Here is a 112,541-nt window from a genome sequence, read left to right on the forward strand (position 1 = left end):
GTGGGTGCGCCGAGGCGGAGCTCGATCTCAAGGGGCACCGTCAGGCGCACGACGCCGCCGTCCGAACGAATGTCCGGAAGGCCCCTACCATCGTTGGGGGGCACGCGGTCTTCCGTGCCATTCTCGGCAGGTTCGGCGGCGCGCTCGACGCGGTTCCAGGCGGTGCGCCAGGCGGTGAGATCGCCGCGCGCGTTGCCCGCGAAATGGACGCCAGCATCGACCACGCGCGCATCAGTCGCCAGCTCGGCGGCAGGGACCGCGCAGTTGAAGCGCAGATACTCTCCGGCGAAATGCAGGCCGAGCACGTCGCCCGTGGTGAGATTGAGGACCAGGGACCCGGACGCCCCCCCGAGCGTCGAGGCGTTGTGCAGCATGGCACTGACGTCCTGCTCATAGCTGGGATAGCGAAGCCGAGCCTGACCTGCCGTGGCGCCCGCACCACCGATCTTACCCGGCATCAGGCGCTTCACATCGTAGATTTCGCCGAAGACCTGCCGCTGCACCTTGGCGGCGTTGCGTTCCTCGTCGCGCGCGGGATAACCGATGACAACAACGTCGTGTCCCAGCATGTCATCGGGCTGCTGCAGCGTCAGCCTGAGGCGCGGGTGACCGTCGGGGAGCCCGGAGAGCTTGAGGAGGGCCATGTCCCAATAGGGGTGCACCATGGCCACGCCGGTGACCTCGAAGACCTGCTTCTTCCGATTGCCGTGCTCTTTCAGGAAGTCGACGAAGGGCTCGGCGCCGGCCGACAGGCGGACGCCCATGCGGCCGACACCGTCGACGAATGCCTCCGCCACATGGCGATTGGTCATCAGCAGGCCATCGCCGACCAGGAAGCCCGTGCCGAGAAAAGGGACGCCGCTGTCAGGCAGCTCGATCCGGCAGGCGGCGGCGATGGCAGGCCTGATCAGAGCCTTGGCCTCGGGCGTGTTGAGATGTAGCCAATCCCTGTGTTGCACCGTGTAGTCGCCATCGCGGATCAGGATCGGCGGCCTGCGGTCCGGGATGATGATCGCCTCGAGCGCGAAGCGATGCTGCTGGTCGAGCGGCTCGCGGTGGCGCAGCCGGCGAAGCGTTTCCTCGGTGTCGGCGCGCAGGGATTCCGGTGTTCCTTCTGGCACCAGCTCCTCGCTCGACTTCCGGCGGGATTCCAATGCCGCGGCTGCACGTGCGCCCGAAGGCAGACGTGCGAGCGGGGTCTCGCGTTCGCCGGCTTCATCCTGGGCCATAATGCTGCTGAAGAAGTCGACCGATGCAGATCCGCTCACGATGGGTCTCCTGTCTCTGGTCATATTGTCGGGATGCTGTCCCTCGCCGGCCGCTCCTCACCGTCAGGCGCGTTCCACTCGCTCGGTCTTGCCTGCGACCTTTTTCTTCGGCGCTGCTGTACGTCGGCGGCGGGGCGCCTCCTGGCCGGCGGCAACCTCAGGCCGGCTTGGCAGGAGTGCCTCGAAGCCGTCCTGCAACTGTCGGGCGGGAACACTTTCCCGACCAACGGAGAGTGTGGCGACATAGGCGCCGATGCCGGCCGCGATGCCCGCGGCCACCTTGTCTTTGTACGCAGCAGTCTGTAGTCGCCGGTCTTCGTCGGGCACGTCCATGAAGCTGACTTCGAGCAGCACGCAGGCTGTCGCGGCGTCATGGGAATTGGGGTTGAGGACGCCCAGGTCCAGCGTCTTGACGCCGCCCCTGTTGCGGTCTCTGAGACCGGTGGCTGTGACGGTGGCGGCCTGCACCGCCTTGCACAGCACTGCGGATTTCGGGAAGTGCGTCGTATGGCAGAAGGTCTCGGTCCCTTGCGTAACGCCGTCGAAGCCGTTGAAGTGGACCGAAACGAAGACGGGGGCTTTGAGTCTCTCCGCGACCTTGGCGCGGGCGGCCAGCCCCAGATTTTCGTCGGTCGTCCGCGTCAGCACGGCATTGTGGCCAGCCGCTTCGAGCGCCTTGGCGACGCGCTTCGCGACATCGAGAGTGGCAGTCTTTTCCAGCAGTCCGCTCGGCCCCGACGCATGGTTCGCGTCGGACCCACCGACGTTCCTGCTGCCGCCGTGGCCGGGGTCGATCACGATATCCACCATTGTAGCCTCCCTCCTGCTTTAATTGCCGCGAGCCTCAGTGCCCGTCGCTCGACCAGTGTGGCGGGTCGCTGAGCAGCTTGATGACGCGGTATTCCTGGCCGATCGCGATCAAGCGCGAGTTCGAGCCGTTGCGCGGGCCGGTGGTGATGGTCTCTGTCGCGCCATCGCTCCGTTTGATGGTCAGCGCCCCCGCCCAACTGAGCGTCATGTCGACTGCCACCCCGTCGCTATGGCGCGAGTTGAGCGATGGCGGCTCGCGAAGCCCGGGCGAGATACCGTAGGCGGCGACCATCGCGCGGGCGGCGGCGAGGGACTTCGTCGGCGTCGGGTGGTTCCAGGCGATCGGGACGCCGGCCATTGCCGGTATGGTCGTCGCGTCGAGCCCCTGTTTGGCGATCCGCCAGGCAAAGTGCATCAGATAGGCGCGCTCGAGTGGCCGCAAGGTCGCGGATATGGTGACGCTGGCGCCGGCGTCCCGCAGGGCCGCGACGAAGGCCGTCGCGCGGTCGCGGAATGGCTGCGCGAGGTCATCGAGCGCGCGGCTCGTCGGAAAGAACGATACCCAATGGGCCCCCGACAGGCTCGCCGGCGGCGTAGCGGCGCCTTCAAGGCCGCGCGCCGCGCCACGGCGTTTTACGGGGAGCGCCAGCAAGGTCTCGAGGGCGGTGACCCGCCTGCGGACCGCCTCGGTACTCGGCTTCGGCGGCACGAAAGCCTTCCGCGCGCGCTTGAAGTAGGTGCGCCGGTCGTCGAGGCCTTGCAACGCGGGATTGATCCGCTTCGTCACCGCCACGATGTCCTTCTCAGCGATCCCCGTCGCAACGTCGCTGATCTTGTTCAGCCGCCAGTAGGCCAATGCAATGGCGAGCGCGCTGTCTGCGGTGCGGCAGAGTTCGGGTGCCTCCTCCAGGGGCATGCCGAGGAGGTTCCCGGCGCTCCGGAAGTTGCCGCGCCCAGTGAGCTGGATCAGACCGCTGCCACGGTAGACCCAGCCGTCGTCCGGATTCACATTGCCGTTGCGGCCGGCATAGACATAGTTGGCGAGCTTCTGCGGGCTCCTGAGATATCCCGCTGCGAAGGCCGCGTCCGGAAAACGCGCCTTGCCGAACGCCGTCACGAGCTGCGCGGCCGTGGTGTAATGCAGGTTCTCGTCGAGGCGGCCGAGACCGCATGTCTCGGCGGCGATCTGGGCGATGAAATGAGCGATCTGGACGGCGGTGTCGAGTTCGGCCTTCGGGAACTCGTGCGGCGCTTCGGTCAGGATCGCTTCGAGGATCTCGGATGCGGCCGCAGGACAGACCATTTTCAGGCGCGCCGAGGTGACACGCTCTATGACATCCGATCCGGACATCTGTTCCTCCTGAAAATGAATGGCGAACTGTCTGCGCGACACGTACGGGTATGCACTTTCAGTATTCTGATCAGACCTCACCAGCAGTCGCGCCGCAACGACTTGCGAGCGAGTTCTCTTGTCGGGTCGACTTATGCTTGCATGTCATCTAAACTTGCGCAAGCCACCTGTGACATCTTCTGGAGTGATGCCATGGCGCCTGTTGACGTTGAGATGTCTCCGCTAAGTGGCCCGTAAGTCAAGGAATTAACGCAGAGATTGACGAAAGGATTGAGCGATATCGACTTCCAGGTGTTCACATACGCAGCGACTTGAGATCGGGTATACAAAAGTTATACGAGTAATAATCTTCCGTTATGCGCTCAGGTATTCAAAATTGTTCAACGGTTGGAAGCCGATCGAACCACGGACCGCTTCCTGGCCTGGGTCTACGCCGAGAAAAAGCACAACTCTAAGCTGCGTCAGTACATTCTGTCATTGGCGCCGAACGCCGATAAGCTGCTCAAGGGCGGAGGTCTCCATGTGCAGCAGGGCGGCGAGACGGTCGGAAACGCACCCGACAACCCCTTCGAGCCGGGGCTGCAGACCTATGTCAGGGCCGAGGGCATGGTCGATCTCGGCCTTTGGATCCGCCGCCTGCTGGCGATCGAGCGGCAGGTCTGCCTGACGGCGGCGAGGCGCGCGGTACTGGCCTCCTTGTCGGCCACGCGCCGTGCCGCAGCCCCAGTCCAGATGCAGTCTATCGGCAGCCTTATCTAGACGCATTGCGGCATTACCTGGATCCCGAGAAGCCATCCTGGCAGCCCTCCGGTCGGTCGGATCGAATAGCCTTTCACTTGGTCGGTCCGGGCGCATCGCCCGGACATTTGACGGAAGAGACAATCGCGGCTGGAGCTGGAGCGATTGACCGCCATGCTGCGATCGCGGAACGGGGCGGGCTGGATAGGCTGCAAGATCGTGGATGCTGTCACCACAGAAATCAGATGCTCCTCGTTGGACGAGTCCCGGGCGATCGCTGACGAGCGGGCGGGCGGCGAAACCTGAGTGATGGTGCTCACCCAGGCCGCCCGACCGTTGTGAACAGGCAGGACTTCTTTCAGCCCTGGACGGCAGCGCTGCCGAGCGAACACAGCTAAGATAACCGCATGAAACTGGCATCTACCCAAATCGACCTGTTCGACGACGACCCTGGCTATCGGCAGACACCACGCCCGGCGCCGAGAAAACGCCGGCCCGATCCCGCTTCGCCTTCACCGGGCGATGATGAAGCGGCCGCGCAAAGGCTGGAGCAGACCGGGCTCTTCAAGGTGCTGCGCAAGCTCGTGCCTCGCCCGATCGTTCCGCGCGCGCTCAGCCCTTACCCGAAGCTCGCGGTGCTGGTGGATACCGAAACCACGGGCCTGCACCATACGCGGGACGAGATCATCGAGATCGGCGCGGTGAGCTTCACCTATGGCGACGATGGGGCGATCGGGGATGTCGTCGGAGTCTACAGCGGCCTCCGCCAGCCATCGGCGCCGATCCCGGCGGAGATTACCCGGCTGACCGGTATTTCGGACGAGATGGTCGCCGGTCAGGCCATCGATCTCGCGGCGCTCGATGCGCTCATCGAGCCGGCGGATCTCGTCATCGCCCATAATGCCGCGTTCGACCGTCCGTTCTGCGAGGGGCTTTCGCCCATCTTCGCCGCGAAGGCCTGGGCCTGCTCCGTCAAGGAGATCAGCTGGGCCGGGCTGGGCTTCGAAGGCAACAAGCTCGGATACCTCGTCGGTCAATCCGGCCTGTTCCATGAAGGTCATCGCGCGACGGATGATTGCCATGCCCTCCTGGAGGTCCTGGCCAGACCGGCAGGGCCGGGCGGCGCGCGGCCGTTCGCGGAGCTGTTGCGATCGAGCCTGCGCAGCCGCATTCGCATCTACGCCGAGAACGCGCCCTTCGACATGAAAGACCAGCTCAAGGCGAGGGGCTACCGCTGGTCGGACGGGACTGACGGGCGGCCGCGAGCCTGGTGGATCGAACTCGACGAGGAGCTCCATGACGACGAGCTCCGATATCTTCGCAGCGACATCTACCGCTGGAAGGACGCCGAGCCCCTGACGCAACGACTGACGGCGCTTGATCGGTTTCGGGCCTGAGAAACGCGAAATGCCCTAAGCCGGCGCCTTGAGCTGCCGGCGCATCTCGTCCGCGATCCGCCGCAGGCTGCCGGCCTCGAGCTGGCCGACCACGCTGTGGCCGAGGCCGTTATCGGCCCAGCCGAAGCCGCTCACGGCATCGACGCTGCCCGGAAGCATCGGTTCGCCCGAGCCATTCGCCAGGGGGCGGCTGAGCATGACCAGCCGCGTGCCGCGATCATCGTCATACATGAACAGCGCCGCCGGGCCGTGCGCCGTCGCGACGATCCGCCCGCCCATGAAGCGGTAGCCGGAGGCCGCGAGGTCCGGGGCCGCGATCGCTCGTCCGACGCGCTGCGAGACCCAGGCCGAGAGCTGTGTGCGGTCGTCGGCGCGGATCTCGACGGGGCGCACGAGGTCCGGCGCATAGACCGCCCAGCTGGCCGCGGCCTCGCTGGTGAGGGCCGCCAGGCCCTCGCGCGAAGGCTGTGACAGGCCGCGCAGGGACCAGCCGCCGAGGCCGCCAAGTGCGACGAGGACGATCGCGGCGGCCGCGGCGGCCCAGCGCGGCAACCGCGCCGGCCGCCGCCGCGCCGCGATGAGGCGGGCAATGTCCAGCTCGGCAGGCACGGGCTCCTCCGCGATCGGAGCCAGGGCGGCGCGCAGCATGTCGCGCTGCTCGGCCATGCCCGCGACGCGCCGTGCGACATCGGGGTGACCGTCCAGATAGGTCGCGACCTCGCGCCGGCGCCCGGCATCGAGCGTCTCGTCGATGAAGCCGTGGAGGTCGTCTTCGGTGATCGGGCGCTGGCTCACTTCACGCTCCGCAGATAGGGGCGGCCGGGTGGCCGCTGGGCTCCGTCCGACATCATGCCCTGCAGCCGCTCACGCGCTCGCGACAGGCGCGACATCACCGTGCCGACCGGGATATCGAGGGCCTTGGCGGTCTCGGCATAGGACAGCTCCTCCACCGTGACCAGCAACAGCACCGCGCGCTGCTCGTCGGGCAGCTGCGCCACCTTGGCGAGCAGGTCCTGGTAGCGCAGCCGGTCTTCCTGCCGCGCTGAAACCGCCAGTCCGGCCTCGCCCGCCGCCTCGATCTCGATATGAGGCGGCCGGCCCGCCGTGCGGCGCAGCCGCGTCATCGCCAGATTGTGCAGGATCGCGAACATCCAGCTGCGCGCATCGCCGTCGGCCCGGCGCTGGTGCCAGCGGCCGATGGCGCGTTCCAGGCAATCCTGGACGAGATCGTCCGCCGCTGCGCGATCCCGGAGCAGGGCGCGCGCATAGCGGCGCAGCGCCGGGATCAAGGGCTCGATATGGCGGATCATGTCGTCCATGACGATCCTCGGGGGAGCTGAGCCTGCTCTACCGGGCCTGCACCTGGACGATCGCGCCCGGAGCGTCCGCAGTTCCCTCCGTGATCACAAGATAGCGTTGCTGGCTGCGCGCGTCGCTCCTGACGATCTGGCGGATCGGGCCGGTGGCATTGACGATGGCCGAACCCGCCGGATTGCTCATGAAGGCGGAGAGCGGCTCCAGCGGCCCGCGCCCGTCACGGCTGCGCGCGAAGGCGAGCAGATAGGGCTTGCGCGGTTCGAGCCCGGTGACGGAGGCCTGCAGGATCTGCGTCAGGCCCTGATCGAACAAGGTCACGCTGGTTAGCGCGGCGCCGCCGGCCTTGGGCGGGGCGAGCACGAACTGGGCCGTCTTTCCGGAGAGGCCGAGCGGCTGCAATCCGGCGCTGCCATTGCCGTCGGGCACGGCATTCGGCACGTAGTTCACGGCTTGCGGCGCCTGGCCGATCGGGATCGTCGCGATGACCCTGTTGCTGAGCGTGTCGATCGCGGCGAGCGCATCGGCATTCTCGAGCCCGACATAGACGCGGCTGCCATCGCCCGAGGGCCAGACGCCGTGCGGAAGATTGCCGACGGGGATGGTCGCGACCTGTTCGAAACTGTCCGTGCGGAAGACCTTGATCTGGTTCAGCCCGCCGATCGTGACATAGGCGAAGCTGCCCCTGGCGTTGCGCACGAAATTGACGTGATTGGTGATCGGGCCGGTATCGATCGTCTTCAGCAGGTCGAAGGGCGGCTGCGCGTTGAAGACCTGGACCTTGCCGGTGTCCTTCAGCGTGAACCAGACCTGCGTCCCTTCCGGCGTCGCGGCGATATTCGGGCAGAACGGGCTGTCCTGCTTCACCCGGCCGACGATCTGGTGGTCGGCGACGGTGATCACCACGGTCTCGGGATTGAAGGACGAGCAGACATAGCCGTATGTCCCGTCCGGCGAGAAGATCTGCATGCCGGGTCCGGCCGGCACCTTGATCCGCGTCTTTTCCTCGAAGCTCTGGCCGTCGAGCACGGCGACATAATCCTCGCCGCGCACGGTGACCCAGACCTCCTTGCCATCAGGGGTGAAGAAGGCCTCGTGCGGCGAGCGTCCGACATAGGTGGTGTGCTTCACCGCATTCGTGGCGGTGTCGATGAAGGTGACCGCGTTCGAGCCGATCGAGACCACCGCGATGGTCTTGCGGTCCGGCGAGAAGCCCATGCCGTGGACGAGCACCTGGCCCTTGTAGAGCGGGCTGAAATTGCCGGGCTGGGGATCGCCGAGCCGGATCACGCCCAGCAGCGTGTTCGAGGCGGGATCGGTGACCGAGACCGTGTTGGAGAACTGCTCGGCGGCGTAGACACGGTCCCGGCTGCTCAGCGGGATATCGGGAGCACCGGCGGCCGAGGGCGCCTGTCCGGCCAGGGCCGGAAGCGAGCAGGCGAGAAATGTCCCCGCCAGCAGGCAGGCAAGACGATTGCGGGTCATGGCGATCTGGCTCCTATTTCGTCGGCATTGCGCCATGGTCGTGCGCGGGCTGCGTCGAGCGCTCCGTCGAGACCTGCGTCGAGACCTGGGTCGGGGCAGGGGTCGATGGCGGCAAGGGCTGCCCGAGCGCGAGCCGCATCGCTGCGATCTCCTGCTGCTGCGTGACGATGATCTCCTGGGCCAGCCGCCGGATCTGCTCGTTCTTGCCATGGCGCAGCACGGCGAGCGCCATGTCGATCGCGCCTTGATGATGAGGGATCATCATCGCGACGAAATCGGCATCGACGTCGCCGGTCGGCCTGGCCGCCATGTCCGCCATCATCTTGTCCATGGCTGCAGCGTTTTCCGCGAGGAAGGCAGCTTCGGCGGGGATGGCCGCAGCCGGTGACGGCGCTTCGCTGGCGGCATGATGATGCTGGCCCTCATGAGCTTTGACGCCAAGCGGCGCGGCGAAGCTCAGGGCCGCGGCCAGGAGGCAGGCCGCAAGGTGCGGGGAGGCATTCATGATCCGGCTCCTCTCGAGAAGGGTTCTTCCAGGGTGGACTCGGACCGGGTCCGATTATTCCAGGAGCATCCCGTTTCTTTTCCGGGATGCCCGGACAGGGTATTGCGTCCGCGACGACGGGCGCGGTGCCCGGTTGCCGTCCGACCACGTTCGGGATTGGTGATGCGGACCATGTGAGGCGCCTTGCCGCTCGGCATTTTCGCCGTCGTGGCGGTCGACCGAGCCCCGACAGGCGAGGGCATATCCGATGCGCCAAGGAAAGGGGGCCGCTCAGCGGCCCCCCTCCGACAAGGCGATGTCAGCCGTGCTTGGAAGTCCCAGCCCCGGCGCGAAGACCCGCGACCTGCTGCCGCTGCAGACGGAGCTGCTGATGATAGGCACGGTACTGCGCCTGTTCTGCCAACGCGCGCTGATTGGCGGCGTTGTCGAACAGAATACTGCGCGCGCCGAGTTCCGTTGCCTGGGCTATTCCAGATCCGGAAAGCACCAGAAGTCCAGCGAACAGGATCATCTTGCGATTAAGCATGATAGTTCTCCTTTGGTTACTTGGCGAAGCCAACATGGTCGCGCTTGCTGGGCGGGATAAGTATCTCTGCGTATGGGCCCCTCATACCTGCGTATGACCATCGGTTTCGCCGATCGGCAGCGCGCCCGGCGTGTTCTGCTGATCTGCTCCGGCTTCATGGCGCGGAGCTTCCCTGGCCGGCGATTCACGTCGATGGCTCGCTCGGTCGGGGCGATGGTCTAACGCATTTTCTTTGCGCGAACCGGTGTCCACTTCGCGCGAAAATGCCCTATCGATCTGCTTTGTCGCATTTTCTTTGCGCGAACCGGTACCCACTTCGCGCGAAAATGCTCTAGTCGACGCTCGCGTCGCTCGGCTCCTGCTGCCGGACCGACCGCGCCAGCCAGACGAGCCTGGGGCCGATTTCGTTGACCAGCTGCTCCTCGCTGAGCGAGTAGGCCGGCGCACCGCAGATCAGGCCGTAGACCTGGTCGCCGGGGCGCGTGAACACCGGCACGCCGACCGTGTGCACGCCGCTCTCGAACGCGCCGATGCTGACGCAGAAGCCGCGCACGCGCACATCCTCGCGGGCCCGCTCGATATGGCCGACGAGCCTGGGCGACAATTCCTGCTCGGCGCGCCGCAATTCGTCCATCGTGCGCGCAAAGCCCGGCTCGTCCAGACCGGCGAGATAGCCCCAGCCCATGGCCGACCGCATGATCGGCAGGGAGGAGCCGACATCGAAGCGGAACGGAACCGGCGCCGGTCCCTTGCTGCATTCGACATAGACCATCTCGCGGCCATGGCGGGCGCCGAGCGCGACCGAGGCGGCGTATTTGTCGGCGAGGTCGCGCATGCCCGGCCGAAGCTGGGAGCGCAGCGAGATGCCGCCGAGAAACGCCTGGCCGAAGCCAAGGACGGCCGGCGTCAGGCCGTAGGCCTGCGAACTCGCGTCGTAGCCGAGATAGCCGAGCGCGACGAGGCTGCCGGTCAGCCGCGAGACCGATGACGGCGGGATGCCGGTCCGCCTTGCGATCTCCTGGTTGCGCAGCGGCGGATCGCCGGCCTGGAACGCCCTGAGCACCTCGAGGCCGCGCGCGAGCGGGGCGATCACGGCGCTGTCGCTGTCGATGGTCGGGTTGAGTCTCGGTCGTGCCATGTGGGTTCTATATTCCATAATACGGAAAATAAAAACCGTATTGTCGAATTTAATTTCAGTGATACGCTGCTTGCACAAGAACGACATATGAGGGGTTTTGCCATGCTTGATACGCATAATCGCGGGGCTGGCCTCGCGCCGAGCAGAAGGCGGTTTCTTGCAGGGGCCGGCGCGACCGTCGCCTTGAGCTTTTCGGTCAAGGGGGCAGCCGCAGCCAGCCCGGCCTTCACGGTCATGACCGTCGGCGGCACCTGGGGCGATGCCATCCGCAAGATCATCTGCGAGCCTTTCGCGGCCAAGCATGGCCTGACCCTCGCCTTCGACAACCGGCCGAACGCCCAGCAGCTCGCCGTCCTGCAGGCGAGCCGCGGCAAGCCGACGATCGACACGGTCGAACTCGGCGGCCCCCGGCTCGGCCAGGCGGTCTCGCTCGGCCTGATCGACAAGATCGACCCCAGGCTGGCGCCGAATCTCAACCGCGTCTTCGCGTCGCTGAGGAATGAATACTGGGCCGCCCGCTCGATCGCTCCCTGGGTGATGGCCTTCGACAAGCGCGTCTTCTCCCGCGAGGAGGTCGAGAAGCGCGGCTGGTCGGTGCTGCTCGATCCCAAGGTGAAGGGCCGCGTCGCCATCCCGAATTTCGGCTGGATGGGCGAGATGTGGCTGAACTCGGTCAACCAGGGCGCCGGTGGCAGCTATGACAAGCTCGATCCCGCCTTCGAGCTCGCCTCCAAGGCCATCAAGCAGAATGGCGGCGTGGTGATGATCTCCAACGATCAGGGCCTCAAGCTGTTCACCACCGGCGAGATCGTCGCCGCGCCGTTCTGGAGCGGCCGCACGCTCGAATTGCAGCGCAAGGGCGTGCCGCTCGAATTCGCCTATGTGAAGGGCTGGAGCCCGTACGGCTTCGGCTTCAGCGTGGTTTCGGGCGTGTCGCGGCCGGAGCTCAGCCAGCAATTCGTCGATTTCTCGCTCTCGGACGAGCCGCAGCTGACCTTCGCGCGCCAGTTCGCCTATGTGCCGACCCTGCAGGACCTGAAGGTCCCGGACGACATGCCCGACTCCAAGGTCCCGCCCGCCGCCTTCGATCTCGCCGCCAATCTCGACTACACCCAGGTCGCGCGCTTCTCCGACGCCAGTCTCGAGCGATGGAACAAGGAGGTCGTCGGCTGACGGCGCACCGCCATGATCGAGCTTGAGGCCATCGGCAAGCGCTTCGGCGCGGTCGATGCGGTGAAATCCGTCTCGCTGACCATTGCCGAGGGCGAGTTCGTCTCGCTGCTCGGCCCGTCCGGCTGCGGCAAGACCACGACGCTGCGCATCATCGCCGGCTTCGAGAGCCCGACCTCGGGCAGCCTGCGGATCGGCGGGCGCGACATGGCCGAGGTGCCGGTGGAGCGCCGCGGCCTCAGCATGGTCTTCCAGAACTACGCGCTGTTCCCGCATTTGAGCGTGTTCGAGAATGTCGCCTTCGGGCTGCGCCTGAAGCGTGTCGCCAAGGCCGAGCTCGAAACGCGGGTGCGCAAGGCGCTGGACCAGGTCGGCCTCGCCAATCTCGGCGAGCGCTCGCCGCGCCAGCTCTCGGGCGGCCAGCAGCAGCGCGTCTCCCTGGCGCGCGGCCTCGTGGTCAATCCCAAGGTCCTGCTCATGGACGAGCCCTTGTCCAATCTCGACCTGAAGCTGCGCGAGCAGCTGCGCGACGAGATCAGGGCGCTGCAGCGCAGCCTCGGCATGACCGCCGTCTACGTCACCCACGACCAGGGCGAGGCGATGGCGATGTCGGACCGCATCGCCGTGATGCATGGCGGCGGCATCGAGCAGGTCGGCCTGCCGCGCGAGATCTACGAGCGCCCGAGCACCAGTTTCGTCGCGAGCTTCATCGGCCAGTGCAACCTGCTGCCGGGCACGCTCGACGGCAGCGGCGGGCTGTTCCGCACGCCGCGGGGCGTCGCCCTGCGCGTTGCCGGAACAAGGCCGTCCGCAGCCAAGGGCCTGCGCCTCGCGATCCGCCCGGAAACCGTGCGCTTCGTCGCAAGCAGCGAGCGCAACAACGCCGGCAGCGACAACCTGATCTCGGGCCAGGTCACCGACATCGTCTATCTCGGCGACATCGCGCAGGTCTCGGTGGCGATGGCGGCGGCCGGCGGCGTGGCGGAGACGCTCGACGCGGCCTGGCGCATCGTCCGCGGCGAGCCGCTCCCCGAGATCGGCGACAGCGTGCGCCTCGCGGTGGCGACGGCGGACTGCATTCCCGTCTTCGACAGGGACGCCTGAGCCATGTCGGACGAATCCGCCGCCTCGCGCCGCACCTTTCTGCTGACCGCGCCGAGCCTGCTCGTCATCCTGCTCGCGCTGGCGGCGCCGCTGGCGCTGATGCTGGTCTTCAGCGTCTGGCGCTTCGTGCCGGGCAAGATCACCGACTACACGCTGACCCTCGCCAATTACTGGCGCTTCCTCGGCGACGGCTTCTACCTGAAGGTGATCGCGGACACGGTCCAGCTCGGCTTGCTGGTCACCGCGCTGTCGCTGGTCCTCGGCTACCCGCTCGCCTTCTTCCTGGCGCGGACGAAGAGCCGCTGGCAGCCGGTGCTGGTCTACCTGATCTTCGTGCCGATGATGATCAGCCTGGTCGTGCGCGCCTATGGCTGGATGGTGCTGCTCGGCTATAACGGCGTCGTCAACGCGGTGCTGCTCCAGCTCGGCGTGATCGCGCTGCCGCTGCGCCTGCTCAACAGCGTGCACGCCGTCGTGCTCGGCCTCGTCGAGGTGCTGCTGCCCTTCATGGTCGTGCCGCTGCTGGCGGCGTTGAAGGATATCCCGCCCTCGGTGGAGGAGGCGGCGCGTGCGCTCGGCGCCACGCCGCGCCAGGTCTTCCTGAAGGTCACGCTGCCGCTCAGCATTCCCGGCATGATCTCCGGCTCGCTGATGGTGTTCTCGCTCGCCATCACCGCCTATGCGCTGCCGGCGCTGCTCGGCGGCGCCCAGGTCAAGATGATCAGCGCCATCGCCTATGACGCGATGCTGGTCAGCTATAACTGGCCGTTCGGCTCGGCTGTCGGCATCATCATGGTCCTGGTCTCGACCGCGCTGATCTACAGCTACCTGCGCTCGGTCCCGCAGAAGGCGCAGGGGCTATGACCGGCCGTCGCCGCTCGCCGGCATGGATCGCCGTGTCCGTGCTCTCCGCCCTCGTCATGGCCTTCCTGCTGGCGCCGATCGTCGTCGTGCTGATCGAGGCGTTCAACGACAGCGAGCTGATGAGCTTCCCGCCGCGGGGCTTCTCCCTGCGCTGGTTCCAGGCCTTCTTCGCCAATGCCGAGTTCATGGGCTCGCTCTGGCTCAGCCTGCAACTCGCCCTGATCGCCGCCGCGATCTCGACGGCGCTCGGCGCCATGGCCGGGCTCGCGCTGGCGCGCGGCGGAGCGCGCCGCGCCTCGCTGCAGACGGTGCTGCTCTCGCCGCTCTATGTGCCGCGCGTGCTGGTCGGTCTCGCGCTGCTGCTCGCCTTCGCCTGGCTCAACATCTCCGGCTCGCTGCTCGGCCTCATCCTCGGCCATGTCCTGATCACCATGCCCTATGCCACCCGCACCGTGGTCGTCGGCATGCGCGCGGTCGAGCCCAGCGTCGAGGAGGCGTCCCGGATGCTCGGCGCGACGCGGGTCCAGACCTTCCGCCTGGTGACGCTGCCGATCATCCGCAGCGCGCTGATGTCGGGCTTCATCTTCGCGCTGATCATCTCCTTCTCGGACATCTATCTCGCGCTGTTCATCTCCGGGCCGCAGTCGATCACGATGCCGCTGCGGCTCTTCACCTTCATGGAATGGGACCAGTCGCCGCTCGTCGCGGCGGCCTCCGCCGTGCAGATCGTGCTTATTCTCTCCGTCATCCTGGTCGCGGGCCGGTTGTTCGGACTGTCCAGCCCCGGGAGTGTCGAGTGACGTCACCGCAGCATAGTCTTGGCATCGATATCGGCGGCACCTTCACCGATCTGTCGCTCTGGCGCGCCGACGAGGAGCGCTTCGTCACGCTGAAAGTGCCGACCAACCGGGCGAAGCCGGCGCTCGGCGTCGTCGCCGGGCTGGAGCGGCTCGCCGGCGAGCACGGCATCGAGCCGGCCGAGATCGGCTATTTCGTCCATGGCACCACGATCGCGCTCAACACCCTGATCGAGCGCGACGGCGCCAGCCTCGGCCTGATCGTGACGCGCGGCTTCCGCGACCTGCTCGTCATCCAGCGCCTGCGCATGCCGACGCCCTATAACTGGCGCACCGGCCGGCCGACGCCGCTGCTGCCGCGCCGCCATGTCTTCGAGGTGACCGGGCGGCTCGGACCGGAGGGGAGCGAGGAAACCGCGCTCTCCGAGGCCGATATCGACGCGGCCGTCGCCGCCGCGCGCGAAGCCGGGCTCGACGGGCTCGTGGTCTGCCTGATGCACGCCTATGGCAACCCGGCACATGAGCAGCGCGTCCGCGAGCGCGTGCGCGAGCTGGCGCCCGATCTTTTCGTCTGCTGCTCGCATGAGATCTGGCCGCGCATGCGCGAATACGAGCGCGCCCTGATCTCGATCATGAACGCCTATGTCATGCCGAAGATCGACGGCTATCTCGGCGATCTCGAGACCCGCCTGGCCGGCATGGGGATGGCGGCGCGGCCCTTCATCACCCAGTCGACCGGCGGCATCGTCAGCGCCGCGAGCGCCCGCCGCAACCCGGTCGAGACCCTGCTTTCGGGCCCGGCCGCCGGAGTCATGGGCGCCGTCCATGCTGCCGGCCTCGCCGGTATCGGCGACTTCATCACGCTCGATATCGGCGGCACCAGCGCCGACGTCGCCTTCGTCAATGGCGGCGCGCCGCGCATCAGCCAGAGCGAGCATGTCGCCGATTTCCCGCTGCTGATGCCGGTCGTCGGCGTCTCCTCGATCGGCGCCGGCGGTGGCTCGGTGATCTCGGTCGACGAGATGGGCGTGATGCGGATCGGCCCGGTCAGCGTCGGCGCCGATCCCGGGCCGGCCTGCTACGGCCGCGGCGGCAGCGCAGCCGCCGTCACCGATGCCTTCCTGGTCGGCGGCTTCCTCAATCCCGACACCTTCGCCGGTGGCCATCTCAGGCTTTCGGTCGAGGCCGCCCGCGCGGCGCTGGCTCCGCTTTGCGCGCGCCTTGGCCGCGGCGAGGCCGAGACGGTCGAGGCCGTGATGCAGGTCGCGGCGAGCTCGATCTATGCCGAGCTCTCGAACCTCGCCGCGAAGCAGGGCGTCTCGGTCGCCGATTACGCCATGCTGCCCTTCGGCGGCGCCGGCCCGCTCTTGGCCGTGCCGGTCGCCGACGAGCTCGGCATCACCCGCATCCTCGTTCCGGCCGCGCCCGGCACGCTCTGCTCGCTCGGCGCGCTGCTCTCGGACGTCTCGAAGCCGTTCGTGCGCTCGATCGTGCAGCCGCTCGCCAGCTCGGCCGGGCTGCTGGCCGATGCGTTCCGCGATCTCGGCCGCCAGGCGGAGGCCTGGCTCGGCAGCGAGGCGCCCGAGCTCGCGGCGCAGCGCCTCGAGGTCGCCGCCGACATGCGCTATCTCGGCCAGTCCTACGAGATCGACGTGCCGCTCGAGCCGCGCTGGCTGGAGGAGGGCGACCTCGCCGCGATCGGCGACGCCTTCCACAAGCGCCACCGCGCCATGTTCGCCCATGCCGACGAGGCGGCGCCGGTCGAGATCGTCGACCTGCGCGTCACCATCATCGGTACCACCGAGAAGCCCGCGGCGCGCGAGTTGCCGAGCGGACAGGCGACCGAGCTTCGCCCCAGCGGCAGCCGCGATGTCGTGGTGCGCGGCGCCTTCCAGCCCGTGCCGATCTACCAGCGCCGCGACATCCCCGTCGGCGCTGGCTTTTCCGGCCCGGCCATCGTCGAGCAGGACGACACCACGACCTATGTCGCTCCCGGCTGGAGCGCGAGCTGCCACGCCTCCGGCACGCTCATCCTGGAAAGACTGTGACCATGGCCATCGACGGCGTCCTGCTCGGCATCCTCAACAATTATTTCCGCGCTGCGGCCGAGGCCTCCGGCTACACGCTCGAGCGCACGGCCTACACGACCTTCATCAAGGAGAGCCAGGACTTCACCACCGGGCTGATCACGCCATCAGGCGAGCATTTCGCCTTTCCGGTCTCGATCGGCGCGCAGAGCTATATCGGCATCGACTATTCGACCTTCATCAAGGCGCTGGCGCCCTGGCATGAGGGCGATATCGGCATCGCCAATTGCCCCTTCGCCACCAGGGGCGTCTCGACCCATCTGCCCGACTACCACCTGCTGAAGCCGATCTTCGCCGAGGGCGAGCTGATCGGCTTCGCCTGGGCCTTCATCCATTCCTCCGACATGGGCGGCATCGTCGCCGGCAGCATCCAGCCGAGCGCCTACGAGCTGTTCCAGGAGGGGATAAGGATCACGCCCAAGAAGCTCTATGCCAAGGGCGTGCTGCAGGAGGACGTGCGCGAGTTCCTGCTTTCCAATGTCCGCATTCCCGACAAGAACTGGGGCGATCTCAACGCCGTCGTCGCCGCGCTCGGCATCGCCGACGCGCGCGTGCGCCAGGCCGTGGTCAAATGGGGGCTGGACGCCGTGCGCGAGGGCCGTGATGCGCTGATCGGCTATGCCGAAAGCCGCGCCCGCGCCGTGATCCGCACCATGCCGGACTCGCATTGGAGCTTCGAGGACTATCTCGAGGATGATTTCGTCTCGGACGTGCCGGTGCGCATCAAGCTCAGCGTCGAGAAGGATGGCGAGGACGGGCTGCATTTCGACTTCACCGGCTCCGACCCGCAGGTGCAGGCGGCCTTCAACCTCGCCACCAACGGCCGCCACCCATTCCTCTGCCTGGCGATGTTCGGCTTCTTCCGCACCCGCGATCCCGGCATGCCGATCAATGCCGGGCTGATCCGTCCGTTCCGCTTCACGGCGCCGGAAGGCAGCGTCGTCAACGCCTCCTTCCCGGCCGCCACCGGCGTGCGCTACGCGCTGACCCAGCTGATCTTCACCATCGTCCAGGGCGCGCTCGCCGAGCTGCTGCCCGGCACGATCCCGGCCGCCGGCGCCGGCCAGGCCACCATTCCCGCGATCTCGACCGTCGATCCCCATAGCGGCCAGCGCCAGGTCACGGTCATCCAGCCGATGATCGGCGGTTCCGGCGGCCGCCCCTGGGCCGACGGCGTCGAGGGCTGCGACATCTCGCTCGGCTCGCTGCGCAATACGCCCTGCGAGATCCTGGAGCACGAGGCCGGGCTGCGCGTACTTGCCTATGAGGTGATCCCGGGCAGCGGCGGGGCAGGGCGCTTCCGTGGCGGCAGTGCGCTCAGGCTCGACGTCAGGCTGCTGCATCCCAATACGATCTTCACGGCGCGCGGCATGGAACGCACCAAGTTCCAGCCCTGGGGCCTCGACGGCGGCAAGGCGGGAGCGCCGGGCGACTGCGTGCTCAACCCGGGCACGAACGCGCAGAAGCGGCTCGGCAAGGTCAATGTCGAGCGGCTCTCCGCCGGCGACGTCATCAGCCTGCGCACGCCGGCCGGCGGCGGTTATGGCGACCCCTTGTCACGCGACAGCGCCAAGGTGCTGGACGATGTCCTCGACGGCTTCGTCAGCGTCGCCGATGCCGAGGCGATCTACGGTGTCGTCCTCGACGGCGCAGAGGTCGATGAGGCCGCGACGGCCGTCAGCAGGGCCAGGCCGAACGCCGCCCCGCCAGCCTCCCGCTATGATTTCGGGCTGGGGCGCGCCGCCTATATGCGGCAATTCCCGGCAGGCGTTCTCGACGAGTTGAGCGGGCTGTTGCAGGCCTTGCCGCCGAGCCTGCGCTATCGCGGCAAGCAGGTCGCGGTCGCCGCCCTGCGCCAGGAGTTCGATACCGCGCCCGCGTCCCATGGTTGGCTGACCGCTCATTGGCAGTGCATCGAGGCGACGCTGTTCGGGACGGCGCCAGCCGGCGCAAAGTAATCGATCGAACCTCGCGGGATCATCGAGGCAGGACGCTGTTCGGGGGGCTCGGCCTGACGATGGTTGGCGCGGCAAATGAGGGCCTTTGCTCCGCCCATCCCTGCATTCTCAATGTCAGGGTTACGGTCGTCAGCTTTTCTTTGAGAGTTTTACGGGTTCGTTGACTCTCAGGCGCGAACTGCCCTTGGGGAATAACTGATTTTTCCGAATGCTGGCCGAGGATCAGGGCATCTCGGACCGGGCAACGGAAGACATGCTTCTCGGAACACTCGATGATGCGGCTGTCGCTGAGCTTGATGAAGCCGCATCGGGCGCGGGCATCGACATCGATCTGCTTCGCTCGACGCCCGCCCGCGACATTCGCGCCCAGATCGAGGCGGTCCTCACCTTGCTTCAGGATGTGGACCATCGCGCCTTGCTCGCGAAGCAGGGTTTCTTCTCGCGGCTGACAGGCGCGGATGTCGAAGCGCGCCTCAGGTTCGAAATCTCCGCTCAACAGGTGATCTCGGCGGTCGCCCGGTTGCGCGAGGCCGCCCTTGCGGGGCGTCGCCTGCGCCGGCTCCTCGCGGAGGCGCGCCGGGATCTCGACAGCGAGCAGGAGCGGCTGCAAGCCGTCATCGCCGCGGCGCAGGCGCTGCTGGGGCGTGAAGCCGGGACGGATGGTTTCGCAAGAGACAGGTTCGAGCGGCGCCTGGCCAGCATCATGGCCCTGCATGCCGCCAATATCCTGACGCTCGGACAGATGGTCCTCGCCGAGGGCGTCCTGGATCGCTTGCTCGATCGCTGCACCGATGTCGACACGCTGATCATCCCGCTCTGGCAGCGCCATGCCTTTGCCCTGGCCCAGGCAGCGGGGCACCAGACGTTCTCCAAGGCTGCGCAGGACTTCACCGACACGCATCGCCATCTCATCGCCCATCTCGAACAGGACGCGCGCATATGACCGAAGCCGTTTCGAACCTGGCCGGAGAGCTCGCCGCGACCGGCTCCACGGACGACGAGGTTCTCCGTCTCGCCGCCACGATCGACATTCATTCGCCGCTCTCCATTCAGGAATTCGGCAAGGAGATCGCCGAGCGCTCGACCGCCTATACCGATGAGATCCTCAACTCGGCGCGGGCGGCCGATCTCGACGAGACCGGGCGTCGACTGAACGAGATCGTGCAGACCGCGCAACAATTCGACCTCGACGCGCTCGATAACGGCATGTCCCGGACGCCGCTGATCGGCGGATTGCTCAAGCGCTTCGCCATGTCCCGGGAACGGGCGGTGGCGCGCTTCGAAACGGTGAAGGAGCGGGTCGATAAACTGGTGGCCCAGGTCGATTCGACCGCGCAGCTCCTGAACCGGCGCAGCCGCGATTTCCAGTTGATGTATGACGGCGTCAAGCAGGACCATATCCTGCTCGGCCAGCATGTTCAGGCGATCCGGCTGCGGCTGGCCGACATCGACGAGGCGATCCGGGATATCGGCGCCGGGGCAGGGGATCTCGATTCAGCGGAGCGCATCGCTTTGCTGGAAACCAGCCGCAATCAACTCGACAAGCGCGCCGACGACCTTGAGATGCTGCAGCACGCCGCGATGCAGACCCTGCCGATGGTCCGGATCATCCAGTCCAACAATCTCACGCTGGTGGACAAGTTCCAGACCATTCGCCAGCTGACCCTGCCTGCCTGGAAGCGCAGCTTCATGCTGGCCTTGACGCTCGACGAACAGAGCCGGGCCGAGGAACTCTCGGCTGCCATCGACAACACCACCAATGCGATGATGCGGCGCAATGCGGAGCTGTTGCATCAGAACTCCGTCGCCACGGCGCGGGCCAATCAGCGCCTTGTGATCGACATCGACACCCTGCGCGAGGTCCATGGCAAGATCCTGCTGACCCTCTCGGATGTCCGCAAGGAGCATGTCTCCGGAGCCGAGGGCCGCAAGCAGGCGATCGCCGAGCTGGAGCGCCTGCGGAGCGAAATGACGAGCGGCATCAACGCCATCGGATTGGGCGACGGCTGAGATGAGGCTGTTCGGCCGACGCGCGACCGGGCAAGCGGCTTCGCCGGAATCCGAGCCGGTTCCGGGGAGTCTTCCTGTGCTCCCCGTATGGCTCGACCCGTTTGTGGGCACGAGCCCGGGCGATTATGCCAGCGCAAATGCCGGCCGGCTCGCCCGCTCGTCCGGCAGGCTGCGCGTGGCCGGAGAGCTGGTCGCCTTCGCCGGCGCGATCGTCGCGTTCATGGCAACGCTGTTCCGGCCGGCGAACCCTGTCGAACTGGCGGCGCTCGACGGCTGGATTTTCGTGCCCGGCAGCCTCGGCCAGGTCGCGTTCACCAGCCCGACATCCTATGCCGTCACGCAGGCCGACAATCTGAGTCCGTTGACGCTCGGCCTGGCGCTGGGCCTCATCACGCTGATGGGCGCGGGTGCCATCATCAGGGGGCGCTGGCTCCTCGCCGGGCTCGTCGGAGCGTTCTTCCTGCTGCCCTGGAGCCTGCTGGGCTTCGACCTGACACTGAAGCCCTTGGTCCTGCCATTATACGGCCTCTTGCTTGTCTTTCGCCTGTATCGCCCTTCGACATGGAAGTTCATGCTGCTGGCCCCGGTCATTGTCGTCGGCAGCCCCATCGTCATCCCCCTGTTCGGCGGCATCTATGACCAGCTGGGTCGAACCGCGCAGACCGCGACCTATCGGAAAATCGCATTCGCCGATCTCATCGCAAACCAGGGCAAGCCGGCACAGGAAACAACCGCCAACGGCAAGCCCGTGGTTCGGGTCACCAGCCTCAGCGGGCTTTCAGCGCCGGCGCTCGCCATGCCCTATGTGATGGCCCAGGAATACGCCCTTCGTGGCGATGCCTCTGCTGCAGCGAGCGCCTTGGACGAGGCTGCCAAGCGCGGTTTCCGCCCGAATGCGTTCGACAAGCGGCGGATGGATGCGATCGAGGATTACGCTGCCAATCAGGGCGCGCGCGGCCCTTTGCGGCAAAGCTCGGTCCGGGCAGCCTATGAAACCAGGGCATTTCTGGCGTGGATCGGCTTCGTCGGCGGCCTGGTCCTGGTCGCCGCCGGACTGGCGAGCCGCATCCTGACCGGACACATGGCTCGGCGCGCCGAGCGCATCGACGATGCGGAAGAGCGGCTCCGATCGGCCCTGGCGTCGAAGCAGGCTGATGACCTCGCTCCACGAAGCGGCCATGCCATCGGCCCGCAGCCGTCGCCGACCGTCTTCGACAGCCAGGCGACGATGGCAGCGATGTCGCGGCGCATCCGAGCCTATGCCAAGGCGACCGGATGGCTAGCTGCAGTCGCCTCGGTCTGCACGCTGGGCTGGTGGTGGTACCGGCTCCCCCAGGCGGCTTCGAATACGGCTTTCGAGAGGATCGAGCTCGTTTCGGAGGTCATGAAATTTGCTCGGGAGGCTGAACAGTCCGGCCTGTCTGAGGGCGCAATCTCGGATGCCACTCGGCTCTATGTCTTGTTTGCAGCGCTATTCCTCTACTTTAGCTCGATACTGATCATCAAATCGCGCCGCTATCAGATTGGCATGGCACTCGCCGGAGCGCTCTATTGCTTCGTGCTTCCCAGTGCATTCTTCCCCCATTCCGGCAATACCGTCGCGTTGAGCGACCTGCGGCCCGACCTGCGAGCCCGGCTCACGGCGCTTGTTGCGTCAGATCTTTCGACAGCGCCCGGTGCCGCTTCGAAAGCGGGCAGCTTGTCGTACAATTTCGGCATGATCCAAGCAGGCATCACGTCGCCGCAAGCAGCCAGCTCGGCCGCAGCCTATACGCTGGCCCAGATCGCCTATCTGGAGAATCGGCCGGCGGACGCGGCTGCGATGCTGAATCGGATGTCTGATCGGTCGATCATTCGGCAACGCAGTACCGAGCAACGGACGGATCTCATGATCGAGTGGGTCGTCGCGCACGGGCAGGCTGCGCCGGCATGGCTCTCATCGCCGAAGAGCGATCGCCCGACCGCTTTCGGACGCAGTCTTGCAGCAGCGCTGTCGATCATCGCGACCGCAGCGGCTGTGGCGATGCTCCTGCCGCTCGGCCTCCTGGGCTACGCGAGGCATCGGCGAAGCCGGATCGAGGCGCTCGTTTCCGAAAGACAAGGCGGCCAGTTCGATAGCGACGGCACCGCTCGTCAACGGCTGATCCGCATTGGCGATCGCGGGCCGGTGCCTGGGTGAGATGCGCCAGCGGCGGAGGTCGAGCGCCTGCCTGGAAGCGGACATTGCCTGCGTGACCTGCTTGCTTGCTGCGCATCGCCGTCGCCTGAAAGGACCGGCCGAAGCCGCGCGAGCGGCTGATCAGCGAAGCCGGCAAACGCCGGCCGCTCCCCATTCCCTTTACGACCGCTCCCGGCCGCGGCGCGTAAACATCGTGATCGGCGAACCAGTGTTCCCTGCGCGGCTCGAACGGCGGGGTGGGCGATTGCGGAACGGTCGCGCTGAAAGCCGACATGAAAACAGCCCGGCGCAGGGCGCCGGGCTGTTCCAGAAGTCCGAGGCTGTGCGTCAGAACTTGTAGTTCACGCCGACGCGCAGGAGACCGCCGGCGCCGTTGCCATCCGTGGTCGCGGTATAGAGACCGGCGGGAAGCACGCCGCCCGGCCCGTTGACGAAGGCGCGGCTCTTACGTCCCTCGCCGTTCTCGATGTAGAGACCTTCGATCTTCATCGTCCAGTTGTTGGTGAAGGCGTATTCGACGCCGCCGCCGATGGTCCAGCCGACATTGCTGCTGTTGTTGCCGGTCAGCGGATTGCTGTTCAGGCCACCATAGGCCAGACCGCCGGTGATGTAGATCAGGGTCCGGTCGATGGCGTAACCCAGGCGAGCGCGCACGGTGCCCAGATAGCCGCCGTCATTTCCGCCGCGGGCCCACCAGCTATAGGCACCCCACGAGACGTCGCCGCCGACATCGACATACTGGATGTCGGTCTCGACACCGTAGACGATCGAGCCGACCTGGAAGTTATAGCCGATCTGGCCGCCGCCGACGAAGACGCCGTCGCCGCCGCCGCCGGACAGGATGCCGGAGGAGCCCGGCGTCGGTCCGGTGATGACGACGTTACGCGAATCCGACCAGCCCACGCCAGCGTTGAGACCGACATAGAAGCCGGTCCAGGTGAAGACAGGAGCGTAGACGATCGGCGCTGCGCGCACCGGCAGATCGGCGGCGTAGCTCGATGTCGCCAGACATGCCGCGAGCACGGCCGTGGATACAAGGCTTAGGCGCATGCAAATCTCCCCCTAATAGGTGATTCATCGATCGCATGTTCGCATGCGCAACTAAGACTGTGAAGCGTAACGCGCCATTCCGTGGGCAAGCTGACGCTGAAAGTCACCCTGCGTGATATTTTGACAACTTATCGTAGAGATTGCGACGGGAATTCTCGCTACTGGTGAGGCCTGGGGCCCAGGTTCGAAGCAGTCGGGTAGAATATTACCGGATCCGGCTACACCGAAAGTTGTCGACGCCCGAAGACGGTAGTATATTCGGTATTCTAGGTTCTTCGGATACTTATAGTCCTATTTCCCAATGGCGCCTGGTCGGGGGGCGCTGGCCATGTCGGGAACGATTTCGCCGCATCACGGACAGCAGGCGGCTGGAATGCCCGACAAGGCCGCAGTCCCCCCTCAGCGTCGCCCGGCGCTGTTGCGTGCTTGCTTGAAACCTGGCCGATGGAGGAGACCATGAAGTTCTCGATCCTATTATTGGCTCTTGTTCCCGGTTTCATCACCGTGGGCACCGAGGAGGCCAGCGCGGTGATCTACTGCCAATATGTCGGTTACCCCGTCGGCTGCGTCGCAAGGCCGGGCGTGGTGCTGCGGCCACGGCCAGTCGCGCGGGCGGCGGTGGCGACGCCGGGTGTGGGAGCGCCAGGTGTCGGAGTGCGCGCGGGAACGCCGATGAACCGTGGCGGGCCGGTCAACCGGGCAGGGCGGCGCTAAGCGCGGCGGCGCCGCAAGGCGGATCTTCGTCGACGACGGCCATTCGCGCGCTGACCTGGAAAGCTGCGCTTCATCGGCGTCCATCGCAGTCGTGGAGCGCGGCAGTCGGAGAATGTGACATGACCAGCATCGGCGACGCGGCAAAGACGGCTCTCTGCAACCAATTGCTCGGCCGCTGGGCCGCCGAGCAATTGGGCCTCACGGGCGAGGACGCGAAAGCCTATGCGATGGCCCTGGCGAAAGCTGCGATGAGGTCTGAAGGCCGCGACGTCGTCAGCGAGATCCGCAATGATTTCGACGCGGCGGGCGTGACCCGATCCGAGCAGGAGATCCTGCGCGTCATGACCGAATTCACGATCCAGGCCGGGCAGCAGATGTCGGGAGGGAGTGGCGTTTCCCTCGATGCCGCGGCCGTGCTTCTCAAGCGCAACCTCGTGTCTCGGTAAGACTTGTGCCTCGACAAGCCTTGGCGCGAGCTGCCGCCGGTTCAAGGCACGACATGATCGACGGCATGCGGCCGCTCGGTCCCAGAGGCCGCACACGCCTATGCCGCCCTGAGACCCTCGGCCTCCAGTGAAGCGCGGACGCTCGGTCGCTGCTCGATACGCGCCATGAAGCTCAGGATCGCTGGATAACCCGAGAGATCGACGTGCATGCATCAGCTTGCGCCCCTGCGCAGCCTCAGACGCCGGAGAACATGACCCTGCCGGCGACTGGCATCTCCGCACGCAGGATCGACCCGGTCGCGGATTCGGTAATGAACAGGCTCCGGCGGTCGGGACCGCCATAAGCCATGTTGGTCGTGTGCCGTCCAAAGCCGGATTGGACTCGCAGCATCGGCTCGCCCACCTCGCTGAACAGCCAGACGGCGCCGATCCCGATATGGGCAACAGCGAGATTGCCGGCCTCGTCAATCGCCAGCCCGTCGGGACCGCCCCCGCCCGAAAGCTGGATGAAGGTGCCGACCTTGGCCACGGTTCCGTCCCGCATCAGCGGCACGCGCCAGATGGCATTGGCGCGCGTGACGGCGACGTAGAGAACGCTTTCGCTGGGATCGAGCACGATCCCGTTCGGGCTCGGAATATTGTCGAGTAGGCAGTCCGCCCGTCCATCGGCCCGCACGCGGAAGACCCGCCCGGTCGGGTCATGGTGCCCGGTGAGTCCTTGATCGGTGAAATACATGTCGCCGTTCGACGCGAAGACAAGGTCGTTCACGGCCTTCAGTCGCTCCAGCCTTACGCGCGCGAGGAATGGGGTGACGCTTCCGGTCTCCGGATCGAGAACCATGATGCCGTTCTTGTAGTCGGCGATGAAGATCCGCCCGTCGCGGTGGATCTTGAGCCCGTTCGGCTCGCCGTCATACTCCGCGACGAGCGTGAATGCGCCTTTCGGGTCGATGCGGAAGACCCGCCCCCAGGGGATATCGACGCAATAGAGATTGCCGTCCCGGTCGAAGGAGGGACCTTCGAGCAGCGAATGCGCAGGATTGCTGCCGGGTTGATGCCGATGCCATTCGCTCGTCGGCTCGGGCTTACGGAATTCGTCGGGAAGGCGCGTAAAGACGGCAGGCTCGATCGAAGGAGGGGGCGCGAACATGAGGCGGCGATGTCACTTCATTTGAGGGCGGCGGGCAGCCAAAGGGCGAGTCCCGGAAAAGCGTACATCACGAAAGAGAAGGCCACGATCAGCACGGCGTAAGGCGCCGAGGCCTTGGCGATCTCTCCCAGCGTCTTGTCGGGCGCGATCGAGCTGATCGCGAACAGGTTCAGTCCCATCGGCGGCGTGAGGGCCCCGAGTTCGATGAAGATGACGAGGATGACGCCGACCCAGACGCCATTGAAGCCGAGCGCCATCAGGGTGGGATAAAGCAACGGCACCGTCAGCAACATGATCGACAAGCCGTCGATGAACATGCCGATCACGGCGTAGATCACCAGCAGGATGCAGAAGAACAGGAATGGCGAGACGTCGATCGCCGTCAGCCAGTCGGCCAGTCCTCGGCCCATGCCCGAGGAGACCACGGCGAAGTTCAGGATCTGAGCATTGATCGTGATGAACATGATCACGGCGCTAGTCAGGACGGTGTTGCGGAGCGCCAGCCAAAGCCTCGGCCAGGTCAATTGCCGATAGGCCAGCGCCAGCACAAGAGCCAGCAACGAGCCGAAGGCCGACGCTTCAGTCGGCGTCACCACGCCCGCATACATGCCGCCGATGACGGAAGCCACGAGTGCGAGCACCGGCATCGCGTCGCGCATGACATGGCGCAGCGTCTGGCCGTCGACGGGCTCCTCGCGCGGCGTCAGACTCGGGTTGAGCGTGGCGCGAATGGCGACGTAGATCGCGAAGATGAAAGCGAGCGTAATGCCGGGGACGACGCCGGCCATGAAGAGGTCGATGACCGATTCCTGCGTCATCGAGCCATAGACGATCAGCGGGATGCTCGGCGGGATCAGGATGCCGAGGCAACCGCCGGCCGTCAGCGTCCCCAGCGTCAGGCTGTCGGCATAGCCGCGGGAGCGCATTTCCTTGATCGCCACGGTTCCGACCGTCAAAGCAGTGGCGACGGAAGAACCTGCGATCGCCGAGAAGATGGCGCAGCCCGCGATATTGGTCTGGGCAAGCCCGCCCGGGATGCGTCCGAACAGGCCGGATATGCCGGAATAGAACCGGCCCGCGATCCCGCTATGGAGGATGAGCTCGCCCATCAGCACGAAGAGCGGGATCGAGACGAGGCTGAAATTCGTCGTGGTGTTGAACACGATGTCGCCGAAGGTCGGCCAGAGCATCGTCCCGCTGGCCATGCTGATGCCGACGATGCCGACAAAGCCCATGGCAGCGCCGATCGAGACGCCGAAAGCCAGCGTACCGACGAGTAGCACGCCATAGATCGCCAGTAGTTCAGTCCAGGGCATGATGCGTCTCGGTGACGGTCTGGCCGCGCCAGAGCCGGCGGGAGCGAACCCAGCCCCACTCCAGGAAGGCAATCGAGAGGATGGCAAAGCAGAACGGCATCACGGCTTGCGGTATGGCGAGCGGCGTCTGCGACGCCTGAAGCGAGCGCGTCCCGAAAGAGATGCTGGCCGCGGTCAGATCGTAGGTCGCGTCTGCCAGAACCGCGCAAGTGCCGGCGCCGATCAGCGCCGCGAAGGCTTCCGCTATCGCGCGCAAGCGCGGCGGCGCCATGGCGATCAACCCTTCGACACGCAGGAACCGCTCATCCCTCAGCGCCGGCAGGAAGCACAGCATCGTCGCGGCCGTGAAGAAATAACCGGCATATTCGTCGGAGATCTGCGTGGAGAAGCCAAGCAGCGTTCGCGTCCCCACTTCGATATTCATCAGTAGGCCCATGGCGACGATCATCGCTACGCCGACGACGATGCCGATACGCTGGATGATGTCGAGCACGCGCGACAAGATCGGGATGCGATCCAACGAGAAGGCTCCTCGGCTGGAGAGCGGGAGCCGACGGCTCCCGCAAGAAGGGCACGATCAGCTGCAGGACTTGATGGCGACGGCCAGCATGCCTTGGCCGACAGGGCCTGCCTTGGCAGCCCATTCGTCCGCGATCGGCTTGGTGATCTCGCGCAGCCGGACGACTTCCTCGGACGTCGCATCGCGCAAGGTCATGCCCTTCTCGGCGAGTGTCTTGCGGGCGTCCTTGTCGGCGGCGATCATCTCGGCGCGGTATTTCGGCGCCCATTCCACGGTCTTGGCCAGAAGCGTCTTGCGCAGGTCTTCGGGCAAGGCCTGGAGTGCCGCCTGATTCACGACCACGGCCTGGTGGGCCAAGGTCAAGTTCATCATGTAGGCAAACTTCGTGACCTCGTTGAACTTCCAGTCCAGCGCTGGCACCGCCGCAGTGAAGGCTCCGTCGACGACACCGCGCTGCAGGGCCGGGATAACCTCGGCCGGCGTGATCGTCACGCCGGAGCCGCCGACCAGTCGCATCATCTCCGCCTGCTCGCGATTCCAGGAACGGACCTTGAGGTTCTTCAGCCCGTCGATTCCGTTGGCCGGCTTGGTCAGCCAGAGCTGCTGGGGCGGCATCACCCACTGCATGATCGAGGTCGCGCGAAACTTGGCTTCGAGCAGGGTATTGATCGGCTTGTCGATGGCCGGAGCGAGCGTGTCGTAGAACTTGTCCATCGACGTGCAGGAGAACGGCATCGAGAGCGCGTTCAGCTCGGGCACGTCGCCAGCCACGAAGCCGAAGGCGACATCGCCCATCTCGACCTGCTTGGAGCCGACGATGCGCAGCACGTCCGAGGCCTTGTAGGGCAGCTCTGCGGCCGAGAACACCGTGATCTTCAGCCGCCCGCCGGTCGCCTTTTCGACATCCTGCGCAAAGGCCCGATGCAGCGTCGTCGGCTTATCGTTTGCCGCAAAATAAGTGTAGAATTTCCACGAAACATCAGCCGCATCGGCATTCCCGGCGCCCATTGCGGCAAAGCCGGCGAGCGCGCCGAGGCGTAACAAAGTCATCCGCATTTTGGTCCTCCCAGAGGGGCGTTCAGCCGGAGTTCGTTCCGGGCTCTTATTTGCTGCGTCGAATGTTGTGAGGTGCTTGGATTGCGCGAAATGTCAACTAGCATGCTAGCATGGAAACTGTTAGGAGCAAGCATCCTTTGAGATCCTCGAAACCCATGACGAATGCCACTGAACGAGTGCTCTCAGCTATCCGGGAAGCGATTATCGAACTTGAGCTTCGTCCCGGAGCCATGATCGACAAGAACGCGCTCTGCGTTGAATTCGGGGTCTCGCGCTTCCCGGTTTCGGATGCGCTGAACAGGCTGCAAGCCGAGGGCCTCGTCGAGATTCTTCCGCAGCGCGGCAGCCGCGTCGCTCGGATTCGAATGACGGATCTGACGGAGGCGATGTTCATCCGCCGCCCTCTCGAAGCGGAGATGGTTCGCGCGCTGGCGCCGAATGCTTCGGATGAATGGCTGTTCGAGCTGGAGGGAAACTTCGCCTATCAGACACTCGCGGTCGAGCGGGGCGATCGCCGGGAGTTTCATCGGCTCGACCTGGCATTTCACGAGATGATGCTGAGCCGTCTCGATTTTCCGCGCGTCACTGCAACGGTGGATTCGGCCAGAAGGACCCTGGCGCGTGCGCGCAAAATCCTCGCATCCCCCCGGCGCCTTGCAGACACTCTCCGGGAACACAGTGCAATTCTGGCAGCATTGAAAGCGCGCGATGGCGACGCGGCGGCCACCGCCATGAATATCCATCTGGACGCTGTTCTTTCACAACTCTCGGTTCTCGTTGCCGCGAATCCCGGTGTGTTCGTCGTCGATGAAAAGCCACCGGCGGCGGAGGCCGGATGACTGAGAAACGCGCCAGCTCGTTGGGGCGAGCGAGCGCCGGCGGCTGACCGTCGCCGCCGGCGCTATCAGACACCCAGTCCTCGGAAGGTTCAGCCGGTCATCATCTTCGGCAAGATGGTGACGATCTGCGGGAATATCGTGATCAGCACGAGCAGCAGCATCAGCACGAAGAAATAGGGGATCGCCGCTTTCGTCACGGCCAGGATGTCCTTGCCGGTGATGCTTTGCAGCACGAAGAGATTGAAGCCGACCGGTGGCGTGATCTGCGCGGCCTCGATGAGCACCACCACAAAGATCCCGAACCAGAGCAGGTCGATGCCTGCTGCCTGTACCATCGGCAGCATGACCGATGACGTCAGCACGATGATCGAGATGCCCTCGAGGAAACAACCCAGGATCAGCATGAAGACCGCAAGCACCGCGAGCAGCGCATGGGGCGAGAGATGCATCGCATCGACCCAGGATGCGAGCGAGCGCGGGATATCGACGAAGGCGACCGCGATCGTCAGGCAGGCGGCGCAGGCGATGATGAACGAGATCATGCAGGAGGTCCGCATGGCCGCCATCAGGCTCTCCATGAAGCTCTCTCGCGTGAGCCCTCCGCCGACGGCGGCGAGGACGAGCGCGCCGACGACGCCGATGGTCGCGGCTTCGGTCGGTGTCGCGATGCCGCCGTAGATCGAGCCGACGACCGATCCGATCAGGAGGGCGACCGGGATCAGCCGGCGGGAGCGATAGATTTTCTCCAGAAGGGGGACCGGCGGATCCGCGGGCGGCATCTTGTCTGGGTTCAGCAGGCTCCAGATCGCCGTGTAGCCCATGAACAGCGCCATCAGCAGCAGGCCAGGCAGGACGCCGGCGATGAACAGCCGCGCGATCGAGACCTCGGCCGTGACGCCATAGACGATCATGATGATCGAGGGCGGGATCAGCAGTCCGAGCGTCCCGGAGCCCGCGAGCGTCCCGATGGTCATGCTGAGCGGATAGCGCCGGGCCTCGAGCTCGGGCACGCTGATCCGGCCGATCGTGGCGCAGGTCACCGCGGACGAGCCCGCGACCGCCGCCATGATGCCGCAGCCGAGCACGTTGACGTGGAGCAGCCGGCCCGGCAGGCGCGAGACCCAGGGCGCGAGCCCCTGGAACATGTCGGCCGAAAGCTTCGAGCGAAACAGGATCTCGCCCATCCAGATGAAGAGCGGCAGGGAGGTGAGCGCCCAGCCCCAGCTTGAATCCCAGAGCGTCGAGGCGACGAGCGAACCCATCGGGGCCGTCGTGAACAGACCCATCAGGACCATGCCGACGGTCAAAAGGGAGAGCGCGACCCAGACGCCGCTCGCCAGCAGAAAGAGCAGCAGGCCGGCGAGAACCAGCGAGGCAATGACGATCGAATCCATCACGGGTTCCTATGCCACGGGCTTGTCGAGGCCGATCTCGTCGGGAGCCTCGTAACGGGCACTGCCGCCGCTGAGCAGCCAGAGCAATTCATCGATGAGCGCGATCGCGAAGGCCGTCACACCCACGGCGACGCCCGTCTGCGGAATCCAGAACGGCATCGCGAGGAGCCCTGGACTGACGTCGTTGAACGCGTGTGACTGCAGGGCCAGCGCGCTCACATGCCAGGCGAGGAACGAGACGACGACCGCGCCGAGCAGGCAGTTGAAGATCTCGACAGGTCGCCGCAGGCCGGCCGGGAGCCGACTGACGATCAGGTTGATCCGGACATGCGAACCGTGCCTGAAGGTATGGGCCAATCCGAAGAAGGTGGAGGCTGCCAGGCAGAGCCCGGCGGCTTCCGTTGCATCCAGCGTCACGCCGCGAAAGCGGGCGACGATCTGGGCGATGATCGCGAGTGCGATCCCCACCATGAAGGCGGCGGCGAGATAGCCGCACGCCTCATAGAACTTGTTCAGAACCCCGCGTATCACTGGTTCCCCCGCTGGCCAGGCTTGCGTGACATGCTGCTGCACGAAAGACGGGGTTACTTGAGGCTCTTCTGGTAGTTCTCGTAGACAGCCTTCTCCTCCGCGGTCGCGGCGGCGAGCCATTCCTGCACCATGCCCTTGCCCGCGACCTCGATCGCATCGAGGATGTCCTTGGGCGACTGGGCGATCGTCATGCCATGGCTCTTGAGGACGTTCTCGCGTTCCTCGCTCGCCTTCTTCGCAAGCTCCCAGCCGCGCTTCGTCGCCGCCTCGCCGGCTTCGAGAACAGCCTTCTGGGTTGCCGCGTCGAGCTGCCGGAATGCGCGCTCGTTGACGAGGATCGCATTCTTGTTGTGCATCGTGCCGGTATAGGTGAAGTGCTTGACGTAGTCCCAGACCTGGACGTCAGTGCCCGTCTGGGCGCTGGTCCACAGCGACTGGATCATGCCGGTCGAGAATGCCTGCGGCACCTCGGCGAAGGGCAGGATGAGGGCTTCCATGCCGAGCCTCTCGCCCATGATCTGGGTCTGCTTCGAATAGATGCGCAGCTTCTGGCCCTTGAGGTCGGCAAGTCCCTTCAGCGGCTGCTTGGTGTAGAAGCCCTGGCCGGGCCAGGCGACATAGGTGATCGCGCGCAGGCCGTTCTTCTTGAACAGCTCGTCGAAGAAGGGGCGCTGCGCATCGGTCAGCTTGGTGGCCTGGTCGAAGGTCGTCGCGACTCCGGGGATGTTGTCGAGATTGTACATCGCGCCTTCGTTGCCATAGACGCCGAGGCGGATCTCGCCGATCTGGACCTGGCCTGACTGGACAGCGCGCTTGACCGCGTCGAGCTTGATCAGGCTGTCGTTGGAGCGCAGGTCGATTTTGAGCTTGCCGCCGCTCTTCTCCTCGATCTCCTTGATCATTTGGCGGATGTTCTGCGTGAAGAAGCTGCTTTCCGGATAGCCGGAAGCCATCGTCCAGGCGGTCTGGGCCGAGGCCGGCAACGCGAGCCCGATTGTCAGGGCAAGGGTGGCTGAAGCAAGCAGGGCTCTACGGTTCATCGTTCCCTCGTTGGTTGCCCTGCACTGAACACGGGTTTGCGCAGGCTCTCGAAGCCGGGCGAGCAACGTGCTGTGACCGACCTATGACAATGCACCCCGATCTTGCGATAGCATCCAATTGAATTTTTCTGTTTTTGCGATAGCGTTTCTTTATCGGCATTGAATCGGCTCGAAAATTGCATGTTGCGCTGCGGCGCTCTGGAGGGGCGCGATGCCGAACTGGACCCTAAAGCAGCTGGAAAGCTTCGCCTGGGTCGCGAAACTCGGCAGTTTCAGGGGCGCTGCCGAACGCCTGAACACCACCCAGCCAAATATCTCGGTGCGCATCTCGCAGCTGGAGGCCACGTTGGGAGTGAAGCTCTTCTACCGTGAGTCAGGTTCGGTTGCCCTGACCCCCATCGGACACTCGCTGCTGGCCCATGCCGAGAAGGTTCTGCTCGCTTCGGACGAGTTCTCGCAGCACTCGATTCGTTCCGATCAGCAGGCCGGCGTCCTGCGGCTGGGTGTCGCCGAACTGATCGCGCAGACCTGGCTACGCGATTATTTGCTCGATCTGCGCCAGGTCTTCCCGAACGTCGATGTCGAGCTGAGGGTGGATCTGACCATCAACCTGCGTGAGGAGCTGGTCTCGAGGTCGCTCGATCTGTGCCTCCTGAACGGGCCGATCTCGAACTTCAATATCACCAATGTCGATCTCGGCTCCGTACCCTATTTGTGGGTGGCTTCGCCGCGGCTTGCTCTCGCCGGTTCCGACATCGCGACGATGGCGTCGCACACGATCCTCACCCATGCGCGCAACACCCGGCATTTCGTCGAGCTCTCGGCGCATTTTCGCGATGGCTGGGAAGGGCCGATACGGATCGTCCCATCGAGCAGCCTGGCAGCTTCGCTGCAGATGACCCTCGATGGGCTCGGGATCGCGCCGATGTCACAAACATTGGTGAGGAAACATCTGCAATCCGGCGAGTTGGTCGAAGTCCCTTATCCATGGAAACCCAGCGCGCTGATTTTTACGGCGTCCTATGCCCATACGCCGGCGAGCTTCCTGCTGCGGCGCGCGGCCGAGCTGGCGGGCGAAAGGGCCGTCAGGCATCACTGAACCAACAGGCGAGTGATCACGCTCAAGAGGTGCCGCGATAAATTTTCTCTATCGAATATCATAGAAAATAATAATTCGACGACATGGGCAGGCCATTCCTATCTTGATCCGATCAGGCAACGGAGGCCCTTGAGCCATGTCTATTATCGGAGCCCGTCTGGGCGTCGACATCGGAGGAACCTTCACGGATGTCGTGCTCGAACAGGCGGGGCAGCGCTGGTCGACCAAGGTCCTGACGACCTATGCCGCACCCGAGGATGCGATCATCGAGGGCATGCAGCGGGTCTGCGCCAAGTCCGGCATTCCGGTGTCCGCCATCGGGCAGATCATCCATGGCACGACGCTGGCGACCAACGCGCTGATCGAGCGGCGCGGCGCCAAGACGGCGCTGATCACCACGCAAGGCTTCCGCGACGTCATCGAAATGCGGACGGAGAGCCGCTTCGAGCAGTACGACCTCAATCTGACGCTGCCGGAGCCGCTCCTGCCGCGAAACCGGCGTTACACCGTCAAGGAGCGGATGGACGCGCGCGGCAAGGTCCTGATTCCGCTGGAACGCGCCGCCGTCGAAGTGCTCGCCGACGAACTGCGCGAGGCCGGTTACGAGAGCGTCGCGGTCGGCCTGCTTCATTCCTATGTCAACGACGCGCACGAGCGGCTGATCCTGGAGGTGTTGGCCGAGCGGCTGCCCGGAGCGATGGTGTCGCTGTCATCGGAAGTCTCGCCGCAGATGCGGGAATACGAGCGCTTCAACACGACGATCGCCAACGCCTACATCAAGCCGCTGATGAAGAGCTATCTCGTCCGGCTCGAGGGCCGGCTGGCGGCGGAAGGCGCGGCCTGCCCGATATTCCTGATGCATTCGGGCGGTGGCATCATCTCGCTGGAGAGCGCCTCGGAATTTCCGGTGCGCCTCGTCGAATCCGGCCCGGCCGGCGGCGCCGTCTTCGCTGCGGACATCGCGGCGCGACACGGCCTCAGGAAAGTCCTGTCTTTCGATATGGGCGGGACCACCGCCAAGATCTGCCTGATCAAGAACTATACGCCGAAGACCGCTCGCGTCTTCGAGGTGGCCCGGACCTACCGGTTCAAGAAAGGCTCGGGCATGCCGATCTCGATTCCCGTGATCGACATGGTCGAGATCGGCGCGGGTGGCGGCAGCCTCGCCCATGTCGACTCGATGAAGCAGATCCGCGTCGGGCCGGAAAGCGCGGGTTCCGAGCCCGGCCCTGCCTGTTACGGCCGCGGCGGCAAGCGCCCGGCCGTGACCGATGCCGACGTCATCCTCGGCAAGATCGACCCGGACAATTTCGCGGCCGGCACGATTCCGCTCTTCGCCGCCCAGTCGGCCGCCGCACTGGAGGCGGAGATCGGCGGCAAGCTCGGAATGGATGCTCAGGAGAGCGCCTGGGGCGTGGCCGAGGTCGTCGACGAGAACATGGCCAATGCCGCCCGCGTCCACGCCGTCGAGAATGGCGAGGACCTCGCGGAATATACGATGATCGCCTTTGGAGGAGCGGCTCCGCTCCATGCCGGCCGGCTCTGCGAGAAGCTCGGTATCGCGAGCTGCCTCGTGCCGCCCGGCGCCGGCGTCGGCTCCGCGATCGGCTTCCTGCGGGCTCCGTACAGCTTCGAAGCCAATCGCACGCTGTTCATGCGACTGGCGCAGTTCGACACGGCGCGCGTCACCAGGCTCTTCGATGAGATGGCGGAGGAGGCGACGCGGGTCGTCCGCTCCTGCGGTTGGGCTGGCGAGATTCTGGCCGAGTACAAGATCTATATGCGCTATGCCGGACAGGGCTGGGAGATTCCGGTGACGTTGACGCCGGAGGAGGCCCGTGCCGCCGATCCGGCCGTCATTCTGCAGCGCTTCGAGCACGAATACGCCAATCTCTTCGGTCGCACGGTCAAGGGGCTCGCCGCCGAGATCACGGTCTGGTCGGTCAACGCCCATACCCCGCAGGCCGCGATCACCCCGGTCAAATCCGTCACCGACATGCAGGCTGCGCCAGCCGGGGGCATGCGGTCCGTGTTCGATGCAGGATTGGGCCGCCGGGTCGAGGCCGAAGCTCACAGCCGTGCCAGCTTGCCAGCCGGCAGCCGGATCAACGGCCCCGGGATCGTCACCGAGGATGAGACGACCATCGTCCTGCCCTCGAGCCGCTTCGCCGTCACGCTGAACGACGGCTGCATCGACATCCGGCTTGCCGAAGCCGCACCCGCCGCCTCCGTCGCCGAGCGGAAGGAGCCCGCCCATGTCTGACATCTCCAAAGTCGCCTACCAGGTCATGTGGAACCGCCTCATCTCGGTCGTCGAGGAACAGGCGCAGGCGCTGATCCGCACCTCGTTTTCGACCTCGGTGCGCGAGGCCGGCGACCTGTCTGCCGGCGTCTACAACCAGAAGGGCGAGATGCTGGCTCAGGCAGTGACCGGCACGCCCGGGCACGTCAACGCAATGGCCGATGCCGTCGCCCATTTCATCCGTCGCATCGGGCGCGACAACATCGCCGAGGGCGATGTCTACATCACCAACAACCCCTGGGAGGGCACGGGCCACCTGCACGACATCACCGTCGTCAGCCCGTCCTTCCACAAGGGCCGGCATGTCGGCTTCTTCGCCTGCACGGCGCATATCGTCGATATCGGCGGGCGCGGCTTCGGCGCCGACGCCAACTCGGTCTACGAGGAAGGTCTCCACATCCCGATCATGAAGTTCGTCGACCGCGGCACGGTCAACGAGACGCTGGTCACGATCATCCGCGGCAATGTCCGCGAGCCCGACCAACTGGTCGGCGACATCTATGCGCTGGCGACCTGCAACGAGATCGGCCATCGCCGCCTGATCGACATGATGGTCGAGTTCAAGCTGTCCGATCTGGCCGGCATCTCCGCCTTCATCCTGACGAACTCCCGCCAGGCGACACTGGACAAGATCGCGGCGCTGCCGCGTGGCGAGGCCGAGGGCCATATGCGGATCGACGGCTACAGCCGGCCGATCGACCTTTGCGTGAAGATCTCGATCGAGGCGGACGGCGTGCTCTGCGATTGGGCCGGCACCTCCGGCGTCGACAAGAACGGCATCAACGTGCCGCTGGTCTATACGAAAGCCTATACCTGCTACGCGCTGAAATGCGCGATCGCGCCGGAAATCCCGAATAACGCTGCCTCGCTGGAGCCTTTCCGCATCACGGCTCCCGAGAACACGATCGTCAATGCGGTTTGGCCGGCGCCGGTGGCGCTGCGTCACATCATCGGCCACATGGTGCCGGACACGATCTATGACGCGCTCGACAAGCTCCTGCCCGGCCTCGTCCCGGCCGAGGGCGCCGGCAGCCTCTGCAACTTCCAGGTCTCGCTGCGGCCGCGCAGCGACGGCCCGCCGCCGGCCGAGCCCGTGCGCGCCGAGGTACTGACCTTCAACTCGGGTGGCTCCGGCGCACGGCCTGCGCTCGACGGCATGAACGCGACCGCCTTCCCCTCGGGTGTCATGACCATGCCGGTCGAGGCGACCGAGCAGGTCGGCCCGGTGATCGTCTGGCGCAAGGAACTGCGGCCCGACTCGGGCGGCACCGGCCGGCATCGCGGCGGCCTCGGCCAGCACATGGAGGTCGGCGCCTGGGAGGGCTACGAGTTCGACATCCAGGCGATGTTCGACCGTGTCCGCCATCCAGCCCGCGGGCGGCGCGGCGGCGGCGGCGGCGCGCCGACGACGATCGCGCTCGATGACGGCACGGCGATGAAGGGCAAGGGCAAGCAGTTCGTGCCCCATGGCCGCAAGGTCGTGATGGCCTTCCCGGGTGGGGCCGGCTATGGCGCGCCGGCCGAGCGGGCCGGGAGCAGCGTCGAACGCGATCTGGCCCTGGGCTATGTCTCGGCAGAGATTGCCCGCACCGAGTACGGCCTGTCCGACGAACGCGTGGCGGCTGTGCTGGCGACGTCCCGTCTCGGCGAACTGCCTCGCTGACGCAGCGCATGCGGCAATCCGCCAGATGGGAGAGAACGGCGATGCAACTGCTCAAGAACAGGTTCCTCGCTTCCCTGCGAGGCGGGGAACCCCAGATCGGGCTCTGGCTCAGTCTCTCCAGTGCCTTCACCACTGAAGCCGTCGCGAGTTCCGGCTTCGACTGGATGCTGATCGATACCGAGCATTCGCCCAACGACCTGAACTCGGTCATGGCACAGCTGCAGGTGCTGGCCGCCCACCCGGTCACGCCGATCGTGCGCCCGGACTGGAACGACCCCGTGCTGGTCAAGCGGCTGCTCGATCTCGGCGCGCCGGGACTGCTGTTCCCGATGGTGCAGACTCCGGCCGAAGCCGAGAAAGCGGTCGCAGCGACACGGTACCCGCCGCACGGGATCCGGGGCGTCAGCGGCTGCACGCGCGCCAATGCCTTCGGCCGGACGACCGACTACTTCAGCCGGATCGGCGAAGAGACCGCAGTCATCGTTCAGGTCGAGACGCGCGCGGCGGTCGAGCAGTCGCTCGATATCGGCCGTGTCCCCGGTGTCGACGGGGTGTTCTTCGGGCCGGCCGACATCGCGGCGGATATCGGCCGCCTGGGCAAGCCCATGGATCCGGCGGTGTGGGAGTTGATCCGCCCCGCCGCGCAAAGGCTGATCGAGGCGGGCGTCCCGGTCGGCACGCTGGTCTTCGACCCGGATTTCGCGAAGAGCCTACTGGGGCAGGGCTTCTCCTTCGTGGCGTGCGGCTCCGATGCGGTGCTTCTGGCGCGTGGCGCTGACGGACTGATCGCCAGGATGCGCGGCTGAGCCGACGTCGCGGCAGGCGCTTGCCTGCAGCGTGGCGGTCTGCCACCGAAAGGATGACGACGCGCCCGTGCATCGTTGATGTCAGATGCCCACGACGCCGCATTGACCGATGCGCCGGTCAGACACGAGGATCGCATGCCGCAATACAACCGCATCCTGATCACCGGCGCGGCCGGGCGCCTCGGCTCGCAGCTTCGCGGCGGCCTGGCTCCGCTGGCGAAGACCATTCGCCTTGCCGATCGCGAGCCGCTCGGCCCGCTCGCAGCCCATGAAGAGGAGGCGATCTTCGACCTCGCCGACATGGACGCGACGATCGCGGCGACGGAGGGGTGCGATGCCATCGTCCATTTCGGCGGCGCGCCGACGGAGCGGGAATGGCAGGTCGTCCTCGATTCCAGTATCCGCGGCTCCTATCACGTCTACGAAGGCGCCCGGAAGCACGGCGTCAAGCGCATCGTCTACGCCTCGTCCGTCCACGCCATCGGCTTTCATGAGATCGGAGCGCAGATCTCGGTCGACGCGCCCGTCCGTCCCGATTGCCTCTACGGCGTCGGCAAGACCTTCGTGGAGAGCCTCAGCCGACTTTACTGGGACAAGTACGGCATCGAGACGGCGTGTCTGCGCATCTTCTCGTCATTCCCCGAGCCGGTCGACCGCCGGATGCTCTGGTCGTATCTGTCCTTCGCCGATTGCGTGCGCCTCGTCACGGCGTCGTTGACCGCACCCTTCGTCGGCCACACGATCGCCTTCGGCACCTCGGACAACGCCGTCAAGGCCGTGGACAATAGCGGCGCCGATCACCTCGGCTACTGCCCGCAGGACAGCTCGGAACCGTTCCGCGCCGATGTCGAAGCAAAGGCGCCTGCGCTTGATCCGACGACGCCCGCCGGGCGTCATCTGGGAGGTCATTTCTGCGAGATGGCCCACCCCGATGACCAGGCGAAGGCCTGAATCCGGAGGCCGATGCCGGGCGGGACGGAGCCTTGGTCCGTCCGAGTCGGCCCGAAGCGGCACGGACAAAGCCCACGGCGCATGCCGATCCGCCGCGGTCCGGAGGGCGTTCTTCTCGCTTTTGTGATCGTTCCGGCACAGAACCGCCGCAAGACGCGCGCAGCGTCCTGGCGGGGCTAGGCAGATATCGGAGATCGACCATGATCAAGCGAATTCTCCTGGCTGCCGTTATCGCAGCCATTCCCGCAACCGTCTTCGCACAGGACAGGGGCCCCCTCATCCGCGACCCCGCCGGCGGCGTCACGCATGACCCGGCCCTCGTCGGTAGCGAGGCCTACATGATGCCGTTCGACGTCTTCGCCCCGCCCCTCAGGCGCGATCCCGCCGGCGGGACGATGATCAATGACGACGCCAGTTTCCGTAACTATGTGATGGCGCAGAACATGCGGTCATATCGCTATGCGGAACCGATCGCCGTCGGCACCGTGCTGCCGTCGCGCGGCATGGTCTATCGCAACGTGCCCGCGCAATACGGCGCGCCCGGCTATCGCTATACGATCGTGAACGACGAAGCCGTCGTCGTCGCGCCACGGAGCCGCCGCGTGGTCCAGATCATCGAATGACGGCTTGGGCCAGCAAGGCCCGTGCCGGTGACGTGCACGGGCCTTGGCGACGCCGTCGAGATCCGTCAAGACGTGGTCCCGCGCGCTCCCGGCGCGAAAGCGCCGGGAGCGGTAGCCTCACTTCGCGAGCGCCGCCTTTTCGATGACCGCGGCGACCTGCTGCGCGTGCACGACGAGCGAGGCATGGCTGCCGGCGACTTCCGTCGTCTGGGCCTTGATCCTGGCTGCGAACAACTTCTGGGCCTCGGGCGCCAGGACCTTGTCCTTCGTGCTGACGACATAGAATGTCGGCTTGTCCTTCCAGGCCGCGATGTCGACGGGCGCTTCGAACGCCACGTGGTTCAACGGGAGCTGCGAGTTCGCCAGCTTCGTCGCGATCTCCTGGGGAAGGTCGGCCGCGACGGCGGACGGAAACACCTTGGGATCGATGTACAGATCGCCCTTCGCATCGGGATGGATCGCCTTGCCGCCTTCGGTCGGCGGGCCGGCCTTGGCCAGCGATGCCAGGGATTCACCGATCTCCGGCGCGAAGGCGGAGACGTAGACCAGCGCCGACACCTTGGGGTCATTGCCGGCTTGCGTGATCACGACGCCGCCCCAGGAATGGCCGACCAGAACGGTCTTGCCGTCCTGCTTCGCCAGCGCCTGTCTGGTGGCGTCGACATCGGCAGCGAGCGAGGTCAGCGGATTTTCGACGAGCGTGACGTTGTAGCCTTTCTTCGCGAGGATCGCGGCAACCGGCTGCCAGCTCGTCTGGTCCACGAAAGCGCCGTGCACGAGCACGATGTTATGGGCTGCCCCCTTGGGCAGTTCGGCGGAATGGGCGGAGCCGATCAATGTCGTTCCGGCCAGGAGTGCGGTGGCGGCGGAGAGGAGGATATTCGCCATTGTTTGTTCCTGTTTGGCATGTCCGAACCAGAGTCCGGGGGGAGGGGGCAGGCGTTTCCGGCGAGGCCGCGGTTCTTCCATCCGCCGTCGGCGAAATGGTTGCCGCACTGAAGGTCGGCCCGCTCTGGCATGAGCTATTTCGCGGAGTTTGCGGACGGTAGGGATCAATCGTCCGGATGTTGTGTCCGATCGTCCGCAGCTCTACGCTCCGGGGCATGGACATTCTCGCCCAGGTGCTCGATCGCGTTCGTCTCGGCGGGACGCTGCTCTTCCATTTCGAGCTCGGCCATCCCTGGCATCTCGAGCTGCCGACGCGCCCCCACGCCCTGTTCCACTATCTGAGCCGGGGCTCGGCGACGCTCGCGCTCGGGCAGGGGCAGGACATCGAGATGAGCGAGGGCGATCTTGTCGTGATCACCCGCGGCGAGCCCCATGTGTTCTTTTCGGATCGCCGGGCCGAGCCGTTGCGGATCATCGACATCGATCGCTCGTCGCCGCGTCTCGGCATCCTGCGCCATGGCGGCGAAGCAGCGCCGCTCTCGTCCATGATCTGCGGCAATTTCACGGTGTCGCGGCCCCTGTTCGGCAGCGTGCTGGAACTGCTTCCGCCCGTGCTCCTGCTAAAGCCGACGGTGGATGGCGCCTGGCTGGAAGCCATCCTGCGCCGCATGGTCAGCGAGTCCGCGCGCGAGCGTCCCGGCCAACGCGTCGCGCTGTCGCGCTTGACCGAAGTGCTCTTTGTCGAGGTGCTCCGCAGCTGGATCGCCTCTCTCAGTCCGGGGCAGGGCGGCTGGCTCGGGGCGATGTCCGACCCGCATATCGGGCCGGCACTCAAGCTCATTCACGAAAGTCCGGAGCGATCCTGGGCCCTGAGCGACCTTTGCCAGCGCGTCGGGCTCGGCCGCTCGGTCTTTTCGGCGCGCTTTACCAGGCTCGTCGGCCAGCCCATGCACCGCTATGTGATCGAGCGCCGGATGCTGGAAGCGGCCTTCCTGCTCGAAACCAGCGACGAGCCGATCGCACGGATCGCCGGCCGGGTCGGGTACGAGACGGCAGCGGCGTTTTCAAAACTGTTCCACCGGCATCACGGATTGTCGCCCGGCCGCTACCGGGCCGCGCGACGCCTCGATGCAAGCCACCTGCAACCGGACGAGCCGTCAGCAAAACTGTCCGCTTGACGTCGATTGTGCGCGCCGCTCGCAACCTGCCGGAAATCGACTTCGGCGGGCTCCTATCCGAGCTCCGCCTCTGTCTCAGCTTGCTACCGCAGGCGACGGCTCGTGCAGGAAGAAGCCCTCGAGCGGGTCTGCCTCCGCCTCCCAGGGCGCCGCAGCGAGCATCCGCATCGTCGCCTCGTAGCCCGCCGTCCAGCGTTCCCTGATGCTGGCGGGGCTGAAGTCGATGTCCTTGGTGTGGTCCTCATGGTCCAGACGCGGCGCCAGCAGGCGCACTACGTGCATCTGCGTCAGGCAGCCATAGTGGGCGAGCTCCCTGACCTGCGGGCTCTTGCGTTCGCTGTCGGGCAGGCGTCCGACGAGCTCGGAAATGATGCGGCGGAGCCGGTGGATCTGCTTCTGCCTGATGATGTGGCTGGCTGCGCGGCTGGAATACTGGATGTCCTTCTGCCGGTTCATCACCTGCCAGATCGACTCGGGCTCGGCGCCCTCGGGGTTCCAGACATGAACGGCGAAGATCAGCGAGCTGCGCCGCGGGTTGTCGTCGAAGACCGCTTCGACCGGCGTGTTCGACAGGATGCCGCCGTCCCAGTAGAGCTCGCCATCGATGCGGACCGCCGGAAAGGCTGGCGGCAATGCGCCCGAGGCCATGATGTGGCGCACGCCGATCGTCTCGTCGCGGCTGTCGAAATAGCGCATCTGGCTGGTGCCGACATGGGCCGCGCCGACCGTGAGCCGCACGCCGTGCTCGGCAAGGTGCTCGAAATCGACGAGTTCGGTCAGCGTCGCTTCCAGCGGCCTGGTCGAGTAGTAGCCGGCGGCATCGGGCGCGAGCCTGGTGTGCAGCCCGAGGAAGGCGAGCGGGTTCGGCTTGAAGAAACCGGGGACCCCGTTGGCGATGGCGCTCCAGTTGGGCAGCATCCGGCCGAGCCAGGGCAGGCCCGACATGAAGTCGAGATGCGGCTCCTGCGCGATGCGCGTCCAGAACTCGCGCAGGCGCGCCAGGCGCTCGCCGGGCGCGTTGCCGGCGATCAGGCTGGCGTTGATCGCGCCGATCGAGATGCCGATCACCCAGTCCGGCTCGACGCCGGCCTCGTGCAGCGCCTGGTAGACGCCGGCCTGGTAGGCTCCAAGCGCGCCGCCGCCCTGCAGCACGAGCACGACCTGCCCGGTCTGCGGGCTTGTGCGGGGCCGGGCCGGGGCCGGCTTGGCGATAGGGTGGACGTTGTCCATGGCGATGATCCTGTCAAAGGGCGCGAGGCGCCGGTTCTCTTGCCAGGATTGTCGAAGCTCTCGGCCCGCCGGGGAAATGCCTGCTGGCTTCGGACACGATAGAGGCCGGCTATGGCGCCGGGCGGGTCGCGATAGCTCGCCTGCATCGATCGTAGAGCATCTCGGCATTGGCGGGCGCCACCTCCCGCGAGGCAGAAACTGGCTCTGGTTCCGCCGGGGTGGCGGACCGTTTCGAGCAGCTTGCCCAAGAGCGGGCAGCGTGCCCAAGAGGAGGAGGCGATGATCAGGAAGCTGGCAGCGATCGCCACGCTGGTGCTCGGCTTTTCGAGCCAGGTCCAGGCCGAGACCCCGACCGAGGTCGAGATCAAGGCTCTCTATGAGCGTTTCGTCAGCGCCCAGAATGCCCGCGACCTGGCGCGGGTGCGCGAGGCGCTCTGGGATTCGCCCGGCTTCGTCTGGATCAGCGACGGCAAGCCGTTCTGGGGCCGCGAGGCGCTGATCGAGCGCATGGGCGCGTTCCAGAAGGCGGAGGTCTGGAGCGTCTTGCCCGATCGCACTCGCGCCAGAGTGGTCGAGGTCAGCCCGATGAGCGCGGTGCTCTACCAGCCGCTGCTGCTGACGCTCGGGCCCAGGCGGGAGCCGAGGACAATCGCCTTCCTGGTCAATGTGCTCTGCATCCGCACGGCCGAGGGCTGGCGCGTCGCCGCCCTCTACACCACCGAGGAGAACCCGATCTGAGCCGGCAAGGCCGCGCGCCGCAGCAAATGGGGAGAGACTTCATGAACCGCGCCATCACGCACGGGACCGGACGCGCCGCGACGACGGATGGCCGGTGGAGCGACCTGCGCCGCGTCATGGTCATTGCGACCATGGCCTTCCTGACGCTGGTCGATCTCTTCGCCATGCAGGCGGTCCTGCCCTCGCTAATCAGGCGCTACGAGGTCAGCGCGGCCGCCATGGGGCTCGCCGTCAACGCCAGCACGATCGGCATGGCGGTGGCGAGCCTCGCGACCTCCCTGCTCGGCCGGCGCATCGACCGGCGCCGGGGCATCGCGCTCAGCCTGGCTCTGTTGTCGCTGCCGACCGCGGCGCTGGCGAGCGCGCCCGGCCTGCCTGTCTTCGCGGCGCTGCGCATCGCGCAAGGCCTCTGCATGGCCACTGCCTTCACGCTGATGCTGGCCCATCTCGGCGAGCGTCGCGATGCGCGCGAGAGCGCCGGCGCCTTCGCCGCCTATATCGCCGGCAATGTCGCGAGCAATCTCGTCGGCCGCCTGCTCTCGGCAGGGATCTCCGACCATTTCGGCCTGGACGCCACGTTCCACGTCTTCGCCGGGCTCAACCTCGTCGGCGCTGTGTTGGCCTATGCGACGATCGACCAGGCCCCGCGCGTCGCCGAGCGCGAACCGCCGGCGCTCCCCGCGATCGCGGCGCTGGCGCAGCACTGGCGCAATCCGGCGCTGCGCGCGAATTTCGGCATCGGCTTCCTGATCCTCTTCGCCTTCATCGGCACCTTCACCTATGTCAACCTCGTGCTGGTGGCGCCGCCGCTTTCGCTCGGCATGATGCAGCTCGGCATCGTCTATTTCGTCTTCGCGCCTTCGATCGCGACCACGCTCGCGGCCGGGCTGCTGGCGCGCCGCGCCGGGCCGGTCGGGGCATTGTGGCTATCGCTGGCGCTCGCCATCGGCGGCCTGCCGCTGCTCGTCGTGCCGCATCTGCCGATCGTGCTTGCCGGCCTCGTCATGATCGCCATCGGCACCTTCGCGGCCCAGGCCGTCGCGACCAGCATCATCGGCCGTGTCGCGACCGGCGAGCGCGGCGCGGCGAGCGGGCTCTATCTCGCCAGCTATTTCGCTGGCGGGCTTGCCGGCAGCGCCGTGCTCGGCCAGATTTTCGAGCGGCTCGGGTGGGGTGCCTGCGTCGCCGCCATCGGGCTGGCGCTGGCACTGGCGGCGCTGCTGGCGCTGAGGCTGCGCCCGGCGCTGCGCGACGGCTGAAGCATTTTCGAGCGAAGTGGGTACCGGTTCGCGTGAAGAAAATGCGTCAAGACAAAAAGATAGAGCATTTTCGCGATTCGAAGAAACGCGGAAAGGCTCTGAAGCATTTTCGAGCGAAGTGGGTACCGGTTCGCGTGAAGAAAATGCGTCAAGACAAAAAGATAGAGCATTTTCGCGATTCGAAGAAACGCGGAAAGGCTCTGAAGCATTTTCGAGCGAAGTGGGTACCGGTTCGCGTGAAGAAAATGCGTCAGAACAAGTAGATAGAGCATTTTCAAGCGAAGTGGATACCGGTTCGCCTCAGGACAATGCTCGAGCGCGAGACCTTAACGCGGAGAGCTCCCGTGGAGATGCATCAGATCCGCTACTTCCTCGCCGTCGCGCGCACGCTGAACTTCACGCGCGCCGCCGATGAGTGCAACGTCGCCCAGCCCTCGCTGACGCGGGCAATCCAGAAGCTCGAGGAGGAGCTGGGCGGCCTGCTGCTGCATCGCGAGCGCCAGCACACCCATCTGACCGAACTCGGCCGGCTGATGCTGCCGCATCTGGAGCGAACCTTCGCCGCTGCCCAGGCGGCCAAGAACCTCGCCCGTGGCGTCAACATGGGTGAGATGGCGCCGCTGCGCATCGGCCTCAGCGATTCGATCTCGACCGCCAATCTGATTGGTCTGCTCGATGGCTTGAGGTCCTGCGTCAACGGCTTCGAGCTGACGCTGGCGCAACTGCCCGCGAAGGACCTCATCGCCCGCGCTCTCGACGGCGATTTCGACCTCGTCTTCGTCAGCGACGCGCTCGAACTGCCCGACCGGATGCGCAGCTGGATCCTGTTCCGCGAGACTTGCCGCCTGATCCTGCCGGAGGGAGACCGCCTTGCCGAGAAGCCGCAGGTGACGCTCGCCGATCTCGCCGGCACGGAGATGGTGGACCATATCGACTGCGCCGATCTCGACCGCTTCAAGGGGCTTTGCGCCTCCGCCGATGTCAGCCTGCGCTACCGGCACCGCGTCCACGGCACCGACCAGTTGCAGCGGCTCGTCAAGGCCGGCTTCGGCTATGGCCTCCTGCCCGCCAACACGCCGCTGCTCGAAGGGCTGGTGGCACGCGACCTCGCCGAGGCGGAGAGCGCCCGGAACGTCGCCGTTGCCGTCGTTGCCGGCCGCCCCTTCACGACGGCGACCGAGGCCTGCCTGAGGCTCGCGCGCACGCGCGATTGGCTGGCGGCAGCCTGATCAGTGGCTGGCGGCAGCCTGATCAGTGGCTGGCGGCAGCCTGATCAGCTCCTGAGCGAAGCCAGCGTCGCGACTATATCGGCCGGCTCCATGCGCTTGCGGAAATCGGGATCGACATGGGCGGCGATGATCCTGCCGTCGCTGGCGATGACATAGGTTGCGGGGATCGGCAGGAACCAGGAATCGTTGCCGTTGAAGCGGGCAAGGTCGAAGCCGATCTCCTGATAGATCGCCCGTACCTCCTCGCTGACCGGGAAGACCAGGCCGAAGCTGAGCGAGAGCCCGAGATCGAGATCGCTGAGCACCTCGAAGGGCAGGGCGAAATCGCGCTTCGTCGCGGCGCTGCGCCCTCCTGCTTCGCCGGCGATGGCGACGATCCGGCCACCGGCCGCGACAATCGCCGGATGGGCGTCACGCAGCGCCGTCAGCTCGCTCTCGCAATAGAAGCACCAGGAGCCGCGGTAGAAGCTCACGACCAGAGGCCCGCTTGCGAGCAGGTCGGCGGAATGGACGAGGCGTCCGTCGCTCCCGGGCAGGGCGAAGTCCGGCATCATGTCGCCGACGCCGAGTGCTCCGGCGGTCACATCGCGCTCGATCAAGGTCTGGACCATCCGATCATAGGCGCGGGCGACATGGTGCCGGTCGCGGGCATGGCGCTCGCGCAGGAAGGTCAGGCGGTTGGATAATGGGCGATCGGTCATGGTCGGGGAAGGCTGCCCCGCTGCCAGCTCCGGCGCAATCCAAATCGCCATAGCGGCTGCCTATCGATGCGAGAGCAAACCGGCATTTCCGCCGCGGGGCCGCGCCCGGCATGGTCCAGCCGTCTTCTGACGCACTTGCAACGACTGGAGCCGCACCATGAACGTCCACGCTGCACCGACCATCCGCGAGCCCGCCATCGGCTCCGCACTCCTCGGCAAGGTCGCCGTCGTCACCGGCTCGACCAGCGGCATCGGCCTCGGCGTCGCCCAGGCCCTGGCCAGGGCCGGAGCACGCCTTGTGATCAACGGGCTGGGCGAGACGGCCGAGATCGACAGGATCCGGCGCCGCATCGCGGAGCAGTACCGCGTCGACGTCCGCTACGACGACAGCAACCTGATGGATCCGGCCGGCGTCGCCCGGCTGGTCACCGGTGCGGTCGCCGCCTTCGGCCAGGTCGACATCCTCGTCAACAATGCCGGCATCCAGCACGTCGCCCCGGTCGAGGACTTCCCGGTCGAGAAATGGGACGCGATCCTGGCGCTGAATCTGTCGGCCGCCTTCCATGCGACCCGCCACGTCTTGGGCGCGATGAAGCAGAACGGCCATGGCCGCATCATCAACGTCGCCTCCGCCCATGGCCTCGTCGCCTCGCCGTTCAAGGCGGCCTATGTCGCGGCGAAGCATGGGCTGATCGGCTTCACCAAGACCGTCGCGCTCGAGGCGGCGGAGTTCGGCGTCACCGCCAACGCGATCTGCCCCGGCTATGTCTGGACGCCGCTGGTCGAGAGGCAGATCGACGAGCAGGCGCTGGCGCACGGCATCGCCCGCGACGCGGTGGTGCGCGACGTGCTGCTCGCCCAGCAGCCGAACAAGCGTTTCGCGGCAGTCGAGGAGATCGGCGCGCTCGCAGCCTTCCTGGCCTCGGATCTTGGCGCCTCGATCACCGGCGCGGCGCTGCCGGTCGACGGCGGCTGGACCGCGCATTGACACGATCGCCGGCGCCTTACCCGCTCAAACGGAGCTTGCCATGTCTGCCCCCACCATCATGTCTACACGCATCATCACGTCGGCCCCGATCATCACGACCAGGCCAAGGAAGATCGTCATCGTCGGCGCCGGTTTCGGCGGGCTGGCGGCGGCGCAGGCGCTCAGGCACGCCAAGGCCGAGATCACCGTGATCGACCGGCGCAACTTCCACCTGTTCCAGCCGCTGCTCTACCAGGTCGCGACCGCGGCGCTCTCGCCCGCCGACATCTCGGCGCCGATCCGCTCGGTGCTGCGTGACCAGGTCAACGCCCGCGTCATGCTCGACAAGGTGACGGATATCGATCGCGGGCGGCGCCTCGTGCTGACCGAGGGCGGGCGGGCCGTGGCCTTCGACTATCTCGTCCTCGCGACCGGAGCGCGCCACAGCTATTTCGGCCGCGACCAGGAATGGGCGCAGTTCGCGCCGGGCATCAAGACGCTCGACGATGCCACCCGTTTGCGCGCCCGCATCCTGCTCGCCTTCGAAAGGGCCGAACTCGAACCCGATCCGGCGAAGCGCAAGGCGTTGCTGACCTTCCTGGTCATCGGCGCCGGCCCGACCGGCGTCGAACTCGCCGGCGCCATCGCCGAGTTGGCGCGCAAGGCGGTGACGCGTGACTTCCGCACGATCATGCCGGAGAGCGCGAGCATCGTCCTGATCGAGGCCGGGCCGCGCATCCTGCCGAGTTTCCGTGAGGGTCTGGCGCGGGCGGCGGCCAGATCGCTGGAGGCGATGGGCGTGACGCTCAGGGTCGGTCAGGCCGTCAGCGAGGTCTCGGCCGAAGGCGTCACAATTGGCGCAGACCATCTATCCGCCGGTACGATCGTCTGGGCGGCCGGCGTAAAGGCCTCTGCTGCGGGGCGCTGGCTGTCGGCGGAGATGGACCGGGCCGGGCGCGTGCGCGTCGAGCGCGATTTCTCGCTGCCGGGCGCACCCGACATCTTCGTCATCGGTGACACGGCCGCCCATGCCGATGCCGAGGGCCGGCCGTTGCCGGGCGTCGCGCCCGCCGCCAAGCAGGCCGGGGCCCATGTCGGCGCGCTCATCGCCGCCCGGCTCGCCGGACGCGCGCCGCCGGCGCCGTTCCGCTATCGGGACCGGGGCGCGATGGCGACGATCGGGCGCAAATCGGCCGTCGTCGATCTCGGCCGCCTGCGCCTGACCGGGCTGCCGGGCTGGCTGCTCTGGTCGCTGGCGCATGTCTGGTTCCTCGTCGGCTTCCGCAACCGCCTCAGCGTCGCGACCAGCTGGTTCTGGTCCTACCTGACCTGGGAGCGCGGCGCCCGGCTGATCACCGGCCAGGAGATCGACGGCACCCGGCCGGCCTTGCCGCCCGCCGGCCGCCGCGAAGCCGCCTGACACCTGCTTTCCCCAAACCTCCCCTCGAAAGGACACCACCATGACGTGGATCATCACCGAAGCCGGGCCGCGCGACGGCCTGTTCCCATCGGCCCGCTCGCTTTGGCACCTTATGCTCGGCGGCTTCGCTGCCACCGGCTTCTACGAGGTCTGGGCCAATTGGCCGACGGCCTTGCTCGCCGGCTTCCCGCTGGAGCCGCCGGCGCTGATCAAGTCGCTCTTTCATCATCAGTTAGGGCTCGGCCTGCCCGACATCTGGGCCAAGGCGCTCCACTATGTCACCGGCGTCCTGTTCTATCCGCTCGGCTATTGGCTCGTCTCTCGCGTCCTGGGCCTCGGCCAGCCGGCCGCCGGCTGGGTCTGGGGCGTGTGCACCTATTTCATCGCGCTCGGCTTCTTTGCCCCGCTCGCCGGCCTTCCCTTCCTGCTGATCGGCGACAACACCGTGCTCTCGCTGATGAGCCTGATCGGGCATGCCATCTATGGCCGCCTGCTCGCGCTCGTCTTCGAGGCGCAGGAGGCGCGGGCGGCGGTCGCCTGACCTGACTGCAGCTCCGCCAGGGACGCCGGCCGTGGCTCGCCGCCGCGGCCGGCTTCGCATGTCGGCCGACATCGCCCGCCGAACCGGGTGCATGCCCTGCCGCTATCGAAACGACAGGCGAACGGCATTTCCAACCGACTGAAATACAAGCGATTTCATCTCCAGGCGCTGGTCCGCCCGGCGTCCCTTCCCCAACCCGGAGAGAGATGATGAGCCCTATTCTTTCGACCCACCGCGAACTCGGCCGCACCATTGCCGCCGCTTGCCTGGTCCTGGGCGGTGTGACCGCGGCCGAGGCCGGCACCTGCCCGAAGGACAAGGTCCTCGCCGAGCCCCGCAAGATCGCCGAGGCCGCCGATCTCGGGATCAAGCGCGAGACCCTGTCGATCGTGAACCTCACCGGCTGGCGCGGCGTCGGCGATCTGCGCCTGCGCACCCGGCGCCTGACGGTCGCGGTCAATGGCATCGTGCCGACGCACCAGCATGACGACCGCCCGTCGATCGTCTACGTCGTCAAGGGCGAGATCATCGAGCACAGCGCCTTCTGCTCGGTGCCGATCCTCCATCGCGAAGGCGAATGGACTCCCGAATTCGGCAAGGGCCATGCCCATTGGTGGGAGAACAAGACCGGCCAGGAGGTCGTCCTGACCTCGTCCGACGTCGTCCCGCCGGACATGCTCGACGATCCCGACATGTAGTGAAGACGTCGCGCAAGCGGACGGTTCGGCGTTCGAACCGTCCGCTTGACGTCGACCCTGCGTGGCGCCTGGCACCGACTTTTCGGGCCGATGCGCTAGAGCATTTCCGCGTTTCTTCGAAACGCGAAAATTCTCTATCTACTTGTTTTGACGCATTTTCTTCACGCGAACCGGTATCCACTTCGCTCGAAAATGCGCTAGCCCGGATTCAAGGCTGCAAAGATGGTGTCGTAGGAACCGTCTCTCTCCGCCCAGCGCCGCGGCATGTCGCGCTCCAGCAGGATTTCGCCCCGCGGGTGATCGCCTCGCTCGAGGAGGCCCATCACCTCCCTCACATAGTCGTCAAGCGCCATCGCCCGTGGATCCGAGGCTTGCTGCGCCCCCGTCAGTTCCGTCTGGACGTAGGGCGGCGACAATTCGAGCACCTCGATCGGGAGCGCTCGGAGCTGGTGCCGCAACGAGGTGAGCCAGGAATGCAGAAAGGCCTTGCTGGCGCAGTAGGCCGGAAAATCGGCGCGTGGCACGAAGGCGAGGGCCGAGCTGGTCGCCAGGATGGTCGCGTTCCGCTGCTGCTTCAACAGCGGCAGAAAGGCTGCGGTGACGCGCAGCACGCCCAGGATGTTGGTGGCGACGATCGCCTCGGCGTCCAGGCTGTTCCAGCCGGGCGAGGTCATATCCTCTTGCCGCGAGATACCCGCATTCGCCACCAGGACGTTCAGCGCCGGGACACGCTCCCGCACGGTCGCCGCGAGTTGCGGCAGCGAGGCCGGATCGTCCAGGTCGAGCGGCAGCCCGAGCATGCCGGGGCGGGCTGCGCAGATCTCCTCGAGCAGGGCCTGCCGGCGCCCTGTGACGATGACCCTGTTGCCGCGGTCGTGCAGGGCCTCGGCGAGCGCGCGGCCGATGCCGCTTGAGCCGCCCGTGATGAGAATTGTGTTGCCGGTCGTTTTCATCGTCGTTGCCTCTCGATCCTGATCAAGGAGAGGCCAGGAGATGTGGCAGCTGATAGGGCCCGGCTGTCGTCATCGCATGGCGTCTCTCGCATCGAGACCTCCCTGCGGGGATCCTCTCGACGGGGACGCGTTGGATGACGGTAACGCCTACGGCAGCGCGCACAACGCGCCTGCGGCCGGACGGGTATCCCGACTGCCCGTGATCGTCAAGCATCGTCAAATAGGCCGCTGACACCTGCAATTGCCTTGAGCATAGTCGCGGTGACGCCGACCGTTCCGCGGCACCACCACGACAGGAGCAAGCTCTTGCCTGCCATCGCGCGCACCGTCCTGGCATCGGCTGTCTGGCTGGCCTCGTTCGGCAGCTTGGCTGCCGCCGCCCAGACACTGGGCTGCTTCAGTCGCAGCTATGACGCCGCACATTTGCGCAAGCATCCCGGCCAGCAGGTCCAGCGTCTGTGGATTCGCGTCGAGGCGTCCCGTTACGATCCTGGCAAGCTCGATTTCGCCATGAATCTCTGGATCAGGAACCAGAAACAGATCTGGCGCGCGGGCGGGCGCTGCGAACCAGCCGGCAAAGGATTGCGCTGCCAGCCCGACACTGACGGCGCCAGCGAACTTCTGATCACGCTCGAGGGCCGCAACCTGCTTCTCACCAACCCCGGCAAGCTGAAAATCTACGATGACGTGACGGGGCCTGACCTGAATGACCGGTTGATCGGAGCTCCGGCGGATTCAACCTTCCTTCTGCCAGCAGCGCGGGACAGCGTCTGCAAGGACACTCGCTCGTGAGAATCTCCCGGTCGTGGCGACGGGCGGGGCCCGGGGCAGGGCACCACCCGCCAGGACAGCTCAGGCGAAAGCCGTCTCTGCCGCCGTCTTGAAGGCCGACATCGCCTGGATATGCGGGAGTGCGCCGTAGCTGATCCTGGCGACGCCGAGCTCGGCGAGCCGCTTCGGCGCCGGGACGCCGTCGAGCACCATCAGGTTGACCGGCAGCTCGGAGCGTTCGACGACCCGCGCGATGAGCTTCTCGTCGCGCAGTCCCGGAACGAAGAAGCCCGACGCTCCCGCCTCCTGATAGGCGGCCGCCCGCTCCAGCGCCTCGTCGATCGCGCTTTGCGGCTCTCCGCCTCTGCCGAGGAAGAGGTCCGTCCGCGCATTGATGAAGAGCGGGATGCCAAGCTTATCCGCCGTGGCGCGAATGGCCGCGATCCGGCGGGCCTGCCGCTCCACCGGATAGAGCCCGGGTCCCTTGACGACGCGATCCTCGAAATTGATCCCGACAACCCCGAGGGCGAGAAGCCGCGAGACATTCGCAGCGAGATCATCCTCGTTCTCGCTGTAGCCACCTTCGAAATCGACCGTGAGCGGCAGCTCGGCAACGGCCGCGATCCGGGCGACGATCTCTTCGGCGAATGGCAGCGGGATGTCCTCGCCATCCCTGTAGCCCTGGGCCTCCGCGACCGCCCAGCTGCTGGTCGCGATCGCCTTGGCGCCGGCCTCCTGGGCGGCCTTCGCCGTGCCCGCATCCCAGACGTTGAACAGGACCAGCGGCGATCCCTTGCGATGCAATGCCGAAAATTGGTTGGCCTTCTCGACCTGGTTCATGATCTCTCCTCCTTGGGATCGGGTTGGATTGGTCTCTTCCTGCAGCATGGTGCCGACAGGCGGCGGCAAGAGCTGGCTTGGTGGCTGCTGTCCTGGTGGCCCGGAGCTGGTTCCGTCATGCATCGGCCAGTCGCGCGTCCTGTGTCGCGCGCTGCACCATGTTGATCTTCGACGTCGCCCAACGCGCCAACGTCGGCTTGTGGCGCATTTTCCTTCGACGAATCACCGGTGTCTGTGGCGCGAAGCCAGTGCTTAGGCCCCGCCTACCTCTTCGCCCAGATAGCCTCGTCCCACGCTTTGGAGGATGGCCCACCAGAATGGCATTCATTGCCTTCGACGCAAGGCATGCTGTTGGCACAAATATTGTACCGCGTGGAACAGATTAAATGCGACCGCCTTCCGTAGGAGAGTCCCAGGATGACCTCGTTCCTGGCTCGGCGTCTGCTGCAGAGCGCGTTTGTGCTCTTCGCAATGTCGGTGCTTGTATTTGTCGGCATTTTTGCGATCGGTAATCCGGTCGATGTGCTCATTTCGCCCGAAGCAACCCAGGCCGACCGCCAGCGCATCGTCGAATCCCTCGGGCTCGATCGTTCACTGATCGAACAATATGTCAGCTTCGTGCGCGGTGTCTTCGACGGAGATTTCGGCAAGAGCTTCGTCTTCAAGATCTCAGCGATCGGCCTGATCCTCGACCGAATGCCCGCGACGCTCGAACTGGCTGTCTCGGCCATGGTGCTTTCGATCCTGATCGGCCTGCCGCTGGGCATGCTGGCAGGAATGCATCCCGACAGCTTCCTCGGGCGCTCGATCATGGCCGGCTCGATCGTCGGATTCTCGATGCCGACCTTCTGGGTCGGGCTGATCCTCATCCTGGTCTTCGCCGTATATCTCGGCTGGCTGCCCTCGACCGGGCGCGGCGAAACGGTCACCGTGCTCGGCATCCGCTGGAGCTTCCTGACGCTCGACGGGCTCGCGCACCTCATTCTACCCGCCTTCAACCTGGCCCTGTTCAAGATCTCGCTGGTGATCCGGCTGACACGGGCCGGCATGCGCGATGCGCTCGCCAGCGACTATGTCCGCTATGCCATCGCGAAGGGGCTCTATCCGCGCCGGGTCGTGATGGTTCATGCGTTGAAGAACATCCTGATCCCGCTGGTAACGGTGCTGGGTCTGGAATTTGGCTCGGTCATCGCCTTCGCCATCGTCACCGAGACGATCTTCGCCTGGCCGGGCACCGGCAAGCTGATCATCGAATCGATCAGCGTGCTCGATCGTCCGGTGATCGTCGCCTATCTAATGGTCATTGTGCTGATGTTCGTGACGATCAACCTGATCGTCGACATCACTTACTCGATCCTCGATCCCCGCATCCGCATCGGCGGAGCGACCTCGTGAACCGGCCCGCAGAGGTGAAGCAGCCGGTCGTGCCGGTCGAGCGGCCCGCCGCATTATCGACCGAGGCTCGGGCGGGAACGGTCAAATCTGCCGTCGAAGGCGGCGCGGATACACCGTTTCGCCAGGCATTGCGCGAATTCGTCGCCAATCCCTTCGCCGTCTTCGGAGCGGTCCTGCTGACGCTGCTGGTTTTCGGCGCGATCTTCGCCGAGGCCCTCGCGCCGACCAATCCCTATGACCTGACGAAACTCGACCTGATGGATGCGCTGCAGCCGCCGGGCACGCAGAACATGGACGGGTCGGTGACCTTCCTGCTCGGCACAGATGGGCAGGGTCGCGACATGCTCAGCGCGATGCTCTACGGCCTGCGGACCTCCATCCTCGTCGGCGTATCGTCCGGCGTCATCGCCCTGTGCGTCGGCGCCACGATCGGGATCGTCGCCGCTTTCTTCGGAGGCTGGATCGACTCCTTCGTGATGCGGATCGTCGATCTGCAGCTTTCTTTCCCCAGCATCCTCGTGGCGATGGTGCTTCTCGCCCTGCTGGGACAGGGCGTCGACAAGATCATCCTCGCGCTCGTCATCGTGCAATGGGCCTACTATGCCCGCACCGTGCGCAGCGCAGCCCTGGTCGAGCGCTCGAAGGAATATGTCGAGGCGGCGATCTGCCTCGGCATCGGCCGCACCCCGGTCATGTTCCGCCACATGCTGCGCAACTGCCTGCCGCCGCTGATCGTCATCGCGACGGTTCAGGTCGGCAGCGCGATCTCGCTCGAGGCGACGCTATCCTTCCTCGGCCTCGGGCTGCCGGTCACCAAGCCCTCGCTCGGCCTGCTGATCTCGAACGGCTTTGCCTTCCTGATGAGCGGGAAATACTGGATCAGCCTCTATCCCGGCGTGTTGCTGCTCGTGACGATCATCGCGATCAATCTCGTCGGCGACCATCTGCGCGACATCCTCAACCCGCGCCTCAAGCGCTGAGCGGGAGAGGCTCGATGGACCCCATCCTTTCCGTCCGGGATCTTCGCACTGAGTTCGCCACGGGCGCCGGCGTCGCGCGTGCCGTCAACGGCGTGAGTTTCGATGTCATGCCCGGCCATGTTCTGGGCCTCGTCGGCGAGTCCGGTTCGGGCAAATCGGTCACCGGATTCTCGCTGATCGGCCTGGTCGATGCGCCGGGCCGCATCGTCGGAGGCAGCGTCCGCCATCGCGGGCGGGAGCTGGTCGGCCTGCCGCAATCCGAGCTGCGGGCGCTGCGCGGGAAGGAGATCGCGATGATCTTCCAGGATCCGATGATGACGCTGAACCCGGTCCTGAAGATCGGGACGCAGATGATCGAGACAGTGCTGGCCCATGATCCCGTGAGCAGGCAGGAGGCACGCGAACGGGCCCGGGCCGCGCTTGGCAAGGTCGGCATTGCCTCGCCCGACGAGCGACTCGATGCCTATCCTCACCAGTTCTCCGGAGGCATGCGCCAGCGAGTCGCCATCGCCATAGCCTTCCTGCATCGTCCCAGTCTGATCATCGCCGACGAGCCGACCACGGCGCTCGACGTGACCATTCAGAGCCAGATCCTCTCGGAGATGCAGACCCTTGCCCGGCAGGAGCAGACGGCGGTGATCTGGATTTCGCATGATCTCTCGATCGTCTCCGGCCTCGCCGACAATGTCGCCGTCATGTATGCCGGGCGCATCGTGGAGCACGGACCCGTCGCCGACGTGCTGACGCGCCCGCTCCACCCCTATGCGCAAGGCCTGATCGCCTCCGTGCCCGGTGCCCAGATGCGGGGCCGTCGCCTCGCACAGATCGACGGCATGGCCCCCTCGCTGCTGGCGCTGCCGGCGGGTTGCGCCTTCCGCCCCCGCTGCGTGATGGCGCAGGCGATCTGCGAGGCGGAGCCCCCGGTTCAGGCACCCGCGACAGGGCGGATGGTGCGCTGCGTGCTGCCCGTTCGTGACGAGGTGGCGGCATGAACGCCTCGGACGTTGTCGAGCCTGATGCCGTGGCCGGGCCTGCGTTGTCGGCAGGCGGGGCCGTGCAGCCTCTGATCGAACTTGCGCAGGTTTCGAAGCGCTTCGGCCGCAAGGCCGATCTACTTTCGCGCCTCGCCGCGCGGCTCGGCGGCAGGCTCCCCTTGCGGCATGTCCACGCGCTCGACCAGGTCGATCTTTCCGTGATGCCGGGCGAGGTGGTCGGGCTCGTCGGCGAAAGCGGCTGCGGGAAGTCGACGCTCGGGCGCGTCGTCGCCGGCATTCACCAGCAGAGTTCGGGAGACCTGTTCTACAAGGGCGGCAACGTCGCGAACCTGTCTCTCTCGAAGCGCCGCGACTTCACGCGGCGCGTCCAGATGGTCTTTCAGGACCCTTACGCTTCGCTCAATCCGCGCATGCGGGTTGGCCAGATGGTCTCCGAGGCGCCCATCGCCCATGGGCTCGTCTCGGCCGTCGAGGCCGACGACTACGCCGCCACGATGCTGCGCATGGTCGGGCTCGATCCGGGGCTCAGGCGGCGCTTCCCGCACCAATTCTCGGGAGGGCAGCGCCAGCGCATCTGCATCGCCCGCGCGCTGGCGGTGAAGCCGGATTTCCTCGTCTGCGACGAGGCGGTGGCCTCCCTCGACGTCTCGATCCAGGCGCAGGTCCTCAACCTGTTCATGGATCTGAAGGACAGCCTCGGCCTCACCTACCTCTTCATCAGCCACGACCTCAACGTCGTGCGCTTCCTCTCCGACCGCATCGTCATCATGTATCTCGGCCGCGTCGTCGAGAGCGCGACGACCGAGGCTCTGTTTTCCGCGCCGAGCCATCCCTATACGCGCGCTCTGGTCGAGCAGGTGCCGCAGCTCGACGGGCGCCGGCAGCAGTTCAGGCCGATCGAGGGTGAGATCCCGTCCCCGCTCGCGCCGCCGCCCGGTTGCCATTTTCATCCGCGCTGCGCGCAGGCCGGGCCGCGCTGTCGCATCGAAATGCCTGCGCTCAGGCCGGTCGCCGGCGGCCATCTCGCGGCCTGCCACCTCTACGATGGCGGCACTGGCGCATGAGCAGCATCGCGCGCGATCCGGGGCGCCGGGAACGGGCCGCACATCACTGGGCAGGGCTGCCGGCCAATCTCAAAGGCGCGGCGCTGTTGGTCCTCGCCTATCTGCTCTTCACCGTCGAGGTGGCGGCTGCGCGCATGCTCGGCACGTCGATGGCGACCGAACAGGTCGTGCTGGTCCGAAGCGCCGCTCAGATGCTTGTCGTCATTCCCTTCGTGCTGCATTCCGTCGAGGGCCTGGGCGTGCTCCGCACCCGCCATCTCCGGCTGCATCTGTTTCGCGGGGCGCTCAGCATCGTCGGGCTCTACGCTTACTTCTACAGTTTCGCGAACCTGCCGCTCGCCGCGGCGACGACGATCGGCTTCACCAAGGCACTCTTCCTCGTGGTGCTGGCGCAGGTCGTGCTCGGCGAGGTCGTGCGGCTGCCGCGCTGGATCGCCACGCTCGCCGGCTTCGCAGGCGTGCTGCTGGTCGCGCGGCCTGGGCTGTCCGGTGTCGATCTCGCAATCCTCGCAGGCCTGGTCGGTGCGGTGACCGGGGCGGGGCTGCTCCTGGTGACCAAGCTTCTGTCGCGGCACGAAAGCCCGCTGGCGATCATGGTGTATGTCGCGCTGATCACGACGGCGGCGTCCCTGCCGGCGGGGATCGCGACCTGGAAGGCGCCCGATGGCGGGCAATGGCTGGCGCTGGCATTGATCGGCGTGTTCGGGCCGATGGGGCAATACGTCAACATCCTCGCCTTCCGCGTCGCCGAGGCGTCGTCCCTGGCGGGGGTCGACTATGTTCGCCTGATCTTCTCCGCGGGTGCCGGCTACCTCGTGTTCAGCGAGATACCCGACGCATGGACCATCGCCGGTGCGCTCGTGATCGTGGCCTCGACCTTGTTTCTGACGCGGCATGAAAGCCGCGCCGCCCGGCTCGCCGCCGGCGCGGCGGCGGTTGATCCGCTGTCAGAACCGCTTCCTGACCCGAACCCAGACCGTGGAGAGAGGCCGTGACCGACATTTTCGACGAACCGCTGCTGCTGACACCGGGCCCATGCTCGATCTCCCTGACCACCAAGGAGGCGATGCTGCACGACTACTCCTCTGGCGAGGAGGTCATGGCTGAGAAGATGGCGGCGATCGCTCAATATCTGATCAAGATCGTCAATGGTGTAGGCACCCATACCATGGTGCCGCTCGTCGGCTCCGGCACCTACGCGACCGAGGCCGCCATCGGCACCTTCGTCCCGCGCGACGGCAAGCTGCTGGTACACACCAACGGCGTCTATGGCGACCGCATCGTCGACATCTGCCAGCATCTCAAGCTGAACTACGCCTCCTTCCGCACGCAACCCTACACTCCGCCTACGCGCAAGCAGTTCGAGGACGCGATCAAGGCCGACCCCGCCATCACCCACGTGATGGTCGTGCATTGCGAGACCTCGACCGGGATTCTCAATCCGATCGAAGAGATCGCGCAGGTCTGCAAGGCCTATGGCAAGGGCCTTCTGATCGACGCGGTCGCCTCCTTCGGCATCATCGATCTAGATGCAAAGAAGCTCGCCTATGACGCGGTGATCTTCTCGGCCAACAAGGGCATGCAGGCGCCTCCCGGCCTCGCCTTCGTCATCGCCAAGAAAGCCGTACTGGAGGAGTGCAAGGGCAATTGCCACTCGCTGAGCCTCGATCTCTGGGACCAGAATCAGCATTTCGAGCGGACCGGCGGTTTCCGCTTCACGCCTGCCACACATCTGCTGCTGGCCTTCGCTCAGGCCTGCAAGGAGCACGAGGAAGAAGGCGGCGTCGCCGGCCGACGGGCGCGGTATGCCGCAAGCTGGCGCCGTCTCGTCGACGGCATGCGCCAGATGGGCTTTCACACGCTGGTCGACGATGCCCATGCCTCGCCAATCGTCTCGACCTTCCACGACCCCGACGATCCGAACTACTCCTTCGGCCAGCTCTATGCCGGGATGAAGAAGCGCGGCTTCATCATCTTTCCCGGACGGCTTGCCGCCGCCAACACCTTCCGCATCGCCAATATCGGTATCGTCACGCCCGAGGATATTGGCCGGGCGATGGACGCGCTCTCGGAGTGCTTCGCCGAGATGGGCGTCAAGAATTTCGGCCGCGCAGAAGTCGCGGCAGCCTGAACGATCAGACGAGACTCGATCCACGCAACAGGAAGGAACTCCGATGAAGTCGCTCCGCCTCGCCGCCACAGCCGTCGCTGCCAGCCTTCTATCCGTGGCGCTCGCACTGCCGACCACTGCTCAGACCCTGACCATCGGCCTGCGTTCCGGCACCGACGGGCTGGACCCGCAGTTCAGTTCGCTCGGCAATTCGGTCTCGGTCTACCGCAACATCTACGACACGCTCGTCTCGCGCGACGAGACCCTGGAGCCGACCGCCTCGCTCGCGACCTCCTGGAAGCTCATCGACGACAACACCTGGGAATTCACCCTGCGGCCCGGCGTGAAATTCCATGACGGCTCGGATTTCACGGGAGAGGACGTGAAGTACTCGATCGAGCGCGTGCCGAACGCGGGCGGGGCGACCGGCGGCATGATGCTCTACATGACCGGTATCACCAAGGTGGAGGTGATCGAGCCGCTGAAAATCCGGATCCTGACCTCGTCGCCGACGCCGCTGCTGCTGCGCAACCTCGCCCAGCTCTTTATCCTGCCGAAGTCGCTGGGAACGCCGACGCAGGAGGACTTCCAGTCCGGCAAGGCGGCTATTGGCACCGGCCCCTACAAGGTCGTCTCCTGGCAGCCCAAAGGCGACCTCGTGGTCGCGCGCCACGATACCTACTGGGGCGGCAAGCAGCCCTGGGAGCGGATCGTGATGAAGGAGATTCTCGCCGATCAGTCCCGCGTCGCTGCGCTGCTCGCCGGCGACGTCGATCTGATCAACTACGTTCCCTCCGTCGATGTCGAGCAACTCAAGAAGAGCGCAGCTGTTGCAATCTTCCAGACGCCCTCGGTCTATAATTTCATGCTGTATCCCGAAGTCGGCCGTGACCAATCACCATTCGTCACTGACGCCGACGGCAAACCGATGACCAAGAACCCCCTGAAGGACATCCGCATCCGCAAGGCCATCTCGATGGCGGTCAACCGGCAGGCGATCGTCGAACGCGTCATGCACGGACAAGGCGCCGCCGCCGGCCAGCTTTCGCCCGACGGTCTGTGGGGCACCAGCACGGCCCTGAAGCCGGATGCATTCGATCCGGATGGCGCCAAGAAGCTGCTCGCAGAGGCAGGTTATCCGAACGGCTTCGGCATCACCCTGCACTGCACCTCGGACCGCCTGCCGAATGACGGCTCGGTCTGCACCGCGCTTGGCGGCATGCTTAACCGCATCGGCATCAAGGCCATCGTCGCCGCGACACCGCGCGCGGTCTTCTTCCCCGCTTCGGCACGGCTGGAATACTCGCTGCAGATGTCGGGCTGGGGTTCGCTTTCGGGCGAGACCTCCTACATCCTGCAGTCTCTGGTCCATACGCTCGATGCCGGCAAGCGCCTCGGTGCCAACAATCGTACCATGTATTCCAACCCCAAGCTCGACGGAGTCATCCAGACGGCGATCACCACTGTCGACGACACCAAGCGCAAGGCCTTGCTGATCGAGGCGATGGAAATCTCGATCAAGGACTATTCAACGATCCCCGTCGTAACGCTCAACGCGATCTGGGCCGGCCGCAAGGACAAAGTCTCCTATGCCGCACGCAACGACGAGGAGACCAATGTCCTGCAGATGAAGAAGCCCTGAGCTCCCGTTCCGGACGTGCCTTGCGCGCCGGGAACACGGCCTCAGTCGAGTCGCGCGACGATCCCCGCCGCAGTCTTGGACGCGGCGGGAAAGCGCATGATGATCATCGGGTCATGTCCAGGGACGACCAGGGTGTCATCGCTCGCCAGCGCGCGCCGGATCTCAATGTCCGCAACTGGCGCAACACAAAAGGAACGCCCCGGACGATCTCGATGGGAAACAGGCGCCCTCAGTAAGTTCCCGCACGGTCCTCGAGCTGCAACTGCCGACTGCGGCGGTCACGGTTGGAGCGGTATCGTCGCAATATGATCGGTCACGATGGTTATGAATGCCCGCAGCCGCTGAAGGCGCCGTATGTCCCGATGATAACCCATCCAGATGTCCCGTGAGGGCGGCTCTACCGGCAGGTCAAGCTTGCGAAGACCCACTATCTGACTTCCGACCACTTGGGGCAGGACGGCGATGCCAATGCCCTGGCGGCTCATCCGCCCCTGCACGTTCCGATTGTTCGACCGGAGCAGCGGCTTCGCGTTCGGAAAGCTCTCGGTGAGCCAGGCAATATCCGGGAACTGGCCGGTAGACGTGTCGTGGGTGATGAGCCGGAAGCCGGCGCCATCACCATACACCGGCTCGGGTGAGCCTGCCGCAACGTAGACGCCATAGGGCAGACGGACCAATCGTCGCTGCAGGACGTCGGGGTTATCGAACGGCACGATCCGGAAAGCGATGTCGGCCTCCCGCTGCGCCAGGCTGAACAGGCGGGTGCCGGTGAGGATTTCCAGATCGACGTGCGGATAGGCTTTTGCGTAATCGTCAATGATCGGCGGGAGGACGTAGGCGCCAAACCAATCGGCGGACGATATCCGCAAAGTGCCCTGAAGGGCTTGCTCCTGTCCGGCAAGCCGCCGCTCGATGGCCAGAGCGCCTTCCTCCATCTGCTCAGCCAGAGCGATGACGGCGTCGCCTTCTTCGGTGGGAATGAAGCCGTCGGCCGTTCTCTGAAACAACGTCTGGCCGGTCGCCTGTTCGAGTGCCCGAAGGCGGCGTCCGACCGTGGGATGGCTCAGATGAAGCGCGCGAGCGGCTGCGCCCAGCGTGCCGGTGCGGGCAATGGCCAGAAAGATCCTCACATCACTCCACTCCACAGCCGCACCCACAAAACTGAACGGAGATCGTACGGTACTGTCAGTTATCAAACAAATCCAACCGCCTATCTTCCTCGCATCCCGCTGCGGACGAAAAAGCGCGCCGGCCGCTTATGGCGGCGGGTTGGCGCGGCGCTCGGTCCCAACGCTGAAGGAGGACATGATGAAAACCTGGCTGATCACTGGATGCTCGTCGGGGCTGGGCCGGCAGCTTGCCGAGGCCGTAGCCGCGCGGGGCGATCGCCTCGTCGCCACTGCCCGCTCGACGGATGGCTTGCAGCCGCTGTGCGAACGCTATCCCGAGACGGTGCGGAGCATTGCGCTGGACGTCACCCGCGCCGGCGACGCCGCAAGGGCCGTGGCGCTCGCCGAAGGCGCGTTTGGCGGTCTTGACGTCCTCGTCAACAATGCCGGCTTCGGCTTCATCGGTGCGATCGAAGAGGGAGAGCCCGACGAATATCGACCGATGTTCGACGTGAACCTCTTCGGCCTGATCGAGACGACCCGGGCCGCCCTGCCGGCGCTGCGCAGACGTGCCGGAGCCCGCATCGTCAATCTCTCGTCCGGCGCCGGGATCGCCGGTTCCGCGGGCTTCGGCTTCTACAATGCGAGCAAGTTTGCGGTCGAAGGTCTGTCCGAAGCGCTCGCACAGGAGCTTCGTCCGCTCGGCGTGCACGTGATCATCGTCGAGCCCGGCCCGTTCCGCACCGAGTTCCTCGGTCGCTCGATGCTCACCGCGGCGCAGGAGATCGCCGCCTATGGCGAGACGGTGCCGGCGAGACGGGATTATCGCCGGACCAATAATGGCAGGCAGGCAGGCGACCCGGCCAAAGCCGTCGCCGTCATGCTGCGGGCCGTCGATTCCGAGCATCCGCCGCTGCACCTGCCGATCGGGCCGCGCGCTCACGCTATCGCGCAGCAAAAGCTGGACTCTTTCCGCGCCGACATCGCCGCCTGGCGCGACATCTCCATCGCCACCGACTTCGACACCACAACGAGGACGGCCTGACTTGATCGGCGGCAGCGTAGTCCGGGTTTGAGAACGGAAATACACCCATGTGCGTGACGACATGTGAAGCCGCGGCCCTTACGGCCGCCGCGGCTCGGAACGGTGACGCCCTGCCCGAGCGGCGGCGCTGGACGATGTTCGTGATCCTGCTGGTCGGCGCGTTCCTGCCGCCACTCGACTTCTTCATCGTCAATGTGGCTCTCCCCTCGATCCGCGGGGACCTGGGCGCCTCCTCCTCCGCCGAGCAGCTCGTCATTTCGTCCTATGCCGCGCTTTATGCCGTGACGCTGACGACCGGTGGGCGGCTCGGCGATCTGTTCGGTCGCGGCCGCGTGTTCTTTCTCGGCCTGATCGGCTTTGCCGCCGCATCGACGCTGTGCGGCTTCGCCTGGTCGCCCTGGGCGCTGGTCGCCGGGCGCGCGTTGCAGGGCGTAACGGCCGCCGTCATCGCGCCCCAGGCGCTCGCGTCGGTGCAGGCGATTTTCCCCGAGAGGGAGAAGCCGCTCGCCCTCAGCATCTATGGTGCGATCTTCGGTTTGGCCGCTGTGGTCGGGCAGGCGATGGGCGGCGTCCTGATCTCGCTGAACCTCATGGGGCTGGGGTGGCGGGCAATTTTCCTGGTCAACCTGCCGGTGGCGATGCTCGTCCTGCTGTTCGGAATTCCTCTGCTGAAAGAGACGCGCGCGCGCGACGCACGCCGGCTTGATCTCGGCGGCATGGCGCTGTCGATGCTGACGCTAGCTGCGCTGCTCGTGCCGCTGATCGAGGGGCGCGAAGCCGGGTGGCCGCTCTGGTCCTGGCTGTCTCTCGTCGCGGTGCCGCTGCTGGCGTGGCTGTTCTGGCGCTATGAGAGCCGGCTGGCACGGGCGGGCGGTGCCCCCCTGCTCGACCCGAGCGCCTTGCGGGCACCGGGACTGGGCCATGCGCTGCTGATCGCATTGTTGTTCTATTCGATCGGCAGCTTTTTCCAGCTGCTCTCTGTCTACTTGCAGGAGGCGCTGCATATGACTGCGCTCCAGGCGGGCCTCGTCTTCCTGCCGTTCGGTGCCGGATTCCTGCTCGGGCCGCTGTCGACGTCCTTTCTCCGACGGTTCTGCGGCGCCTATGTCAATCCGATCGGCATGGGGCTGGAAGTTGCCGGATTCCTTGGTCTCGCCGGGCTCATTGCGGCGACGTGGACCGGCATGCATCCCGCACCGATGCCGCTTGCCGCCCTCCTGTTCGTTATCGGTTTTGGGCAAGGTCTCGCGCTGCCGACCCTGATGCGGATGGTGACGGGCCGGGTCTCGCCGGCCCTGTCCGGCATGATCGCCGGCATCGCCAGCTCGACCCTCCAGGTCAGCACCGCGCTCAGCGTCGCCGTGATCGGCGGGATCTTCTACGAGGTGCTGGGCGCCCGCACCGATCCGGCCGCCATCACGCAGGCGCTCATCGTCGCCATCCTTTGCATCGCCTTCTGTCTCGCCGGAGGGGTGGCTCTGAGCATTGCGCTCGTCCGGCGGGCGCCTCCTCCCCGCGCGGAAGCAGAGGGGCAGGTTTGAGATCCCCTGCAGGACGTATCCCCGGAGGCGGCTGGCGCCAATGACGCGGCTCTATCGGAGCCGAAGACCGACGCCTGCACAACCGCGACGCCCGGCGACCGGGATCATCTCTCGCGCCAGATCAGGAAACAGGACAACCTTGATGTTTGGAATTTCGCCACTCGGCTGGGTGCATACGCTCGGCAGTCTGCCTGCCATTCCACTCGCCATCTACATGCTTGCCCGGCACGGCAGGATCGTGCCGCGATCTGTACCCGGCGCGCTTTATTTCATTTCGATGCTCATCGGCGCGTCAACGGTGTTTCTCGTCGCGCATGAGCCTGTAAGCTACGGCATCGGCGCAGCAACCATCATGCTGCTGCTTGCCGGTTATGGCGTCGGTCGGATTTCACGCTTTGGCCGTGTTAGCACCTACCTCGAAACGGTCTTTCTCACCCTGACGACGTTTCTTTTGATGGTGCCGAGCGTCAGCGAAACGCTTCGCCGCGTCCCGGATGGCCATCCCCTGGTTACCGATCCGAAGTCACCGCTCCTCCTGGGCGCCCTGGCCGGTCTTTTCGTCATGCTCGTCGTCGGACTGACCGCTCAGATGATTTATTTGCGCAGGCACGACTGGCGCGTGGCAGACCCGTCACCGGGCAGGATTGCCGCCGAGTGATCGCAGAGTCGATCTCCTGGCGACGGTCAGCAGCAAGGCTTGGCTGGGAAGGCGCGTTCGAACTCACGCGCCGGAAGCCGCTTTTCCGATCAGAGCGTCGATCCGGGCCTCGATTTGGCTGACGGCAGCGCCGACGTTCAGGACCGCGGTGTCCAATACGAGACGGTCTTCGGTCCACGCAGCATAGTCGCGTGCCTTGACATAGGCCCATGTCGGCGGCTCGAACCCGACTATGTCGGCAGTGCGGGTCTCGACCCGGCGGCGATGCTCGGTTTCGTCGCTACAGATCACTTCGACATCGAGGACCGGAGAGCCGAGCTCAGTCGCGACGCTTCGCCAGCCGCACCGGCTCTCCGGAACGGGGTTGACGCTGTCGCCAATGACAAGATTACCGACTTTCAGGTTTGACGAGGCGATGGCGAAGGCAACCAGATACCCCTCCGGGCCAATGTCTCGAGCGCTATTCGCGCCCTGCTTGAGAGCGTGCTCGATCTCGTCGACGCGAACGTAGGTGGCGGCTCGCCTTCTGGCCAACGCCTTTCCGATCGTCGTTTTCCCTGTCCCCGGCAGACCGCTGAGCACGACAAGCATCTCGGCACTCCAAGCCAACCTCGATGTCAATCGCCGGTAGCATCAAGGCGGGCAAAAAAGCGTCAGCTATGGATCGAAACGGAGGTCGGGCCAACCGCTCGGCAATGTCCGTTTGCGGGCAATGCCCCGACGTCCTCTCTTGGCGCAGCGACGAAGTCAGATGAACCTCAGCTTTCCTCCGATTGCGTTGAAGAAGTCGTTGTTTGCTGCGGGTTTGAAATCCTGATTCAGTGGTCTCGGGATCGGAGGGCAGGCTGATGATCGGCGAGCGGACGATCACGAGCTCCATCTGAACCTGGCCTATCGCTGCTTCTGCCGGCTCGGGCTGCAGGGTGATGCGCCCGACCATTCGACTTTCTCGAAGAACCGGCACGCTCGAAGAACCGGCACGGCCGCCTGCGCGACAACGATCTGCTGCGCGAGGTTTTCGAGTCGACCGTCAGGCGCTGCACGGCGGAGGGGCTGGACGGCGGCGAGGGCTTTGCGGTCGATGCCAGCCTGATCAAGGCCGACGCCAACCGTCGAAGCGGCGTGGCAGGCCGTGATCCTGTGCGCCCCCCAAGCGGCTACAGTAGCTGATCAAGCCTTGATCTCTTGCCCGGCCAGCTCCTTTCCGAAATTCGCGAAGAACTGTCCGGCGAGCTTGCGGGAGGTCGAATCGATCAGCCGGGCGCCGAGCTGGGCGATCTTGCCACCGACTTCGGCCTTGACCGTATAGGCCAGCAGCGTCGCCTGCGGACCGTCCTCGGTCAGCGAGACATCGGCCCCGCCCTTGGCGAAGCCGGCGATGCCGCCCTTGCCCTCGCCCTGGATGGTGTAGGAATGCGGCGGGTTCAGGTTGATGAGCTGGACCTCGCCATTGAAGCTCGCCTTGACCGGCCCCACCCGCAGGGTGACCGTCGCCGCCATCTCCGTATCGGAGCGCTTTTCCAGCGTCTCGCAGCCGGGGATGCAGCGCTTGAGCACCTCCGGGTCGTTCAGCGCCGCCCAGACAATAGCGACCGGCGCCTCGATCCGTTCCTGCCCGTTCATATCCATTGCGTCATCCTCGTCTCTAGGTTCTGGAAGCGTCCGCCGCGAGGCGCTGGGCACTGCGGCGATGGCGGATGATCTCCGCGAGGATCGACAGGGCGATCTCCTCCGGCGTGATCGCGCCGAGATCGAGCCCGGCCGGCGCCTTGACCGTGTCGAGCAAGGCCTTTGACACGCCTTCGTCCGCAAGCCGCGCCCGCAGCGCAGCCATCTTGCGCCGGCTGCCGACGAAGCTGCGGTAATCCGCCTCGAAGCCGAGGGTCGCCTTCAGCGCCGCCTCGTCGCCCTTGCCTTGCGTCGAAACCACGACGAAGCGCTGCGAGCCCTGGGGCGGCTCGAAAGCGAAGCCGTCGAACAGCCTGTCGGCCTCCGGCATGGCAGCGAGCTCGGCGAAGGGCGCCGCCAATGCGACATGGAAGCCCAGCGGCTTCGCCTGCTCGACCAGTGCCAGCGCGACCGGGCTCGCGCCGAAGACGACCAGCGTCGGCGCCGGCAGCACCGGCTCGATGAAGATGTCCATCGTGCCTTGCGAGGGACACATGTTCTGGGCGAAGCGGACGCCGTCGCGGTCCTCGCCCGGGCTGACGCCATGCTCGGCGAGGAGATCGCCCGGCTGGACCGAGATCAGGCGCGGGCGTCCGTCGGCCAGCGCCTCGCGCGCCGCCTTGAGCGCTGTGCCGCGGGCGCAGCCACCGCCGATCCAGCCGGCCTCGATGCGGCCGTCCGGGCGGATGATCGCCTTGGCGCCGGCCTTGGCCGCCGTCACCGAGACGGTGCGCACGACGGTGGCAAGGGCAAAGGGTTCCTCGTTGGCCTTGAGGCGGGCGATCAGGTCCATCACGTCGACATGGGCGGTCATGGTCGCCTCCGTCACAATCGGGCCAGATAGGGTTCGAGCGCCGCGAGGCTCTGCAGCGAGTGCGCCGGCGCCAGCAGGTCGACATGCGGCAGAGCGGCCTTCATCCCGGCCGCCTCCGGCGCATAGCCGTCCCAGCCCATCATCGGGTTGAGCCAGACGATGCGCCGGCAGCGCTTGGCGAGTTGCGCCATCTCGCGGCGGAGCAGGGCGGCATCGCCGGTCTCGTAGCCGTCCGAGACGATCATGACGCAGGTGCGCGAATGAATGACGCGGGCGGCGTGCCAGCGGTTGAAGGTGGCGAGGCTCTCACCGATCTTGGTGCCGCCGCCCGCGCCCTGCGCCAGCAGCGAGAGCCGGTCGAGCGCGCGGGCCGGGTCGCGCTCCTTCATCGCGTCGGAGACATGGGCGAGGCGGGTGTGGAACAGGAAGGCTTCCGCTTCGCGGAACTCGTCGAGCACGCCGTGGATGAAGCGCAGGAAGACGCCGGTATAGAGGCTCATCGAGCCCGAGGCGTCGAGCAGGATGACGAGCCTGAGCGGCTTCGGCTTGCGTTCGCGATGCAGCAGGCTGATCGGCACGCCGCCATGGCTGATGTTGCGGTGGATGGTGCGGCGCAGGTCGAGCTTGTCGCCGCGCCTGCGGGCGCGGTCGTGGCGGGTCAGCCGGGTGCGCATCGCCTGCGCGAGGCGCGCCGCGACCGCATGAGCCTCGGCGATGTCGGCCGGGTCGCTGAGCTTGCGGAAATCGGTCGCCGCGAGATTGTCCGCCCGCGAGGCGCCTTCCGCCCGGCCCTCGCCGGAGCGCTGGCGGCCATCGTCGCCGTCCTCGGCGGGAATCTGGTCGTTCGCCGCGTCGCCGGAGCCGGGCGTCGGCCGATCCGCAAGCGATTTCGTTGCGGGATTGGCGGAGGCGGCCGGGCTGCCCGCAATGGCGGAGCGCGAGCGCGTTCGCTTGTTCAGCCAGAAGGCGTCGAACAGGCCGTCGAAGGCCTCCCAATCGCTCTTGCGGGAAGAGAACAGGTGCTTGAAGGCCGAGCGCAGCAGGCCGGGCTTCCGGGCATAGCCCGCCGCCATCAGTGCCGCCGCATCCTGACCCTCGCTCAGGCCGACGGGAAAGGAGGCGCCGCGCAGCGTCCTCAGGAAGGCCGCGAGCTTGCCGGCGACGAAGCCCGAGATCTCGTTCAGGTCCTCGGGCGAGGGCGGGACGCCGCAGCAACTCATGCGACCCTCCCCAGGATACGTTCGGTGACCGGCCTTGTGATCCGCGCGCTGTCCTCGCGGGTCTTGAGCAGACACATCAGGGTTTCGTGGACGGCCTCGGGGGCGTCGTGCACGTCGCGGATCTCGAGCCCGACCAGCACGGCGGCCCAATCCAGCGTCTCGGCGACGCCCGGCACCTTGCGCAGCTCCTCCTTGCGGATGCCTGCGACCATGCGCGCGATCTGCAAGGCGAGGCCCGCGCCGGCCTCGGGGATGCGGGCGAGGATGATCCGCGCCTCGCGGTCGGCGTCGGGATAGTCGAGATAATGGTAGAGGCAGCGGCGGCGCAGCGCGTCGGAGAGCTCGCGCGTGCCGTTCGAGGTCAGCACGACATGTGGCACGCTCTTCGCCGTGACGGTGCCGAGCTCCGGGATCGAGACCTGCCAGTCCGACAGGATTTCGAGCAGAAAGGCCTCGAATTCCTCGTCGGCGCGGTCGATCTCGTCGATCAGCAGCACCGGCGGTTTTTCGCGACGGATGGCGGCGAGCAGCGGCCGTTCGAGCAGATAGGTCTCGGAAAAGATCTGCCGCTCGATCCTGTCCGGATCGCTGCCCTTATGGGCCTCGATGGCGAGAAGCTGGCGCTGGTAGTTCCATTCGTAGAGCGCGGCCGACTGGTCTAGCCCCTCGTAGCATTGCAGGCGGATCAGCTCGGCGTCGTGGAGCGTCGCCAGCGCCTTCGCCACCTCGGTCTTGCCGACGCCGGCCTCGCCTTCCAGCAGGAGCGGGCGCCGCAGCAACTGCATCACCGATATCGCCGTCGCGAGCTCGCCATCGGCGATGTAGTTCGCCGCGGCGAGACGCTGGCCGATCTCCTCGCGGGAGAGGCTCATGGCGCGGTCTCCTCAGACGGCCCCGAGCTCTTTCGCCGCCTTCCAGTTGCGCCAGAAATCGTGCGGCATCTGGATATGCGTCGCGCCGAGGAAGGAATAGGCGTCGTTCACCGCGTTGGAGAAGCAGGGCACGCCGCCGACATTCGGGCTCTCGCCGACCCCTTTGGCGCCGATCGGGTGATGCGGCGAGGGCGTGACGGTGAAATCCGTCTCCCAATGCGGCGTCTCGACCGCCGTCGGCAGGAAGAAGTCCATGAAGGAGCCGGTCATGACGTTGCCGGCCTCGTCGTAGCGGATCTCCTGCCCCATCGCGATGGCGAAAGCCTCGGTCAGCCCGCCATGGACCTGCCCCTCGATGATCATCGGGTTGATGCGGGTCCCGCAATCGTCGAGCGCATAGAAGCGGCGCACCTTGTAGACGCCGGTGTCGACGTCGATGTCCATGACGCAGATATAGGCGCCGAAGGGATAGGTCATGTTGGGCGGGTCGTAATAGCTCACCGCCTCCAGTCCAGGCTCGAGGCCCGGCGGCGGGGCGTTGTAGGCGATCCAGCAGATGTCCTTCATGCCGAGGAACTTTTCCGGCAGGCCCTTCACCCGGAAGCCGTCGATGTCCCATTCGAGGTCGTCCTCGTGGACCTCGAGCTTGTAGGCCGCGATCATCTGCGCCTTCGCCTTGATCTTCCTGGCTGCCATGGCGATGGCGGCGCCGGCCACGGGTGTCGAGCGAGAGCCGTAGGTGCCGAGCCCATAGGGGGCGGTATCGGTATTGCCCTCCTCGACCATGATGTCGTCGGCCGGGATGCCGATCTCGCTGGCGATGATCTGGGCCCAGGTCGTCTCATGGCCCTGGCCTTGCGACTTGGTGCCCACCCGGGCGATGCCCGAGCCGGTCGGATGCAGGCGGATCTCGCAGGAATCGAACATGGCGATGCCGAGGATGTCGCAATTCTTGGAGGGGCCGGCGCCGACGATCTCGGTGAAGAAGGAGATGCCGATGCCCATGATCTCGCGCGTCTCGCCGCGCCTGAAGGCCTCGCGCTTCGCCGCCTGCTCCTTGCGCAGTTCGGCGTACTTGACGCTCTCCAACGCCTTCTTCATGGCGGTGTGATAGTCGCCGGAATCGTATTCCCAGCCGAGCGCCGAATGGTACGGGAACTGCTCGGGCCTGACGAAATTCTTCAGGCGCAGTTCTGCCGGGTCCATGCCGAGCTTCCGGGCCAGGATGTCCATGGCGCGCTCGATGCAATAGGCCGCCTCCGTCACCCGGAAGGAGCAGCGATAGGCGACGCCGCCTGGCGCCTTGTTGGTGTAGACGCCGTCAACCGCCAGATGCGCGACCGGGAAGTCGTAGGAGCCGGTGACGATGTTGAAGAAGCCGGCCGGCCATTTCGACGGGTCGGCGCAGGCGTCGAAGGCGCCGTGGTCGGCGAGGACATGCACGCGCAGACCCGTAACCTTGCCTTCCTTCGTCGCCGCGATCTCCGTCGTCATGTGGTAGTCGCGGGCGAAGGATGTCGCGGTCAGGTTCTCGATGCGGTCCTCGACCCATTTCACCGGCTTGCCGGTGACGATCGAGGCGACCGCCGCACAGATATAGCCGGGATAGGCGCCGACCTTGTTGCCGAAGCCGCCGCCGATATCGGGCGCGATCACATGGATCTTCTGCTCCGGCAGCTTGGCGATCAGCGAGACCACGGTGCGGATGACATGCGGCGCCTGGAAGGTGCCGTAGATCGTCAGTTCGCCCTTCACCTTGTCGAAGGCGCAGAGGCACTGGCAGGTCTCGAGCGGCGAGGGATGGGTGCGGTGATAGGAGATCATCTCCTTGATCGTCACCTCCGCCTTGCGGAAGGCCGCGTCGGTCAGGTCCTTGTCGCCCACCGTCCATTCGAAGATGTGGTTGTAGTGCTTGCGCGGGCCATGGGCGCCATCCGTCTTGTCCTTGATGTCCTCGCGCAGCACGGGCGCATCGGCATCCATCGCCTTGAACGGGTCGACCAGGACCGCCAACTGTTCGTACTCCACCTCCACCGCATTGATGCCGTCATCGGCGGCGTAGCGGTCGGTGGCGACGACGAAGGCCACTTCCTGGTTCTGGAACAGCACCTTGCCGTCGGCCAGCACCATCTGGACGTCGCCGGCCAGCGTCGGCATCCAGGCGAGGTTGACCGTCTTCAGCGTCTCGGCGGTCAGCACCGCCAGCACGCCCGGCACTTTCAGCGCCTTCTCGGTGCTGATCGACTTGATCCGGGCATGGGGGTAGGGCGAACGGACGAAGTCGCCATGCAGCATGCCGGGCAGCTTCACGTCGTCGACATACTGGCCCTTGCCTTGCGTGAAGCGGATATCCTCCACCCGCTTGCGCTTGCAGCCCATGCCTTCGAGGCGCGCCTCGCGCTGTTCGCGCGTCAGGGTCATGTCGTTCATTCTGCGGCCTCCCGGAATTCGACGCCGTTGAGCTTGGCGGCGGCGTATTGAATGGCGCGGACGATGTTCTGGTAGCCGGTGCAGCGGCAGAGATTGCCGGCGATGCCGAAGCGGATCTCCGGCTCGGTCGGGTTCGGGTTCTCCTGCAGCAGGCGGTGGGCGCGGGTGATCATCCCCGGCGTGCAGAAGCCGCATTGCAGCCCGTGCATCTGCCGGAAGCCCTCCTGCAGCGCCGAGAGCGTGCCGTCGGCATTGGCGATGCCCTCGATGGTGGTGATCTCGGCGCCATCCGCCTGCACGGCGAAGATCGTGCAGCTCTTCACCGACATCCCGTTCATGTCGATGGTGCAGGCGCCGCAATGGGTGGTCTCGCAGCCGATATGCGAGCCGGTGAGCTGCAGGCTCTCGCGGATGAAATGGATCAGCAGCGTGCGCGGCTCGACCAGCCCGTCGACCGGCTGGCCGTTCACGGTGAGGCTGATCGCGAGCTTTTTCGCGGGGGATGCCATGGCCGGTCTCCTCAGGCTGCGCGGATGCGGGCGGCGGCGCGCTTCAACGCCCGCTCGACCATGATGCCGCCGACATGGATGCGGTATTCGGCCGGTCCGCGGCCGTCGCCGGCCGGTGCCATGATGGCGCGGGCAGCATCCGCGGCCCGTTTCAGCGCGGCGTCGTCGAGGCTCGTGCCGATCACGGCCTTGGCCGCCTCTTCCGCGAGAAGCGCGGTTTCGGAGAGGTTGGTCAGCCCGATCGCGCAGGTCGCGACAGTGCCGCCGTCCATGGTCAGCACGACGGCGGCGGCGGCCGTGGCGTAGTCGCCGATCTTGCGCTTCAGCTTCTCATAGGCGTAGCCGTGACCCGCGGGCGGAACCGGCACGGACACGGCGGTGAGGATCTCGCCCGGCTCCAGTGCGGTGAAATAGGCGCCCTGGTAGAACTCGCGGGCCGCGACGCTGCGCCTGCCCTCCGGCCCCTGCAATTCATAGGTCGCGTCGAGGGTGAGCATCAGGCCCGGCATGTCGTTGCCGGGGTCGCCATTGGCGACATTTCCGCCGATCGTACCGCAATAGCGCACCTGCGGATCGGCGATCAGCAGCGCGGTCTCGTGCAGAATGGGCAGGGAGGCGGCGATCAGGTCGGAAGCCAGCAATTCGTGCTGCGTCGTCATCGCGCGGATGACGATGTGGTCGCCCTCGCGCGAGATGCCCTTGAGATCGCCGATGCCGTGCAGGTCGATCAGGTGCTCGGGCGTGGCGAGCCTGAGCTTCATCATCGGGATCAGGCTGTGGCCGCCGGCCAGCGGCCGCGCTTCCTCGCCGAGTTCGCCGAGCAGCCTGACCGCCTCCTGGACGGATTCCGGCCGGTGATAGGTGAAGGGTCCCGGGATCATGCTTCCTCCGAACCGCCTCTTGAAAACCTCGCGGCAGCCCATCGGCGGCCGGGGTCAGGACGTTCCTTGAAGCTGTTCCGGCTCTAAACTGCGGACAAGCGATCGTGCACAAGGCGCCGGATTTCGCACGAGTTGCGGCGTTTTCCGCACGAATTGCGGCAAACGCCTTGACCTATCTCGAGATGCCGTGCAGCAAGCCGAGCCGCGCCTTCACCTCGGCGATCTTGGCGCGGCTCACCGGCACGCGATGCGGGCTGAGGCCGCCGAGTTCGACGACGGCGCCGTCGCCCTCCTTGCGGATCAGCGTCACATGCTGCACCGCGACGATATGGCTGCGATGGACGCGGACGAAGATCTCGGCATCGAGCGCGGCCTCGGCCTGGGAGATCGACCAGGGACTCAGCCGTTCGCGCGCGCCGTCATGGACATAGGTGTAATGCGCGTTGGCGCGGATGCTGCGGATCTCGGCGGCATCGATGAGCTGGGTGCCGTCGGGGACCTCGACCGGTACCTTGCCGGCTCGCGCTGGGCGCGGCTGGCCGAGGCCGCCGAGCGGTAGCGGCTGCACAACGTTGGCGTGCCGATCCCGGCCGTCGATGTCCGCGAGGCCGGGGTCGTCGAGCTCGCGACCAGAGGGGCCGGACGCCATGGCGGGCAAGCTTTGCAGCCGCGGTTCCGGCACGAGGAAGAGCAGGAAGCTGGCGACGATCAGGAAGCAGAGCAGCGCGACGATCGGCGCCAGGACCTGGGGCGAGGCGGAGAGACCGCCATCCATCGCCATATGGGCGTGGCCGCCGGGCACGAAGCGCATGCCGAGCATCGCGGTGTAGTGCATGCCGGAGACGGCGATGCCGAAGGCGACGGCGCTGAGCAAGAGCCGCGTGCCGCCGTGTCGGGCGAGGAAGATGCGCAGGCCCCCGTAGCCGGCACCGACCGCGATCGCTCCGGCAAGAAGGACGAAGCGGATATCGTGCTCGACGGCGAAGTTCCCGGCGAGGCCGTGCACGCCGACATAATGCATGGAGACGATGCCGAGGCCGAGCAGGAGCGCGGAGGCGGCGATGCGAGGATTGGAATCCGGGCCGATGGAGACGAAGAACAGCGAGACGCCGACCACCAGCGCGCAGATCAGGAAGGAGACTATGGTCGGCAGGACGAGATAGACCGCATCGGTCGGGATCGGGGCGGCGAGCATGCCGACGAAATGCATCGTCCAGATGCTGACGGCGAGCAGCCCGGCCGCTCCGGCCAGCAGCATCCTGCGGCTCCGTCGCGTGCCCCGCACGCGGGCCGCCAGCCCGAACCCCGTATATCCGCCCGTGATCGCGATCGCTACCGAGAGCGCGACCAACTGGAAATTATGTCCAGCGAACATAACCGTTCCGGCACGCGTGACGACATCTCGGCCGCGTGCTCCTCCCTGCCTTTCAGACTACAATCAGATCGACCATTTACAATACGATAGATCGAGAGAGGCCAGCAGGACACTCTCGATGGACGCCCGGCTGGTTCGACTGATCCTTTGGAAGCGCCCCAGGCCGCCTGGGGGCTATGTCCGAGCTATGCTGGAAATTGCCGTGCCCGGTTGGCCTTGAGTTCCGTAGTCTCTGGCGCTGCAGCTCGGAGGTGGAACGCGGCAGCGTCGGGTGACGAAGGTCTCCCATGACCTTCGTCACCGGTTTGGGCCTGGTGTCGGCCGCCACGGCTTCGTAACACGATCACGCAGTCGCCTGCCGGCGACCGGGACGGCGCGGCTGCGGATGCTACCGTCAGTGGCGAGCAAACTGGCTGCCGATCCTGCCACGAAAGGCGGCGCAGATCGGGCCGCTACCGACGCGCGCGAGGCCACGGAGAAGCAGCCGCGCAGTCCCGGCCCATGGCTTGGCGACACCTATTGCGGCTGGTGGCGGCCTCAATCGGCATCGACACTGATGCGGACATCGTCGGGGAACGGGGCGCCCTTGCCGGTTTCCAGGCTTGCCTTCAGGCTCAGCAGGAAGGTGGCCCATTTGGTGCTGCAATGGTGCATGAACTCGACGGGTTCCCGCCAGCCCTGATGCTTGAACATAATCGTCGTCGCATCGCCATGGGGCTTCAGCTCCCAGCTGACCTCGGTGCCGATCCATTCGCCCGGGCCCGCGATCACTTCCCACAGCACGCGCTTGCCGGGCTCCAGTCCCACGACCTTCATGTCGAAGAAGCCGCGGTCGCCGAACTGGAAATGGATCACGCCGTCGATCCGGGGATCGCCCGTCGTATCGTTCGTCCACCAGGCGTTGAGCCGATCGAGCGTGGTGAGCGCCTGGAAAACGTCGCTCGGAGAGGCGTCGATGCCGACGCGATGCAGAATATCGACCATGGGGAATTCCATTCTCAGTTGGGGGAATCGGGCGGACGACGCGGATCGCTTGTCCAAATGCGCTATCGAGGCGGTCAGGCCGCCTTCGGCTTCGCGGCCAGGTCGAGGCCACGCGCCGTTTCCAGGAAGGACTTCAGGCTGGACAGGACGAGGGGCCACCCCCTGCTGATGCCGGTGGCCATGCCGCTTCCGGACTGGAGGCGATCATGCGTCACGGTCAGGCGGGTGAGGGATCCGAAATCCTCGATCTCGTAGGTGACGCGGCTGTAGCTGGCCGGATCGTCCGCCTGGGACGCCGCGGCCCAGCTGGTGACGAGCCGGTGCGGCGAGGCCGCTTCGATCACCTCGCCGACGATCTCGACGGGACGCTCGGGGTTGTCGCGGACATGCCGCCACTGCGATCCCGGCTGCCAATCCGAGATGTTCTCATGCTCCCAGAACTGTCTCGATCGTTCGGGACGTGTGATGGCCTCGAAGACCGCGTCCGGTGTGGCGCGGATATAGCTGACATAACTGAAGACCTCGTCCTGGCCGGCCATCTCTGCTCCGTTGCTGGTGGGGGCTCCAACGCCCGATATCCATCGATCGCGCCGGCAGGTCCGGGCCGCCAGACCTGTCCCTGCCGTCGGGAGCGATTTGTCGCCGCAGGATTGGATCGTTGGAAGGTCCAGTTTATGTTAAGTTGATAAGTCCAATTTCCACATGAGGCCGATCGTGACGCTTCACATCAGGCTCGACGGGCAGACCGATCTCACCGGGCAGATCTACCGTCAGGTCCGGCGCGCGATCCTCGACGGCCGGCTGCGCCCGGGCGATCGGCTGCCGCCGAGCCGCGAGCTCGCTCGCACCCTCTCGGTCTCGCGGCTGACCGTCACGATCGCCTACGAGCGGCTGGCCGGGGAGGGCTTCGTCAGGACGGCGGCCGGATCGGGAACCTTCGTCAGCTCGGCGATGGCAGGCCAGAAGCGCGATGAAGCTCCGGCGATCCAGGCGGCGGATGCGATATCGCCCCGCCCGATCTGGGATACGGTCGTGCTCCCCACCGCCTTCGATCGGCCCGCCATCTATGATTTTCGCACCGGCCTGCCGGATGGCGCGCTGTTTCCTCATCGCAGTTGGCGACGGCTCGTCGGACGCGAACTGCGGGCTGCCGAGACATCCGCGATGATCTACGGACAGCCGGGCGGCGCCAGCCTTCTCCGCTCGGCGATCGCGCGGCATGTCGCGGTATCGCGCGGCATCGACGCGTCCGAGGACCGCATCCTGATCACGAGCGGAACCCAGCAGGCGTTGGACATCGTCGCGCGGGTCGTGCTCACGCCCGGCGATACGATTGCGGTCGAGGATCCGGGCTACGAACCGCCGCGGCATCTGTTCAGGTCGCTGGGCCTGCAGGTCGCCGGCGTGCCCGTGGACCATGAAGGGATCGTGGTCGACCGGCTCCCGAACGATGCGCGCGCCGTCTATGTCACGCCGTCCCACCAATATCCGCTGGGCGTCGTCATGAGCATGCGCCGTCGGCGGGCGTTGCTGCAATGGGCGGAGCGCCGCGACGCGCTGATCATCGAGGATGACTATGACAGCGAGTTTCGCTTCGTTGGCCGTCCCCTCGAGCCGCTGCAGACGATCGATGCGGCAGGACGCGTGATCTATGTGGGATCGTTCTCCAAGACGCTGTCGCCATCGATCCGCCTCGGCTTCCTGTTCGCTCCGGCCTCACTCCTGCCGGCGTTGAGGAAGGCCAAATACGTTTCGGACTGGTATGCGCCGGAACTGCTCCAGAACGTGCTCGGCAACTTCATTGCCGGCGGCGGCTTCGCGCGCCATATCCGCAAGGCCGGCGCAGTGTATCGCAGCCGGCGCCGCCTGATCGAAGCTGCGATCCGCCGGGATTTTCGCGAGCATCTCGATGTCGTTCCGTCCGAAACGGGGCTGCATCTGACCGCGACCGCCAAACATCTGTCCGCCGCCGAACTCGAACTGGTCGCAGGCCGCGCCCGCGAAAGAGGCGTCGCCGTGCATCGGCTGGTCTCCTTCGCCGTGACCGAAGCCCCGCGAGCGGGCCTCGTTCTGGGCTTCGGCGCGATCCGGACGGACCAGATCGAGCCTGGCCTCAAGATCCTGCACGAATGCTTTCGGTAGCAGAGCAGCGAACGGAGGATCGAAGGGCGCGCGAGATGGCGCCTGACGAGGCCGCACGTCACCGCTGAGGAGCGACGCGTAGATCCGCCGCGGTCAGCTCTTGTCGATGGTTCTCGCGATGATGCGGCTCAGTCGTTCGGCAAATGCGCCGGCATCGGCGGGGCGTTCCCCGTCCAGCACGCGCGCAGTGTCGAGGAGAAGATGGGCGACGTCGCCCCGCAATGCGGCGTCGTCGACTTCGGCGAGCGCCGTGATCATGGCGTGCCGCGGATTGACCTCCAGGATCGGCTTTGCCGCGCTTTCGCCTCGACCCGCTGCGCTGAGAAGACGCTCGAACTGGCGATCCGGCCCGCTATCCGGCGCCACCAGGCAGACCGCGCTGTCGGTCAGCCGCTCCGAGGCGCGCACATCGGTGACGTCGTCGCCCAGCAAGTCCTTCATGGCCGCCAGCAGGGAGCCGACCTGTGCGCTGGTGTCGACGGCAGGCGGCGCGACGCCATCAAGCAGCGGGATCAGCCCGAGATCGGCCGCCCCCTGCGTCACCGACTTGAACGGCTTGCCTTCGAAATCGGGCGAGGACGAAACCCAGAAGCTGTCGACCGGGTCCGATAGCAGGAGCACTTCGATGCCGCGTGCCCGGAAGCCTTCGAGCTGCGGCGAAGTCGCGATCCTGCCGGAATCGTCGCCGGCGATGTAGTAGATCGCGGTCTGATTGTCCTTGATCGCAGAGACATAGTCCTTGAGGCTGCGCACGCCCTCGCCGGAGCCCGTGGTCCGGAAACGCGCGAGGCCGAGCAGCTGCGCCCGGCGTTCGAAATCCTCGTAAAGTCCCTCCTTGATGACCGCCCCGAAATTCTCCCAGATCTTCGCGAAGGTCTCGGCATCATTCTCGGCCAGCTTCGCCAGATCGGCCAGCACGCGATTGGTGACGCCCTTCTTGATTGCGCCGAGCAGCGGGCTGTCCTGGATCATCTCGCGCGAAACGTTGAGCGGCAGGTCCGCGGTGTCGACGATGCCGCGGACGAAGCGCAGATAGCGCGGCATCAGCTCGGCTTCGTCGGTGATGAAGATGCGCTTCACGTAGAGCTTGATCCGGCCCTTGCGGTCGGCGTCGAACAGATCGAACGGCCGTGCTCCCGGGACGAAGGTGAGCACGGTGTATTCGTGCCGCCCTTCGGCCCGGAAATGAACGGTCGCGGCAGGCTCGTCGTACTGCCCGGCGACGCTGCGGTAGAAATCGGCGTACTCCTCGGCCGTGATCTCGCTTTTCGGCCTGGTCCAGAGCGCGGCTCCGTCGGCGAGCGTCGTCGCCTCCGCGCCGGGTTTCTCGACCAGCGCGATCGGCACCGGGACGTGGCCGGACTGCTCCTTGACGATGCGCTCCAGCGTCCAGCGCTCGGTGTAGGACTTGGCGTCGTCCATCAGCCGAAGCGTCACCCGCGTGCCGCGCGGGGGAGCCTCCTCCAATGCGACAGGCGCGACCGTGAACTCGCCCTTGCCGTCGGAGGACCAGGCCCAGGCCTCGCTGCTGCCGGCGCGGCGGCTGACGACCTCGACCTCGGCGGCGACCATGAAGGCCGAGTAGAAGCCGACGCCGAACTGGCCGATGAGCTGGGCGCCCTCCTTGCCCTCGGCCGCCGCGACGCGATCCATGAAGCTGCGCGTGCCCGAGCGGGCAATCGTGCCGAGCGCCTCGACCATCTCGTCGCGGCTCATGCCGATGCCGTTATCGGCGATGACGAGCCGGCCGGCCTCGCCATCGGCCGTGATGGTGATGGCCAGCTTCGGCTCGTCGCCCAGCAGCTCGGGACTGGCGATCGCCTCGTAGCGCAGCTTCTCGCAGGCGTCGGCGGCATTCGAGATCAGCTCGCGCAGGAAGACGTCCCGGTCGGAATAGACCGAGTGAACCATCATGTGCAGGAGGCGGGCGACGTCGGCTTCGAAACTGCGATGCTCGGCTGTGGCGGTCGTCATCATCTGAGATCCGGATGTGTCTGCATGAACGCGGCGCGCCAGCTGCAGCGCCTTCGCCCGGATCGATAGCCTGTGCCGTCATCGCAGCCAAGCTCGCAACGGCGCAAGGCTGCCGGCGAACGGAAGACCGCGTTCCCGATCCTGCCGTTATGCGCTGGATCGGGCGAGATTGATCGGCTCCCGGCGCCTTCAGCGATGCTTCAGGCCGGCGACCGTCGAAAGGTAGGCGAGCAGCGCTTCCTCCGTCAGCGCGTCGATCAGGGCAATGTAGCCATCGGGCCGGATCAGCACGGCCGCCCGCCTGGCATCGCCAAACAGCGCGGCGACGGCGTCGCCTGCATCCGTGACCACCGTCACGCCGGGCGGATCATCCCAATCCTGGCCCGCCGGCAGCAGGGCGATCGCCGTGAACAGGCCCGGCCAGGCCCACGCCAGTCGGGCGGCGATGGCCTCGAGCCGGTCGCGCGCCGCGAGGTCCGGCCAGGCCAGCAAGGTGAAGCCGGGCTTCCTCGTCAGGTCGAACAGCCGCAGGGGGAAGCCCGTCGCCCGCTGCCGCAGGCCCTGGACATCCGGAATGCGATCGCCGGGCCTCAGCCGGAAGCCGGCTTCGCCGCCCGCGAGCGGGCCGGAGGCGTAGCTCACCAGGATCTGGGTGTCGTGCAGCCGGTCCGGCGGCTCGGCCGGCTTGCCGAAATTCATGCTGCGCCTGACGGTGTCCTCGATGACGTCAGCGGCGACCGGGCGCCGTTCCGCCTCATAGCTGTCCAGCAAGGCGGGCCCGGCCTGGCCTTGCGCGACGGCCGCGAGCTTCCAGGCGAGGTTATAGGCATCCTGGATGCCGGTGTTCATGCCCTGTCCGCCGGTCGGTGGATGGATGTGGCAGGCATCGCCGGCCAGGAAGACATTCCCGACACGGTAGCGCTCCGCCAGCCGCATGCTGATCCGGAACACCGAGGACCAGCGCATGTCCGACAGAACCGGTGGGCCAGAGCATCGTCGCGTTTCTCCGAATCGCGAAGATGCTCTATCTATTTGCTTTGACGCATTTTCTTCACGCGAACCGGTACCCACTTCGCTCGAAAATGCTCCAGGCACCAGCCTGTCCGAGACCTCCTGGAGCTGCGCCAGCGCCGCCCCCGGACGCTCGGACTGGATGCCATGCGCGATGGTTTCGCCGGACTTTGCGTCAGACCCTGCGTCGGGCGCGGCGCCAGGCTCGAGCGGCGCCATCATCGACACCCGATAGCGCCCGCGCTCGGTGAGGGGGATGGCGACGAAGAAATCCGGCGGGCCATCGCTCGCGGGCCTGATCGCCTGAAGCGTCATGCCACGCGGCAGGTCCCAGTCGATCGAGACATCGCCGAGCATGAATTCATAGGGAAAGGCGCTCCCCTCAAAGGCAAGGCCCAGCGCCTTGCGGACGGCGCTATGGGCGCCGTCGCAGCCGACGACATAATCGTAGCGCCGCTGCTCGACCTGGCCCTGCCGCTCCAGCGCGACGGCAATTCCCTCCGCCTCCTGGCTCAACCCGGTCAGCCGGCAAGAACGCTCGACCAGGATTCCACGCCGCCGCAGATGCTCCTCAAGCACCGCCTCGGTGCGATCCTGCGGCACGCCGTAATGGCTGTAGGGCAGGTCGCTCAGGTCGATCGTCTCGTCATGGACGATCGCGTCGGCTCCGCGATGGAGGACCGAGCGGCGGCCGGTGATCTGCAGGCCGGCCGCCAGGATATCGCGGGCGACGCCCATGGCCTCGAAGATCTCGAGCGTGCGTGGCGAGACGCCGATCGCCCGGCAGAACGGGGAGGGGGCGGCGGCAGCGTCGATCACGCGCGGGCGAACGCCGTGACGGGCCAGCTGGATGGCCAGCGACAGGCCGACCGGTCCTGCGCCGACGATCAGGATGGATGCCGAAGCTGGCGACATCGGAGCGTCTCCGGGGCTAAGAGGGCAAGACGGATGCCGGGTCGGCAGCCCCGCTTCAGCCTTGCGGCGGTGCAAGCGCCGGGCCGGCCTTGCGGTAATATTCCGTGAACTTGAAGGCTCCCACCAGCGCGACGACGATGACGAGAATCGGGAGCCGGTGCGGCAGCGCCGGCCACAGCATCATGGCAAGCTCCGCCAGGACCATCGCCAGGAAGGCGCATGCCCAGGCGGCCGAGATCACCACGTTCTTCCTGATGAATTCGGGGCTGTCCCAGAAGGCGGGCGCGACGCTCTCCTTGGCGTACTGGATGGTGAAGGGGCGCCCGATCGCGATCGACAGGACGACGATCAGCAGCAGCCCGAGATCGACCCAGAATTTCGCCGCGACCAGCGAAAGATCGACCTTGGCGAAGCTCTCGACGGCTGCCAGCCCGAGAAACAGCAGAAGGGAGCCGAGCTCCAGGATCTTGGGCGCCTTGCCCCGCAGGCGCCCATGCAGGACGACGGCAGCCGACGCCAGGGCGCCGAGGATCAGGGCGGCTTGCGAACCCAGAAGCGAGACGCCGAGGGCGAAGGCGACAAATGGGGCGAAGGCGAGAAGAAGGTCCATGCTGGGTCTCCCTGGCGTCGATGAGGATGGTTTGGACGGCCTGCAATCCCTCGAAGCGGATCGGTCCCGCATGCGGGACGAACTCAGCTCTGCTTGAAATAGGGCCATGACCGCAGGTGGAGCATGATGATCGGGTAGGCCATGATCGCGGCGCCGCCTGCAAGGGCGCCTGCCGCAACCGGAAGCGAGAGTGCGCCCTCCGCGGCTGCGCGCGCCCAGATAGCCCATGCTGCCGGCAGGAACAGCAGCACCGCCGTGGCGGTGCCTGGCGAAAAGCGTCCGCGTGTCAGCAGCATCGGCCCGATATGGAAGAAGACGGCGTTGATCAGCATCAGCGAGGCGAAGATCAGCGGTGCCAGCGCGAGGCTGTCTGCCAGCATCGCCTGGGCGATACCGAGGGCGATGACGATGGCGTTGGTGACGTAGAAGTCACTCCATTCGACCGGCAGCTTGATGACCGCGCGAGCCCAGCCGCGCCAGTCGAAGGAGAACTCCTCCATGATGTGGAGGGCATAGGCCGCCATCGCGAGCCAGGCCAGCGTCGTGAGCGTCATGACGAGCGGTTCCCTTGATCTGCGGCGGACGGGCGGCCAGCCCGGGCAAGAATGCCGGGCAAGACCGCCGGGCAAGATTGCGGGGGGAAGGGCTGCATTCCCGCCCCCGCCAGGCGCCCTTCCATGGGCGCCGGCCGGCTTGAGCTACTGCCAGCCGCCGCCGGGCAGGCGGCCATGATAGGGCGTGTCGCGGCAATGGCCCCAGGGACCGCGCCAGAAGCCGGGCGGGCAACCATTGCCGCGATAGGCCAGGCGCGGCTCGTAGAAGCCGCCGGGATAGGGGCCGGTGCCGTAGCGATGGCAGGCGCCGCCCGGCCCGCGATAGCGGTTCGGGCCGCAGCCATCGGCGACCTCGACCAGGAGAGAGCCGGCATCGCCGGCACCGGTGATGGGCATGGCGGTCATGGGCATGGCGGAAGTGGGCGAGGCGGAAGCGAAGAGCGCGAGCAATGTCGCGGCGGCGGCCGCCCTGGTCAGTGAAAGCATGGTCGAATTCCCCGTGATGTTCGTCGGTTTCGCCGTTCATCGGACTTGGCAGTTCAGCAGACTTGGCCGTTCAGGAGACTTGGCCGTTCAGTAGATGACGACCGATCCCCACGGCCCCCAGGGGCCGAAATCGAAGGAATCCTGAGCCATCGAGGCGGTCATGCGCCGCTCGTCCGCGAGGTTCTTCTGGAAGACCATTTGCCGGTACTGGCCATAGGCATTCTGGTCGCCGACATAGACGCATTGGCAGACCACCGGATCGGCATAGACGTAGACAAAGTCGTTGCCATTCGCCTGCCGGACGAACTTGTTGGGCGGCAGCTTGCGCATCGAGGCCTGGCGCTGCGGCGTGTTGGCGGGCTGGGCCGTGAAGCCGGCGGCGGCGAGCAGGTCCTCCTTGTTCTCGATTTTCTCCGGGACCGATTGGCAGGCGCCCAGCATCAGGGCGATGCCGGCAAGCGCCGGCAGGACAGCAAGACGGGTCATCACGAGGCTCCAGGTTGGTCGTTCGTCATCAGAGGCCGAGAGTGCTCTTCTCGTTCCTCAGGAACATCATCTGGTCGGTATAGGCATCGACCAGGCAGTCGGTGTTCGCTTGGCAGGCGTTGCGGCGGGCGATGAAGCGGCTTTGCATCTGCTTCACCCGGGCAACCGTCGCGGCCGGTGCGCCGCTGCCGACGATCACGAAGTACATGCCGGCCGTTCTCTCATCGAGGCTGGCCAGATTGGCGTCGGCGCAGATCCTTTTCTCGGCCGGCAGCGAGGCGTTGCGGCAATCGAAGGAGGCCGCCGCAGTCGACGATGACGCTGCCGCCGCCGAAAACAGGAGGGCGACCACGCCGAGCAGTCCGAGCGCACGCAGATTCACGATCGTCTTCATCGAAGCCTCCGTCATCGGCTCTGGCAGGTCTGGGTGGTGCCGCCACGCTTCAGCGTCGCGCCCGTTCGCTTGATCCGGAATTCGGCTTTGCCGCGCCCTCTGTCGGCGCGGTCAGTCGCCGAACCTTTCGGCGGCGAAATCGATGCCGGCCTGCACCTGGCCGATCGCCTGCTGGATCAGCTGAACGGCCTTGGCCTTGTGGCCGCCCTTGTCGGAGGTCGCCTCGCGAAGCGAGCCGAGCGAGCTGTAGAGCGACGACAGCGCGCGCTCCATGTTGCCCTGATAGGCAAGGGCCTCGTTGGCGGAGAGGACGGCGGACGCCGCGACGGCTCCGCCGGCGAGACGCAGCAGGTTGCGGCGGGATGCGGTGATCTCGGTCATGTCATGGTTCCTTTCTGAGCGGGTCTGCGCAGGCCGGGGCCTGTTCGCCGCTTTCGCGGCCGGCGGGCGCCTTTCGGCCTCCGAACTGCGATTGCTCCTCGGAATGCGGCATCGATCTTGCTCGACGGGATACTGGTATCGGCCGTGCAGTCGCGGAAGCGGGTCAAGCAATCCCGCTCGGAGATCTTCGCGGCCAATGACGAGCGTTCTATGCGCTGGTGGGGACGGCGTCCTGAAACAGGAGTGAATTCTTCCCGAAAGTGTGATCTTCTTCTTGTTCGGAAATCATTCGGAAGTCGTTCGCAGCCAATATTTTAATTGGAATAAGAAGGCTCGCACTATGCCGGGGTCGCAGCAGTCAAGGATCATCTACCGGTTCGACCAGTTCTCCTTGGACCTGGGCCGCGGCACCTTGCGCGGCCTCGACGGGGCCGACCTCGCATTGCGCCCCAAGGCGTTCTCGCTGCTGTCCTATCTCCTCGACCATCCCGGCCGGCTTCACTCCCGCGAGGCCCTGTTCGAGGCTCTGTGGCCGGGCCTGATCGTGAGCGACGACAGCCTGACCCAATGCGTCAGCGATCTGCGGCGTGCGCTCGGAGACCGCGCAAATCACGTGCTCCGGACCGTGCCGCGGCGCGGCTATATCCTCAGCGCGGATGTCGAGAAGCAGAGCATCGAGCCCAGTCCGATTCCGCGACCGGCTGCCCAGCCGGCCGCCGCCGCGATCGATGCCGAGACGACCCGCCGCGAGCTGATCCTGATCGAGCGCGTTTCCGCGGCGCATGACGCGGACGCGGCTCTGCTGGAGGAGATCTGGGGTGAGCTGTTCCTTCAGCTTGCCCGTTTCGAGGAACTGCGGGTGGTCCGCGTCGGTGGCGGCGCCGGCTCGGAAGGCTACCGCGTCCGCAGCGACGCGCGTGTGGTTCACGGGCATCTGCGCGCTTCGGTCCTGCTGGAGGATGCCGAGACGGGGGTGGTGATCTGGACCGAGCCGATCGACCAGCCGCTCAGTGACCTCGCCGCAATGAGCGAGAGGCTGGCCATCCCGCTCGCCCACCATATCGCGCGCCAGGCGGCGTCGGAGAGCCGTCGACGCGCGAGGCACAAGGCGCCGGCCGCCTTGAATGCGCGCGAGCTCTGTCTTCTGGCCGCGGATCACCACCAGCGCGGCACCGAGACTGACACGGCCACGGCTCAGGCCCTGCTCGAACGCGCCATCGCGCTCGATCCCGACTACGCCCCGGCCTATGCCTGGCAAGCCTATGTGGTGCAGCGCGGACTGACCTACGGCTGGGGGGCGCTGAAGGGCGAGGCCGCCCGGGACCGGGCGCTGGCGCTGGCGCGCCATGGTGCGGTGCTCGCGCCCGATTCCCCGCTCTGCCTCTCACGCCTGGCCTATTGCCTTTATCTGTGCGCGCGCTGGGACAAGGCGGTTCTCACCGCGCGCATGGCGCTGACCGGAGCCTGGACGGCCGGCGTCAACGAGTGCGTCACCTGCAGCGAGGTGCTGGCGCAAGGAGGGCATCCGGACGAGGCGGTGGAGGTGATGCGGCGCATGTTGCGCTTCGATCCCTATTCCCCGCCCACCGTCTACTCGGTGCTGGGCCGTGCCCTGCTGATGGCGGGACGGTCCGAGGAAGCTCTCCCGGAGCTCCGCATCTGCGCGGCGCGGCTGCCCGATTATGCCGGCTGCCACCATTCGATCCTGATGGCCGCGCATGAGAACGGCCACGCGGACGAGGCGCGCCGCGCCTATCAGGACATTCAGCGTCTCCAGCCTGGCTGGCGACCGCTCGAGAATGGCGGTCCCTGGTTCTTCCGCGAGGCCGCGGATGCGGAGCGGCTTCATGCCGCATTCGATGCGGTGCGCGCGGCAGCGCTGCACGACCAGCAAGGGACGACAACGGGTGACGTGTTGAGCTTTCGGCCGAGGGAAAGGTCGAACCGTCCCTGATGCGAAAGCATTGGGCGGTGCAGCGCAAGAGCGGACGCAGCCTCCTTGCAGGCTTTCGGTCTGGGGGCCGGTGACCGGATCATTCCGCCGGGGGCCGGATGCTGCCGGGGGCTCATGAGCCCGGCAGCATCCAAGGCGACCTATTTCAGATTGAGCGGGGGTGGGGAGTTCATGTCCAGCCCAGGCAATCTGCCGCCCGGGCCAAGTCCCGGGATCTGGATCGAGTCGAATTGCTTGTCGATCGCCTTCTGGTCGAGCTGCACGGCCGATGCCTTGTAGTGCATCACCATTTGCGGAAAGAGCACGACGAGCGCCACCATGATGAGCTGGATCACCACGAAGGGCACGGCGCCCCAGTAGATCTGCGCGGTCGTGACCGGCTCCATCTGCTTGCCCGTGATCTTGTCCTTGTAGGCCGCCTTGGGTGCGACGGAGCGGAGGAAGAATAGCGCGAAGCCGAAGGGCGGGTGCATGAACGAGGTCTGCATGTTCACGCCGAGGATGACGCCGAACCAGATCAGGTCGATCCCGAGCTTGTCCGCGGCGGGCCCGAGCAGGGGCACGATGATGAAAGCCAGCTCGAAGAAGTCGAGGAAGAAGGCGAGCAGGAACACCATCACGTTGACGACGATCAGGAAGCCGGTCGCGCCGCCCGGCAGGCCGACGAGCAGGTGCTCGACCCAGACATGGCCGTTGACCCCGTAGAAGGTCAGCGAGAACACGCGCGCGCCGACCAGGATGAACAGCACGAAGGCCGAGAGCTTGGCGGTCGATTCCGTCGCCTGCTTGAGCAGGTCGAAGGTCATGCGCCGCTTGCCGAAGGCGAGCAGGATCGCGCCCGCCGCGCCCATCGCGCCGCCCTCGGTCGGGGTCGCGACGCCGATGAAGATCGTGCCCAGCACCAGGAAGATCAGCGCCAGCGGCGGCACCATCACGAAGATGACCTGCTCGGTCATGCGGGACAGCAGCTTGAGGCCGAGGAGCCGGTTCAGCACGGCGATGACGAAGGAGACGGCGACCATGATCGACATGGTCAGCACGACGAAATCGGCGCCGGGCGCCACCTTCGTATAGAGCTTCATGTAGGCATAGGCGATGGCGAGCGAGAGGATCGTCACCACCAGCAGCGAAAAGCGCCGCGTCTTGCCATCGGGGTCGCGCAGCGTCTGCGCCTCGGGCGGCAGGCCGGGTGCGCGCTTCGGGTAGATGATGGTGACGAGGAAGACATAGCCGGCATAGAGCGCCGCCAGCACCAGGCCGGGGATGAAGGCGCCCTCGTACATGTCGCCGACCGAGCGGCCGAGCTGGTCGGCGAGCACGATCAGGACGAGGGAGGGCGGGATGATCTGCGCCAATGTGCCGGAGGCTGCGATCACGCCGGAGGCGAGGCGGCGGTCATAGCCGTAGCGCAGCATGATCGGCAGCGAGATCAGGCCCATCGAGATCACCGAGGCCGCGACCACGCCGGTGGTGGCGGCGAGCAGAGCGCCGACGAAGATGACCGCATAGGCGAGACCGCCGCGGATCGGCCCGAAAAGCTGGCCGATCGTATCGAGCAGGTCCTCGGCCATGCCTGAGCGCTCGAGCACCAGACCCATGAAGGTGAAGAACGGGATGGCGAGCAGCACGTCGTTGTTCATCGTGCCGTAGATGCGCTCAGGCAGCGCCTGCAGGAAGTTCTCCTGGAACATCCCGAGATCGATGCCGACCAGCGCGAAGAGCAGGCCGTTGGCGGCGAGCGCGAACGCGACCGGATAGCCGAGCAGCAGGAAGACGACCAGCGTCGCGAACATCACGGGCGCCATGTTGGCGCGCAGGAAGTCGCCGAGTCCGGCGGCATGGGCCTCGCCCATATTCAGGCACAGGAAGGCGGCGAGCGTGAGCGTCAGCAGCGGGCCGGCGGCGCGCGGAAGGCGGGACAGGGTCATGGATGCTTCTTCCGAAATTCTTCCGCTGCGTTGCTCAGGAGGCCAGGCCCTGCGCCTTCGCCTGGTCGAGCAGGCGTTGCGCTTCCGCCTCGGCCGCGGCGGCATGGCCGCTCGCCACCTCTTCGTCCTCGAGGTGTCCGGTCATGATGGCGATCTGCTTGATCACCTCGGAGATGCCCTGGAAGGTCAGCATCACGAAGCCGACGACCACGAGGCCCTTTGCCGGCCATTGCGCCAGGCCGCCCGCCGAGAGGGACTGCTCGTTGATGGCGTAGGAGCGCAGGAAGAAGGGCCAGGAATGGTAGACAATCAGCACCGTGAACGGCAGCAGGAAGAAAAGGTGGCCGAGGAGGTCGATCCATTGGCGCACGCGCTTCGGCAGCATGCTGTTCACGATGTCGATGCGGATATGCTCCTTTAGTTGCAGCGTCCAGGACGCGCACATCAGGAAGACCGCGCCGAACAGCATCCATTGCAGCTCGAGCCAGGCGTTCGAGGAGACGTTGAACAGCTTTCTGACGATCGCGTTCACCGTCGCGATGATCACGGCAAGCAGAATCAGCCAGGCGATTTTCTTGCCGATCTGGCCATTTATGGCGTCGATGATCCGGCTGATTTTCAGGAGCGCTTGCATGGGATGCTCTTCTCTTTGGGGCGTTTGTCGGCGGGCGTGGTCAGCGAGAATTCCCCGGCCGCGCCAGGCGGAGCACGACGTATCCCGATAGGCCGGCCAGGAGGGAGCCGGCCAGAATGCCGTATTTCACACGGTCCTGCATGGATGCGTCTTCAAATGCCAATAATCCGATAAACAGGCTCATAGTGAAGCCGATGCCACAGAGCAATGCGACACCGAACATTTGCGTCCAGGTCGCTTTCGGTGGCAGGTCGGCCCAGCCGCTTCGTTCCATCAGCAGGACGGCGCCGAACACGCCGATGAGCTTGCCGAAGAGAAGACCGGCGGCGACGCCGACCGCCAGGGTGTCCGACATCACCGCCGGGCTGAGCTTCGCGAACGAAACACCGGCGTTCGCGAAGCCGAAGATCGGTATGATGACGAAGCAGACGGGGACATGGAGAGCATGTTCGAGGCGATGCAGCGGCGACTCTGCGGGCGCCGCCTCGGGCCTTCCTGGCGTGGTCTTGATCGGGATGGTCAGGGCCAGCAGCACGCCGGCTATCGTCGCATGCACGCCCGACATCAGCACGAGCGTCCAGAGGACCAGGCCCAAGGCGAGATAGAGGGGCAGGCGATCATAGCCGAGTGCATTCAGGCTGCGCAGGATGCCGAATACGAAGATCGCGCCAAAAAGCGCGTAGGCATCGAGCTCGGCCGTATAGAATATCGCGATGATGATGACCGCGCCGAGGTCGTCGATGATTGCGAGCGCGGCCAGAAAGACCTTGAGCGAGCCCGGCACGCGCGACCCGAGCAGCGACAGAACGCCCAGGGCGAAGGCGATGTCCGTCGCAGCCGGAATCGCCCAGCCGCGCAGCGCGGCCGGCTCGCTGAGGTTGATCAGGACATAGATCAGACCCGGCACGATCATCCCGCCAAGGGCGGCGACGCCAGGAAGTGCCCGGCGCGACCAGGTCGACAGCTGGCCGTCGAGCACCTCCCGCTTGATCTCGAGCCCGACGCGCAGAAAGAACACGGCCATCAGGGCATCGTTGATCCAATGCAACAGGCTGAGCGGGCCGATGTAGGCCTGCAACGCCGCGAAATAGGCGGGAGCCAGCGCCGAGTTGGCAATGATGATGGCCAGGAACGCGGCCGCCAGAAGCACGAGTCCGCCGGCCGTCTCGTTGCGGAGGAAATCACGGAGCGTTGAAAAGGGTCGGATTGCCCTGGACGTCCCGCTCATGGCCTGGCCTCCGCGCGGGAGGCAGCTTCGGGGTAGCCAGGCGGTACAGGAATCGCGGGGACGGTATCGGCCGGAACAGGCAGGGTCATGCGCATAGGTCTCCTGCGCTGGCGGCCCGACCAGCGCAGTAACCTGCCCGCTCTCAAACGAGCGGAGCACCCAAGCCTCTATTGCATCGACGCGAGCCGCTCGCAACCTGCCGGAAATCGACTTGAGCGGGCTGTTATGCGAGCCCGATCTCCGTCTCGGCTTGCCACAGCGGGCGGCGGCTCGTGCAGGAAGAAATCCCCGAGCGGGTCTGACCCCGTTGGTGATGGCGCTCCAGTTGGGCAGCATCCGGCCCAGCCCGGTGCAGGCCCGGGATGAAGGCGAGATGCAGCTCCCGCGCGATGCGCGTCCAGAACTCGCTGGACGCGCTGCCGGCGATCAGGCTGGCGTTGACCGCACCGATCGAGATGCCGATCACCCAGTCCGCCTCGACGCCGGCCTCGTGTAGCGCCTGCTAGGCGCCGGCCTGGCAGGCACCGATATGGATAGGAGAGCTCCTGCAAACGGCTGGGAGTTCCGCAGCCGCTTGCAGGAAAGACCGGACGATCGTTCGGGGCACGCCGGATGCTGTTTGGACGCTGGTCGTCTCCGGCTCGACGCTTCTTCGCCCCTTGCGATGAGCGGCGAGGCTGGGTCAGCCCGCCCTGGCCGCCTCCGGCAAGGTCGCGAGCACGCGCTCGGTGAAGGCCTTCGTGCCGAGCCGGCCGCCGAGATCGCCGGTGCGCTGCTCGGGGACGCGGATGGTCAGGTCGAGCGCGCGCTCGATCGCGGCCCCGGCGCGCAGCAGCGCCTCATTGCCGCGGCGCTCGCCGAGCCAGGTCAGCAGCATCGCGGCCGAGCCGATCAGCGAGCAGGGATTGGCGCGGTCCTGGCCGGCGATATCCGGCGCCGAGCCGTGCTGGGCCTGCGCCACCGCATGCTCGCGCCCGGCATTGAGCGAGGCGGCGAGGCCGAGGCTGCCGGAGATCTCCGAGGCCTGGTCGGAGAGGATGTCGCCGAACATGTTGGTGGTCACGATCACGTCGAAGACGCCGGCATCGCGCACCAGCAGCGCCGCCATGGCGTCGATGATCTTCTCCTCATAGGCGACTTGCGGGTAGCGCGCCGCGACCGAGCGCACGCATTCGAGGAAGAGCCCGTCCGAGATGCGCAGGACATTGGCCTTGTGCACGGCCGTGACCTTGCGCCGGCGCTGCATGGCGAGCGCGAAGGCGCTCTCGGCGATGCGCAGCGAGGCCTCGCGCGTCACCTTGCGGAAGGAGAGGGCGAGATCCGGCGTCGGCATGATCTCGCCGGGGCCGAGATGCATCGAGCGGTCCGAATAGAAGCCCTCGGTGTTCTCGCGCACGACCACGAGATCGAGCGGCTTGCCGCAGCGCGGCTCGAACCCCTCGCGCGAGCGCGCCGGCCGGATATTGGCGTAGAGATCGAGCCGCTTGCGCAACTGGCCGGACGGGTTGAGCCCGCCCTTCTCGGCCGGCGGATACTCGTTATGCGAGACCGGGCCGAGGATGATGCCGTCAGCGCGCCTGGCCGCCTCGAACACGGCCTCGGGGAAGGTCGTGCCCTGCTTCTCCAGCGCGGTGAAGCCGATCTCGGCCTGCTCATAGGCCAGCGCGAAGCCGAAGAGACGGCTCGCCGCATCCAGCACCTGCACCGTGGCGCCGCAGATCTCGCGCCCGATGCCGTCGCCTTCCAGGACCAGGAGCTGCAGGGGCGCATTCGTCGCTGTCGTTTCGGTCATGATGATCTGGTCCGGTTCGGAAAGTAAGGCTGCCCGCAAGGCGCGCGGCAAGGCGGGCAGGGGATCGGCGGGCAGGGGATTGGCGGGCAGAGGATTGGTGGGCAGGGGAGTGGCGGGACGCTGGCGCTATTCGACCTTGATATTCGCCTCGGTCACCACCTTCGACCATTTCTCGCGCTCGGCCTTGACGAAGGCGCCGAATTCCTGCGGCGTGTTGCCGATCGGCTGGGCGCCTTCGAGCTCGAGATTCTTGCGCACCTCCGGCAGGTTGATGATGGTCGCGACCTCGTTGCGCAGCTTGTCGATGATCGGCTGCGGCGTGCCCTTGCGCACGAAGACGCCGTACCAGCCGCTCGCCTCATAGCCGGGCACGCCGGCTTCCGAGAGCGTCGGCACGTTCGGCAGGGCAGGGGCCCGCTCCAGCGTGGTCACGGCCAGCGCCTTCAGGCTGCCGCCATTCACATGGCCGATCGCCGAGGGCAGCGTCGCGAACATCATCGGGATATGCCCGCCGATCAGGTCGTTGAGGGCAGGGCCGGCGCCGCGATAGGGCGCATGTTTCAGGCTGACCTTGGCCATCAGCTCGAACAGCGCGGTGGCGATATGGTTGGCCGAGCCATGGCCGGCCGTGCCGTAGGTCAGGGTGTCCGGCTGCGCCTTCGCCATGGCGATCAGCTCCGCCACCGAATTGGCCTTCACCGAGGGATGCACCAGGAGCAGCAGCGGCGCCTTGGCGATCAGCGTGACCGGTTCGAGCACTTCGGCCGGATCATGCCGCAAGTTCTTGAACAGACTCGGGTTCACCGCCATCGGGCCGATATTGCTGATCAGCACGGTATAGCCGTCGGCGGCCGCCTGGGCCGCGGCGGTCGTGCCGAGATTGCCGCCCGCTCCGGCGCGGTTCTCGACCACGACGCCGACGCCGAGCCGGTCCTGCATCTTCTGCGCGACGGCGCGGGCGATCACGTCGGTGCCGCCGCCGGCGGCATAGGGCACCACCATGGCGATCGTCTTGTTCGGCCAGTCCAGCGCCTTGGCGCCGGTAACGAGCCCGCCCGTGGCGAGCGCCAGGCCGAGCGCCAGCCCTGCGAAATTCCGCGACATGTATCCTCCCAGCTTTTCACTTATTCGGTATACCGAAGTATACTGAACTGGAGCCGGCCGAGGCAAGCGTTGATTTCCCGGGGCCGGCGCGCGATCACGGGCGCGGAATGCGCGAGGAGGGATGCTCTTGGGGGATTTCGCCGATGTTCAGCCCGCGGGGTCGCTGGCGGCGCAGGCCTATGCCAGCCTGCGCGGCGCGATCGAGGCCGGCGAGCTGCGGCCCGGCATGCGGCTGCGCGAGGAGGATCTGGCGGTCCGGATGCAGATGAGCCGCACGCCGCTGCGCGAGGCGGTGCGCCGTCTCGAGGCCGAGGGCTTTTTCGCACGCGAATCCCGCACCCTGGTCGTCGCCTCGCTCGATCATCAGGCCGTTTCCGAGCTCTACGCGATGCGCGAGGTGCTGGAGGGCACGGCCGCAGCCTTCGCGGCGCGCCATGCCTCGGACAGCGAGATCGTGGCGCTGCGCGATCTCCTCGCCATCGAGGCCGATCTGCTCGCGCGCCCGCAGGAGCTGGCGCGCCATAACGAGCGCTTCCACTCGGCACTCTACGGCGCGGCCCATAACCGCTACCTGCTCAAGACGCTGAACGCCTTGCGCGACGCGCGCGCGTTGCTCGGCCCCTCGACCCTGCTCGACCCGGTCCGGGCCGCGCAGGCCCATGCCGAGCATGAGGCGCTGGTTAGCGCGATCGAGGCGCATAGCCCGGCCGCGGCGGACGAGGCCGCCCGGCTGCATATCCGCTCCGCCCGGCGCGAGCGGCTGCGGCGGCTGGTGCAGACGAATTAGCGCATCGGCGCTAGCGCTAGCGCGGGCGCTTGCGCGCCAGGATCGACGGCGCCGGCTTGACCGGCTCCTCATCCGGCCTGGCGAGCGCGGCGCCGGCGATATGGAGCACGACATAGCCCAGCACGGCGGAGATCGCCGAGCCGACCAGCACGCCGATCTTGGTCGCCTTGTGCAGCGCCTCATGGCCCTCGAAGGCGAGGGCGCCGATGAACAGGCTCATGGTGAAGCCGATGCCGCAGAGCAGCGAGACGCCGTAGATCTGCATCCAGCTCGCCTTGGCCGGCTTCGTGCCCAGGCCCAGCTTCACGGCGAGCCAGGCGAAGCCGAACACGCCGATCTGCTTGCCGAGGAACAGCCCGAGCGTGATGCCGAGCGGCACCGGCGTCAGCAGCAGATAGGGCGTCATCCCGGCGATCGAGACCCCGGCATTGGCGAAGCCGAAGATCGGCACGATGAAATAGGAGACATAGGGGTGGAGCCAATGCTCCAGCGTATGCAGCGGCGAGTGCTCCGGCTCGTCGCTCTCGGTGCCGTAGCCGCCGAGCGGGATGGTCAGCGCCAGGGCGACGCCGGCGAGCGTGGCATGGATCCCGGATTTCAGCACGAAGAGCCAGAGCACGGCGCCGACCACGAGATAGGGCCAGAGCGACCTGACATTGCGCAGGTTGAGCAGCGTCAGCGCGGCGAGGCAGGCGGCCGCGCCGCCCAGCATGACCAGCGAGAGCTGGTCCGAATAGAACAGGGCGATGATCAGGATGGCGCCGAGATCGTCGAGAATCGCCAGCGCCGTCAGGAAGATCTTGAGCGAGACCGGCACGCGCGAGCCGAGCAGCGCCAGCACGCCGAGCGCGAAGGCGATGTCGGTCGCCGCCGGGATCGCCCAGCCGCGGATCGCCGCCGGATCGCCGCGGGCGACCGCGAGATAGATCAGCGCCGGCACGATCATGCCGCCGAGCGCGGCGATGGCGGGCAGGGCGCGCCGCGACCAGGTCGCGAGCTGGCCCTCGATGAACTCGCGCTTGATCTCAAGGCCGACGATCAGGAAGAAGACCGCCATCAGGCCGTCATTGATCCAGTGCAACAGGCTCAGGCCCGCGATCTTCAGCTCCAGCACCGCGAAATAGATCGCGCCCAGCGGCGAATTGGCGATGGTCAGCGCGTTGAGCGCGGCGAAGACCAGCAGCACGCCGGCCGCGGCGCCGCTTTCGAAGAAGGCATGCAGCGGCGAGCGGCGCTGCGGTGGCCAGGTCTCGCTGTGAACGTCGCCTTCGCGCTGCTCGCTGGTCACGCCATCTCCCCCCGCATGTTGTTCCGTCCCGCATCATTTTTCGCTGATCTCGCAGCCTTCCCATGACAGGCCGATGTCGGAAGGCAGGGATCCCGGAGCCGCCAGCGGCGAGACACCTCGATCCGGCCGGAGGATCAACCGGATTCGTGCGGCCGCAAAACAGATTCCACTTTTCGCGATCATGGTCTAAGCACGCCGCAGCGCCGGGGAGCTTTGCCGACCCCGACGATGTGACCAATCCGAACGGGCGCGGGACTGGCGTGCCGGAGCCTTGAGGTTCCAGCCGCCGGCGCGTCGAGGGAGCTTAAGCCATGAGCCGTGACGCAGCTGCCGAGAAGCACCTCTCCAACTCCTTCTTCAGCGCCTCGCTGGCCGATGTCGACCCGGAGATCGCCCGCGCGATCGAGCTGGAGCTCGGCCGCCAGCGCGACGAGATCGAGCTGATCGCCTCCGAGAACATCGTCTCGCAGGCCGTGCTCGAGGCGCAGGGCTCGGTCATGACCAACAAATATGCCGAGGGCTATCCCGGCCGGCGCTATTATGGCGGCTGCCAGTTCGTCGACATCGCCGAGAAGCTGGCGATCGAGCGCGCCTGCCGCCTGTTCGATTGCCAGTTCGCCAATGTCCAGCCGAACTCGGGCAGCCAGGCCAACCAGGCCGTGTTCATGGCGCTGATGCAGCCGGGCGACACCTTCATGGGTCTCGACCTCGCCGCCGGCGGCCACCTGACCCATGGCGCCCCGGTCAACCAGTCCGGCAAGTGGTTCAAGGTCGTGCCTTACGGCGTCTGCGTCGTCGACCAGATCATCGATTACGAGGCGCTGGAGCGTCTCGCCGTCGAGAACAAGCCGAAGATCATCGTCGCCGGCGGCTCGGCCTATGCCCGCCACTGGGATTTCGCCCGCTTCCGCGAGATCGCCGACAAGGTCGGCGCCTATTTCATGGTCGACATCGCCCATTTCGCCGGGCTGGTCGCGGGCGGCGCCCATCCCTCGCCGTTCCCGCATGCCCATGTCGTCACCACCACCACGCACAAGACCCTGCGCGGCCCGCGCGGCGGCATGGTGCTGACCAATGACGAGGCCATCGCCAAGAAGATCAACTCGGCCGTGTTCCCGGGCATCCAGGGCGGCCCGCTGATGCATGTCATCGCCGCCAAGGCGGTCTCCTTCCACGAGGCGCTGCAGCCGGAATTCAAGATCTACGCCCGCGCCGTGGTCGAGAACGCCAAGGCGCTCGCCGACACGCTGAAGAGCAAGGGCTTCGACCTCGTCACCGGCGGCACCGACAACCACCTGATGCTGGTCGACCTGCGCTCGAAGAAGCTGACCGGCAAGGCGGCCGAGGCCGCGCTCGGGCGCGCCCACATCACCTGCAACAAGAACGGCATCCCCTTCGATCCGGAAAAGCCGATGACGACCTCCGGCATCCGCCTCGGCACCCCTGCGGCGACCTCGCGCGGCTTCGGCGTCGCCGAGTTCAAGCAGGTCGGCGAGCTGATCGCCGAGGTGCTCGACGGCCTCGCCGCCAATGGCGAGGAGGGGAACGCCGCGGTCGAGCAGGCGGTCAAGGCCAAGGCCCACGCACTGACCTCGCGCTTCCCGATCTATTGATCGGTCGCTCCGGTCCACGCCTTGAAGCTGTCGCCCTACGGGGTTACATACATGTCGACGGGAGGTCGATATGGGGCGTCACAGCGTGACCATGCGGGAGTTGCAGAAGATGTCGGCCGGCGCCATCCAGGCGCTGCCGCATCCGGTGCCGATCAAGAGCGGTACCGCGACGGTCGGGTTGCTGGTGCCGGTCAAGAAGCCGGACACCGAGACGATCTCCGCAGCCTTGAAGCGAAGCGACGACTATCATGCCGCCTTGTCGCCGGACATGAAGCTTCGCCTCGAGCGTTTCCTGGGCGAACGTGACGAGTGATGTGGCGCTCCAGGCCTTCGGAGGCCCTCATTGTCGACGCGAACGTCATTCTGAGCGCGGTTCTTGGCTTCAGGTCGAGACCGCTGCTCGAAAAGGTCAGCGCCCGCAGGGCTTTGATCACATCGGTCGATGTGTCCGACGAGGTGCGGCGCGTGCTTGTGCGACTTGATCCCGGCGCTCCGGTTCTTGGCGAGATCGCCGGCGCGATCCTCAATTCGATCGAGCTCGTCGAGGCCGTGAGATACGGTGACAACATTGCGGGAGCCGAGAGCCGCCTTCGCAACGCCACGGCCTCCCGCAACGGCAGCACCGACGACGCCCATATCCTGGCGCTCGCCTGGACCTATGACGCCGATATCTGGTCGCATGATCGCGATTTCGCCGGCACCGGCTGGCCGTCATGGTCGAGCGCCAATCTCGCTGCGGCGCTGGCCGAAGAGGCCGGCGCCGAGACCCAACCGTCCTGAGAGGCCGCCCCGATGCGCTGTCCCTATTGCGGCTCCCTCGATACGCAGGTGAAGGATTCCCGGCCGACGGACGATCACGCCTCGATCCGCCGGCGCCGCGTCTGCCCGGATTGCGGCGGCCGCTTCACCACCTTCGAGCGCGTGCAGCTGCGCGAGCTGACCGTGGTCAAGCGCTCGGGCCGGCGCACCGCCTTCGACCGCGACAAGCTGCAGACCTCGATCGAGGTCGCGCTGCGCAAGCGCCCGGTCGCGCCCGAGCGCGTCGAGCGCATGGTCAACGGCATCGTGCGCCAGCTCGAAAGCGCGGGAGAGGGCGAGGTCTCCAGCTCGACCATCGGCGAATTGGTGATGGAAGGGCTGAAATCGCTCGACGACGTCGCCTATGTCCGATTCGCCTCGGTCTACAAGAACTTCCGCGAAGCCCGTGATTTCGAAGAGCTTTTGGGCCAGCTCAGCGCCGACGAGATCGAAGCCGCGACAGCCCCGCCGCCCGCCCGTCACGATGACTGACCAGGGCGCGCTCGATCGCGCCTTCATGCGCCAGGCGCTGGATTATGGCGCGCGCGGCCAGGGCACGACCTGGCCGAACCCTTGCGTCGGCGCCATCGTCACGCAGGACACGGCCGATGGTCCGGTCGTCGTCGCACGCGGCCATACCCAGCCCGGCGGGCGCCCGCATGGCGAGGCCCATGCCTTCGACCGGGCCGGCGATGCCGCGATCGGCGGCACGCTCTATGTCACGCTCGAGCCCTGCTCGCATCGCACCGTCCGCGCCGCCACCCCTTGCGTCGAGCGCACCATCCTCGCCGGCGTCCGGCGCGTGGTCTGCGCCATGGCCGACCCCAATCCGCTCTTTCGCGGGCTCGGCTTCGCCTTGCTGCGCACGGCCGGCATCAGCGTCACCACCGGCGTGCTCGAGCAGGAGGCGCAGCGGGCCCATCGCGGCCATGTCCTGCGGGTCACGCAGGGGCGGCCGATGGTGACCTTCAAGGTCGCCCGCACCGCCGACGGCTATGCCGGCACGGCGCAGCGCAAGCCGATCGCCGTTTCATGCCCGGCCGCGAGCGCCTGGGTCCATCTCCAGCGCGCCCATCACGATGCGATCATGCTCGGCATCGGCTCGGTGCTCGCCGACGATCCGATGCTGACCGTGCGGCTGCCCGGCATGGCCCAGCGCTCGCCGATCCGCGTCATCCTCGATTCGCACCTGCGCCTGCCGCTCGAGTCCAGGCTGGTCCGCACGGTCGGCGAGGTTCCGGTCTGGGTCATCGCCGCCGAGACCGCCCCGGTCGCGGCCGAGCAGGCGCTGGTCGCGGCCGGCGTCGAGGTCATGCGCGTCTCGGCCGGGCCGGACGGCCATCTCGACCTTCGGGAGGCGCTGAGCCTGCTCGGCACCCGCGGCATCACCCGCGTCTTCTCCGAGGGCGGGCCGACCATCGGCGAGAAGCTGGCGCTGGCGGGCCTTGCCGACGAGGTCATCGTCTCGACCTCGCCGAAGCCGCTGGGTGAGCCGGGTATCGTCGCCGTGCGTCCGGCCCTTGCGGAAATGCTGGGTGAACCCGACCTGTACCGGCTTGCGGAGACCGGGCTGATCAGCCACGACCGTTTCGAGCGCTATGAGAGGATCGCCTGATGTTCACCGGCATCGTCACCGCCATCGGCACGGTCGTGGAGGCGCAGAGCAAGGGCCCGAGCCTGAAGCGCCTCGCCATCGCCTGTCCCTATGAGGCCGCCGGCATCGAGATCGGCGCCTCCATCGCCTGCGCCGGCGTCTGCCTGACCGTGACGGCGCTGCGCGAGCGCGAGGATGGCGAGCCAGGCTGCACCTTCCAGGTCGAGGCTGCGGCCGAGACCCTGTCGAAGACGATGGTCGGCGCCTGGGCGCCGGGCACGCGGGTCAATCTCGAGCGCTCGCTCAAGATGGGCGACGAGCTCGGCGGCCATCTCGTCACCGGCCATGTCGACGGGGTCGGCACCATCCTGAAGATCGATCAGATCGCGCCCGATCCGGACGAGCCCTGGGGCGCGACCGCGCGTTTCCATATCCGCGCGCCGCAGGGGCTGCCGCGCTTTATCGCCGCCAAGGGCTCGATCTGCCTCGACGGCACCTCGCTGACGGTCAACACGGTCGAGGACGACGTCTTCACCGTGCTGCTGATCCCGCATTCCTTCAGCGTCACCACCTGGGGCGAGCGCAAGGCCGGGGACCCCGTCCATGTCGAGGTCGATCTGATGGCACGGTATGCCGCGCGGCTTGCGGAGGCGCGCCCGGGCGGGTAACCAGCGCCCTTGACATCCAGCAAGGATAAGAACCATGGCCGGACCCCGGCAGATCTCGGCCGATAAGGCCGCAACTCCCGCCGTCGCGCTCGACGGCGCCCGCGTTCTCGTGGTCGAGGCGCGCTTCTACGACAAGCTTGCCGACGAGCTGCTCGAAGGCGCGCTCGCCGTGCTCGACAAGGCCGAATGCCGCGTCGATGTCGTCACCGTGCCCGGCGCGCTCGAAATCCCCGCGGCCATCGTCATCGGCCTGCGCAATGCCGACGAGAATGTCGACCCCTATGAGGCGGTCGTCGCGCTCGGCACCGTCATTCGCGGCGAGACCGGCCATTACGACATCGTCGCCGGCGAGAGCTCGCGGGCGCTGATGGATCTCTCCGTCGCCTTTGCCATGCCGCTCGGCAACGGCATCCTCACCGTCGAGAACGAGGCGCAGGCCTGGGCCCGCGCCAACCGCTCCGAGATGGACAAGGGCGGCGGCGCGGCCGAGGCGGCGCTCGCCGTGCTGCGCTACAAGCGCTCGCTCGCGGATAAATCCTCATGAGCCGGGCTGAAATGCGCCGCGGCGCGCGGCTCTCGGTCGTGCAGGCGCTGTACGAGATGGAGATCGGCGGCCGTGGCGTCATCGAGGCCATGGCCGAGTTCGAGGCCTTCTGGATCGGCAAGGAGGTCGAGGATGTCGAGCTGCCCAAGGCCGAGATCGCCTTTTTCCGCGACCTGCTCAGCGGCGTCGTGCGCGAGCAGCGCCTGATCGACCGCTCGGTCGACGAGGTCCTCGCCGCCGGCTGGCCGCTGAAGCGCGTCGAGGCCGTGGTCCGCGCCATCCTGCGCGGCGGCGCCTATGAGCTCGCCTTCCGCAAGGACGTGCCGGCCCGCGCCGTCATCTCCGAATATGTCGCCGTCGCCCGCGCCTTCTACGAGGGCGAGGAGATCGGCATGGTCAACGCCGTGCTCGACAAGCTCGCCCGCGAGTTCCGCTCCGACGAATTCGACGCGCCGGCGGCGTAGCGCATCGGCCCGAAACGTGGATCGCGGTTTTCGGGACATGCCGATGCGAGGACGTGGTCCAGGCTGGAGATTTCCCGTCATTGCGAGCACCCGGGTCTTGCCTTTGGCAAGCCCGAGTACAGGCTCCGCGAAGCAATCCAGGGCGGCAGAGCTTTACGTCCCCCTGGATTGCTTCGTCGCTGCGCTCCTCGCAATGACGTCGGGTTCGTGTGAGTCCAGTGCCTCTGCGGGAAGAAAACGTGAGCGATAAAGCCCAGCGCCCCGGCGAGTTCGAGCTGATCGCCCGCTATTTTGTCCCGATCGCCGGAGCGGCGGGCCTCGGCCTCGTCGACGATGCCGGGCTGCTGCGGCCGGGCCGCGGCTACGAGATCGTCGTCACCGCCGATGCGCTCGTCGCCGGCGTGCATTTCTTCGCCGACGACCCGCCGGCCTCGATCGCGCGCAAGGCGCTCGCCGTGAACCTCTCCGATCTCGCCGCCAAGGGCGCCAGGCCCGATGGCTTCGTGCTGACGCTGGCGCTGCCGAAGGGCTGGACCGAGGATTGGCTCGCCGGCTTCGCTGGGGGGTTGAAGGCGATGGCGCAGGAGGGCGGCTGCCCGCTCATCGGCGGCGACACCGTCTCGACGCCCGGCCCGCTGACCATCTCGATCACCGCCTTCGGCAGCGTTCCGGCCGGGCGCATGGTGCTGCGCTCGGGCGCCAGGCCCGGCGATCTCCTGCTCGTCTCCGGCACGATCGGCGATGGCGCGCTCGGCCTCAAGGTGCATGGCCCGGACCAGCCGGGCTGGGTCGCCGGGCTCACTGGGGAGCAGCGCGCGCATCTCGCCGATCGCTATCTCCATCCGCGTCCGCGGCTCGCCCTGTCGCCGGCGCTGCAGCTCCATGCCTCCGCTGCGATGGACGTCTCGGACGGGCTGGTCGGCGATCTCGCCAAGCTGCTCGCCGCCTCCGGAATCGGCGCCGAGATCGATCTCGATGCCGTGCCGCTCTCCGCTGCGGCCCGCGCCGCGGTCATGGCCGATCCCGCATTGGCGGAACTGGCCTGGACGGGCGGAGACGATTACGAAATTCTCCTCACGGCCTCTGAGGGAGAATATCCTGCTCTGGCCGCGGCGGCGGAGACAGCCGGCATCGCGCTTGCGCGCATCGGCCGGGTCACCTCCACTGCCGGTGCGATGCGTTTCTACGAGCAGGGCAGGGAGCGCGCCTTCACGCGAGGGTCCTTCGCCCATTTTTGAAGGCGGCGGATGCTGCCGGGTGACGAGCGGCGGCTTCTGCGATGAACCAGCATGTTCCGGTGACCGAGGGCGACGTGATCGCCAGGCGCAATGCGCTCGTCCTCGCCTGCGCCCAGGCGCTGGGCGGCGCGAGCCCGGCCATCGTCATCTCGCTCGGCGGCATCGTCGGCTCCCAGCTCGTCGCCGACAAGACCTTCGCCACCGTCCCGGTCAGCCTGATGCAGCTCGGCCTCGCCACCGGCGTCATCCCCGCGGCGATGCTGATGCGCAGGTTCGGCCGCCGCAGCGGCTATCTCATCGGTGCGCTGATCGGCGCCGTCGCCGCCAGCATCGCTGCAGCGGGCGCCGGCGGGCGGATGTTCTGGCTGTTCTGCCTCGGCACCTTCATGTGCGGGCTCTATGGCTCCTTCGTGCAGAGCTACCGCTTCGCCGCCGCCGATACCGCGAGCGAGGCCTTCAAGCCGCGCGCCATCTCCTGGGTCATGTTCGGTGGCCTCGCCGCCGGGATCATCGGCCCGCAATCGGTCTTCTGGACGCGTGACCTGACGCCGGCCGCCCCCTTCGCCGCGAGCTTCCTGGCGCAGGGCTGCCTGGCGCTGCTGGCCATTGCCGTCGTGTCCCGGCTGCGCCCGCCGCCGGTGACGGCGGTGAAACAGGCCGGCGGCCGGCCGCTCGGTGAGATCATGCGCCAGCCCAAATTCATCGCCTCGGTCACGGCTGCGCTCGTCGCCTATGGCCTGATGAGCTTCGTCATGACGGCGGCGCCGCTCGCCATGGTCGGCTGCGGCCATTCGATCGGCGAGGCCGCGCTCGGCATCCAGTGGCATGTGCTCGCCATGTTCGGCCCGAGCTTCTTCACCGGCAAGCTGATCGCCCGCTTCGGCAAGGAAAAGGTCACGGCAGCCGGGCTTTGCCTGACCGCGCTCGCGGCCATTGTCGGCCTGCACGGGCTCAGCGTCGCGCATTTCTGGCTGGCGCTGATCCTGCTCGGCCTCGGCTGGAATTTCGGCTTCATCGGCGCGACCGCGCTGGTGACCGACTGCTATCGCCCGGAGGAGCGCGTCAAGGTCCAGGCGGCGAACGATTTCCTCGTCTTCGGCTCGGTCGCCATCGCCTCCTTCTCGGCCGGCGGCCTGCTCAATGCCGGCGGCTGGGACAGCGTCAACTGGCTGGTCTTCCCGCCGGTGGCGATCGCGCTCGTGCTCGTGGCCTGGCAAGGCCTGCAGAAGCGGGCGGCGCCGGCGGCGCTCTGACGGGTCAGTCACGCCCGACCCGGTCCTTCCGCGCCGGCGCGTAGCGCCGGCTAGGCATGCCCTGACATTCCCGCGGATTTGTCAGCCAGCCCGTTTGCGTTCCGGCGAAATCTTGTCAACACTGTGGGTCGACTCTGGCGATCCGTATACCGGGTGCGATCTTCCCCGCCCGTCTCCGCATCAATGGCGTTCAATAACTAAAGGTTCGCGACAACGTTCGCGTGGGAAGAAACCTCGAGGTCAGGAGCACCGATGTCCGCCTTGCTTATCATCATTCTTCTGAGTGCGCTTTCGATTGTCTACGGCATATGGGCCTATGGCGACGTCATGAAGCGCGACGCCGGCAGCCAGCGCATGCAGGAGATTTCCGGTGCGGTCGCCGAGGGCGCGCAGGCCTATCTCAAGCGCCAATACGTCACCATCTCGATGGTCGGCGTCGTGCTCTTCGTTGTCCTGGCCTATCTGCTCGGCCCCTGGGTCGGCATCGGCTTCCTGATCGGCGCGGTGCTCTCCGGCGCCGCCGGCTTCATCGGCATGAACGTCTCGGTCCGGGCCAATGTCCGCACCGCCCAGGCTGCGATGCAGTCGCTGGGCGAGGGGCTCGACGTCGCCTTCAAGGCGGGCGCGGTCACCGGCATGCTGGTCGCCGGCCTCGCGCTGCTCGGCGTCGCCGTCTACTACACAGTGCTGACCGTCGGCCTCGGCAATTCGCCGTCCAGCCGCGTCGTCATCGACTCGCTGGTCGCGCTCGGTTTCGGCGCCTCGCTGATCTCGATCTTCGCCCGCCTCGGCGGCGGCATCTTCACCAAGGGCGCTGACGTGGGCGCCGACCTCGTCGGCAAGGTCGAGGCCGGCATCCCGGAGGATGATCCGCGCAACCCCGCGACCATCGCCGACAACGTCGGCGACAATGTCGGCGACTGCGCCGGCATGGCCGCCGATCTGTTCGAGACCTATGCGGTGACGCTGGTCGCGACCATGGTGCTCTCCGCGATCTTCTTCGCCGGCCAGCCCGTGCTGGGCGCGATGATGCTCTACCCGATGGCGATCGGCGCCGCCTGCATCGTCACCTCGATCATCGGCACCTTCTTCGTCAAGCTCGGCGCCAACCAGTCGATCATGGGCGCGCTCTACAAGGGCTTCATCGCCGCCGGCGTGCTCTCGGTCGGCGCCATCGCCCTGGTCAACTGGCTGATGTTCGGCGGCTTCTCGGCCGCCTTCACCACCGTGCAGGGCGTGAGCTTCACCTCGGGCGGGCTCTTCGGCTGCGCGCTTGTCGGCCTCGCGGTGACGCTCTGCATCGTCGTCATCACCGAGTACTACACCGGCACCGGCAAGCGTCCGGTCGTCTCGATCGCCCAGGCCTCGGTCACCGGCCACGGCACCAACGTCATCCAGGGCCTCGCCGTCTCGCTGGAAGCGACCGCGGCGCCGACCATCGTGATCATCGCCGGCATCATCGTCGCCTATGGCCTGGCCGGCCTGTTCGGCATCGCCATCGCCACCACCGCCATGCTGGCGCTCGCCGGCGTCGTCGTGGCGCTCGACGCCTTCGGCCCGGTCACCGACAATGCCGGCGGCATCGCCGAGATGGCCGGCCTGCCCAAGGAGGTCCGCCACTCCACCGACGCGCTCGACGCCGTCGGCAACACCACCAAGGCGGTCACCAAGGGCTATGCGATCGGCTCCGCCGGCCTCGGCGCCCTGGTGCTCTTCGCCGCCTATACCTCGGACCTGAACTTCTTCATCGCCGAGGCCAACAAGGCGGGCGCGACCAGCTTCCAGTACTTCAAGGGCATCACGGTCGATTTCTCGCTGTCCAACCCCTATGTCGTCGTCGGCCTGCTGCTCGGCGGCCTCATTCCCTTCCTCTTCGGCGGCATGGGCATGACCGCGGTCGGCCGCGCCGCCGGCTCGGTCGTGGAGGAGGTGCGCAGGCAGTTCCGCGAGAAGCCCGGCATCATGGAAGGCAAGGACCGGCCCGATTACGGCCGCGCCGTCGACATGCTGACGCGCGCCGCGATCAAGGAAATGATCGTGCCCTCGCTCCTGCCGGTGCTGGCGCCGATCGTGACCTTCTTCGTCATCAACGCCATTGCCGGCCGCAACCAGGCCTTCGCCGCGGTCGGCGCCATGCTGATGGGCGTCATCGTCACCGGCATCTTCGTCGCCATCTCGATGACCTCGGGCGGCGGCGCCTGGGACAATGCCAAGAAGAGCTTCGAGGACGGCTTCGTCGACAAGGACGGCGTGCGCCACATGAAGGGGTCCGACGCCCACAAGGCCTCGGTGACCGGCGACACCGTCGGCGACCCCTACAAGGACACGGCGGGCCCCGCCGTGAACCCGGCGATCAAGATCACCAACATCATCGCGCTCCTGCTGCTGGCGATCCTGGCGCATTCCTGAGCCTGAACCAGCTGCCCGAACGCCAAGGCCCCGCGGAGCGATCCGCGGGGTTTTTTCTTGCCGTCCCAAGGGGTTGGCGCCCGATCCTGAATCAAGCTCTCGCCCTGTTGAATCAGATTATGAAGGGGCATCTCGTCATGGTCGGGCTTGTCCCGACCATCCACGTCTTCCTTGATGCGGGGCGGTGTTCAAGACGTGGCTGCTCGCCACAGGGGCGAGCATGACGGCGTGACTGAGAGCATTTTAATCCAGGGACTGGGCACGGCCTTTCCCGTCATGGTCGGGACGAGCCCGACCATGACGGCTGGCTCGCTACGGCCGGGAACGTAGCGTTCCTGCAAGCGTCAGCCAGTGCCCGGTGGCATGGTCGCCCCAACCCTAGGGGCAAGCCATGACCGCATCGACAAGCACAGCCGTTTCCGCCGCCCGATCCAGCCACGCCACCGAGATCGCGCTGCTCCTCCTGCTCGCGGCGCTCTGGGGCGGCTCCTATACCTTCATCAAGCTCGGCGTGGAGACGATCCCGCCGGTCACGCTGATCGCGGCCCGCACGCTGATCGCCGGCGCGATCCTCGTCGCGGTCATCCGCGGGCGCGGCCTTGGCCTGCCCCGCGATCTCGCGACCTGGCGGCTTTTCCTGTTCCAGGCCTGCCTCAACAGCGTCCTGCCCTTCACGCTGATCGCCTGGGCCGAGCGCAGCGTCGATGCCGGGCTCGCCACCATCCTCAACGCCACCACCCCGGTCTTCGTCTTCCTGCTGACGCTCGCCTTCGCCGCGCAGCGCAAGCTCGACCTGCGCAAGGCCTTCGGCGTCGCCGCCGGACTTGCCGGCATCATGCTGGTTGTCGGCGTCGAGGCCGTCGGCGGCCTGGGCGGCGAGCTCGTGCCGCAGCTTGCCATCGTGCTCGCCACCGTCTCCTATGCCTGCGCCGCCCTGTTCGGCCGCAACTTCACCGGGCTCGACCCGCTGATGCCGGCCGCCGGCTCCCTGCTCTGCGGCGGCGCGATCCTGCTGCCGCTCGCCCTGATCGTCGACCGGCCCTGGACGCTCTCGCCCTCGCAGGATTCGATCCTCGCCCTGCTGGCGCTGGCGGGTTTCTCGACGGCGCTCGCCTTCGCCATCTATTTCCGGCTGATCGGCACGCTCGGCCCGGTCGGCACGACCTCGGTCTCGTTCCTGCGCGTGCCCTTCGGCGTCGCCATCGGCATCGCCTTCCTCGGCGAGCGCCTCAGCCCGACCGCCTGGCTCGGCCTGGCGCTGGTCGTGATCGGCGTGGCGGCGATGACCCTGCCGGAGCGCAATACGACAACGCGTTGATCCCACGCTTGCATGACCTTTGAACCAATAATAGATATTGATCAAAGGAGGCAGGCAATGGCTGTCAGTGCGGATCTCGGAACCCGATTGGAGAGCGTTGTCGATCAACTGGTCGCAACAGGCCGCTACAACTCGAAGAGCGAGGTCTTGCGCGAAGGCGTGCGCCTCGTCGAGGAGCGCGAGAAGCGGCTCATGGCCCTCGACGCGGCATTGGAGCAGGGCCTCGCGGAAGCCGATGCCGGCCAGCTCATCGCCGGTGATGATGTCTTCGCCACTTTGCGGGCGCGTTATACGAAGTCTGCCGACGGCGGATGAGGCTGGCCTTCACGCTCAAGGCGCGCCGCGACCTGCAGGAGATCGGCGACTACATCGCCAAGGACAGCCCGGTCCAGGCGCTACGCTTTGTCGATACCCTTGAGCGCCGCTGCGCGGGCCTTCTCGTTACGCCCGAGCGCTATCCCCTGGTCGCGCGCTAACCGGCGCGTCAACTCCGCCGTGCTCCCCATGGCAGCTATGTGATCTTCTATCGCCTGCGCGAGGACACGGTCGAAATTCTGCGCGTATTGCACGGCGCCCGCGATCTCGATGCCCTGATCGGGGCGCTGTGAGCCGCGAGATCGTGGGGCCGGATATCGTATCGCGTCCGCTGATCTACCTCGTTCTCGTCGGGGCTTTTGCCGAAATCCGCAATCCACCGTTCGGATCGAGGCGTCAGGCACGAAAAAGCCCCGCAGCATCGCTGCGGGGCTTTTGCCTGTTCGTGGGAACCGTCTTCAGGCTCGTCAGGAGCCGCCAGTCAGGCCGCCGAGCGGGTTGAACTTGGTGACGCCGCGGAAGAGGTTGCGCACGAAGCTCTGCTCCTCGCCGCCCGAGGCGGTGGTGCGGCTGATGAAGTCGAAGATCACGCCGTCCTGCAGGCCGTAATTGGCGATGCGCTCGACCTTGAAGGACTTGTTGAAATAGATCACCAGCACGTTCTGGTCGATCACCGCCGGGTCCTGGAACTGGAAGCGCCGGCGCACGCGCTGGCTGATATAGTAGAAGGTGCGGTTGCCGACGGTCGAGGTCGTCGAGGGCGTGCCGAGGATGGCCAGCACCTGCTGCACGTCCATGCCGGGCTTCACCTGGGCGATCAGCCCGTCATCCATGACGAAGCCGCGCGTGAACTCCTCGTTCAGTCCGGACGATGTCGGCAGCACGAAGCCGCCCCGGTCTGCGCCGCAGCCGGCGAGAGCGAGTGACGAGGTCGCGAGAAAGCCCAACAGGGTCGCGCGGCGGGTCGTATCGGTCATGCAGGGCAATCCAGAAGCAGGGAGGGCAGGTCCAATGGGGCGGGAGGTCTAAGTCGCTTGTCAAACAGGTCATGGTTGGCGTAACGCCCGAGCATGGCTTTGGCAAGGCAGAGGCGGTACCCGGGAGTTGCGCGCGTGATCTTCGGCTTGTTCGGCAAGCGTTCGGAGCGACTTGGGCCGGTGAATGCGTTGTTCGATCGCGTCGCCGTGGCATCGCGCCAGCCCGGCCTCTATCTCGAAGGCGGCATTCCCGACACGTTCGAAGGCCGTTTCGAATCACTGACGCTGCATGTCTTCCTCGTGCTGCGCCGCCTGCGCGCGCTGCCGGCTCCGGCCGACGCCCTGGCGCAGGATTTCGTCGACGCCTGCTTCTCCTATCTCGAGTTCGGCTTCCGCCAGAGCGGCATCAGCGATGTCGCCGTGCCCAAGCGCATGAAGAAGATCGGCCAGATGTTCTATGGCCGGCTCCAGGCCTATGAGCGCGCGCTGGCCTCCTCCGATCCGGCCGAGCTGGTCGAGACCCTGCGCCGCAATGCCGGAAGCGGCGAGGGCGCCCCTGCGCTGGCCGCCTATGTGCGAGCGAGCGACGACGCCTTTGCCGGGCGCGATCTTGACGCAATTCTGGAGCAGGAAGCGCTCTTTCCCGCTTTCTCCAATCAAGAGAATCACCATGGCGCCTGAAACCAGCGCCCCGCTCAGCCATCCCGTCCGTGTCGAGACGATCAAGCCGCGTGGCAGCCATGTCACGGTGACCGCCGCCGGCGAGACCCTGGCGCGCATCGCCACCGTGCTCGGCCTCGCCTCGCTCGAAGCGCTCGAGGCGCGTTACGAGCTGTCGCGCAATGGCGATCGGGTGAAGCTTGCGGGCGAGATCGCTGCCGAGCTGCACCAGACTTGCATCGTCACGCTCGACCCGTTCCCGGTCAGCCTGAAAGTGCCGGTCAAGCTCGATTTCGTGCCGGAAGCGGAGGCGCTCGCCGCCGCCGAGCGCGAGCAGAGCCGCGACGACAAGGGCGAGATCGATCTCGAGATCCTGCTCAACGAGGACGATCCGCCGGAGCCGATCATCGACGGCGTGATCGATCTCGGCGCGATCACCGTCGAGTTCCTGGCGCTCGCGCTCGATCCCTATCCGCGCAAGCCGGGAGCGAGCTTCGATGCCGATCTCGGCAGCTCCAGGGAGGAATCGCCCTTTGCCGTGCTGGCCAAGCTGAAACGGGGCGAATGAGCGCTTTTTCTTCTCCTGCTTTGGCTTGCGGCGGGCGTCCAAGTCGCTATTGTCCGGCCCGCATCGAGCTGCCCCGTATCGAAGGGCGGCCTCTTCCGGGATCGACCATCACCTCATGACCAGACCGGTTACAATCGCGCTCGATGCGATGGGCGGAGATCACGGCCCTGCGATCGTCATTCCCGGCGCTGCGCTGGCACTTGAGCGGCGTCCGGATGTCCGTTTCGTCATGTTCGGCGACGAGACCCTCGTCCTGCCGCTGCTCGACGCCCATCCCAAGCTGAAGGCGGTCACGACCTTCCACCACACCGAGGTCTCGGTGAAGATGGACGACAAGCCGAGCCAGGCCCTGCGCTATGGCCGCTACAAGTCGTCGATGTGGCGTGCGATCGACGCCACCAAGACCGGCGAGGCCGATGTCACCATCTCCGCCGGCAATACCGGCGCGCTGATGGCGATGTCCAAGTTCTGCCTAAAGTCGATGCCGCAGGTCGACCGCCCGGCCATCGCCTGCCTGTGGCCGACGGCCCGCGGCGAGAGCGTCGTGCTCGATGTCGGCGCGACCATCGGCGCCGATGCCCGCCATCTCGTCGACCTCGCGGTGATGGGCGCGGCCATGGCCCGCATCGTCTTCGATCTCGACAAGCCGAGCGTCGGCCTGCTCAATGTCGGCGTCGAGGAGATCAAGGGCGTCGAGGCGGTCAAGGAAGCGGGGCGCATCCTGCGCGAGAGCAACCTGCCGCACCTGACCTATCACGGCTTCGTCGAGGGCGACGATCTCGGCAAGGGCACCGTCGATGTCGTCGTCACCGAGGGCTTCACCGGCAATATCGCCCTGAAGACCGCCGAGGGCACGGCACGCCAGATCGCCGAATATCTGCGCGCCGCGATGACCCGTTCGTTCATGGCCAAGATCGGCTATCTCTTCGCCCGCGGCGCCTTCTCGGCGCTCCGGGAGAAGATGGATCCGCGCAAGGCCAATGGCGGCGTTTTCCTCGGGCTCGAGGGCATCGTCATCAAGAGCCATGGCGGCACCGATGCGATCGGCTTCGCCAGCGCCACCGAACTGGGCTATGAGATGGCGCGCGAGAACCTGATGGCGAAGGTCCGCGAAATGGTGGCCGCGACAGCGCGGCCGGAGACGGCGCCGCAACCGGCGGCCGCCGTCGAATAGGGAAAAGCTTACTTGTCCATGCTCCGTTCTGTCGTCCGCGGCTGCGGCTCCTACCTTCCGGAACGTATCGTCACCAATGCCGAGCTGGCCCAGCGCGTCGACACGTCCGACGAATGGATCGTGCAGCGCACCGGCATCCATCAGCGCCATGTCGCTGCCGAGGGCGAGACGACCTCGATGATCGGCCTCAAGGCGGCCAGGGCGGCGCTTGCCGATGCCGGCATGGACGCGTCCGAGATCGACCTGATCGTCGTCGCCACCGCGACCCCGGACCATACCTTTCCCGCCACCGCGACGCAGATCCAGGCCGAGCTCGGCATCACCGAGGGCGCGGCCTTCGACCTGCAGGCGGTCTGTTCGGGCTTCGTCTTCGG

At 66.5% G+C, this 112,541-nt stretch carries 111 protein-coding genes and 2 pseudogenes (2 of these 113 cut by a window edge); 61 read left to right on the forward strand and 52 right to left on the reverse strand.

Annotated features, from left to right (window positions below; genetic code table 11):
* The 3 genes from EV560_RS34245 to EV560_RS34255 form a co-directional block, all read right to left on the reverse strand.
* Positions 1-1,268: the 5' portion of a DNA/RNA non-specific endonuclease gene (locus EV560_RS34245; RefSeq protein WP_165923768.1), read on the reverse strand. The gene continues 2,419 nt to the left of window position 1, outside the view; the window shows 1,268 of its 3,687 coding nt (coding positions 1-1,268); the start codon lies at positions 1,266-1,268; the stop codon falls past the left edge of the window.
* Positions 1,269-1,331: 63 nt separating this feature from the next.
* Positions 1,332-2,078 carry an N-acetylmuramoyl-L-alanine amidase gene (locus tag EV560_RS34250; protein WP_131860356.1) on the reverse strand — a complete coding sequence of 249 codons (747 nt, stop codon included), beginning with the start codon at positions 2,076-2,078 and terminating at the stop codon, positions 1,332-1,334.
* Positions 2,079-2,112: 34 nt separating this feature from the next.
* Positions 2,113-3,510: a glycoside hydrolase family 19 protein gene (locus EV560_RS34255; RefSeq protein WP_131860357.1), complete on the reverse strand. Its 1,398-nt coding sequence runs from the start codon at positions 3,508-3,510 to the stop codon at positions 2,113-2,115.
* A 306-nt stretch (positions 3,511-3,816) separates the two neighbouring features.
* Between EV560_RS34255 and EV560_RS34260 the strand changes: the two genes are divergently transcribed.
* Together EV560_RS34260 and EV560_RS34265 are read left to right on the forward strand one after the other, a co-directional pair.
* Complete coding sequence (locus EV560_RS34260) at positions 3,817-4,188, forward strand: hypothetical protein (protein WP_131860358.1); 372 nt, start codon at positions 3,817-3,819, stop codon at positions 4,186-4,188.
* A 386-nt stretch (positions 4,189-4,574) separates the two neighbouring features.
* Positions 4,575-5,564 carry a 3'-5' exonuclease gene (locus EV560_RS34265; protein ID WP_131860359.1) on the forward strand — a complete coding sequence of 330 codons (990 nt, stop codon included), beginning with the start codon at positions 4,575-4,577 and terminating at the stop codon, positions 5,562-5,564.
* Between the two features lie 15 nt (positions 5,565-5,579).
* Here the strand turns inward: EV560_RS34265 and EV560_RS34270 are convergent, their stop codons facing one another.
* The 7 genes from EV560_RS34270 to EV560_RS34295 form a co-directional block, all read right to left on the reverse strand.
* Positions 5,580-6,359, reverse strand: coding sequence for an anti-sigma factor family protein (locus EV560_RS34270; protein ID WP_131860360.1), 780 nt, complete (start codon positions 6,357-6,359; stop codon positions 5,580-5,582).
* Entirely contained in the window at positions 6,356-6,883 is a 528-nt protein-coding gene (locus EV560_RS34275; protein ID WP_131860361.1) for a sigma-70 family RNA polymerase sigma factor, read from the reverse strand. Before EV560_RS34275 ends, EV560_RS34270 begins: the two co-directional genes overlap by 4 nt.
* 28 nt (positions 6,884-6,911) lie before the next feature.
* Positions 6,912-8,363, reverse strand: coding sequence for a YncE family protein (locus EV560_RS34280; RefSeq protein ID WP_131860362.1), 1,452 nt, complete (start codon positions 8,361-8,363; stop codon positions 6,912-6,914).
* A gap of 13 nt (positions 8,364-8,376) precedes the next feature.
* The gene (locus EV560_RS34285) at positions 8,377-8,868 is read right to left on the reverse strand and encodes a DUF305 domain-containing protein (protein ID WP_131860363.1); all 492 of its coding nucleotides are present in this window, start codon (positions 8,866-8,868) and stop codon (positions 8,377-8,379) included.
* Positions 8,869-9,166: 298 nt separating this feature from the next.
* Positions 9,167-9,394 (reverse strand): hypothetical protein, encoded by a 228-nt coding sequence (locus EV560_RS34290; protein ID WP_131860364.1) that lies wholly within the window; start codon positions 9,392-9,394, stop codon positions 9,167-9,169.
* An 81-nt stretch (positions 9,395-9,475) separates the two neighbouring features.
* On the reverse strand, positions 9,476-9,709 hold the full coding sequence (locus tag EV560_RS36155) for a hypothetical protein (protein WP_207908182.1): 234 nt from the start codon (positions 9,707-9,709) through the stop codon (positions 9,476-9,478).
* Between the two features lie 16 nt (positions 9,710-9,725).
* On the reverse strand, positions 9,726-10,532 hold the full coding sequence (locus EV560_RS34295) for an IclR family transcriptional regulator (protein ID WP_165923769.1): 807 nt from the start codon (positions 10,530-10,532) through the stop codon (positions 9,726-9,728).
* A 102-nt stretch (positions 10,533-10,634) separates the two neighbouring features.
* Here EV560_RS34295 and EV560_RS34300 point away from each other — a divergent pair, with 102 nt between their 5' ends.
* From EV560_RS34300 to EV560_RS34340, 9 genes are all read left to right on the forward strand, one after another.
* Positions 10,635-11,705, forward strand: coding sequence for an extracellular solute-binding protein (locus tag EV560_RS34300; protein ID WP_165923770.1), 1,071 nt, complete (start codon positions 10,635-10,637; stop codon positions 11,703-11,705).
* 12 nt (positions 11,706-11,717) lie between these two features.
* The gene (locus EV560_RS34305; protein ID WP_131860367.1) at positions 11,718-12,806 is read left to right on the forward strand and encodes an ABC transporter ATP-binding protein; all 1,089 of its coding nucleotides are present in this window, start codon (positions 11,718-11,720) and stop codon (positions 12,804-12,806) included.
* A 3-nt stretch (positions 12,807-12,809) separates the two neighbouring features.
* A complete protein-coding gene (locus EV560_RS34310) occupies positions 12,810-13,670 on the forward strand; it encodes an ABC transporter permease (protein WP_131860368.1) in 861 nt (286 codons plus the stop codon).
* On the forward strand, positions 13,667-14,470 hold the full coding sequence (locus tag EV560_RS34315; RefSeq protein ID WP_131860369.1) for an ABC transporter permease: 804 nt from the start codon (positions 13,667-13,669) through the stop codon (positions 14,468-14,470). The genes EV560_RS34310 and EV560_RS34315 overlap by 4 nt, the downstream gene beginning before the upstream one ends.
* Positions 14,467-16,515, forward strand: coding sequence for a hydantoinase/oxoprolinase family protein (locus EV560_RS34320; RefSeq protein WP_165923771.1), 2,049 nt, complete (start codon positions 14,467-14,469; stop codon positions 16,513-16,515). The genes EV560_RS34315 and EV560_RS34320 overlap by 4 nt, the downstream gene beginning before the upstream one ends.
* Before the next feature lie 2 nt (positions 16,516-16,517).
* Positions 16,518-18,512: a hydantoinase B/oxoprolinase family protein gene (locus EV560_RS34325; protein ID WP_131860371.1), complete on the forward strand. Its 1,995-nt coding sequence runs from the start codon at positions 16,518-16,520 to the stop codon at positions 18,510-18,512.
* Positions 18,513-18,720: 208 nt separating this feature from the next.
* Positions 18,721-19,455: a hypothetical protein gene (locus tag EV560_RS34330; protein WP_131860372.1), complete on the forward strand. Its 735-nt coding sequence runs from the start codon at positions 18,721-18,723 to the stop codon at positions 19,453-19,455.
* Entirely contained in the window at positions 19,452-20,522 is a 1,071-nt protein-coding gene (locus tag EV560_RS34335; protein WP_131860373.1) for a toxic anion resistance protein, read from the forward strand. The genes EV560_RS34330 and EV560_RS34335 overlap by 4 nt, the downstream gene beginning before the upstream one ends.
* Position 20,523: 1 nt before the next feature.
* Positions 20,524-22,701, forward strand: a complete 2,178-nt coding sequence (locus EV560_RS34340; RefSeq protein ID WP_131860374.1) for a hypothetical protein — start codon at positions 20,524-20,526, stop codon at positions 22,699-22,701.
* Positions 22,702-23,028: 327 nt separating this feature from the next.
* On the opposite strand, the gene EV560_RS34345 is transcribed toward EV560_RS34340, so the two are convergent.
* Positions 23,029-23,751: an outer membrane protein gene (locus EV560_RS34345; protein ID WP_131860375.1), complete on the reverse strand. Its 723-nt coding sequence runs from the start codon at positions 23,749-23,751 to the stop codon at positions 23,029-23,031.
* A 456-nt stretch (positions 23,752-24,207) separates the two neighbouring features.
* Here EV560_RS34345 and EV560_RS34350 point away from each other — a divergent pair, with 456 nt between their 5' ends.
* Positions 24,208-24,465: a hypothetical protein gene (locus EV560_RS34350; RefSeq protein WP_131860376.1), complete on the forward strand. Its 258-nt coding sequence runs from the start codon at positions 24,208-24,210 to the stop codon at positions 24,463-24,465.
* Between the two features lie 119 nt (positions 24,466-24,584).
* Positions 24,585-24,911, forward strand: a complete 327-nt coding sequence (locus EV560_RS34355) for an ATPase inhibitor subunit zeta (protein ID WP_131860377.1) — start codon at positions 24,585-24,587, stop codon at positions 24,909-24,911.
* 235 nt (positions 24,912-25,146) lie between these two features.
* Here the strand turns inward: EV560_RS34355 and EV560_RS34360 are convergent, their stop codons facing one another.
* The 4 genes from EV560_RS34360 to dctP form a co-directional block, all read right to left on the reverse strand.
* Complete coding sequence (locus EV560_RS34360) at positions 25,147-26,061, reverse strand: SMP-30/gluconolactonase/LRE family protein (protein WP_131860378.1); 915 nt, start codon at positions 26,059-26,061, stop codon at positions 25,147-25,149.
* Between the two features lie 17 nt (positions 26,062-26,078).
* Positions 26,079-27,377, reverse strand: coding sequence for a TRAP transporter large permease (locus EV560_RS34365; protein ID WP_131860379.1), 1,299 nt, complete (start codon positions 27,375-27,377; stop codon positions 26,079-26,081).
* A complete protein-coding gene (locus tag EV560_RS34370) occupies positions 27,364-27,870 on the reverse strand; it encodes a TRAP transporter small permease (protein WP_248312353.1) in 507 nt (168 codons plus the stop codon). The genes EV560_RS34365 and EV560_RS34370 overlap by 14 nt, the downstream gene beginning before the upstream one ends.
* An 84-nt stretch (positions 27,871-27,954) precedes the next feature.
* Complete coding sequence (dctP, locus tag EV560_RS34375) at positions 27,955-28,947, reverse strand: TRAP transporter substrate-binding protein DctP (protein ID WP_165923772.1); 993 nt, start codon at positions 28,945-28,947, stop codon at positions 27,955-27,957.
* Between the two features lie 161 nt (positions 28,948-29,108).
* Between dctP and EV560_RS34380 the strand changes: the two genes are divergently transcribed.
* The gene (locus tag EV560_RS34380) at positions 29,109-29,792 is read left to right on the forward strand and encodes a GntR family transcriptional regulator (protein WP_165923773.1); all 684 of its coding nucleotides are present in this window, start codon (positions 29,109-29,111) and stop codon (positions 29,790-29,792) included.
* 89 nt (positions 29,793-29,881) lie between these two features.
* Here EV560_RS34380 and EV560_RS34385 read toward each other — a convergent pair whose 3' ends face one another.
* The 3 genes from EV560_RS34385 to EV560_RS34395 are packed head-to-tail and all read right to left on the reverse strand — an operon-like array spanning position 29,882 to position 32,757.
* Complete coding sequence (locus EV560_RS34385; RefSeq protein ID WP_131860383.1) at positions 29,882-31,186, reverse strand: TRAP transporter large permease; 1,305 nt, start codon at positions 31,184-31,186, stop codon at positions 29,882-29,884.
* Positions 31,187-31,195: 9 nt separating this feature from the next.
* Positions 31,196-31,717, reverse strand: a complete 522-nt coding sequence (locus EV560_RS34390) for a TRAP transporter small permease (protein ID WP_165923774.1) — start codon at positions 31,715-31,717, stop codon at positions 31,196-31,198.
* 53 nt (positions 31,718-31,770) lie between these two features.
* Positions 31,771-32,757 carry a TRAP transporter substrate-binding protein gene (locus EV560_RS34395; protein ID WP_131860385.1) on the reverse strand — a complete coding sequence of 329 codons (987 nt, stop codon included), beginning with the start codon at positions 32,755-32,757 and terminating at the stop codon, positions 31,771-31,773.
* A gap of 211 nt (positions 32,758-32,968) precedes the next feature.
* Here EV560_RS34395 and EV560_RS34400 point away from each other — a divergent pair, with 211 nt between their 5' ends.
* From EV560_RS34400 to EV560_RS34425, 6 genes are all read left to right on the forward strand, one after another.
* Complete coding sequence (locus EV560_RS34400) at positions 32,969-33,856, forward strand: LysR family transcriptional regulator (RefSeq protein ID WP_131860386.1); 888 nt, start codon at positions 32,969-32,971, stop codon at positions 33,854-33,856.
* Between the two features lie 136 nt (positions 33,857-33,992).
* Positions 33,993-36,119, forward strand: a complete 2,127-nt coding sequence (locus EV560_RS34405) for a hydantoinase/oxoprolinase family protein (protein WP_131860387.1) — start codon at positions 33,993-33,995, stop codon at positions 36,117-36,119.
* Complete coding sequence (locus EV560_RS34410; protein ID WP_207908183.1) at positions 36,112-37,821, forward strand: hydantoinase B/oxoprolinase family protein; 1,710 nt, start codon at positions 36,112-36,114, stop codon at positions 37,819-37,821. The genes EV560_RS34405 and EV560_RS34410 overlap by 8 nt, the downstream gene beginning before the upstream one ends.
* A 41-nt stretch (positions 37,822-37,862) precedes the next feature.
* Complete coding sequence (locus EV560_RS34415; protein ID WP_131860388.1) at positions 37,863-38,627, forward strand: HpcH/HpaI aldolase family protein; 765 nt, start codon at positions 37,863-37,865, stop codon at positions 38,625-38,627.
* A gap of 135 nt (positions 38,628-38,762) precedes the next feature.
* Positions 38,763-39,578 carry an NAD-dependent epimerase/dehydratase family protein gene (locus EV560_RS34420; RefSeq protein WP_131860389.1) on the forward strand — a complete coding sequence of 272 codons (816 nt, stop codon included), beginning with the start codon at positions 38,763-38,765 and terminating at the stop codon, positions 39,576-39,578.
* A gap of 200 nt (positions 39,579-39,778) precedes the next feature.
* Positions 39,779-40,201, forward strand: coding sequence for a DUF1236 domain-containing protein (locus EV560_RS34425; protein ID WP_131860390.1), 423 nt, complete (start codon positions 39,779-39,781; stop codon positions 40,199-40,201).
* Between the two features lie 117 nt (positions 40,202-40,318).
* Here the strand turns inward: EV560_RS34425 and EV560_RS34430 are convergent, their stop codons facing one another.
* Together EV560_RS34430 and EV560_RS36765 are read right to left on the reverse strand one after the other, a co-directional pair.
* A complete protein-coding gene (locus tag EV560_RS34430; RefSeq protein ID WP_131860391.1) occupies positions 40,319-41,089 on the reverse strand; it encodes an alpha/beta fold hydrolase in 771 nt (256 codons plus the stop codon).
* Between the two features lie 164 nt (positions 41,090-41,253).
* A complete protein-coding gene (locus EV560_RS36765; protein ID WP_282568896.1) occupies positions 41,254-41,379 on the reverse strand; it encodes a hypothetical protein in 126 nt (41 codons plus the stop codon).
* Between EV560_RS36765 and EV560_RS34435 the strand changes: the two genes are divergently transcribed.
* A complete protein-coding gene (locus EV560_RS34435; RefSeq protein ID WP_248312354.1) occupies positions 41,323-42,267 on the forward strand; it encodes an AraC family transcriptional regulator in 945 nt (314 codons plus the stop codon). The genes EV560_RS36765 and EV560_RS34435 overlap by 57 nt on opposite strands.
* Before the next feature lie 75 nt (positions 42,268-42,342).
* Here EV560_RS34435 and EV560_RS34440 read toward each other — a convergent pair whose 3' ends face one another.
* The gene (locus tag EV560_RS34440) at positions 42,343-43,497 is read right to left on the reverse strand and encodes a patatin-like phospholipase family protein (RefSeq protein ID WP_131860393.1); all 1,155 of its coding nucleotides are present in this window, start codon (positions 43,495-43,497) and stop codon (positions 42,343-42,345) included.
* A 279-nt stretch (positions 43,498-43,776) separates the two neighbouring features.
* On the opposite strand from EV560_RS34440, the gene EV560_RS34445 reads away from it, so the two are divergent.
* The 3 genes from EV560_RS34445 to EV560_RS34455 all read left to right on the forward strand — a co-directional run bounded on the left by EV560_RS34445 (position 43,777) and on the right by EV560_RS34455 (position 46,723).
* Entirely contained in the window at positions 43,777-44,235 is a 459-nt protein-coding gene (locus EV560_RS34445; protein ID WP_131860394.1) for a nuclear transport factor 2 family protein, read from the forward strand.
* Positions 44,236-44,276: 41 nt separating this feature from the next.
* Positions 44,277-45,494 (forward strand): MFS transporter, encoded by a 1,218-nt coding sequence (locus tag EV560_RS34450; protein ID WP_131860395.1) that lies wholly within the window; start codon positions 44,277-44,279, stop codon positions 45,492-45,494.
* 350 nt (positions 45,495-45,844) lie between these two features.
* Positions 45,845-46,723: a LysR family transcriptional regulator gene (locus EV560_RS34455; RefSeq protein WP_248312355.1), complete on the forward strand. Its 879-nt coding sequence runs from the start codon at positions 45,845-45,847 to the stop codon at positions 46,721-46,723.
* Between the two features lie 44 nt (positions 46,724-46,767).
* Here the strand turns inward: EV560_RS34455 and EV560_RS34460 are convergent, their stop codons facing one another.
* Positions 46,768-47,424 carry a peroxiredoxin-like family protein gene (locus tag EV560_RS34460; RefSeq protein ID WP_165923777.1) on the reverse strand — a complete coding sequence of 219 codons (657 nt, stop codon included), beginning with the start codon at positions 47,422-47,424 and terminating at the stop codon, positions 46,768-46,770.
* 157 nt (positions 47,425-47,581) lie between these two features.
* On the opposite strand from EV560_RS34460, the gene EV560_RS34465 reads away from it, so the two are divergent.
* The 4 genes from EV560_RS34465 (at position 47,582) to EV560_RS34480 (ending at position 51,050) form a co-directional block, all read left to right on the forward strand.
* Positions 47,582-48,412 carry a 3-hydroxybutyrate dehydrogenase gene (locus tag EV560_RS34465; RefSeq protein ID WP_131860398.1) on the forward strand — a complete coding sequence of 277 codons (831 nt, stop codon included), beginning with the start codon at positions 47,582-47,584 and terminating at the stop codon, positions 48,410-48,412.
* A 40-nt stretch (positions 48,413-48,452) separates the two neighbouring features.
* Entirely contained in the window at positions 48,453-49,811 is a 1,359-nt protein-coding gene (locus EV560_RS34470; protein WP_248312346.1) for an NAD(P)/FAD-dependent oxidoreductase, read from the forward strand.
* Positions 49,812-49,851: 40 nt separating this feature from the next.
* Complete coding sequence (locus EV560_RS34475; protein WP_131860399.1) at positions 49,852-50,352, forward strand: hypothetical protein; 501 nt, start codon at positions 49,852-49,854, stop codon at positions 50,350-50,352.
* A 209-nt stretch (positions 50,353-50,561) separates the two neighbouring features.
* The gene (locus tag EV560_RS34480; RefSeq protein WP_131860400.1) at positions 50,562-51,050 is read left to right on the forward strand and encodes a cupin domain-containing protein; all 489 of its coding nucleotides are present in this window, start codon (positions 50,562-50,564) and stop codon (positions 51,048-51,050) included.
* A gap of 197 nt (positions 51,051-51,247) precedes the next feature.
* Here EV560_RS34480 and EV560_RS34485 read toward each other — a convergent pair whose 3' ends face one another.
* Positions 51,248-52,003, reverse strand: a complete 756-nt coding sequence (locus tag EV560_RS34485) for an SDR family oxidoreductase (RefSeq protein ID WP_131860401.1) — start codon at positions 52,001-52,003, stop codon at positions 51,248-51,250.
* 306 nt (positions 52,004-52,309) lie between these two features.
* Between EV560_RS34485 and EV560_RS34490 the strand changes: the two genes are divergently transcribed.
* Positions 52,310-52,795, forward strand: a complete 486-nt coding sequence (locus tag EV560_RS34490) for a hypothetical protein (RefSeq protein WP_131860402.1) — start codon at positions 52,310-52,312, stop codon at positions 52,793-52,795.
* 60 nt (positions 52,796-52,855) lie between these two features.
* Here the strand turns inward: EV560_RS34490 and EV560_RS34495 are convergent, their stop codons facing one another.
* Positions 52,856-53,614 (reverse strand): isocitrate lyase/PEP mutase family protein, encoded by a 759-nt coding sequence (locus EV560_RS34495; protein ID WP_131860403.1) that lies wholly within the window; start codon positions 53,612-53,614, stop codon positions 52,856-52,858.
* Between the two features lie 417 nt (positions 53,615-54,031).
* Between EV560_RS34495 and EV560_RS34500 the strand changes: the two genes are divergently transcribed.
* The 7 genes from EV560_RS34500 to EV560_RS34530 are packed head-to-tail and all read left to right on the forward strand — an operon-like array spanning position 54,032 to position 61,800.
* Positions 54,032-55,009, forward strand: coding sequence for an ABC transporter permease (locus tag EV560_RS34500; protein WP_131860404.1), 978 nt, complete (start codon positions 54,032-54,034; stop codon positions 55,007-55,009).
* Positions 55,006-55,989, forward strand: a complete 984-nt coding sequence (locus EV560_RS34505) for an ABC transporter permease (protein ID WP_282568895.1) — start codon at positions 55,006-55,008, stop codon at positions 55,987-55,989. The genes EV560_RS34500 and EV560_RS34505 overlap by 4 nt, the downstream gene beginning before the upstream one ends.
* A gap of 14 nt (positions 55,990-56,003) precedes the next feature.
* The gene (locus tag EV560_RS34510) at positions 56,004-56,981 is read left to right on the forward strand and encodes an ABC transporter ATP-binding protein (RefSeq protein WP_131860405.1); all 978 of its coding nucleotides are present in this window, start codon (positions 56,004-56,006) and stop codon (positions 56,979-56,981) included.
* The gene (locus EV560_RS34515; protein WP_131860406.1) at positions 56,978-58,048 is read left to right on the forward strand and encodes an ABC transporter ATP-binding protein; all 1,071 of its coding nucleotides are present in this window, start codon (positions 56,978-56,980) and stop codon (positions 58,046-58,048) included. The genes EV560_RS34510 and EV560_RS34515 overlap by 4 nt, the downstream gene beginning before the upstream one ends.
* Positions 58,045-59,043: a DMT family transporter gene (locus EV560_RS34520; protein ID WP_131860407.1), complete on the forward strand. Its 999-nt coding sequence runs from the start codon at positions 58,045-58,047 to the stop codon at positions 59,041-59,043. The genes EV560_RS34515 and EV560_RS34520 overlap by 4 nt, the downstream gene beginning before the upstream one ends.
* Positions 59,040-60,179 (forward strand): 2-aminoethylphosphonate--pyruvate transaminase, encoded by a 1,140-nt coding sequence (locus EV560_RS34525; RefSeq protein WP_131860408.1) that lies wholly within the window; start codon positions 59,040-59,042, stop codon positions 60,177-60,179. The genes EV560_RS34520 and EV560_RS34525 overlap by 4 nt, the downstream gene beginning before the upstream one ends.
* Before the next feature lie 43 nt (positions 60,180-60,222).
* A complete protein-coding gene (locus tag EV560_RS34530) occupies positions 60,223-61,800 on the forward strand; it encodes an ABC transporter substrate-binding protein (RefSeq protein ID WP_131860409.1) in 1,578 nt (525 codons plus the stop codon).
* Positions 61,801-62,078: 278 nt separating this feature from the next.
* On the opposite strand, the gene EV560_RS34535 is transcribed toward EV560_RS34530, so the two are convergent.
* Positions 62,079-62,945, reverse strand: coding sequence for a LysR family transcriptional regulator (locus tag EV560_RS34535; protein WP_131860410.1), 867 nt, complete (start codon positions 62,943-62,945; stop codon positions 62,079-62,081).
* On the opposite strand from EV560_RS34535, the gene EV560_RS34540 reads away from it, so the two are divergent.
* The 3 genes from EV560_RS34540 to EV560_RS34550 all read left to right on the forward strand — a co-directional run bounded on the left by EV560_RS34540 (position 62,911) and on the right by EV560_RS34550 (position 66,153).
* Positions 62,911-63,954 carry an oxidoreductase gene (locus EV560_RS34540; protein WP_248312347.1) on the forward strand — a complete coding sequence of 348 codons (1,044 nt, stop codon included), beginning with the start codon at positions 62,911-62,913 and terminating at the stop codon, positions 63,952-63,954. The genes EV560_RS34535 and EV560_RS34540 overlap by 35 nt on opposite strands.
* A 134-nt stretch (positions 63,955-64,088) precedes the next feature.
* On the forward strand, positions 64,089-65,495 hold the full coding sequence (locus EV560_RS34545; RefSeq protein WP_131860474.1) for an MFS transporter: 1,407 nt from the start codon (positions 64,089-64,091) through the stop codon (positions 65,493-65,495).
* A gap of 142 nt (positions 65,496-65,637) precedes the next feature.
* Positions 65,638-66,153, forward strand: a complete 516-nt coding sequence (locus tag EV560_RS34550; RefSeq protein ID WP_131860411.1) for a hypothetical protein — start codon at positions 65,638-65,640, stop codon at positions 66,151-66,153.
* A gap of 63 nt (positions 66,154-66,216) precedes the next feature.
* Here EV560_RS34550 and EV560_RS34555 read toward each other — a convergent pair whose 3' ends face one another.
* Positions 66,217-66,744: a P-loop nucleotide/nucleoside kinase family protein gene (locus tag EV560_RS34555; RefSeq protein ID WP_131860412.1), complete on the reverse strand. Its 528-nt coding sequence runs from the start codon at positions 66,742-66,744 to the stop codon at positions 66,217-66,219.
* Positions 66,745-67,024: 280 nt separating this feature from the next.
* On the opposite strand from EV560_RS34555, the pseudogene EV560_RS34560 reads away from it, so the two are divergent.
* Positions 67,025-67,284: pseudogene (locus EV560_RS34560) on the forward strand (transposase); the annotation flags it as partial.
* Positions 67,285-67,323: 39 nt separating this feature from the next.
* Here EV560_RS34560 and EV560_RS34565 read toward each other — a convergent pair.
* The 10 genes from EV560_RS34565 to EV560_RS34610 form a co-directional block, all read right to left on the reverse strand.
* Positions 67,324-67,782: an SRPBCC family protein gene (locus EV560_RS34565; RefSeq protein ID WP_131860413.1), complete on the reverse strand. Its 459-nt coding sequence runs from the start codon at positions 67,780-67,782 to the stop codon at positions 67,324-67,326.
* A gap of 16 nt (positions 67,783-67,798) precedes the next feature.
* A complete protein-coding gene (locus EV560_RS34570; RefSeq protein ID WP_131860414.1) occupies positions 67,799-68,635 on the reverse strand; it encodes an XdhC family protein in 837 nt (278 codons plus the stop codon).
* Positions 68,636-68,646: 11 nt separating this feature from the next.
* On the reverse strand, positions 68,647-69,855 hold the full coding sequence (locus tag EV560_RS34575; protein WP_131860415.1) for a vWA domain-containing protein: 1,209 nt from the start codon (positions 69,853-69,855) through the stop codon (positions 68,647-68,649).
* Positions 69,852-70,727, reverse strand: a complete 876-nt coding sequence (locus EV560_RS34580) for an AAA family ATPase (protein ID WP_131860416.1) — start codon at positions 70,725-70,727, stop codon at positions 69,852-69,854. The genes EV560_RS34575 and EV560_RS34580 overlap by 4 nt, the downstream gene beginning before the upstream one ends.
* A gap of 12 nt (positions 70,728-70,739) precedes the next feature.
* Positions 70,740-73,157 (reverse strand): aerobic carbon-monoxide dehydrogenase large subunit, encoded by a 2,418-nt coding sequence (locus EV560_RS34585; protein ID WP_131860417.1) that lies wholly within the window; start codon positions 73,155-73,157, stop codon positions 70,740-70,742.
* Entirely contained in the window at positions 73,154-73,666 is a 513-nt protein-coding gene (locus EV560_RS34590; protein ID WP_131860418.1) for a (2Fe-2S)-binding protein, read from the reverse strand. The genes EV560_RS34585 and EV560_RS34590 overlap by 4 nt, the downstream gene beginning before the upstream one ends.
* A gap of 11 nt (positions 73,667-73,677) precedes the next feature.
* Positions 73,678-74,547 carry an FAD binding domain-containing protein gene (locus EV560_RS34595; protein WP_131860419.1) on the reverse strand — a complete coding sequence of 290 codons (870 nt, stop codon included), beginning with the start codon at positions 74,545-74,547 and terminating at the stop codon, positions 73,678-73,680.
* Between the two features lie 172 nt (positions 74,548-74,719).
* Positions 74,720-75,922, reverse strand: a complete 1,203-nt coding sequence (locus EV560_RS34600) for an MHYT domain-containing protein (RefSeq protein WP_131860420.1) — start codon at positions 75,920-75,922, stop codon at positions 74,720-74,722.
* A gap of 537 nt (positions 75,923-76,459) precedes the next feature.
* The gene (locus tag EV560_RS34605) at positions 76,460-76,963 is read right to left on the reverse strand and encodes an SRPBCC family protein (protein ID WP_207908185.1); all 504 of its coding nucleotides are present in this window, start codon (positions 76,961-76,963) and stop codon (positions 76,460-76,462) included.
* Positions 76,964-76,980: 17 nt separating this feature from the next.
* Positions 76,981-77,445 (reverse strand): SRPBCC family protein, encoded by a 465-nt coding sequence (locus EV560_RS34610; protein ID WP_131860421.1) that lies wholly within the window; start codon positions 77,443-77,445, stop codon positions 76,981-76,983.
* A gap of 175 nt (positions 77,446-77,620) precedes the next feature.
* Between EV560_RS34610 and pdxR the strand changes: the two genes are divergently transcribed.
* Positions 77,621-79,048 carry a MocR-like pyridoxine biosynthesis transcription factor PdxR gene (pdxR, locus tag EV560_RS34615; RefSeq protein ID WP_207908186.1) on the forward strand — a complete coding sequence of 476 codons (1,428 nt, stop codon included), beginning with the start codon at positions 77,621-77,623 and terminating at the stop codon, positions 79,046-79,048.
* Between the two features lie 93 nt (positions 79,049-79,141).
* Here the strand turns inward: pdxR and htpG are convergent, their stop codons facing one another.
* From htpG to EV560_RS34655, 8 genes are all read right to left on the reverse strand, one after another.
* A complete protein-coding gene (gene htpG, locus EV560_RS34620) occupies positions 79,142-81,022 on the reverse strand; it encodes a molecular chaperone HtpG (RefSeq protein ID WP_131860423.1) in 1,881 nt (626 codons plus the stop codon).
* A 189-nt stretch (positions 81,023-81,211) separates the two neighbouring features.
* Positions 81,212-82,948: an FAD-dependent monooxygenase gene (locus tag EV560_RS34625; RefSeq protein WP_165923778.1), complete on the reverse strand. Its 1,737-nt coding sequence runs from the start codon at positions 82,946-82,948 to the stop codon at positions 81,212-81,214.
* A gap of 55 nt (positions 82,949-83,003) precedes the next feature.
* Positions 83,004-83,558 (reverse strand): hypothetical protein, encoded by a 555-nt coding sequence (locus EV560_RS34630; RefSeq protein ID WP_131860424.1) that lies wholly within the window; start codon positions 83,556-83,558, stop codon positions 83,004-83,006.
* A gap of 83 nt (positions 83,559-83,641) precedes the next feature.
* On the reverse strand, positions 83,642-84,112 hold the full coding sequence (locus tag EV560_RS34635; protein WP_131860425.1) for an HXXEE domain-containing protein: 471 nt from the start codon (positions 84,110-84,112) through the stop codon (positions 83,642-83,644).
* 144 nt (positions 84,113-84,256) lie between these two features.
* Complete coding sequence (locus EV560_RS34640) at positions 84,257-84,598, reverse strand: hypothetical protein (protein ID WP_207908187.1); 342 nt, start codon at positions 84,596-84,598, stop codon at positions 84,257-84,259.
* An 87-nt stretch (positions 84,599-84,685) separates the two neighbouring features.
* Complete coding sequence (locus EV560_RS34645; protein WP_248312348.1) at positions 84,686-85,084, reverse strand: hypothetical protein; 399 nt, start codon at positions 85,082-85,084, stop codon at positions 84,686-84,688.
* Between the two features lie 28 nt (positions 85,085-85,112).
* The gene (locus tag EV560_RS34650; RefSeq protein ID WP_131860426.1) at positions 85,113-85,478 is read right to left on the reverse strand and encodes a lysozyme inhibitor LprI family protein; all 366 of its coding nucleotides are present in this window, start codon (positions 85,476-85,478) and stop codon (positions 85,113-85,115) included.
* A 111-nt stretch (positions 85,479-85,589) separates the two neighbouring features.
* Positions 85,590-85,859, reverse strand: coding sequence for a hypothetical protein (locus EV560_RS34655; protein WP_131860427.1), 270 nt, complete (start codon positions 85,857-85,859; stop codon positions 85,590-85,592).
* Positions 85,860-86,121: 262 nt separating this feature from the next.
* Here EV560_RS34655 and EV560_RS34660 point away from each other — a divergent pair, with 262 nt between their 5' ends.
* Entirely contained in the window at positions 86,122-87,813 is a 1,692-nt protein-coding gene (locus EV560_RS34660) for a winged helix-turn-helix domain-containing protein (protein WP_131860428.1), read from the forward strand.
* 140 nt (positions 87,814-87,953) lie between these two features.
* Here the strand turns inward: EV560_RS34660 and EV560_RS34665 are convergent, their stop codons facing one another.
* The 6 genes from EV560_RS34665 to EV560_RS34690 all read right to left on the reverse strand — a co-directional run bounded on the left by EV560_RS34665 (position 87,954) and on the right by EV560_RS34690 (position 94,499).
* Positions 87,954-89,666, reverse strand: a complete 1,713-nt coding sequence (locus tag EV560_RS34665) for a TRAP transporter large permease (RefSeq protein WP_248312357.1) — start codon at positions 89,664-89,666, stop codon at positions 87,954-87,956.
* A gap of 109 nt (positions 89,667-89,775) precedes the next feature.
* Positions 89,776-90,375: a TRAP transporter small permease subunit gene (locus EV560_RS34670; protein ID WP_131860429.1), complete on the reverse strand. Its 600-nt coding sequence runs from the start codon at positions 90,373-90,375 to the stop codon at positions 89,776-89,778.
* Between the two features lie 40 nt (positions 90,376-90,415).
* Positions 90,416-91,603, reverse strand: a complete 1,188-nt coding sequence (nhaA, locus tag EV560_RS34675) for a Na+/H+ antiporter NhaA (protein WP_131860430.1) — start codon at positions 91,601-91,603, stop codon at positions 90,416-90,418.
* Between the two features lie 223 nt (positions 91,604-91,826).
* The gene (locus tag EV560_RS36920; protein WP_465247068.1) at positions 91,827-92,069 is read right to left on the reverse strand and encodes a hypothetical protein; all 243 of its coding nucleotides are present in this window, start codon (positions 92,067-92,069) and stop codon (positions 91,827-91,829) included.
* 216 nt (positions 92,070-92,285) lie between these two features.
* Complete coding sequence (locus tag EV560_RS34685; protein ID WP_131860431.1) at positions 92,286-93,395, reverse strand: isocitrate/isopropylmalate dehydrogenase family protein; 1,110 nt, start codon at positions 93,393-93,395, stop codon at positions 92,286-92,288.
* Positions 93,396-93,521: 126 nt separating this feature from the next.
* A complete protein-coding gene (locus EV560_RS34690; RefSeq protein ID WP_131860432.1) occupies positions 93,522-94,499 on the reverse strand; it encodes a Bug family tripartite tricarboxylate transporter substrate binding protein in 978 nt (325 codons plus the stop codon).
* Between the two features lie 127 nt (positions 94,500-94,626).
* Here EV560_RS34690 and EV560_RS34695 point away from each other — a divergent pair, with 127 nt between their 5' ends.
* On the forward strand, positions 94,627-95,286 hold the full coding sequence (locus tag EV560_RS34695; RefSeq protein ID WP_248312349.1) for a GntR family transcriptional regulator: 660 nt from the start codon (positions 94,627-94,629) through the stop codon (positions 95,284-95,286).
* Between the two features lie 16 nt (positions 95,287-95,302).
* Here EV560_RS34695 and nhaA (EV560_RS34700) read toward each other — a convergent pair whose 3' ends face one another.
* On the reverse strand, positions 95,303-96,574 hold the full coding sequence (gene nhaA / locus EV560_RS34700) for a Na+/H+ antiporter NhaA (RefSeq protein ID WP_131860434.1): 1,272 nt from the start codon (positions 96,572-96,574) through the stop codon (positions 95,303-95,305).
* 311 nt (positions 96,575-96,885) lie between these two features.
* Here nhaA (EV560_RS34700) and glyA point away from each other — a divergent pair, with 311 nt between their 5' ends.
* From glyA to EV560_RS36595, 14 genes and pseudogenes are all read left to right on the forward strand, one after another.
* Positions 96,886-98,187 carry a serine hydroxymethyltransferase gene (gene glyA / locus EV560_RS34705; RefSeq protein ID WP_131860435.1) on the forward strand — a complete coding sequence of 434 codons (1,302 nt, stop codon included), beginning with the start codon at positions 96,886-96,888 and terminating at the stop codon, positions 98,185-98,187.
* A gap of 70 nt (positions 98,188-98,257) precedes the next feature.
* Positions 98,258-98,500 (forward strand): hypothetical protein, encoded by a 243-nt coding sequence (locus tag EV560_RS34710; RefSeq protein WP_131860436.1) that lies wholly within the window; start codon positions 98,258-98,260, stop codon positions 98,498-98,500.
* Positions 98,500-98,967, forward strand: coding sequence for a PIN domain-containing protein (locus tag EV560_RS34715; protein ID WP_131860437.1), 468 nt, complete (start codon positions 98,500-98,502; stop codon positions 98,965-98,967). Before EV560_RS34710 ends, EV560_RS34715 begins: the two co-directional genes overlap by 1 nt.
* Positions 98,968-98,979: 12 nt before the next feature.
* The gene (gene nrdR, locus EV560_RS34720; protein WP_131860438.1) at positions 98,980-99,477 is read left to right on the forward strand and encodes a transcriptional regulator NrdR; all 498 of its coding nucleotides are present in this window, start codon (positions 98,980-98,982) and stop codon (positions 99,475-99,477) included.
* Positions 99,470-100,600: a bifunctional diaminohydroxyphosphoribosylaminopyrimidine deaminase/5-amino-6-(5-phosphoribosylamino)uracil reductase RibD gene (gene ribD / locus EV560_RS34725; RefSeq protein ID WP_131860439.1), complete on the forward strand. Its 1,131-nt coding sequence runs from the start codon at positions 99,470-99,472 to the stop codon at positions 100,598-100,600. Before nrdR ends, ribD begins: the two co-directional genes overlap by 8 nt.
* Positions 100,600-101,247: a riboflavin synthase gene (locus EV560_RS34730; RefSeq protein ID WP_131860440.1), complete on the forward strand. Its 648-nt coding sequence runs from the start codon at positions 100,600-100,602 to the stop codon at positions 101,245-101,247. The genes ribD and EV560_RS34730 overlap by 1 nt, the downstream gene beginning before the upstream one ends.
* Positions 101,248-101,281: 34 nt before the next feature.
* Complete coding sequence (gene ribH / locus EV560_RS34735) at positions 101,282-101,791, forward strand: 6,7-dimethyl-8-ribityllumazine synthase (RefSeq protein ID WP_131860441.1); 510 nt, start codon at positions 101,282-101,284, stop codon at positions 101,789-101,791.
* Positions 101,788-102,255 carry a transcription antitermination factor NusB gene (gene nusB / locus EV560_RS34740; RefSeq protein WP_131860442.1) on the forward strand — a complete coding sequence of 156 codons (468 nt, stop codon included), beginning with the start codon at positions 101,788-101,790 and terminating at the stop codon, positions 102,253-102,255. Before ribH ends, nusB begins: the two co-directional genes overlap by 4 nt.
* A 239-nt stretch (positions 102,256-102,494) precedes the next feature.
* Positions 102,495-103,493: a thiamine-phosphate kinase gene (thiL, locus tag EV560_RS34745; RefSeq protein WP_131860443.1), complete on the forward strand. Its 999-nt coding sequence runs from the start codon at positions 102,495-102,497 to the stop codon at positions 103,491-103,493.
* Positions 103,494-103,534: 41 nt separating this feature from the next.
* The gene (locus EV560_RS34750) at positions 103,535-104,746 is read left to right on the forward strand and encodes an MFS transporter (RefSeq protein ID WP_131860444.1); all 1,212 of its coding nucleotides are present in this window, start codon (positions 103,535-103,537) and stop codon (positions 104,744-104,746) included.
* 252 nt (positions 104,747-104,998) lie between these two features.
* Entirely contained in the window at positions 104,999-107,155 is a 2,157-nt protein-coding gene (locus EV560_RS34755; RefSeq protein WP_131860445.1) for a sodium-translocating pyrophosphatase, read from the forward strand.
* Positions 107,156-107,546: 391 nt separating this feature from the next.
* Positions 107,547-108,473, forward strand: a complete 927-nt coding sequence (locus tag EV560_RS34760) for a DMT family transporter (RefSeq protein WP_131860446.1) — start codon at positions 107,547-107,549, stop codon at positions 108,471-108,473.
* 57 nt (positions 108,474-108,530) lie between these two features.
* Positions 108,531-108,788, forward strand: coding sequence for a type II toxin-antitoxin system ParD family antitoxin (locus tag EV560_RS34765; protein ID WP_131860480.1), 258 nt, complete (start codon positions 108,531-108,533; stop codon positions 108,786-108,788).
* A pseudogene (locus tag EV560_RS36595) lies at positions 108,785-109,081 on the forward strand (type II toxin-antitoxin system RelE/ParE family toxin). The gene EV560_RS34765 and the pseudogene EV560_RS36595 overlap by 4 nt, the downstream one beginning before the upstream one ends.
* 174 nt (positions 109,082-109,255) lie before the next feature.
* On the opposite strand, the gene EV560_RS34780 reads toward EV560_RS36595, so the two are convergent.
* The gene (locus EV560_RS34780; RefSeq protein ID WP_131860449.1) at positions 109,256-109,765 is read right to left on the reverse strand and encodes an outer membrane protein assembly factor BamE; all 510 of its coding nucleotides are present in this window, start codon (positions 109,763-109,765) and stop codon (positions 109,256-109,258) included.
* A 135-nt stretch (positions 109,766-109,900) separates the two neighbouring features.
* On the opposite strand from EV560_RS34780, the gene EV560_RS34785 reads away from it, so the two are divergent.
* The 4 genes from EV560_RS34785 to EV560_RS34800 all read left to right on the forward strand — a co-directional run.
* Positions 109,901-110,446 carry a ubiquinol-cytochrome C chaperone family protein gene (locus tag EV560_RS34785; RefSeq protein ID WP_248312350.1) on the forward strand — a complete coding sequence of 182 codons (546 nt, stop codon included), beginning with the start codon at positions 109,901-109,903 and terminating at the stop codon, positions 110,444-110,446.
* On the forward strand, positions 110,436-110,993 hold the full coding sequence (locus EV560_RS34790; protein ID WP_165923779.1) for a YceD family protein: 558 nt from the start codon (positions 110,436-110,438) through the stop codon (positions 110,991-110,993). Before EV560_RS34785 ends, EV560_RS34790 begins: the two co-directional genes overlap by 11 nt.
* A 115-nt stretch (positions 110,994-111,108) precedes the next feature.
* Entirely contained in the window at positions 111,109-112,167 is a 1,059-nt protein-coding gene (gene plsX / locus EV560_RS34795; protein ID WP_131860452.1) for a phosphate acyltransferase PlsX, read from the forward strand.
* Between the two features lie 12 nt (positions 112,168-112,179).
* Positions 112,180-112,541, forward strand: the start of a protein-coding gene (locus tag EV560_RS34800) for a beta-ketoacyl-ACP synthase III (protein ID WP_131860453.1). It continues 616 nt past the right edge of the window; the window shows 362 of its 978 coding nt (coding positions 1-362); the start codon lies at positions 112,180-112,182; the stop codon falls past the right edge of the window.

The organism is Allobosea sp. BK604, from assembly GCF_004341515.1.
Taxonomy (GTDB): domain Bacteria; phylum Pseudomonadota; class Alphaproteobacteria; order Rhizobiales; family Beijerinckiaceae; genus Allobosea.

Coding starts and splice junctions, on each gene's coding strand:
- EV560_RS34330 (WP_131860372.1), top strand. CDS start 18,721: ATGCTGGCCGAGGATCAGGGCATCTCGGACCGGGCAACGGAAGACATG.
- EV560_RS34575 (WP_131860415.1), bottom strand. CDS start 69,855: ATGAGTTGCTGCGGCGTCCCGCCCTCGCCCGAGGACCTGAACGAGATC.
- EV560_RS34500 (WP_131860404.1), top strand. CDS start 54,032: ATGACCTCGTTCCTGGCTCGGCGTCTGCTGCAGAGCGCGTTTGTGCTC.
- EV560_RS34295 (WP_165923769.1), bottom strand. CDS start 10,532: ATGGCACGACCGAGACTCAACCCGACCATCGACAGCGACAGCGCCGTG.
- EV560_RS34300 (WP_165923770.1), top strand. CDS start 10,635: ATGCTTGATACGCATAATCGCGGGGCTGGCCTCGCGCCGAGCAGAAGG.
- EV560_RS34550 (WP_131860411.1), top strand. CDS start 65,638: ATGTTTGGAATTTCGCCACTCGGCTGGGTGCATACGCTCGGCAGTCTG.
- EV560_RS34595 (WP_131860419.1), bottom strand. CDS start 74,547: ATGATCCCGGGACCCTTCACCTATCACCGGCCGGAATCCGTCCAGGAG.
- EV560_RS34335 (WP_131860373.1), top strand. CDS start 19,452: ATGACCGAAGCCGTTTCGAACCTGGCCGGAGAGCTCGCCGCGACCGGC.
- EV560_RS34780 (WP_131860449.1), bottom strand. CDS start 109,765: ATGACCGATACGACCCGCCGCGCGACCCTGTTGGGCTTTCTCGCGACC.
- EV560_RS34645 (WP_248312348.1), bottom strand. CDS start 85,084: ATGACCCGTCTTGCTGTCCTGCCGGCGCTTGCCGGCATCGCCCTGATG.
- EV560_RS34365 (WP_131860379.1), bottom strand. CDS start 27,377: ATGCCCTGGACTGAACTACTGGCGATCTATGGCGTGCTACTCGTCGGT.
- EV560_RS34395 (WP_131860385.1), bottom strand. CDS start 32,757: ATGAACCGTAGAGCCCTGCTTGCTTCAGCCACCCTTGCCCTGACAATC.
- EV560_RS34355 (WP_131860377.1), top strand. CDS start 24,585: ATGACCAGCATCGGCGACGCGGCAAAGACGGCTCTCTGCAACCAATTG.
- EV560_RS34650 (WP_131860426.1), bottom strand. CDS start 85,478: ATGAAGACGATCGTGAATCTGCGTGCGCTCGGACTGCTCGGCGTGGTC.
- EV560_RS34445 (WP_131860394.1), top strand. CDS start 43,777: ATGATCAGGAAGCTGGCAGCGATCGCCACGCTGGTGCTCGGCTTTTCG.
- EV560_RS34480 (WP_131860400.1), top strand. CDS start 50,562: ATGAGCCCTATTCTTTCGACCCACCGCGAACTCGGCCGCACCATTGCC.
- EV560_RS34760 (WP_131860446.1), top strand. CDS start 107,547: ATGACCGCATCGACAAGCACAGCCGTTTCCGCCGCCCGATCCAGCCAC.
- EV560_RS34440 (WP_131860393.1), bottom strand. CDS start 43,497: ATGGACAACGTCCACCCTATCGCCAAGCCGGCCCCGGCCCGGCCCCGC.
- EV560_RS34380 (WP_165923773.1), top strand. CDS start 29,109: ATGACGAATGCCACTGAACGAGTGCTCTCAGCTATCCGGGAAGCGATT.
- EV560_RS34265 (WP_131860359.1), top strand. CDS start 4,575: ATGAAACTGGCATCTACCCAAATCGACCTGTTCGACGACGACCCTGGC.
- EV560_RS34475 (WP_131860399.1), top strand. CDS start 49,852: ATGACGTGGATCATCACCGAAGCCGGGCCGCGCGACGGCCTGTTCCCA.
- EV560_RS34655 (WP_131860427.1), bottom strand. CDS start 85,859: ATGACCGAGATCACCGCATCCCGCCGCAACCTGCTGCGTCTCGCCGGC.
- EV560_RS34420 (WP_131860389.1), top strand. CDS start 38,763: ATGCCGCAATACAACCGCATCCTGATCACCGGCGCGGCCGGGCGCCTC.
- glyA (WP_131860435.1), top strand. CDS start 96,886: ATGAGCCGTGACGCAGCTGCCGAGAAGCACCTCTCCAACTCCTTCTTC.
- EV560_RS34685 (WP_131860431.1), bottom strand. CDS start 93,395: ATGACCGAAACGACAGCGACGAATGCGCCCCTGCAGCTCCTGGTCCTG.
- plsX (WP_131860452.1), top strand. CDS start 111,109: ATGACCAGACCGGTTACAATCGCGCTCGATGCGATGGGCGGAGATCAC.
- EV560_RS34455 (WP_248312355.1), top strand. CDS start 45,845: ATGCATCAGATCCGCTACTTCCTCGCCGTCGCGCGCACGCTGAACTTC.
- EV560_RS34520 (WP_131860407.1), top strand. CDS start 58,045: ATGAGCAGCATCGCGCGCGATCCGGGGCGCCGGGAACGGGCCGCACAT.
- EV560_RS34530 (WP_131860409.1), top strand. CDS start 60,223: ATGAAGTCGCTCCGCCTCGCCGCCACAGCCGTCGCTGCCAGCCTTCTA.
- EV560_RS34275 (WP_131860361.1), bottom strand. CDS start 6,883: ATGGACGACATGATCCGCCATATCGAGCCCTTGATCCCGGCGCTGCGC.
- EV560_RS34495 (WP_131860403.1), bottom strand. CDS start 53,614: ATGAACCAGGTCGAGAAGGCCAACCAATTTTCGGCATTGCATCGCAAG.
- EV560_RS34585 (WP_131860417.1), bottom strand. CDS start 73,157: ATGAACGACATGACCCTGACGCGCGAACAGCGCGAGGCGCGCCTCGAA.
- EV560_RS34450 (WP_131860395.1), top strand. CDS start 44,277: ATGAACCGCGCCATCACGCACGGGACCGGACGCGCCGCGACGACGGAT.
- htpG (WP_131860423.1), bottom strand. CDS start 81,022: ATGACGACCGCCACAGCCGAGCATCGCAGTTTCGAAGCCGACGTCGCC.
- EV560_RS34350 (WP_131860376.1), top strand. CDS start 24,208: ATGAAGTTCTCGATCCTATTATTGGCTCTTGTTCCCGGTTTCATCACC.
- EV560_RS34510 (WP_131860405.1), top strand. CDS start 56,004: ATGGACCCCATCCTTTCCGTCCGGGATCTTCGCACTGAGTTCGCCACG.
- EV560_RS34565 (WP_131860413.1), bottom strand. CDS start 67,782: ATGGATATGAACGGGCAGGAACGGATCGAGGCGCCGGTCGCTATTGTC.
- EV560_RS34630 (WP_131860424.1), bottom strand. CDS start 83,558: ATGGACCTTCTTCTCGCCTTCGCCCCATTTGTCGCCTTCGCCCTCGGC.
- nusB (WP_131860442.1), top strand. CDS start 101,788: ATGAGCCGGGCTGAAATGCGCCGCGGCGCGCGGCTCTCGGTCGTGCAG.
- EV560_RS34305 (WP_131860367.1), top strand. CDS start 11,718: ATGATCGAGCTTGAGGCCATCGGCAAGCGCTTCGGCGCGGTCGATGCG.
- ribD (WP_131860439.1), top strand. CDS start 99,470: ATGACTGACCAGGGCGCGCTCGATCGCGCCTTCATGCGCCAGGCGCTG.
- EV560_RS34285 (WP_131860363.1), bottom strand. CDS start 8,868: ATGAATGCCTCCCCGCACCTTGCGGCCTGCCTCCTGGCCGCGGCCCTG.
- EV560_RS34545 (WP_131860474.1), top strand. CDS start 64,089: ATGTTCGTGATCCTGCTGGTCGGCGCGTTCCTGCCGCCACTCGACTTC.
- EV560_RS34485 (WP_131860401.1), bottom strand. CDS start 52,003: ATGAAAACGACCGGCAACACAATTCTCATCACGGGCGGCTCAAGCGGC.
- EV560_RS34280 (WP_131860362.1), bottom strand. CDS start 8,363: ATGACCCGCAATCGTCTTGCCTGCCTGCTGGCGGGGACATTTCTCGCC.
- dctP (WP_165923772.1), bottom strand. CDS start 28,947: ATGACTTTGTTACGCCTCGGCGCGCTCGCCGGCTTTGCCGCAATGGGC.
- EV560_RS34470 (WP_248312346.1), top strand. CDS start 48,453: ATGTCTGCCCCCACCATCATGTCTACACGCATCATCACGTCGGCCCCG.
- EV560_RS34325 (WP_131860371.1), top strand. CDS start 16,518: ATGGCCATCGACGGCGTCCTGCTCGGCATCCTCAACAATTATTTCCGC.
- EV560_RS34665 (WP_248312357.1), bottom strand. CDS start 89,666: ATGGGCGAGGCCCATGCCGCCGGACTCGGCGACTTCCTGCGCGCCAAC.
- EV560_RS34715 (WP_131860437.1), top strand. CDS start 98,500: ATGTGGCGCTCCAGGCCTTCGGAGGCCCTCATTGTCGACGCGAACGTC.
- EV560_RS36765 (WP_282568896.1), bottom strand. CDS start 41,379: ATGGCCGAGCTCGAAATGGAAGAGCAGCGTCCCGCCGAGACGAACGCG.
- EV560_RS34415 (WP_131860388.1), top strand. CDS start 37,863: ATGCAACTGCTCAAGAACAGGTTCCTCGCTTCCCTGCGAGGCGGGGAA.
- EV560_RS34710 (WP_131860436.1), top strand. CDS start 98,258: ATGGGGCGTCACAGCGTGACCATGCGGGAGTTGCAGAAGATGTCGGCC.
- EV560_RS34465 (WP_131860398.1), top strand. CDS start 47,582: ATGAACGTCCACGCTGCACCGACCATCCGCGAGCCCGCCATCGGCTCC.
- EV560_RS34400 (WP_131860386.1), top strand. CDS start 32,969: ATGCCGAACTGGACCCTAAAGCAGCTGGAAAGCTTCGCCTGGGTCGCG.
- EV560_RS34360 (WP_131860378.1), bottom strand. CDS start 26,061: ATGTTCGCGCCCCCTCCTTCGATCGAGCCTGCCGTCTTTACGCGCCTT.
- EV560_RS34610 (WP_131860421.1), bottom strand. CDS start 77,445: ATGGCCGGCCAGGACGAGGTCTTCAGTTATGTCAGCTATATCCGCGCC.
- EV560_RS34385 (WP_131860383.1), bottom strand. CDS start 31,186: ATGGATTCGATCGTCATTGCCTCGCTGGTTCTCGCCGGCCTGCTGCTC.
- EV560_RS34555 (WP_131860412.1), bottom strand. CDS start 66,744: ATGCTTGTCGTGCTCAGCGGTCTGCCGGGGACAGGGAAAACGACGATC.
- EV560_RS34670 (WP_131860429.1), bottom strand. CDS start 90,375: ATGCAAGCGCTCCTGAAAATCAGCCGGATCATCGACGCCATAAATGGC.
- EV560_RS34790 (WP_165923779.1), top strand. CDS start 110,436: ATGGCGCCTGAAACCAGCGCCCCGCTCAGCCATCCCGTCCGTGTCGAG.
- EV560_RS34405 (WP_131860387.1), top strand. CDS start 33,993: ATGTCTATTATCGGAGCCCGTCTGGGCGTCGACATCGGAGGAACCTTC.
- nhaA (WP_131860430.1), bottom strand. CDS start 91,603: ATGAGCGGGACGTCCAGGGCAATCCGACCCTTTTCAACGCTCCGTGAT.
- EV560_RS34635 (WP_131860425.1), bottom strand. CDS start 84,112: ATGACGCTCACGACGCTGGCCTGGCTCGCGATGGCGGCCTATGCCCTC.
- EV560_RS34750 (WP_131860444.1), top strand. CDS start 103,535: ATGAACCAGCATGTTCCGGTGACCGAGGGCGACGTGATCGCCAGGCGC.
- EV560_RS34345 (WP_131860375.1), bottom strand. CDS start 23,751: ATGCGCCTAAGCCTTGTATCCACGGCCGTGCTCGCGGCATGTCTGGCG.
- EV560_RS34315 (WP_131860369.1), top strand. CDS start 13,667: ATGACCGGCCGTCGCCGCTCGCCGGCATGGATCGCCGTGTCCGTGCTC.
- EV560_RS34515 (WP_131860406.1), top strand. CDS start 56,978: ATGAACGCCTCGGACGTTGTCGAGCCTGATGCCGTGGCCGGGCCTGCG.
- EV560_RS34590 (WP_131860418.1), bottom strand. CDS start 73,666: ATGGCATCCCCCGCGAAAAAGCTCGCGATCAGCCTCACCGTGAACGGC.
- EV560_RS34690 (WP_131860432.1), bottom strand. CDS start 94,499: ATGTCGCGGAATTTCGCAGGGCTGGCGCTCGGCCTGGCGCTCGCCACG.
- EV560_RS34290 (WP_131860364.1), bottom strand. CDS start 9,394: ATGCTTAATCGCAAGATGATCCTGTTCGCTGGACTTCTGGTGCTTTCC.
- EV560_RS34580 (WP_131860416.1), bottom strand. CDS start 70,727: ATGAGCCTCTCCCGCGAGGAGATCGGCCAGCGTCTCGCCGCGGCGAAC.
- EV560_RS34425 (WP_131860390.1), top strand. CDS start 39,779: ATGATCAAGCGAATTCTCCTGGCTGCCGTTATCGCAGCCATTCCCGCA.
- EV560_RS34730 (WP_131860440.1), top strand. CDS start 100,600: ATGTTCACCGGCATCGTCACCGCCATCGGCACGGTCGTGGAGGCGCAG.
- EV560_RS34250 (WP_131860356.1), bottom strand. CDS start 2,078: ATGGTGGATATCGTGATCGACCCCGGCCACGGCGGCAGCAGGAACGTC.
- EV560_RS34310 (WP_131860368.1), top strand. CDS start 12,810: ATGTCGGACGAATCCGCCGCCTCGCGCCGCACCTTTCTGCTGACCGCG.
- EV560_RS34540 (WP_248312347.1), top strand. CDS start 62,911: ATGGCCAGAAAGATCCTCACATCACTCCACTCCACAGCCGCACCCACA.
- EV560_RS34755 (WP_131860445.1), top strand. CDS start 104,999: ATGTCCGCCTTGCTTATCATCATTCTTCTGAGTGCGCTTTCGATTGTC.
- EV560_RS34625 (WP_165923778.1), bottom strand. CDS start 82,948: ATGTCGCCAGCTTCGGCATCCATCCTGATCGTCGGCGCAGGACCGGTC.
- EV560_RS34340 (WP_131860374.1), top strand. CDS start 20,524: ATGAGGCTGTTCGGCCGACGCGCGACCGGGCAAGCGGCTTCGCCGGAA.
- ribH (WP_131860441.1), top strand. CDS start 101,282: ATGGCCGGACCCCGGCAGATCTCGGCCGATAAGGCCGCAACTCCCGCC.
- EV560_RS34765 (WP_131860480.1), top strand. CDS start 108,531: ATGGCTGTCAGTGCGGATCTCGGAACCCGATTGGAGAGCGTTGTCGAT.
- EV560_RS34460 (WP_165923777.1), bottom strand. CDS start 47,424: ATGACCGATCGCCCATTATCCAACCGCCTGACCTTCCTGCGCGAGCGC.
- EV560_RS34410 (WP_207908183.1), top strand. CDS start 36,112: ATGTCTGACATCTCCAAAGTCGCCTACCAGGTCATGTGGAACCGCCTC.
- EV560_RS34430 (WP_131860391.1), bottom strand. CDS start 41,089: ATGGCGAATATCCTCCTCTCCGCCGCCACCGCACTCCTGGCCGGAACG.
- nrdR (WP_131860438.1), top strand. CDS start 98,980: ATGCGCTGTCCCTATTGCGGCTCCCTCGATACGCAGGTGAAGGATTCC.
- EV560_RS34640 (WP_207908187.1), bottom strand. CDS start 84,598: ATGCTTTCACTGACCAGGGCGGCCGCCGCCGCGACATTGCTCGCGCTC.
- EV560_RS34570 (WP_131860414.1), bottom strand. CDS start 68,635: ATGACCGCCCATGTCGACGTGATGGACCTGATCGCCCGCCTCAAGGCC.
- EV560_RS34600 (WP_131860420.1), bottom strand. CDS start 75,922: ATGTTCGCTGGACATAATTTCCAGTTGGTCGCGCTCTCGGTAGCGATC.